The sequence below is a fragment of the Pseudoduganella sp. HUAS MS19 genome (assembly GCF_053615455.1).
Genome location: NZ_CM132133.1, coordinates 3519252 through 3633362 on the forward strand (window position 1 = coordinate 3519252; position 114111 = coordinate 3633362).

98 protein-coding genes and 3 pseudogenes (2 of these 101 running past the window's edge) are annotated in these 114111 nt (G+C 63.8%); 34 read left to right on the forward strand and 67 right to left on the reverse strand.

Going from position 1 to position 114111, the window contains the following annotated elements; translation table 11 throughout:
- The 4 genes from ACWBU6_RS15980 to ACWBU6_RS15995 form a co-directional block, all read left to right on the forward strand.
- On the forward strand, positions 1-407 hold the 3' end of the coding sequence (locus ACWBU6_RS15980) for a GMC oxidoreductase (protein ID WP_452644401.1). 1165 nt of this gene lie to the left of the window's left edge; only the last 407 of its 1572 coding nucleotides appear in the window; its start codon lies off the left edge, out of view; it ends in the stop codon at positions 405-407.
- Between the two features lie 125 nt (positions 408-532).
- On the forward strand, positions 533-943 hold the full coding sequence (locus ACWBU6_RS15985; protein WP_452644402.1) for a DUF6006 family protein: 411 nt from the start codon (positions 533-535) through the stop codon (positions 941-943).
- Between the two features lie 395 nt (positions 944-1338).
- On the forward strand, positions 1339-2154 hold the full coding sequence (locus ACWBU6_RS15990; protein WP_452644403.1) for a hypothetical protein: 816 nt from the start codon (positions 1339-1341) through the stop codon (positions 2152-2154).
- A gap of 187 nt (positions 2155-2341) precedes the next feature.
- Positions 2342-3403, forward strand: a complete 1062-nt coding sequence (locus tag ACWBU6_RS15995; protein WP_452644404.1) for a CAP domain-containing protein — start codon at positions 2342-2344, stop codon at positions 3401-3403.
- A gap of 481 nt (positions 3404-3884) precedes the next feature.
- Here ACWBU6_RS15995 and ACWBU6_RS16000 read toward each other — a convergent pair whose 3' ends face one another.
- Positions 3885-4067, reverse strand: coding sequence for a hypothetical protein (locus ACWBU6_RS16000; protein ID WP_452644405.1), 183 nt, complete (start codon positions 4065-4067; stop codon positions 3885-3887).
- 148 nt (positions 4068-4215) lie between these two features.
- On the opposite strand from ACWBU6_RS16000, the gene ACWBU6_RS16005 reads away from it, so the two are divergent.
- Complete coding sequence (locus ACWBU6_RS16005) at positions 4216-5025, forward strand: hypothetical protein (RefSeq protein WP_452644406.1); 810 nt, start codon at positions 4216-4218, stop codon at positions 5023-5025.
- A gap of 272 nt (positions 5026-5297) precedes the next feature.
- Positions 5298-5918 (forward strand): hypothetical protein, encoded by a 621-nt coding sequence (locus ACWBU6_RS16010; RefSeq protein WP_452644407.1) that lies wholly within the window; start codon positions 5298-5300, stop codon positions 5916-5918.
- Here the strand turns inward: ACWBU6_RS16010 and ACWBU6_RS16015 are convergent.
- Positions 5899-6888 carry a 2OG-Fe(II) oxygenase gene (locus ACWBU6_RS16015; RefSeq protein WP_452644408.1) on the reverse strand — a complete coding sequence of 330 codons (990 nt, stop codon included), beginning with the start codon at positions 6886-6888 and terminating at the stop codon, positions 5899-5901. The genes ACWBU6_RS16010 and ACWBU6_RS16015 overlap by 20 nt on opposite strands.
- 34 nt (positions 6889-6922) lie before the next feature.
- Between ACWBU6_RS16015 and ACWBU6_RS16020 the strand changes: the two genes are divergently transcribed.
- Both ACWBU6_RS16020 and ACWBU6_RS16025 read left to right on the forward strand, forming a co-directional pair.
- Positions 6923-7669: a DUF6492 family protein gene (locus ACWBU6_RS16020; protein ID WP_452644409.1), complete on the forward strand. Its 747-nt coding sequence runs from the start codon at positions 6923-6925 to the stop codon at positions 7667-7669.
- Entirely contained in the window at positions 7666-8448 is a 783-nt protein-coding gene (locus tag ACWBU6_RS16025) for a radical SAM protein (protein WP_452644410.1), read from the forward strand. Before ACWBU6_RS16020 ends, ACWBU6_RS16025 begins: the two co-directional genes overlap by 4 nt.
- Here ACWBU6_RS16025 and ACWBU6_RS16030 read toward each other — a convergent pair.
- From ACWBU6_RS16030 to ACWBU6_RS16045, 4 genes are read right to left on the reverse strand one after another with little or no spacing between them, the layout of a single operon-like run.
- A complete protein-coding gene (locus ACWBU6_RS16030; protein ID WP_452644411.1) occupies positions 8445-9221 on the reverse strand; it encodes a PIG-L deacetylase family protein in 777 nt (258 codons plus the stop codon). The two genes, ACWBU6_RS16025 and ACWBU6_RS16030, sit on opposite strands and share 4 nt — an antisense overlap.
- Positions 9214-10071, reverse strand: a complete 858-nt coding sequence (locus ACWBU6_RS16035; protein ID WP_452644412.1) for a sulfotransferase family protein — start codon at positions 10069-10071, stop codon at positions 9214-9216. Before ACWBU6_RS16035 ends, ACWBU6_RS16030 begins: the two co-directional genes overlap by 8 nt.
- The gene (locus ACWBU6_RS16040) at positions 10068-10688 is read right to left on the reverse strand and encodes a 2OG-Fe(II) oxygenase (protein WP_452644413.1); all 621 of its coding nucleotides are present in this window, start codon (positions 10686-10688) and stop codon (positions 10068-10070) included. Before ACWBU6_RS16040 ends, ACWBU6_RS16035 begins: the two co-directional genes overlap by 4 nt.
- 21 nt (positions 10689-10709) lie before the next feature.
- A complete protein-coding gene (locus ACWBU6_RS16045) occupies positions 10710-11609 on the reverse strand; it encodes a hypothetical protein (RefSeq protein ID WP_452644414.1) in 900 nt (299 codons plus the stop codon).
- 187 nt (positions 11610-11796) lie between these two features.
- Here ACWBU6_RS16045 and ACWBU6_RS16050 point away from each other — a divergent pair.
- Positions 11797-12771, forward strand: a pseudogene (locus ACWBU6_RS16050) (methyl-accepting chemotaxis protein); the annotation flags it as partial.
- A gap of 342 nt (positions 12772-13113) precedes the next feature.
- Here the strand turns inward: ACWBU6_RS16050 and ACWBU6_RS16055 are convergent.
- From ACWBU6_RS16055 to ACWBU6_RS16070, 4 genes are read right to left on the reverse strand one after another with little or no spacing between them, the layout of a single operon-like run.
- Entirely contained in the window at positions 13114-13587 is a 474-nt protein-coding gene (locus ACWBU6_RS16055; RefSeq protein WP_452644415.1) for a hypothetical protein, read from the reverse strand.
- 11 nt (positions 13588-13598) lie between these two features.
- Positions 13599-14246 (reverse strand): hypothetical protein, encoded by a 648-nt coding sequence (locus ACWBU6_RS16060; RefSeq protein WP_452644416.1) that lies wholly within the window; start codon positions 14244-14246, stop codon positions 13599-13601.
- Positions 14246-14860, reverse strand: coding sequence for a hypothetical protein (locus ACWBU6_RS16065; protein ID WP_452644417.1), 615 nt, complete (start codon positions 14858-14860; stop codon positions 14246-14248). Before ACWBU6_RS16065 ends, ACWBU6_RS16060 begins: the two co-directional genes overlap by 1 nt.
- Positions 14861-14868: 8 nt before the next feature.
- On the reverse strand, positions 14869-15369 hold the full coding sequence (locus tag ACWBU6_RS16070) for a hypothetical protein (protein WP_452644418.1): 501 nt from the start codon (positions 15367-15369) through the stop codon (positions 14869-14871).
- A gap of 1805 nt (positions 15370-17174) precedes the next feature.
- On the opposite strand from ACWBU6_RS16070, the gene ACWBU6_RS16075 reads away from it, so the two are divergent.
- From ACWBU6_RS16075 to qhpG, 5 genes are read left to right on the forward strand one after another with little or no spacing between them, the layout of a single operon-like run.
- Positions 17175-18764, forward strand: coding sequence for a ferritin-like domain-containing protein (locus tag ACWBU6_RS16075; RefSeq protein ID WP_452644419.1), 1590 nt, complete (start codon positions 17175-17177; stop codon positions 18762-18764).
- 6 nt (positions 18765-18770) lie between these two features.
- The gene (locus ACWBU6_RS16080) at positions 18771-20189 is read left to right on the forward strand and encodes a hypothetical protein (protein WP_452644420.1); all 1419 of its coding nucleotides are present in this window, start codon (positions 18771-18773) and stop codon (positions 20187-20189) included.
- Positions 20189-21013: a hypothetical protein gene (locus ACWBU6_RS16085; protein ID WP_452644421.1), complete on the forward strand. Its 825-nt coding sequence runs from the start codon at positions 20189-20191 to the stop codon at positions 21011-21013. Before ACWBU6_RS16080 ends, ACWBU6_RS16085 begins: the two co-directional genes overlap by 1 nt.
- A 34-nt stretch (positions 21014-21047) precedes the next feature.
- Positions 21048-22394 (forward strand): radical SAM protein, encoded by a 1347-nt coding sequence (locus ACWBU6_RS16090; protein ID WP_452644422.1) that lies wholly within the window; start codon positions 21048-21050, stop codon positions 22392-22394.
- A 5-nt stretch (positions 22395-22399) separates the two neighbouring features.
- Positions 22400-23878 (forward strand): flavin-dependent monooxygenase QhpG, encoded by a 1479-nt coding sequence (gene qhpG, locus ACWBU6_RS16095; protein ID WP_452644423.1) that lies wholly within the window; start codon positions 22400-22402, stop codon positions 23876-23878.
- A gap of 135 nt (positions 23879-24013) precedes the next feature.
- Here qhpG and ACWBU6_RS16100 read toward each other — a convergent pair whose 3' ends face one another.
- The 6 genes from ACWBU6_RS16100 to ACWBU6_RS16125 all read right to left on the reverse strand — a co-directional run bounded on the left by ACWBU6_RS16100 (position 24014) and on the right by ACWBU6_RS16125 (position 33098).
- Complete coding sequence (locus tag ACWBU6_RS16100; RefSeq protein ID WP_452644424.1) at positions 24014-26218, reverse strand: OsmC domain/YcaO domain-containing protein; 2205 nt, start codon at positions 26216-26218, stop codon at positions 24014-24016.
- 229 nt (positions 26219-26447) lie between these two features.
- A complete protein-coding gene (locus ACWBU6_RS16105; protein WP_452644425.1) occupies positions 26448-26723 on the reverse strand; it encodes a hypothetical protein in 276 nt (91 codons plus the stop codon).
- A 29-nt stretch (positions 26724-26752) separates the two neighbouring features.
- A complete protein-coding gene (locus ACWBU6_RS16110; RefSeq protein WP_452644426.1) occupies positions 26753-28162 on the reverse strand; it encodes an efflux transporter outer membrane subunit in 1410 nt (469 codons plus the stop codon).
- Positions 28159-31305, reverse strand: a complete 3147-nt coding sequence (locus ACWBU6_RS16115; RefSeq protein WP_452644427.1) for an efflux RND transporter permease subunit — start codon at positions 31303-31305, stop codon at positions 28159-28161. Before ACWBU6_RS16115 ends, ACWBU6_RS16110 begins: the two co-directional genes overlap by 4 nt.
- A gap of 10 nt (positions 31306-31315) precedes the next feature.
- On the reverse strand, positions 31316-32470 hold the full coding sequence (locus ACWBU6_RS16120) for an efflux RND transporter periplasmic adaptor subunit (RefSeq protein WP_452644428.1): 1155 nt from the start codon (positions 32468-32470) through the stop codon (positions 31316-31318).
- A 61-nt stretch (positions 32471-32531) separates the two neighbouring features.
- The gene (locus tag ACWBU6_RS16125) at positions 32532-33098 is read right to left on the reverse strand and encodes a TetR/AcrR family transcriptional regulator (protein ID WP_452644429.1); all 567 of its coding nucleotides are present in this window, start codon (positions 33096-33098) and stop codon (positions 32532-32534) included.
- Positions 33099-33260: 162 nt separating this feature from the next.
- On the opposite strand from ACWBU6_RS16125, the gene ACWBU6_RS16130 reads away from it, so the two are divergent.
- Positions 33261-36434, forward strand: a complete 3174-nt coding sequence (locus tag ACWBU6_RS16130) for a di-heme oxidoredictase family protein (RefSeq protein ID WP_452644430.1) — start codon at positions 33261-33263, stop codon at positions 36432-36434.
- A gap of 6 nt (positions 36435-36440) precedes the next feature.
- Here ACWBU6_RS16130 and ACWBU6_RS16135 read toward each other — a convergent pair whose 3' ends face one another.
- A complete protein-coding gene (locus ACWBU6_RS16135) occupies positions 36441-36740 on the reverse strand; it encodes a TFIIB-type zinc ribbon-containing protein (RefSeq protein WP_452644431.1) in 300 nt (99 codons plus the stop codon).
- Between the two features lie 69 nt (positions 36741-36809).
- A pseudogene (gene dkgB, locus ACWBU6_RS16140) lies at positions 36810-37608 on the reverse strand (2,5-didehydrogluconate reductase DkgB).
- Positions 37609-37707: 99 nt separating this feature from the next.
- Here dkgB and ACWBU6_RS16145 point away from each other — a divergent pair.
- Together ACWBU6_RS16145 and ACWBU6_RS16150 are read left to right on the forward strand one after the other, a co-directional pair.
- Positions 37708-38616, forward strand: coding sequence for a LysR substrate-binding domain-containing protein (locus ACWBU6_RS16145; RefSeq protein ID WP_452644432.1), 909 nt, complete (start codon positions 37708-37710; stop codon positions 38614-38616).
- A 33-nt stretch (positions 38617-38649) separates the two neighbouring features.
- Complete coding sequence (locus tag ACWBU6_RS16150; RefSeq protein ID WP_452644433.1) at positions 38650-40617, forward strand: peptidase U32 family protein; 1968 nt, start codon at positions 38650-38652, stop codon at positions 40615-40617.
- Here the strand turns inward: ACWBU6_RS16150 and ACWBU6_RS16155 are convergent.
- Positions 40614-41204, reverse strand: a complete 591-nt coding sequence (locus ACWBU6_RS16155) for a hypothetical protein (RefSeq protein WP_452644434.1) — start codon at positions 41202-41204, stop codon at positions 40614-40616. The two genes, ACWBU6_RS16150 and ACWBU6_RS16155, sit on opposite strands and share 4 nt — an antisense overlap.
- Before the next feature lie 94 nt (positions 41205-41298).
- On the opposite strand from ACWBU6_RS16155, the gene ACWBU6_RS16160 reads away from it, so the two are divergent.
- The 3 genes from ACWBU6_RS16160 (at position 41299) to ACWBU6_RS16170 (ending at position 47887) form a co-directional block, all read left to right on the forward strand.
- A complete protein-coding gene (locus tag ACWBU6_RS16160; protein ID WP_452644435.1) occupies positions 41299-45090 on the forward strand; it encodes a CHASE domain-containing protein in 3792 nt (1263 codons plus the stop codon).
- 61 nt (positions 45091-45151) lie between these two features.
- Entirely contained in the window at positions 45152-45631 is a 480-nt protein-coding gene (locus ACWBU6_RS16165; RefSeq protein ID WP_452644436.1) for a hypothetical protein, read from the forward strand.
- Between the two features lie 6 nt (positions 45632-45637).
- The gene (locus ACWBU6_RS16170) at positions 45638-47887 is read left to right on the forward strand and encodes a putative bifunctional diguanylate cyclase/phosphodiesterase (protein WP_452644437.1); all 2250 of its coding nucleotides are present in this window, start codon (positions 45638-45640) and stop codon (positions 47885-47887) included.
- On the opposite strand, the gene fusA is transcribed toward ACWBU6_RS16170, so the two are convergent.
- The 10 genes from fusA to ACWBU6_RS16220 all read right to left on the reverse strand — a co-directional run bounded on the left by fusA (position 47884) and on the right by ACWBU6_RS16220 (position 61165).
- Positions 47884-49998 (reverse strand): elongation factor G, encoded by a 2115-nt coding sequence (fusA, locus tag ACWBU6_RS16175; RefSeq protein ID WP_452644438.1) that lies wholly within the window; start codon positions 49996-49998, stop codon positions 47884-47886. The two genes, ACWBU6_RS16170 and fusA, sit on opposite strands and share 4 nt — an antisense overlap.
- Before the next feature lie 84 nt (positions 49999-50082).
- Complete coding sequence (locus ACWBU6_RS16180; RefSeq protein ID WP_452644439.1) at positions 50083-50673, reverse strand: flavin reductase family protein; 591 nt, start codon at positions 50671-50673, stop codon at positions 50083-50085.
- On the reverse strand, positions 50657-51535 hold the full coding sequence (locus ACWBU6_RS16185; RefSeq protein WP_452644440.1) for an SMP-30/gluconolactonase/LRE family protein: 879 nt from the start codon (positions 51533-51535) through the stop codon (positions 50657-50659). Before ACWBU6_RS16185 ends, ACWBU6_RS16180 begins: the two co-directional genes overlap by 17 nt.
- Positions 51536-51537: 2 nt before the next feature.
- Positions 51538-52587 (reverse strand): aldose epimerase family protein, encoded by a 1050-nt coding sequence (locus ACWBU6_RS16190; protein WP_452644441.1) that lies wholly within the window; start codon positions 52585-52587, stop codon positions 51538-51540.
- Positions 52584-53201 carry a 2-dehydro-3-deoxy-6-phosphogalactonate aldolase gene (locus ACWBU6_RS16195; RefSeq protein WP_452644442.1) on the reverse strand — a complete coding sequence of 206 codons (618 nt, stop codon included), beginning with the start codon at positions 53199-53201 and terminating at the stop codon, positions 52584-52586. The genes ACWBU6_RS16190 and ACWBU6_RS16195 overlap by 4 nt, the downstream gene beginning before the upstream one ends.
- Positions 53201-54100, reverse strand: coding sequence for a 2-dehydro-3-deoxygalactonokinase (locus tag ACWBU6_RS16200; RefSeq protein WP_452644443.1), 900 nt, complete (start codon positions 54098-54100; stop codon positions 53201-53203). Before ACWBU6_RS16200 ends, ACWBU6_RS16195 begins: the two co-directional genes overlap by 1 nt.
- Entirely contained in the window at positions 54094-55242 is a 1149-nt protein-coding gene (dgoD, locus tag ACWBU6_RS16205; protein ID WP_452644444.1) for a galactonate dehydratase, read from the reverse strand. The genes ACWBU6_RS16200 and dgoD overlap by 7 nt, the downstream gene beginning before the upstream one ends.
- Positions 55243-55244: 2 nt before the next feature.
- A complete protein-coding gene (locus ACWBU6_RS16210) occupies positions 55245-59021 on the reverse strand; it encodes an NAD(P)-binding protein (protein WP_452644445.1) in 3777 nt (1258 codons plus the stop codon).
- Positions 59022-59028: 7 nt separating this feature from the next.
- Positions 59029-60783, reverse strand: coding sequence for a glycoside hydrolase family 2 protein (locus ACWBU6_RS16215; RefSeq protein ID WP_452644446.1), 1755 nt, complete (start codon positions 60781-60783; stop codon positions 59029-59031).
- Positions 60784-60967: 184 nt separating this feature from the next.
- Complete coding sequence (locus ACWBU6_RS16220) at positions 60968-61165, reverse strand: hypothetical protein (RefSeq protein WP_452644447.1); 198 nt, start codon at positions 61163-61165, stop codon at positions 60968-60970.
- A gap of 184 nt (positions 61166-61349) precedes the next feature.
- Between ACWBU6_RS16220 and ACWBU6_RS16225 the strand changes: the two genes are divergently transcribed.
- Complete coding sequence (locus tag ACWBU6_RS16225; RefSeq protein ID WP_452644448.1) at positions 61350-62057, forward strand: hypothetical protein; 708 nt, start codon at positions 61350-61352, stop codon at positions 62055-62057.
- Here the strand turns inward: ACWBU6_RS16225 and ACWBU6_RS16230 are convergent.
- The 3 genes from ACWBU6_RS16230 to ACWBU6_RS16240 form a co-directional block, all read right to left on the reverse strand.
- Positions 62044-62955, reverse strand: a complete 912-nt coding sequence (locus tag ACWBU6_RS16230; RefSeq protein WP_452649574.1) for a methyltransferase domain-containing protein — start codon at positions 62953-62955, stop codon at positions 62044-62046. The genes ACWBU6_RS16225 and ACWBU6_RS16230 overlap by 14 nt on opposite strands.
- A gap of 94 nt (positions 62956-63049) precedes the next feature.
- The gene (locus tag ACWBU6_RS16235) at positions 63050-63733 is read right to left on the reverse strand and encodes an ankyrin repeat domain-containing protein (RefSeq protein WP_452644449.1); all 684 of its coding nucleotides are present in this window, start codon (positions 63731-63733) and stop codon (positions 63050-63052) included.
- Positions 63733-64512: a TatD family hydrolase gene (locus ACWBU6_RS16240; RefSeq protein WP_452644450.1), complete on the reverse strand. Its 780-nt coding sequence runs from the start codon at positions 64510-64512 to the stop codon at positions 63733-63735. The genes ACWBU6_RS16235 and ACWBU6_RS16240 overlap by 1 nt, the downstream gene beginning before the upstream one ends.
- 111 nt (positions 64513-64623) lie before the next feature.
- Here ACWBU6_RS16240 and ACWBU6_RS16245 point away from each other — a divergent pair, with 111 nt between their 5' ends.
- Positions 64624-65178, forward strand: a complete 555-nt coding sequence (locus tag ACWBU6_RS16245) for a hypothetical protein (protein ID WP_452644451.1) — start codon at positions 64624-64626, stop codon at positions 65176-65178.
- Here ACWBU6_RS16245 and ACWBU6_RS16250 read toward each other — a convergent pair.
- The 5 genes from ACWBU6_RS16250 to mltG are packed head-to-tail and all read right to left on the reverse strand — an operon-like array spanning position 65175 to position 68713.
- The gene (locus ACWBU6_RS16250) at positions 65175-65696 is read right to left on the reverse strand and encodes an N-acetyltransferase family protein (protein WP_452644452.1); all 522 of its coding nucleotides are present in this window, start codon (positions 65694-65696) and stop codon (positions 65175-65177) included. The two genes, ACWBU6_RS16245 and ACWBU6_RS16250, sit on opposite strands and share 4 nt — an antisense overlap.
- Positions 65697-65699: 3 nt before the next feature.
- Entirely contained in the window at positions 65700-66077 is a 378-nt protein-coding gene (locus tag ACWBU6_RS16255) for a PilZ domain-containing protein (protein ID WP_452644453.1), read from the reverse strand.
- Positions 66078-66089: 12 nt separating this feature from the next.
- Positions 66090-67109 carry a DNA polymerase III subunit delta' gene (locus ACWBU6_RS16260; RefSeq protein WP_452644454.1) on the reverse strand — a complete coding sequence of 340 codons (1020 nt, stop codon included), beginning with the start codon at positions 67107-67109 and terminating at the stop codon, positions 66090-66092.
- On the reverse strand, positions 67106-67720 hold the full coding sequence (gene tmk, locus ACWBU6_RS16265) for a dTMP kinase (RefSeq protein WP_452644455.1): 615 nt from the start codon (positions 67718-67720) through the stop codon (positions 67106-67108). Before tmk ends, ACWBU6_RS16260 begins: the two co-directional genes overlap by 4 nt.
- A gap of 3 nt (positions 67721-67723) precedes the next feature.
- Positions 67724-68713, reverse strand: coding sequence for an endolytic transglycosylase MltG (mltG, locus tag ACWBU6_RS16270; protein ID WP_452644456.1), 990 nt, complete (start codon positions 68711-68713; stop codon positions 67724-67726).
- 144 nt (positions 68714-68857) lie between these two features.
- Here mltG and ygfZ point away from each other — a divergent pair, with 144 nt between their 5' ends.
- From ygfZ to ACWBU6_RS16285, 3 genes are read left to right on the forward strand one after another with little or no spacing between them, the layout of a single operon-like run.
- Positions 68858-69865 carry a CAF17-like 4Fe-4S cluster assembly/insertion protein YgfZ gene (gene ygfZ / locus ACWBU6_RS16275; protein ID WP_452644457.1) on the forward strand — a complete coding sequence of 336 codons (1008 nt, stop codon included), beginning with the start codon at positions 68858-68860 and terminating at the stop codon, positions 69863-69865.
- Between the two features lie 2 nt (positions 69866-69867).
- On the forward strand, positions 69868-70158 hold the full coding sequence (locus ACWBU6_RS16280; protein WP_452644458.1) for a DUF4936 family protein: 291 nt from the start codon (positions 69868-69870) through the stop codon (positions 70156-70158).
- The gene (locus ACWBU6_RS16285) at positions 70149-71003 is read left to right on the forward strand and encodes an NRDE family protein (RefSeq protein ID WP_452644459.1); all 855 of its coding nucleotides are present in this window, start codon (positions 70149-70151) and stop codon (positions 71001-71003) included. The genes ACWBU6_RS16280 and ACWBU6_RS16285 overlap by 10 nt, the downstream gene beginning before the upstream one ends.
- Here the strand turns inward: ACWBU6_RS16285 and ACWBU6_RS16290 are convergent.
- The 8 genes from ACWBU6_RS16290 to ACWBU6_RS16325 are packed head-to-tail and all read right to left on the reverse strand — an operon-like array spanning position 71000 to position 77714.
- A complete protein-coding gene (locus ACWBU6_RS16290) occupies positions 71000-71257 on the reverse strand; it encodes a hypothetical protein (protein ID WP_452644460.1) in 258 nt (85 codons plus the stop codon). The two genes, ACWBU6_RS16285 and ACWBU6_RS16290, sit on opposite strands and share 4 nt — an antisense overlap.
- A 9-nt stretch (positions 71258-71266) precedes the next feature.
- Entirely contained in the window at positions 71267-71689 is a 423-nt protein-coding gene (locus ACWBU6_RS16295) for a GNAT family N-acetyltransferase (RefSeq protein ID WP_452644461.1), read from the reverse strand.
- A gap of 13 nt (positions 71690-71702) precedes the next feature.
- Complete coding sequence (locus tag ACWBU6_RS16300) at positions 71703-72599, reverse strand: SDR family oxidoreductase (RefSeq protein ID WP_452644462.1); 897 nt, start codon at positions 72597-72599, stop codon at positions 71703-71705.
- A complete protein-coding gene (locus ACWBU6_RS16305; RefSeq protein ID WP_452644463.1) occupies positions 72596-73594 on the reverse strand; it encodes an NADP-dependent oxidoreductase in 999 nt (332 codons plus the stop codon). The genes ACWBU6_RS16300 and ACWBU6_RS16305 overlap by 4 nt, the downstream gene beginning before the upstream one ends.
- Before the next feature lie 9 nt (positions 73595-73603).
- Positions 73604-74389 (reverse strand): SDR family oxidoreductase, encoded by a 786-nt coding sequence (locus tag ACWBU6_RS16310; RefSeq protein ID WP_452644464.1) that lies wholly within the window; start codon positions 74387-74389, stop codon positions 73604-73606.
- Positions 74390-74399: 10 nt separating this feature from the next.
- Positions 74400-74702 (reverse strand): Dabb family protein, encoded by a 303-nt coding sequence (locus ACWBU6_RS16315; protein ID WP_452644465.1) that lies wholly within the window; start codon positions 74700-74702, stop codon positions 74400-74402.
- A gap of 10 nt (positions 74703-74712) precedes the next feature.
- Positions 74713-76536, reverse strand: coding sequence for an acyl-CoA dehydrogenase (locus ACWBU6_RS16320; protein ID WP_452644466.1), 1824 nt, complete (start codon positions 76534-76536; stop codon positions 74713-74715).
- Entirely contained in the window at positions 76536-77714 is a 1179-nt protein-coding gene (locus tag ACWBU6_RS16325) for an acetyl-CoA C-acyltransferase (protein WP_452644467.1), read from the reverse strand. The genes ACWBU6_RS16320 and ACWBU6_RS16325 overlap by 1 nt, the downstream gene beginning before the upstream one ends.
- A gap of 185 nt (positions 77715-77899) precedes the next feature.
- Here ACWBU6_RS16325 and ACWBU6_RS16330 point away from each other — a divergent pair, with 185 nt between their 5' ends.
- Positions 77900-79603, forward strand: a complete 1704-nt coding sequence (locus ACWBU6_RS16330) for an MFS transporter (protein ID WP_452644468.1) — start codon at positions 77900-77902, stop codon at positions 79601-79603.
- A 51-nt stretch (positions 79604-79654) separates the two neighbouring features.
- On the opposite strand, the gene ACWBU6_RS16335 is transcribed toward ACWBU6_RS16330, so the two are convergent.
- The 11 genes from ACWBU6_RS16335 to queE form a co-directional block, all read right to left on the reverse strand.
- The gene (locus ACWBU6_RS16335) at positions 79655-80155 is read right to left on the reverse strand and encodes a hypothetical protein (RefSeq protein ID WP_452644469.1); all 501 of its coding nucleotides are present in this window, start codon (positions 80153-80155) and stop codon (positions 79655-79657) included.
- A 189-nt stretch (positions 80156-80344) separates the two neighbouring features.
- On the reverse strand, positions 80345-81211 hold the full coding sequence (nadC, locus tag ACWBU6_RS16340) for a carboxylating nicotinate-nucleotide diphosphorylase (protein WP_452644470.1): 867 nt from the start codon (positions 81209-81211) through the stop codon (positions 80345-80347).
- On the reverse strand, positions 81208-82338 hold the full coding sequence (nadA, locus tag ACWBU6_RS16345) for a quinolinate synthase NadA (protein ID WP_452649575.1): 1131 nt from the start codon (positions 82336-82338) through the stop codon (positions 81208-81210). The genes nadC and nadA overlap by 4 nt, the downstream gene beginning before the upstream one ends.
- A gap of 2 nt (positions 82339-82340) precedes the next feature.
- Positions 82341-83942 carry an ABC-F family ATPase gene (locus ACWBU6_RS16350; RefSeq protein ID WP_452644471.1) on the reverse strand — a complete coding sequence of 534 codons (1602 nt, stop codon included), beginning with the start codon at positions 83940-83942 and terminating at the stop codon, positions 82341-82343.
- 184 nt (positions 83943-84126) lie between these two features.
- Positions 84127-84573: a hypothetical protein gene (locus ACWBU6_RS16355; protein WP_452644472.1), complete on the reverse strand. Its 447-nt coding sequence runs from the start codon at positions 84571-84573 to the stop codon at positions 84127-84129.
- Between the two features lie 126 nt (positions 84574-84699).
- Positions 84700-85971, reverse strand: a complete 1272-nt coding sequence (locus ACWBU6_RS16360; RefSeq protein ID WP_452644473.1) for an NAD(P)/FAD-dependent oxidoreductase — start codon at positions 85969-85971, stop codon at positions 84700-84702.
- Positions 85968-86870 carry a muramoyltetrapeptide carboxypeptidase gene (gene ldcA / locus ACWBU6_RS16365; protein ID WP_452644474.1) on the reverse strand — a complete coding sequence of 301 codons (903 nt, stop codon included), beginning with the start codon at positions 86868-86870 and terminating at the stop codon, positions 85968-85970. Before ldcA ends, ACWBU6_RS16360 begins: the two co-directional genes overlap by 4 nt.
- Positions 86867-87763: an alpha/beta fold hydrolase gene (locus ACWBU6_RS16370; protein WP_452644475.1), complete on the reverse strand. Its 897-nt coding sequence runs from the start codon at positions 87761-87763 to the stop codon at positions 86867-86869. The genes ldcA and ACWBU6_RS16370 overlap by 4 nt, the downstream gene beginning before the upstream one ends.
- Before the next feature lie 40 nt (positions 87764-87803).
- On the reverse strand, positions 87804-88256 hold the full coding sequence (gene tadA / locus ACWBU6_RS16375) for a tRNA adenosine(34) deaminase TadA (RefSeq protein ID WP_452644476.1): 453 nt from the start codon (positions 88254-88256) through the stop codon (positions 87804-87806).
- Between the two features lie 7 nt (positions 88257-88263).
- Positions 88264-88707, reverse strand: coding sequence for a 6-carboxytetrahydropterin synthase QueD (gene queD / locus ACWBU6_RS16380; RefSeq protein ID WP_452644477.1), 444 nt, complete (start codon positions 88705-88707; stop codon positions 88264-88266).
- Positions 88708-88710: 3 nt separating this feature from the next.
- Positions 88711-89343 carry a 7-carboxy-7-deazaguanine synthase gene (gene queE, locus ACWBU6_RS16385; protein WP_452644478.1) on the reverse strand — a complete coding sequence of 211 codons (633 nt, stop codon included), beginning with the start codon at positions 89341-89343 and terminating at the stop codon, positions 88711-88713.
- Positions 89344-89487: 144 nt separating this feature from the next.
- On the opposite strand from queE, the gene ACWBU6_RS16390 reads away from it, so the two are divergent.
- Positions 89488-90477, forward strand: coding sequence for a diguanylate cyclase (locus tag ACWBU6_RS16390; RefSeq protein WP_452644479.1), 990 nt, complete (start codon positions 89488-89490; stop codon positions 90475-90477).
- On the opposite strand, the gene ACWBU6_RS16395 is transcribed toward ACWBU6_RS16390, so the two are convergent.
- The 3 genes from ACWBU6_RS16395 to ACWBU6_RS16405 all read right to left on the reverse strand — a co-directional run bounded on the left by ACWBU6_RS16395 (position 90458) and on the right by ACWBU6_RS16405 (position 95756).
- Positions 90458-91381: a diguanylate cyclase domain-containing protein gene (locus tag ACWBU6_RS16395; protein ID WP_452644480.1), complete on the reverse strand. Its 924-nt coding sequence runs from the start codon at positions 91379-91381 to the stop codon at positions 90458-90460. The genes ACWBU6_RS16390 and ACWBU6_RS16395 overlap by 20 nt on opposite strands.
- On the reverse strand, positions 91363-95490 hold the full coding sequence (locus ACWBU6_RS16400; RefSeq protein WP_452644481.1) for an ATP-binding protein: 4128 nt from the start codon (positions 95488-95490) through the stop codon (positions 91363-91365). Before ACWBU6_RS16400 ends, ACWBU6_RS16395 begins: the two co-directional genes overlap by 19 nt.
- 83 nt (positions 95491-95573) lie before the next feature.
- On the reverse strand, positions 95574-95756 hold the full coding sequence (locus ACWBU6_RS16405; RefSeq protein WP_452644482.1) for a hypothetical protein: 183 nt from the start codon (positions 95754-95756) through the stop codon (positions 95574-95576).
- A 92-nt stretch (positions 95757-95848) separates the two neighbouring features.
- Between ACWBU6_RS16405 and ACWBU6_RS16410 the strand changes: the two are divergent.
- Positions 95849-96510 (forward strand): annotated as a pseudogene (locus tag ACWBU6_RS16410) (methyl-accepting chemotaxis protein).
- Here ACWBU6_RS16410 and ACWBU6_RS16415 read toward each other — a convergent pair.
- The 4 genes from ACWBU6_RS16415 to ACWBU6_RS16430 are packed head-to-tail and all read right to left on the reverse strand — an operon-like array spanning position 96511 to position 101358.
- Complete coding sequence (locus ACWBU6_RS16415) at positions 96511-97500, reverse strand: response regulator (protein WP_452644483.1); 990 nt, start codon at positions 97498-97500, stop codon at positions 96511-96513. It abuts the pseudogene before it with no gap.
- Positions 97497-98615, reverse strand: coding sequence for a hybrid sensor histidine kinase/response regulator (locus ACWBU6_RS16420; protein ID WP_452644484.1), 1119 nt, complete (start codon positions 98613-98615; stop codon positions 97497-97499). Before ACWBU6_RS16420 ends, ACWBU6_RS16415 begins: the two co-directional genes overlap by 4 nt.
- Positions 98612-99973, reverse strand: coding sequence for a sensor histidine kinase (locus tag ACWBU6_RS16425; protein ID WP_452644485.1), 1362 nt, complete (start codon positions 99971-99973; stop codon positions 98612-98614). Before ACWBU6_RS16425 ends, ACWBU6_RS16420 begins: the two co-directional genes overlap by 4 nt.
- The gene (locus ACWBU6_RS16430) at positions 99970-101358 is read right to left on the reverse strand and encodes a class I SAM-dependent methyltransferase (protein WP_452644486.1); all 1389 of its coding nucleotides are present in this window, start codon (positions 101356-101358) and stop codon (positions 99970-99972) included. Before ACWBU6_RS16430 ends, ACWBU6_RS16425 begins: the two co-directional genes overlap by 4 nt.
- Before the next feature lie 202 nt (positions 101359-101560).
- On the opposite strand from ACWBU6_RS16430, the gene ACWBU6_RS16435 reads away from it, so the two are divergent.
- Positions 101561-101740: a hypothetical protein gene (locus tag ACWBU6_RS16435; RefSeq protein ID WP_452644487.1), complete on the forward strand. Its 180-nt coding sequence runs from the start codon at positions 101561-101563 to the stop codon at positions 101738-101740.
- Here ACWBU6_RS16435 and ACWBU6_RS16440 read toward each other — a convergent pair.
- Positions 101737-102936 (reverse strand): hypothetical protein, encoded by a 1200-nt coding sequence (locus ACWBU6_RS16440; RefSeq protein WP_452644488.1) that lies wholly within the window; start codon positions 102934-102936, stop codon positions 101737-101739. The genes ACWBU6_RS16435 and ACWBU6_RS16440 overlap by 4 nt on opposite strands.
- A gap of 107 nt (positions 102937-103043) precedes the next feature.
- On the opposite strand from ACWBU6_RS16440, the gene ACWBU6_RS16445 reads away from it, so the two are divergent.
- Positions 103044-105419: a diguanylate cyclase domain-containing protein gene (locus ACWBU6_RS16445; RefSeq protein ID WP_452644489.1), complete on the forward strand. Its 2376-nt coding sequence runs from the start codon at positions 103044-103046 to the stop codon at positions 105417-105419.
- Here the strand turns inward: ACWBU6_RS16445 and ACWBU6_RS16450 are convergent.
- The gene (locus ACWBU6_RS16450; protein ID WP_452644490.1) at positions 105416-106306 is read right to left on the reverse strand and encodes a LysR family transcriptional regulator; all 891 of its coding nucleotides are present in this window, start codon (positions 106304-106306) and stop codon (positions 105416-105418) included. The genes ACWBU6_RS16445 and ACWBU6_RS16450 overlap by 4 nt on opposite strands.
- A 119-nt stretch (positions 106307-106425) precedes the next feature.
- On the opposite strand from ACWBU6_RS16450, the gene ACWBU6_RS16455 reads away from it, so the two are divergent.
- Positions 106426-107565, forward strand: coding sequence for a hypothetical protein (locus ACWBU6_RS16455; RefSeq protein WP_452644491.1), 1140 nt, complete (start codon positions 106426-106428; stop codon positions 107563-107565).
- On the opposite strand, the gene ACWBU6_RS16460 is transcribed toward ACWBU6_RS16455, so the two are convergent.
- Together ACWBU6_RS16460 and ACWBU6_RS16465 are read right to left on the reverse strand one after the other, a co-directional pair.
- Positions 107562-108569, reverse strand: coding sequence for an AraC family transcriptional regulator ligand-binding domain-containing protein (locus ACWBU6_RS16460; protein ID WP_452644492.1), 1008 nt, complete (start codon positions 108567-108569; stop codon positions 107562-107564). The genes ACWBU6_RS16455 and ACWBU6_RS16460 overlap by 4 nt on opposite strands.
- A complete protein-coding gene (locus tag ACWBU6_RS16465) occupies positions 108566-109477 on the reverse strand; it encodes a GGDEF domain-containing protein (protein ID WP_452644493.1) in 912 nt (303 codons plus the stop codon). The genes ACWBU6_RS16460 and ACWBU6_RS16465 overlap by 4 nt, the downstream gene beginning before the upstream one ends.
- Positions 109478-109612: 135 nt before the next feature.
- Between ACWBU6_RS16465 and ACWBU6_RS16470 the strand changes: the two genes are divergently transcribed.
- The 3 genes in view from ACWBU6_RS16470 to ACWBU6_RS16480 are tightly spaced (at most 37 nt apart) and all read left to right on the forward strand, a layout consistent with a single transcriptional unit that may run on beyond the window.
- Entirely contained in the window at positions 109613-112105 is a 2493-nt protein-coding gene (locus ACWBU6_RS16470) for a TonB-dependent receptor (protein ID WP_452644494.1), read from the forward strand.
- A complete protein-coding gene (locus ACWBU6_RS16475) occupies positions 112105-113727 on the forward strand; it encodes a phytase (protein WP_452644495.1) in 1623 nt (540 codons plus the stop codon). The genes ACWBU6_RS16470 and ACWBU6_RS16475 overlap by 1 nt, the downstream gene beginning before the upstream one ends.
- 37 nt (positions 113728-113764) lie before the next feature.
- On the forward strand, positions 113765-114111 hold the start of the coding sequence (locus tag ACWBU6_RS16480) for an NCS2 family permease (RefSeq protein WP_452644496.1). The gene runs 952 nt beyond the window's last position; 347 of the gene's 1299 nt are visible here — the first part of the coding sequence; it begins with the start codon at positions 113765-113767; its stop codon lies beyond the right edge, outside the window.

The following is a 114111-nucleotide window of genomic DNA, read 5'->3' on the forward strand; positions in this document are numbered from 1 at the left end:
GGTTTGGCCAGGCAATGGAACCGGGCGATGGACGGCTGTGGCTGGGCCGCCGCTGGTATGCCCCGTGGAAGCGCAACCTGCGCATGCAGTGGTCGTTCCAGCGCTCGAAGGCAGCGATCGAATCCATGATCTCCGCCCACAAGCTCCTGACCGAAAAGACCGGAGGCCGGGTCTATATACCGCAGACCTGGACCTTCCTGCGCAATCTGATCACCCCGCACCCGCTGGGGGGATGCAATATGGGGTTGACGCCTGCCAATGGCGTGGTCGATGCGCGAGGCCGTGTCTTCGGGTATTCGGGGCTCTATGTGATGGATGGTGCAATCATTCCGCGTGCAATCGGCCTGAACCCATCGCGCACCATCGCCGCTCTGGCGGAGCGCAACATCCAGCTCATGCTTGGATAGCGCACAAAATTGGGTGGCCCCAGGCGGGAAAAATGGGTGGGAGTACGGAAGCAGCGCCCTGCGGTTCTGCCTAAAGTGCATTACGGCGCCAGAGTGGCGCCTCAATGATGCGAGGGGGAACTCACATGACGACGATGTATAGAAACTGGCGAAAACTGCTTCCAGCAACCGCAATGTACTTGGCCTTTGTCGCCACGGCCAATGCCAGTATGGCTGTTGGCTGGTGGGGCGGCACGTGGAAGTGCAATATCGATGGGCGCCCGGCGATGATGAAATGGAGCACGGTTGATGTCACGGAAGGCGACTGTGATGGTGAAGTGTGCAGCCAGTCGACCAGCGTCCGATGGAAGGGCAGCTTTTCCGACAATGGCTCACGCTGGGTGGCGCTGACCAATGCGCGCATGGGAAGCCAGGGAGGACTGTATTTCAATCACGCGGACGGCAACAAATGGTATTTGCCGAGACCGCAAGCAGGGCGTTCCGTTGGCTGGACCACCTGGCAGGGCAAGAGGTACCAGCTCTCGTGCTGGCGTTAGCTTGTTTCATTGAATTGTGGCGGAGGGAGACATGGGTGGGAAACGCACTGGGCCAAGCGTGGCCTCAACGGCAGGAAAGATACTAGCCAATTCAAATGCGTCGGCGCTGCAGCGCAGTTTGGCCGGCAGCGCACTGGCGCAAGCGGGGACCGATAAGGCGACCGGCAAAGCGATGGAGGCGAAGGCGTCGGCAGCATTAAGGAATCAAAATTCAGCGACGGTCACGCGTCAACTCGCTGGATCGGTGACGTCGCAATCGCTGAAGAAGCGTTAGATTGACGACTCGGTGGCCGGGCGCGCCTTGCTCAGCCCGGCCACCGATTGCCAGGCGCTACTGCTCCTGGGCCGCAAAGAACGACAACGATTGGGTCTGATCCTCCGGAAGGAGCAAAAGCATGAATACGAGTCCGAATGGTGCACTGGAAGATTCAGTGGCGGGAGGCGCAGCGAAGGGGGGCGAGCGAAACCTGACTCTTGCCGAGTATTTGGTGGGCGGGTTCGGTGGCTTCCTGGTCGGTTTCACCGAGCTGCTTAAAAGTGGGAGCGAGTCCACACATGTAACGGTCTTGAGGATCTCGGCCGTGCTGCGGGAGCACTTCTCACCAGCCCTGTCTGCGGGCTGGGTAGCGCTGATTCTGCTGGGCATATTCTCGATGCTCCTTTGCTATGTCTATCGTCCAGCGAGCCGCAAGGAGTCGTTCGCGTTGGGTCTTTCGGTATTTGCAGTACTCACCGCAGTGACACCAGCGCAGACGCCAAAGAAAGATGTGGAGGAGCCTCCCACTGTCGGCTGGCTGTCGATTCTCCCCTCGGCTCATGCGCAAGACCTGAAATCGGACCAGGTCGGCGACTACTACTTTGAATTCGAGGGCTGGCGATCACGCGTCAAAAGCGAACGGGTGGTCATGTCGGTCTTTGACCACAAAGGCAAACAACTGCTCCAGTCCCTGACGGTAAATGCGAGAACGGTGAACAAGCTTCAACTGAAAAAAGGAGAGTACGTCCTCTTGTTTGAATGCAGCGGATGCGAGCGGACCTATGTAAACCTGACCATTGAGAAGCCTGTGGAGGGATCAAGGGTCACACTTGATGATTCGGGTGTCCCGCTCAGCCTTCAACGCTTGTTCAGGCCCAGCATCAGGGACGTGGAAGACCTGACTCCCAGAAGCCTTGACCGCGTGATTGCGAAATTCAAGGCGCAAGCAGAATAGGGCGGAAGCGGCGTGCGAGCCGCTGGCTCGACCTTCTGTCAGCTCAGGCGTACGACGCTGCAGTGCCGGCTTAGCCATGAGATGACAACATTGCAACAAAATATCCAATCAAACGCCGGATTTGTCGCGACTCAGTGATAATGCCGCCTCAATTAATTATGCCGTATGGCAATAAGAGAGGCAGGTAATGAAAATGACAACGGCATCCCCTGCGGCGCACATTCTGGCGGCCGCTTTTACAGCGTTGGTCGCAGGTTGCGGTGGCGGCAATTCTGAGCCATCCAAAGCGTCTGTGCAATCTCCGAGCACACCGACCACACCAACCACACCAACCACTCCGACGACGCCGACCACACCGACCACGCCGACCACGCCATCTACTGGCGCGATGGCAGCGATCAATGTGAACAGTAGGGCGGAAGTAGCTGCCTTCTACAACACCACCATGTTGCCCGCATTCTCGGTTCCCATGCAGTGGACGGGCTCGACTCAAGGCTGTGTAGCCGGTACCACGTCTGCCGAGTACAAGGCGGCCGTGCTGAACACTGTGAACAGCTTCCGAGTCTTGGCAGGCTTACCGGGGAATGTCTCCCTCAATCTCACGCATTCGGCAATGGCGCAGCAAGCGGCATTGATGATGGAAGCGAACTCCCAGTTAAGCCACACGCCGCCAACTTCATGGAATTGCTACACGGGCGATGGTGCAACAGCAGCGGGTAGCGCAAATCTGGCGCTAGGCAACGCAGGCCCAAATGCGGTACGCGCCTACATCGTCGATAACGGCACCCCAAGCCTGGGCCACCGCCGCTGGGTGCTTTATTCGCGCCTTGGCGAGATAGGTACAGGCGACACAACGCGGGCCAATGCGTTGTGGGTCTTTGGCGGCACCGTTGCAGCACCAGCGGCCGTAGCGGAGACGGGCATCGCGTGGCCAGCACGCGGTTATGTTCCGTGGACTTCCAAAGTGGCTGACCCGAGCCATCCGTGGAGCTTCTCTTTGCCTGGCGCAGACTTCGGTGGCGCGAGCGTGGAGATGAGCAATGACCAGGGCAAAGTGCTCTCCGTCGGCAATGTTGGACCATTACCGAACAATTATGGCGACAACACCATGAGCTGGAGACTGACGGCGGACGCTAGCGAATGGTCGCGTTCTCCAGCCGACACAAAGTTCAATGTGCGGATCAGCAATGTGAAAGTTGGCGGGCAGGCCAAGTCCTTCCAGTACAGCGTTACTTTCTTTGTCCCTTAAGCTGACGTAGCTCCAGCTCACGGATTTAGGGAAACCTGTTGATCGATATTGAGTGCACTGGCAGCTTCGAAGATCCGTGGAGTTGCCTAAGCTTTCCTGCAACGGGTTCAAACAGTGTATTCGAGGCGCTGACTATACGTTCCTTCGGTTCGCCCCCTTGCAAAACCATAAGCCATAGCGTCAATTGAAGGGCGCGAGATACGGTTGCCCGAAAAATGAGCTGACACGATGTAAGTGGCAGCACTATGAAGTGCCCTGACGCCGATCGTCTGTTTGCTGAAAGTTGTACTCTCCGAATCGGTGGGAGGGGGAAGAGTAGAACAGTTCCATCCAAAATTCGTGTCAACGAAATTTGTGATTGCCACCAACTACTTGCAAAGTACTGTTCCGAGTTTCTGCCTAGTGACTCAACGGGATTTCCCGAAAGGTGTAATACGCGACGACTTCCTGCACCGACAAGCGCGACGGCGGCACGCCGTGGTCAACGCAAGGCGGCGCGCGGAGCAGCGGCCAAGCTGATCGACAGCAGCACGTTCATCAGTCCGGCGGAAGTGAAGCGCGCCGCATGCCGGATCAAGGATGCCGGATCGACTATGGCGCCCGGCAAATGCTGGCCAAGGAACTGGTCAATGAAGCGAAAGGCCTGACTATCAGAGCAGGACAAGGCGTAGATGCAAGCCAGCGCGATGCGCAGCCGTTACATAGTGTGTATTTTGGGTCTGCGATTGCTGATACGATCCAGAATAGAGCCTTCGCGATGGCCCCCGGGCCTTTAACGAACTCCACCGTTACCACCGCACAGGAGTACAACTATGACGAACGATGCGCAACACCAGAGTTCCACTTCGAAAGGGCAGGCCCCGCACCCGGCAACGCTCTACGATCAATGCAACGACGCGGTACGAGTGGACAACTTCAATGAGCTTGACGATGCAGCAGCGGTCGCAATGCGCTCATTCTTTCGAAAACTTGGCGCGCCGCATTTGTACGAAGAGCGCGTACTGCCAACGCTAAAGACTGCGGAATCGTCAATCTTCGCCGCAGTGCGTGATCGGCCGTGGCCACCATGGGGTTATGGCTCGCGGCGTATTGTCGCCATGATTCAGGTTCATCCTGTGGGCAACAACAGCTTCGGTCTCAGTCCAGCATACGTGCGACCGGAGGAAGCGGCAAATATTGGCATGCGTGCCGCGCTCTACAAGGAAGTGCTGGAATCACTGGAGCAACGTCCCGATGCCGAGATCAATTATCTGGTCGTCGAAGGTGCCGTGATGACGGATCATGTGCTGACCAAGTACGGATTCCAGCCATCCAAGGACCTGGTGCAGACGGAAGACGCGCGCTACTTCTTCTATCGTGCGCCAGTGCGCAGTGTACTCGACAACCTGGGCCTGGCCAACGTTTCCATTCCTGAGCTGCTGGCACACAAGGTCGAGGCGAAAATCCTGGAAGCCAATGCACTGTTCCAGGGAGTGCTTGACTGGGCCCGCCTGCGTGAGCTCATCACAATTGACGGCGGAAGTTTCGACGCCTCCCTACCGGGCGGGGTGCCGCCATCTCCGCCAACGGCGCGAATTGACATTGGTGGCATTGATATCATCACCAATCCCGGTGCCAGGTGACTATGGAGGATGCGTTACGCTACAGCTGCCTTATTGGAGAGGAGTTTTCCGTTCGCTGCCCGCCACCACCGCCATTGCTGGCAGCCCGGTGGTGGTGGCAGCTGGGGCCTTCGATTCCGCAAGTACTGTCGCAGCGCGCACGTTTCAGGGAACGGTTCCTGAGCGGGAAAGCCATGCTTTGGATTGAGACCTTACCCTACCAGTTTCTTTTACCATTTTGGCTGCCAGTTCGGCCGACTTTGGCACGCGGGGAGCAAGGCGAGTCACCGCCGTTGGACAAGGATTTGATCAGCGCCTTGCGACGAGCAGGCATCGAATTAACGGACCAGAATGCGCCTTCATTCAGTGCGGCCCCTGGCGCGGGCCAGGAGAGCTTACGCGAGCAAGGTTTTGCGACAGTATCCGGCCTGCTCGGTGCGCGACAGTTAGACAGCCTTCGGGACTATTTACGCGGCATTGTGCGACGCCAGGCTTCAATAGGCGACGCACAATGCGAGCGCCGGTACGGCGTCCATAACGAGCCGCTGCTGCGCTTTTTCCACCACCAGCTCGCTAATGTGGTGACGCGACTGGCCGGCGAACGCGTGATTCCATCCTACTGTTACTTCGCCGGATATCGTGATGGCGCGGCGCTGGCATGCCACACTGATCGCGAGCAATGCGAATTCACCATTTCCTTTCTGGTCGAACATGGGCCGGAAAGCAGTCCGTCCTGGCCCATCTGGCTGAAGCTGCCCGCTGAAACGGTAGCCGTGCACCAGGCGCCCGGCGATGCTCTGATTTTTCGGGGCAGGGAGCTGCCGCACTGGCGCATGCCGCTAGGTCCGGGCCAATGGTCGTACTCACTGCTGTTGCATTACGTTCCCGCGGCTTTCAGCGGTCGCTTGCATTGAGCGGTAGCAGGACGCTGCTTGGATTTGCCCGAGTTGGGAAGATCGTGGCAGCGGCCAGTTCAATTGCAGCGGCCTGCACATCGCGAACTGTTTCGGTGCGCCCGTCCAAAGACATGAGGGAGGAGACAATAACCGTGACGCCTTCAGGTCTTCCGTCAGCGGCTATGGTCAACCTGAGTAGGAGACTTCCGTGCAGTACATGGTTGTGGCGCCTCATTGCAGACCACCGCTCGCCGATTTCGTCCGCAATCGGCTTCACTTCCCCGAGCGTCAGGTCACCCCACACCCTCAGTGCCGGCGGCCGGAACCAGCCATGCAAGACAACACGGCCCAGAAGGGGGTCGCGCGTGCCGTGCACTGGGGTAACGGCATGCGGGAAGCGCGCATCGAATACGAGCAATTGGTTAAAGTGCGGTGGGATGTGTTCAACAAGCTCTTCCCGCTCTGCTGCATGGCTGGAGTCGAAATGGCGCCAGTAATCAAGCGTAGAAGGGCGCAGCAGCGCCGTCTCACCGCCGGAGAATGCGGGCGGACCAGGCGGCGTCAGGGAAAAAACTACGCCCCAGGTGCCCTGGCCCACATCGGTGTGCAGGTTCTGGCAGCAACCTTCGATATAGTACGAGATCCAGAGGTCGGTGCATTGGCCGCAGCCCACATTCTGTTCGCCCCACTGGCGCAGGCTAGCGATGAAGTTGCGGTACAACTGCGGAGAGAAGAAGTGCTGCGCCGGACTGCGCAAGTATGCATACTGTCCTTCGACATACCAATAGTCCCAGACCAGCCGGGTGGGCGAGAACTCGCGCGCAGGACGCACGCGCGCCTCATACTCGGCGCGCATGTCGGCAGCGCGGGGAAAGAAGTCCGGCTGAACGAACCAGTGGGCCGAAGCAGGATTCGACATGGGCAGTGGGCGGTTGTCGTTGTATTGATCAATACTACCGGAAATACCACCGCCGGTGCTGTAACCCAATGCACACGGTTATTTTCAGTTCGACGGGGCTGATATGCAGGTCGACATATTCATTCGGTCCTACTACAAGGATTTGCGCTGGCTGCACTACTGCCTGCGCTCGATAAGGCGCTATTGCCATGGCTTCTCACGAGTCATTGTCGTGGTGCCGCACGCCAGCCGCGCGCGGCTGGACTGGCATGGACTGGGCGGCGATATTACGATCAGTTGCCCGGACTATGCTGACGACTATCTAGGTCAGCAAGTGAGTAAGCTGCATGCCGACACGATATCGGAGGCCGATTACATCTGCCATGTCGATTCCGACTGCATCTTCTCGCGCAGCACACAACCGTCTGACTTGATGCAAGATGGAAAGCCGCGCATCCTTTTCGCCCCTTACAGACGGCTGGATCGCCATGTTCCGTGGCAGGGGCTGGTCCAACAGCTGCTTGGGCACAGTGTCGACTATGAATTCATGCGCACACCGCCCTATACCTTTCCCCGCTGGATGTATCGCGAATTCCGGAACTTCATCGAAGCGCAGCATGGCGTGGGGCTCGAAGAGTATGTACTGCGCCAGCCAGCACGCGGTTTTTCCGAGTTTAACGCCCTCGGTGCCTATGCCTACCATCATCATAGGGACGCCTGCCATTGGCTCGACGAGAACGCGTGGCCGCCAGAGCGCCAGTCCTGTCGTGCTTACTGGAGCTGGGGCGGTATTGATCAGCGGCTGCAAGAGGAGCTGGAACTGATGCTTGCGCCGGGCCCAGCGCGCGAGGACCCGAAGGGGGAGGTATGAGGATTCCCAAGCTCGAAATGCACCTGGCGCACCATTGCAACCTGCGCTGCGCCGGGTGCAGTCACTTCTCCAACTACCGCGGCGGTGCGGCGGTAACTTTTGCGCAAGGCGGGCCCTGGATAGAGGCGTGGGCGGCCCGCGTTGAACCAATCCACTTCACATTCCTTGGCGGGGAACCGTTGCTGAATCCCGAACTCCCGCAGTTCTTGCGATTGGCGCACTCGGTTTGGCCTTTCTCCAACCTGCGCCTGACCAGCAACGGACTGCTGCTCGATCGATGGGGGGCACCGCTGTGGGAGGTCCTCGCGGAAACAAATACACGGCTTACCATCTCAATACACTCACGCGAACCCCGTTACCTCGAACTACTTGAACCTCGTCTGGTGCACGCATCCGCCGAGGCGAAGGCTTACGGTGTCCATTATGAAACAAGGGATTCGGTGAATGGCTGGTACCGCCTGTATCGTGGGACAGGTCGCGACATGCTGCCATTTGACGATGGCAATCCCAAAGCAAGTTGGAACGCTTGCGAGAACAAACATTGCGTGACGCTGCAAGACAACGCCTTATGGAAGTGTCCACCCGTAGCCCATCTGCGTCGGATCGCCAAGGCCTTTGAGCTCGACCGCATCCCTGCGTGGCGCACGGCCTTGCATTACGTTCCTCTGAGTCTTAGCGCGACCGACGACGAGATCAGGGCCTTTATTGCCGGCAGGGAGGAGGCCGTTTGCGGCATGTGCCCGGCGCAGCTGGAGTACTTTGAGAAGACTGTGTTCTAGTTCCAGCGCGCCTGGATCGCAGCCAGGCGCGCGGCAAACCGCTGGTAGTTTCTGCGCCAGATTGCGGACGGGATGTGCGCGACTTCCGGAAATGGCGCGGCATCAGCGCGAAAGGCCGCGAGGCTAAGGGCCAGCAAGCTTCTGAAGCCGCCATCGTCCATGCGTTCGGCCAGGCGGCAGTCCGGCACACCTGCGGCAATCGCGATCATGGCTTCCACCGAGGCCAAATGCAATCGAACAAAGCATTCTTCGCTGGTGCACCAACTCTCGACACTTGGCTGGCTAGCGTAGCAGTGACGCACGATGCTGCGTTTCCGCTCCGTTTCCTGCGAAGTCAGCAACAGCCGTTCGCCGAAATGCAATGGCCCGGCCAAGCTGCGGGTGATACTACCGAACGCCCGATGGACCGCAAGACTGACATCCTGATGGTGCCGATGGCCATACTCGCCCCAAATGCCATGGGTGTAGGCACGCAGGTAGTCGTACTCTCGTCGCAGCTGCAACAGGCGCAGTTCCAGTTCCTGTACGGGGAGTGGCCCCGCATGGTCGGGAAGATCAAAGGCGAAAGGATGCGCGCCCAGCGCGCCGCATGCTGCAAGGAATTCCTCGTAGCGACACCGGGAGCTGGACGCCGTGGTTGCGGCGGTGGCGCAGGCAATGTCGACCATACAGCCAGATGAACGCAGCCGATTGATCAGTCCCCCCATGAAAATGGTTTCATCGTCCGGATGGGCGACCACGACCAGCACACGCTGGGTGAACTGGTCAGGCATAATGCAGCCGCTGCAGCAGAGGCGCGGCGAGTTCGCTGGCCTCGTCGAAGTCGCGCCGTTCGCTTTGGCTCAGGCTGGCGCGTCGCCATTTTTCAAGCGGTGCGGCAGTGATGACCGGGCATGCGCTGAATGGGAGACCGAGCCAGTTAAAGATCGCTTGAGCGCTTGCACCGGGGTTTTGGCACAGGTCTTCGTAGCGCACCTCCATATAGTCGCCGGCATAGCGCCTGCCATACGCCTGGGCATGCTCGACACAGGTAACCCAGGCCTGCGCCTGGAGCAGAAAGCGGTGGGGTTGAAGCCTGTGCGGCGCTGCGAGAGGCATGCCGCGCCAGGATCGCATGCCGCTCTTGCCAAACGTAACTGTGGCACAAAAATCCTGGTAAGTAGGAGAGTCTTGCTCGATGCGGGGCGGAGACCAGCCATCGGGTGCACGCTCCTGGGTCAATTGGAAATATCCTCGCTGAGACAGAGAGACGTCGCGGCCATCTCGGATAATGTGGAGAAAGCGGGCGGAGGGATACAGCTGCTTGATGACCGGCATGAGAAATAATGATTCGCAAAATTTCCATCCCCAGGCGCCGGGCAGTTCCCGGCCCCCGCTGTAAGCAGGCCACACCTGCTTCAACAGTTCTGAGCAGGCCCCGAGCAAGGCAGGCTCAGCCGGCGTTTGAAAGGGATAAAAAGAGCTGGTTACAAGGGGCACGACGAAACTTTGTCCCCAACTGCGGGAGTCCAGAGATTCCCGATGCAAGTCGGCGCCCATGAAAATCCCGTTGTGACGCAGGAGATTGCAAAGCAGCCTGCTGCCTGAGCGTGGCCGACCTATGATTACGATGGGGCCGGTCATGGTGCCTTACCCACAAACCAACTGACGATGGTGAAGCGCTCGCCATGCGTAACCTTTCGCACTTCATGGAATACATCGGAGCAAAAGGCAACCAATAAGCCGGGTTCACCAGCGATGCAGATTCCCGGGTCAGCCACAGCATCGTCGATGCGGTAAAGGCGCAACTCTCCGCCGCAATAGCTGTTCTCGTCCGGAAGACGGGCACTCCTATTCAGGAAGATAACCACCGAAATCTGCCTGGCCCGCAGTTCCGGAGCATGCGCCGGATGTATGGACGAATCCTGGTGGGGACGAAAGAAGTCGCCGCGCCGGTAATGCAGGAATTGGGCTGCCTGCGCAGCACCGAGCGTCATGCCGAAATGGCGCTCTACGCACGGGCGCAAACTATCGAGCCGTGCGGCAAGCTGCAGCTGCAACGCGTGCGGGATCACCGCGTGGCTGGTTCGGCGCACACGCAGGTTGGTGACATCGTCACCCATCTCGCCGCCAACCTGCGCCGGGACGTGCTTGCCTTGGCGCATCGCGGCGACTGCCTCACGGCACCAGTCCAGTGCAAGAAAGTGACGCTCGACAAAAATCGCAGGGGGAGCAGGATAATCGTGGCTGAGATAGCGCATTGGGTCTTCTCCCGACAGTGCTTATAGGGTGTCGCTCAGGTGGATAGTACGCACATGTGCCAGGTTCTTGTCATGACACGCAAGAAAGCGGGCAAGCCTGCGTCCAGATACAATTGGCCCGGAGTTGGCGATATACCAGCGGCGTGGGCTGGTCCAGTGTTCGAGGCAATCGCGCGCGCCCTGGGCGACGTTGCATTCATCGTCAAAGAAGGCACCTGTGAATCCATTTACGTACTTCCAGCCGCCCAGGATCCTGCGATTGACGAGCACAGGGGTATCCATGCAGAGTGCTTCACACAACAGGCGCGGAGAGGCGTCAAGTTCGTTTGGCAAGAAAAGAAAGCGGCTGCAGCCCAGCAGTCGCATCAGGTCTCCCCAAGGAAGCTCAGGTAGCATGGTCAGGCGGTGAGGATGCCTTAAAGGTGGCCCGTCAAGCACATCACGGCCGACCAGTGCACCGCGCAGGCCCAACTCGTCGCACAGGACCGGCAGGCAGCGTAAGGCAAGTCCCCAATTCTTGACTTTTTCCTTCCAGGAACCAGGCTGGCACACGTAGGCGAAATCGTAATCTCGCCCCGAATGCAATTCACCCAAAAGCGGCCTTGGCGCTGCAAGCGTGTAGTCGATAAAGTCCGAGTGGCTAAGCAGAAGCAAGCGGCGCCCAGGCGAGAAAAACTGGTCTGGGTTCCGAAAACAATGGCACCAGGCAAAACAAAGTGATTCGTAATCCTGCTGGTTGGATAATCTGTACCCGGCAGGAAAATCAACGTAGCTGCAGAATCCAAGTAAGCGATGCGACATCGTGAACGAAAGGATCGCCTGTGCCTGCGCCGCATTAGCGGCAGGGGCGTGAAGGCCTACATATCCCGTGCTTTGGCTGCGATCGTCAACAAGTCCAAACATCGGCCATTCAAGTCTCATTTCCGCACACCTTCTGTCATGCCCAAGCCTGTGTTTCAGCATACCCCTTAACGCGGTTCCCGACCACAGATGGCGCGCGTGTGGGGAATTCCGGCCCGCATCCGTTGGCATCTATGCAGTAAAAGATCGATGACACTCAAGGACGGCCGGACACATGTTGGAGCCTCCCAAGATTTCCGGTTCGGGCCAGGTGAGGGAAGGAACCGATACGATCGCAACGGCCACGGAACAAATCGCGGTCGGCAACCAGGATCTATCGGCGCGCACCGAACAGCAGGCCGGCTCGCTCGAGGAAACCGCATCGTCGATGGAAGAACTGACGTCGACGGTCAAGCAGAATGCGGACAACGCACGCCAGGCCAACCAGTTGGCGGCGTCGGCCTCGGAAGTGGCCAGCCGCGGTGGGGCGGTGGTGGCGCAGGTGGTGGACACCATGGGTTCGATTAACGAGGCTTCCAAGCGTATCGTCGACATCATTTCCGTCATCGATGGTATCGCCTTCCAGACCAATATCCTGGCCCTTAACGCAGCGGTCGAAGCGGCACGCGCCGGCGAGCAGGGGCGCGGTTTTGCCGTTGTTGCGACCGAGGTGCGCACCTTGGCGCAGCGCTCTGCCCAGGCAGCAAAGGAAATCAAGGAGCTGATCCACGACTCCGTCACCTGCGCTGAGGCGGGCAGCAAACTGGTCGATCAGGCCGGCCGCACGATGGACGAAGTCGTCGCCAGCATCGCTAGCGTGAGCGATATCATGTCGGAGATTTCCGCCGCCAGCGCCGAGCAGTCGACCGGTATCAACCAGGTCAACCAGGCCATCAGTGAGATGGACACGGTGACGCAACAAAACGCTGCACTGGTGGAAGAAGCGTCGGCTGCCGCCGACTCGCTCCGGCAGCAGGCCGCTCAGCTCTCGTCATTGCTCGCTGTGTTCACGCTGCACAAGGCTGCCACCAGCGCAGCCACGACGCTGAATGGCTCCACAGCTCCGGTTGCGGGCCGAATGCAAGCGGCACAACGCCCCTACGTCGCCTTGGCGTCCCCGTCGCCCCATAGGACGCTGGGCGGCACAGTGGCGATTGCACCGCCGCCGTTTGCCGCGACGGTCGTATGGGCGGCCCGAGTTGGTGCAGATCAGCGAAAGCGAATGGATCAAGCCAATGGATAGGGCTAATTGCTCCCAATTGGAAGTTGAGCGGAATTTGATTTCTGGCTGCAGCCCGGATTCCATAATTTAGGTAACGGTGCTCTGTCCGCAAGGCGGAGCACCACATGATCGTGTAAGACCCATTTCGACAGACCGAGGGAGACAACCGGTTCTAGATTGGTTATTTCGGCAGCTAATCGCGGCAGGGGTTGGCGGGCATGCGACCGAGTTGCCGCGTTCGCCAGACAATCGCTGACGGGCCACTCAGAGAAGCCAGTTGGGAGAGTGCATGAACACTGTCCGGAGGAAAATGGCCTGTCGGCAGATCGCACGCTCCGAAACGGTGAGATCTGGCCGCGACTGTCAAAGTCTCTTGCGAAGCATATTGGCGAACTTGGATCCGATTGCCATGATTAAGGCATACAACAGCAAAAGAGGCAGCGCCAACAGCGCAAATCCATATGTGACCGCAACGACTGGTAGCCAGATGATAAAAACGCCAATGAACGCACCGACCCCGACCATTTTGGCGGACTTGTCCCCGGCCCAAATACCAACTAAGCCCCCGACCAACATACCCACTAGCGCTAACGCCAGAACGAAGGTGAGCGACGAAACTCCCTGCACAGTCACATATGTCCCGATCACGCTGATCCCACCCGCCACGGCGCTACCCAATACAATTGCGAAGGAACTGTTCTTGCTCGCCCGCTTCTCGCGTAAGTTCGTCACGTAGCTTCCCTGGTCTTGGCAAATAGGTGAGTCTAGCACCTGACACTGGAAGGCGAACGGCTCGCGCAATAAGTACTTGGCGAACTTACCCAGCGGTGGCGACAAAGCAGCATCCACTACTGCGTTGAAGCAGGCATGATGGACGCTGCCATCGTGAGGACACTGTCTGGCCTGCGCGTCGGATCGCCTTGCCGTGTTCTGACGTCTTCGATGAAAAGTTCGTACTGACGGCCGTCTTTGGACCAAGTTGCCTTCCAAAGTAACTTATCGTGCGCGTCATTGTAGAGAAGTGAAAGGACCGCCGGACTCCCCTTGATTTTGGATGTAAAGAACTCCTCCATTTCAGTAATGCTTGCGCCGTCCTTCTGATAGTCCCAGACCGTCAGCATTAGCAACCCCTGCGAGTTCGAGAAGACCAAATTGTGACGATTAATCGATTCTTTGAAATTGCCCACGAGATTCAAACCTGTCGTGGCCAGTTGGTTCACTATGGCTGACAACTCGTCGGGGGGAGCCTGATTGGCTAGCGCCTTGGCTTGCACCACAATTTCCATCGCTTCTGGCGGCGACTTGATCTGCAAATAGCCCTCGCGGCTCTTTGTGGTGTCCTTCCAGAAAAAGTCATTCTGCTCTTTAGTAAGCGTGCCTTTAGGAATCAATTTGTCCCCATGACTCGATAACTGAAGAATCGGAACTGGAACGCTTTGGGCCGAGACGTCTTCACCTATCAGCAATACCAAGATTAGCAGTGGAATCGATTTCATTATCGTCCCCATAAACCGAGTCCCAAACCAAAATCGCTCAAGTTACAATCTACCGCCATACTATCGGGCAACCGCACGGTTCGCTTCCCGGCAAGATCGTAATAAAAGTGCGCCCCCAACACCAGTGCTTGCCCATCGCCAGGCCACCATTCGGCGATCAGTGGACTTCCAGCGCGCGCACTAAACAGCCACTGTCGATTGAGATAGTATGGGCGGAAATAAGGATCGACTTCCATCGCGGCATTGATCGATTCTGCTGTCCATATACTCCGGTATTCGGCGATTTGCCGCCAGTCGCCGTTAGCTCCGCCTCTATCTAGCACCCATGACATCGCGAAGAGTAGATAACGGAAACGGGTATAGTCCGTTGTCAAGGATTCTAAAATGCGGTACTTCGCTTGCTCCGCTTCGCTTTTCTGAGGTAGCGTTTTAACATATTCAGGTCCCCCGACAGCATAAAAGAATCGCGCAGACACGTTTTGAAGTCCGAACGGAATTTCACTAAAACGGCATGAACGACTGAACTGCCCGAGCGCATTGGCATTTTGAGCAAAAAGCATAACTGACGCAATAAGCATCAATCGCGTCAAGCGGTCAATATTGAAATGTCTCATTGCTACTCCTATGGAATCGGAGGGCGGTTGGGTGTTGGCACCGGCGGGGTGGTTGGTGGCGCATCGTTCACCAATGGATAGCGTACGGCATCTAAGGCCGGATAGTCATAATCCGGCCCAATCGACCAGACGACCATACCGAAATTTCCTGTCGGACTAAAGTAGCCGACGAGCAGATCCCCGTCGTTATTAATCTGGAGCCAGCAGCTGCCGCATTTGCCTCCAGTGTTGGTCGCCCAAATCGCAGCATTATTGCTGTTATATTCGACGAAATTGCCGTCCGTCTGCATGATGGCGTATGCACCGTATTTCTTCATTCGGTACCGCACAGAGCCGTCAATCGATCGATACATAACTAAACTGCCGTCGGATTGCATGATTAACGAATACTTTCCGTCCGGGGAAACGATACTTTGGTTATCTCGAAGGATATAACCTTGAAGTAGCCGATCCGACGCCTGACTTAAGGAGCACAGAAAAGCAAGGATGCAGCCAAGAAAAATTCGCATGAACCTCTCCCTCCAAAACAATTTTGGTCGCGCTTGACGCTCGAATCGCCTTACACAAAGGAGCGCTCGGCCAAACATGGAACGCATGGCGCGACGCCAATTTGAAAGCCGGCAGAACTATTAATATTGAAGCGATCAATTGCCAGCTAATATCGAACTTTAGCTACGGCTGTGCATATCAGCTAAATTATTAAAAAATCTATCCGTTCGTAACAGGATAAAAATCTTTATCCATTGGCGCAATTTTTCGCCGGGGTAGCGCATGACTTCTTGATCGACGGCACATTTTGCCGTTTGAGTGCGCATCAAATCGCTCGGGACACTTGCCACATTCGCCGTGAACTTGAGCGTTTGCAGTGGTGGACTGACTGCAGCACTAAGTTGAGAGGGGTGATGCGCTGCAAGCCGGCGTTAGAAGAAACACCAACGGGGCCTTATCTAGGCCTTTTTCTTCAATGAGCGCTTGAACTCAGGAGCATAAATCCGCGACGGACCGAGCACTTTGCTCACTCCACCGAAAGCCGAAAGGGGCTTGGCGTCACTGCTTAACGTGACGGACCAAGGGGCCACGTGGGCAGTCTGTCTCAAATCTTGCCGAGCAAGCCGTGGCGGACGCCTTTTTGATCTCTGTGGCCGAGCTCAAGCGGTTACGTTATCGGACTCGGAAAGACGCCAGGTTTGTCTACGAGGCGGAAACGCCGCTTACTGTTGCCGAGCTCGAAATCTGGAAGAATACTGGCAGCTTTCCCACGCGCCTTAACCAATAGCTTGGAGCGGAAAGGTGAGCTTGCACAGGGAGTTCATGGATGGTGAATCGAATACACCAGTGCACGTGCATCGACTTAGGCAGTTTATGCAGAGTGCATAAATTGCCTAAGCTCCGTAGGACGGTTGAGGCGCTGTTATCGCGAGAGGTAAGAATCGCGGATTTAATTTGTGTCCAGGTGTCGCTGCAGCGAGCGCTGTGAGATGAACGATTTCCTGCAAAATTCTGGGCGTGTGGGACGGTCAACGCTGCAGCAAGAGACGCGGACCGATCGCCTCTAGGCCGAGTGTCACCGGGCAAAATGGGGCTATGAATAATTTCCTGCAAAAACCGTGAACATTTTTCTGCAAATAGACGATTGCCCAGCGTAGGCCAGTGCGGCGCGTACGGCGTTTGACATAATATAGATTATGCGAAGTCATGCGTGCGTAGGAGCTAAGATGTAATGTCCGGTTCTAGCAAGCCTGAAAAGTCCGCCCCCCCCAACTCGCTAACATCGCTCTCGGCCAACTCGACATCGATTCTCGTTGGCCAGCCGAGAAATAGTCGGCTGCCGGCGGAACTGGCTGGAACGGCATTGAATCCCATCGAAATCCAGTTTCACAACGTAACCCTGGCTTTGGCATCTCCAACCATTCCGCCCAACGCGAACCGGCTAGCACCCGCTCCCTCTTGACACATTTCGATGGTCGCAAAACCCAATGGCCGCGCCAGATCTCACGGCTCGCTGGAGCATGATGCTACCGTTGCGGTGGTATTTCCGCCACCATGGCAATTTTTATAGTTGAAGAGTTCATAAGTCATTGCGATACTCGCAGCACTGTTGGCCCGCCCGTGCGGCGCCGGCATGCCACCTCCTTAAGCCAGCCTGACGCAAGCTTTTCAGACCGGCCCGCGACGCGGCGCATTACCTCTCTCGTTTGCCTGATCACGCTGTTGTCATTTGACGCCGTCGCCTCCAGCCGAAGCGTGCTTCGCTTGTCCCGACGCCTATTGCAACGCATCCCTGCCGGGATGTCCGACATGAGAAGGACAAGAAATGCGAGCTGCACAAATCCGCCGCCACCTCGGCGCGCCCTCCGCCCATTTACCCCGCACCGGCACCGAACATGGCCTGCCTTCGACCACGCCACTGCTGTTGCGCGGCACAGTCGCTCCGGCGGCCGGCGCCAAGGCGGCAAGCACGCCAACGTTGAACCTGGAATTCTCGCCGCGCGACTACATCACCTACCTGCTGTCGATTGACGCCGAGATCGAACACTGCCTGATGGTGCAATACCTGTACGCCGCCTATTCGCTGGGAGGTCCCCAGGTGCCCGAGGCGTTCCGCGACAGCGTGCGCACCTGGCAGGAGGTAATACTGGGCATCGCCAAGGAGGAAATGGGCCACCTGATCTCGGTGCAGAACTCGCTGCGCCTGATCGGTTCCCCGCTGCACATGGAACGCGAAGATGAACCGTGGGACTCGCCTTTCTATCCGTTCCCGTTCATGCTTGAACCGCTGACGCTCGACTCGCTGGCCAAATATGTGTATGCCGAATCGCCGGTTGGCTGGGACGGTGGTGCGCTGGGCGACGAAATCCGCATGCGCGTGCACGCCCAGACCGATAACCCACACCAGGTGGCTGCGCTGTTCAACACCTTGATTCCGCTGGTGGCCGATCCCGAATACCTGCCTGATGCCGCCTTTGATGCTTCAACCTTGCCAGCCCAGGCCGACTTCGCGGAGTGGGGCCGCGGCTACCAGGGCGGCCATCGCGGCCGCCCCAGCGGCGAGCCGACGCAAACGCCGGACGTGCTGGTGGTACCGCAGACCTGCCGTGACGACATGGTCGCCGCCCTACATGCCATCGCCCAGCAAGGAGAGGCCACTAGCGGCACCACCGCTTCGCACTTCGTGCGCTTCCTGCGCATCTATGTCGAGATGCGAGAACTGACCGAGCACACGCCATTGGCACCAGAACACTGGAATGCGGCGCGACCGCCCGATTTCGCCGCGCCGCAATGGCAGGCGCTGCAACCCGTGAGCAAATCCGGCCTGCTCGCGGACAGCCCCGCTGCGCGCGCTGCATGGGCGCCGGCGCGGCAAGTCGCCATCAACCCTTACGTCTCGCTCAATCCAGATGACGAGGGCGGCGACGAAAGCGCCACCACTACCCGCATCACCCATCCCGAAGCAACCCTGTGGGCCACGCTGCACAACATCCGCTACCGCATGCTGCTGAACTACCTGATCCACAGCTTCACGCTGTACGGTGGGCTGAATGCGGCCGGTGCGATCACGCCGCGCGGCGCCATCGTCAACGCTACCTTCGGCGAGATGTACAACCTGCGCGCCATTTCCGAGATCTTGATGCAGTCGCCCATCTCGGCTACCGATCCGGCCGCCGGCTTTGCCGGGCCGCCGTTCCAGATGCCCTACACCCTTAACAGCCCGTTCGGCGAAGCAAACAAGTGGCGCGGCCACCTCGACCTGCTGACCGCCTCGGCCAACGTGGTGGAAGCGCTGCAGCTGCTGGTGCCCGAATCCCGCCATCCCTATCTGGCGTCGCTGCGCGAGGCCGACCGCAATATGCGCGAACTGATCTCGCGCATCCTGTCGGGCAGCATCGACACCGCCTTGCTCTAGGAGACCATGATGCCGATACTGGAACTGAGAATCCTGCCCCCGCTGGCCGTGGCGCGCCTGGGCGGCGCGGCCGAGCCGCTCGAAGCCTTCGACCTCGAAACCGATCCTGACAGCCCTATGAACTACCGCCGCATCGTGCCGCGCGAGAGCTTCGAAATCGATCCGCTGAACGGGCGCATTGTGCGCGCCTACGTGCCCGACAATATCCGCTTCAAGGACGACGATAAACTGGTGCGCCCGGTCGCGCCCTTCCTCGAGGTGTATGCGCGCACCAGCGACGAACCAGAGCAGCTGCAGCCGCTGACCCCTGCCCTGCTGTCCGAAAACGGCCTGTCGCTGGCCAACCTGCACTGGGACATCGAGCTCGGAAACATCAAGATCTATCGCCGCACCAACAATCGCAACGACCAGATCCACGCCAACCTGTTCGGCTTGAAGGACCACGCCCGCCACGCGCTGGAGGGCTGGTGTGAGAACTTCAAGGCCGGAAAGACGCTGCCGCTCGGCCACGTGCAGTTCATTGCGCCCACTGAGGATTTCCCGGAAGTCCGCCTGCGCTACACCCCGGCCGCGGGCAAGGTGTACGGCAGCCGCACGGAGCGCCTGGAACCGCAGGCCGACGGCGTGCCCAAGCTGGTCCCCGACCCGATCATCGACAGCGAGGACCTGGTGCTGTACGACGCGGCGCGCGGCGACTGGCTTAACTACACCGAAAGCAGCGGACCGACCCTGACCAACCCGGCCGGCATCTACGCCGGCTACGCCAACGCCGACGGCCAGCAGGTCAGCTGGGGCTACCTGGATGACGAATGCGACGGCCTGGTGCGTGTGGTGCTGACGCTGGCCGACAACAGCACGCTGGTGGCACAGGCCACCATCGGCGCCGGGCCGCCGGCCTACGCGCCGGACACGCTGCCGGTCCGGGTCGTCTCCGACGAGATGGAGCAATTGCTGCACGGGCCCACCGTGCCGGAGGAGGAAGTGTCGCTGGAACAGGCCACTGAACTGGTGCTGCGCGCGCTGGAGACGGTGCGGCTGATGAACACGGCAGTCATGAACGGCAACCCGGTCAACGGCCGCCTCAACGTGGCCAGCACCATGGTGCGGCAGAACAGCAGCGACTTCGAGCGCTACTACGAGCCGATCGCCGCCACTGCCCTGGTGGACAACCTGGCGCTGCGCGCCTTGCACGAACGTGTGTTCAGCGCCCTGTCTGCCGGCGGCGCGCCATGGTTCGCCCAGACCTTGCGCCTGCCCGAGGAAATCGGCGACCTTTCGTCGGTCGCGCTGCGCAAGATGCCAGCGCTGATGCGCGGCGCCGACGGCCGCGGCCTGACACTGACGCGGCGCCACATCGACATGGTGGTGAAGGCCGCCCGCAATGCCATGTTCAGCCAACCCGACAACCCTGCAGGAGAACTGTGATGGCCGCCAAACAGCTAAGCCTGAGCGCCAACAACCTGACCGCGCAGATCCACCACCGTGGCGCCGGCAACCCGGCCTCGATACTGCCGCGCAGCGCGATTTCCAATTGCTTCCCCGGCCTGGAGTTCGATTTCCGCAACCTGTGGCGACGCGCTTTCGAAGGCATTGTGCTGGTTGAGAACAACAACTACGTGATCGACGCCGAACCCGAGTTCCAGTACCTGGTCACGCGCCGCCTGCTGCGCTTCGCCGGCCTTGAGGTCGGCACCATGGTCAACACGACCGGTCCGGTCTTCCCGGATGGGAGCTCGGGCACCCTGGCCTCGGTGGCCAATCCGAACGCGGTATCCTTCATGGAATGGTCGAACTCGATCGCCCGCATCCTGCACCTGCAGGGTCAGATCGTCAGCTGCGAGTTCACCGCCGAGACCGACGCCAGTACCGAGGTGCTGGCAGGGCCGGACACCCCCACGATCACCGTCGAACTGCGCCTTCGCACCTTCTTCGAACACGACACGGCGGCCTTCAATCCGGCGCTGCTGCAGCCGGGCGAGCTGACCCAGGGCTTGTGCGCACCGTGGCAGAACGACTACCGCGAGTGCGCCTGCTATTACTGGGCGGCCTCGCGCCCCGATTACGTCAACGTCGAACCGGGCGTCAATGGCCTGTCACGCGGCGACATGTGGTTCGCCAAGAAACGTACCGGCACCTACATCCCGGACAACCGCACCGACACCAGGCTGTACTCCTATGACGACCTGTTCAAGTCCTGGCAGGAGGACCTGCAGTTTATCATCCGTGGCAAGGATGCCGATGAATCCTGACGCCAGCCCGCCCTCAGCCGCAATGGCGCGGGCCTTGAGCCGCCGCATTGTGGCGGCCTCGCGGCCGCGCCAACGCCACGCCCACCTGGTCGATGACGCCCAGGGCGCGCAGCTGTTGATGGTCAATGGTACGCGCCTGTACCACCTGCCGCCCGGCCTGACCGAGGAGTTCCGAGCGGCGCTGGACAGCGACGACCCGGCCCTGCTGCAGGGGCTGGTCGACAGCTGCGGCCTGCGCGCCGAGGCGCTGATCGACGACACCCCGCTGGCTGCGCCGCCGCTGCACGCGCTGTCGCTGGCGATCGCGCAAAAGTGCAATCTCGGCTGCACCTATTGCTACGCGCAGCAGGGTGAGTTCGGCGGCAAAGCCAGGAGCATGGAGGAACGGCAGGCGCTCCAGGCGGTCGACCTGCTGCTGTCGCAGGCGGCACCCGGCGCCAAGGTGAACCTGGCTTTCATGGGCGGCGAGCCGCTGTCGAACCGCGCAGTGCTGCGCAGCGTGACGGCTTACGCCAGCCGGGAGGCGGCGCAGCGCCAGGTGGACTGCCGCTTCTCGATCACGACCAACGGCACTTTGCTGCAGCCGGACGACGCCGACTTTTTCGAGCAGTACGGCTTCGCCGTCACGGTGAGCCTGGATGGTGCGGCCGAACAGCACGACCGGCTGCGCCCCTTCAAAGGCGGCAAGGGATCCTTCGACCGCATCCTCGAACGCATCGAGCCACTGCTGGCATTGCAGCGCGAGATGCAGGTCTCGGCGCGCGTCACCGTCACGCCCTTCAACCTGAACCTGCCCACAACGCTCGACTTGTTCATCGGCATGGGTTTCCACAGCGTCGGCTTCTCGCCGCTGCTGCGCGCGGCCAACGGACGCGCGGAAATGGGAGAAGCCGACCTGGCCGAAATGCTGGAGGCGATGATTGCCTGCGGCCTAGCCTTCGAGCAGCATGTCCTGCAGGGCCGGCGCTACCCGTTCATGAACATGCAAAACGCCTTACGCGAACTGCAGCGCGGTACACACAGGCCCTACCCTTGCGGCGCGGGCGCCGGCTACTTCGGGGTATCGGCGGACGGAGAATTGTCGGCCTGCCACCGCTTTGTCGGCGACGAACAGGGCGCCATGGGTACGCTGGATGGCGGGGTGGATCGGGCGCGCCAGGCGATCTGGCTGCGCGAACGCCATGTGCACCGGCAGCAGCCATGCTCAGACTGCTGGGCGCGCTACCTGTGCGGCGGCGGCTGCCACCACGAGGTGTTGGCGCGCGGACGCAGCGCCTGCGACTACATCCGCGGCTGGCTGCACTACACGATAGGCGCGCACCAGCGTCTGAGCCAGCTGGCACCGGGCTGGTTCGCCGCTCCGGCCGGCATTCCGGACTGAGTCCGATGCGCGACGGCGAAAGCCTGTTCGATGCGCTGGTCATCGGCGCCGGCCCGGCCGGCACCTGTGCCGCGCTACGCCTGCAACAGCTGGGCTACCGCGTCCTGCTGGTTGAGCGCAGTGCAGTCTGGCCGCGGGCGCAGGTGGGCGAGGCGCTCACTCCGGGCGTACGCAACATCATCGAACTGCTCGATGCCAACGACGCTTTGGCGGCGGTACCCCATGTCGCCCATGCGGGCAGCCGGGTCTTGTGGCGCAGCCGCGAACCCGAGCTGCTGCCGCACGGCGACTCGGCCATCGTTGACCGGGGGCGCTTTGACGCGGCCCTGCTGGCATTGGCGCAACGGCGTGGCATCGAGCTGGAACAGCCGGCCCGTGTGCTGAACCTGGCCGGCGCGGCGGGCGACTGGCGTGCCAGCCTGCTGTGCGGCGAGGCGCGCCGCCGCCAGGTGCGCGCCCGCTTCATCCTCGTCGCCAGCGGGCGCAGCGCCGCACCCGGCCTCCACTGCGCGCCACGGCTGGCGGCCTTGTGGGCCGAGGTCGGGCAATCGGCACTGGCGGGGCTGGACGGCAGCACCCAGGTCGAAGCGCTTGAGCATGGCTGGTTGTGGGCCGCCCGCCTGCCCGGCCAGCGCTATCGGCTGATGCTGGTCTGCGATCCCCAGGCCGCCCGCCGGTCCGAGCCGGCCGGTCCGGAGGCTCGCCTGCGTGCTGCTTGTGCAGCCAGTCAGCTGCTGCGCGCGGCGGCCGGGCTCCCGCTGTTGGGGGCAGTGCAAATGTGCGCGGCCACGCCCTATCTGGCACCCGACAGCTGGCAGGACGGCCGCCTCAAGTTGGGCGATGCGGCTTTTGCGCTCGATCCGGTTTCCTCGTCGGGCGTGGAAAAGGCCATGCGCTTCTCGCTGCAGGCGGCGGTGGCCCTGCATACCGTGCTGGGCGACGATGGCCCGGGCAGCCTGGCCCTGGCGCGACGCTTCTTCGAGGGGCGCCTGGTGGAAACTTGTGCACGGCACGCGCACTGGACCGAAGCATATTACGGCCAGGCCTGGTGCGCCGACCAGGCTTTCTGGCAAGCCCGCTCGCGCTGCGAAAGCAACGCCGATGACGCGACGCGCCCGGAAATACTTGCGGCGCTCTCCAATGAGCGCGCGCGGCTGGCCGGCTACCAAGCGCCGGAACTCAAACCTTTGGCAGCACTGAACCCTGCCCTGCCGCTGCGCCTGCATGGCGGCGCCTCGATCGTCGAGCTGCCCTGCGTGGTTCACGACCGGGTCTGCCTGCACACGGCGCTCGACCATCCCCATCTGGAACGGCCGCTCGCGTTCCTGGAAAACGAGCCCTTGTTTCCGCACGTGGCAAGCCTTGTGCAGCCATTGCCGCTGGCCCGGCTGCTGCACATGCTGTCGGCCAGCATGCCGGATCACAAGGCCCAGCGCGTTGCCGCCTGGTTGTGGCAGCGCGGCCTGCTGGAAAGTGTCGGCTGAACTGTCAATGCGTCGGCGTACTTTGCTGCAGGAAGCGCTTTTCCATTTGCTCGCGATTGCCGTTTGGAGCAGCTCCAGATTGGACAGGCTTCCTGATTTGGATGCAGATCAGAATGCCAGCCCTTGGTAACCGGCTTAGCTGGATTTGACCGCAGCCTTGGCGCGTGCCGCGTGCAGCTTCCGGTAGCTGTCGATCTTGCGCTGGTGCCTGTCGAGCCCTTCCAGCTTCATGCTGGTCGGGGTCAGGCCGTAGAAACGTACGCTGCCGTCGACCGAGCCGATCACCGCGTCCATTTTCTCGTCGCCAAACATGCGACGGAAATTGACGACGTAGTCGTCCAGCTCCATCTCTTCGTCCAGCAATACTTCCAGCACGGCGCTCATCGCTTGGTAGAACAATCCGCGGTCCAGCGTATTGTCGTTGTATTGCAGGAAGGCGTCGACCAGTTCACGCGCGGCTTCGTACTCATTCAGCGCCAGGTTAATCAGCAGCCTCAGTTCAAGCACCGTGAGCTGGCCCCAAACCGTGTTCTCGTCAAATTCGATGCCGATCAGGGTGGCAATGTCGCCATACTCATCGAGTTCACTGTTTTCAAGGCGTTCGAGGAGCGCTTCCAGGCTTTCGTCGTCCAGGCGGTGCAGGTTCAGGATGTCGCTGCGGAACTGGAGCGCCTTGTTCGTGTTATCCCAGATCAGGTCTTCCACCGGATAGATTTCCGAGTAGCCTGGCACCAAGATACGGCATGCAGTCGCGCCTAACTGGTCGTAGACGGCCATATAAGCCTCCTTGCCCAGGTCTTTCAGGATGCCGAACAGGGTCGCGGCTTCCTCGGCATTGGAGTTTTCGCCCTGGCCGGAGAAATCCCATTCGACGAAGTCGAAGTCCGGCCTGGCGCTGAAGAAGCGCCAGGAAACAATGCCACTGGAGTCGATGAAGTGCTCGACAAAGTTGTTTGGCTCGGTCACGGCATTGCTTACGAACGTAGGGCGCGGCAGGTCGTTCAGGCCTTCAAAGCTGCGGCCCTGCAGCAGTTCAGTGAGGCTGCGCTCCAATGCGACTTCAAGGCTCGGGTGCGCGCCGAACGAAGCGAAGACGCCGCCCGTGCGCGGGTTCATCAGCGTGACGCACATGACCGGGTAGGTGCCACCGAGGGAAGCATCCTTCACCAGTACCGGGAAGCCTTGTTCTTCCAGGCCTTTGATGCCAGCCACAATGCCTGGATACTTGGCCAGCACTTCCTGCGGCACGTCCGGCAAAGCCAGTTCCCCTTCCAGGATTTCGCGTTTAACCGCCCTTTCGAAGATTTCGGACAGGCACTGAACCTGAGCTTCCGCCAGCGTATTACCGGCGCTCATGCCGTTGCTGACGAAGAGGTTTTCGACCAGGTTGGTCGGGAAATACACTACTTCGCCATCGGACTGCCGCACAAACGGCAAGGAGCAAATGCCACGCTCAACGTTGCCGGAGTTGGTGTCGTACAGGTGCGAGCCACGCAGTTCGCCATCAGGGTTGTAGATACCGCGGGTGTACTGATCGAGGATTTCGGAGGGCAGTGCATCTTTTCGGCCTGGCTTGAACCAGCGCTCGTCCGGATAATGCACGAAGTCGGCGTTGGCAATGTCTTCGCCCCAGAATTCGCCGGCATAGAAGTGGTTGCAACTGATTCGCTCGATGTACTCGCCCAATGCGGACGCCAGCGCGCTTTCCTTGGTCGATCCTTTGCCATTGGTGAAGCACATTGGCGAGTGCGCGTCGCGGATGTGCAGCGACCACACGTTGGGAACGATGTTTCGCCAGGAGGCGATCTCGATCTTGATCCCGAGGTTCGCAAGGAGGCCAGACATATTGGCGATGGTCTGCTCCAGCGGCAGGTCCTTGCCCGGGATGTAGGTGCTGGTGCCGGAATCCGGGTCAAGGGTCAGCAAGGCCTGGGCGTCCGCATCGAGGTTTTCGACTTCCTCAATCACGAATTCGGGACCGGTCTGGACGACCTTCTTCACCGTACAACGGTCAATGGAGCGCAAGATGCCTTCGCGGTCCTTGGGCGAAATATCGGGCGGCAGCTCGACCTGGATCTTGAAGATCTGCTGGTAGCGATTTTCAGGATCGACAATATTGTTTTGCGAGAGGCGGATATTTTCGGTCGGAATATTGCGAGTTGAGCAATATAATTTCACGAAATATGCGGCGCACAAGGCCGACGAAGCCAGGAAATAGTCAAACGGGCCAGGCGCCGAACCGTCTCCTTTATAGCGGATTGGCTGGTCTGCAATGACCGTGAAATCGTCGAATTTCGCTTCGAGACGAAGCTTGTCGAGGAAGTTGACCTTAATTTCCATGGGAATGTTCCAAAAATAGTGCCCGAAATAGCGTGGCCGCTATTATCGGCCCTTTTGAGGCGCACCGCAAAGGCTGCTGTCCTAGCCGGTCTTGTTCGGCGCCACGAAGGCGAGCGCTTCCTCAAACGTTTGTAGTTGGCGCCCGGATCGGCATCGGGCTCGGTTTCGGTGAGCAGGAAGCTGCGCGCATCCAGCTTCGCATCGCGGAACACCAATACCAGGAGCGCGCTCAGGAATTCTTCGCGCTGTGGCGCAAATGGGCCCCGACGTTTTGATCGAGCATGGAGAAACTGCGCCGGCGCGCACGGCTCGGTGCCTGGCCGGCGTCGAGCGTCTCGGCTACCATTGCCACCGTCGCACGCCGGCGGCTTTCCTGGCCGCTTTGCAGGCCGGCCCCTGCCATGGCAGTTACCACCGGTTGCAAGACCTCACGGCCAAAAGACAGAAGGCCAAGCATACAGGCCGCCGTGATGGCAAAATTCACTTCACACCACGCTTCAAGCATACAGGCAGCCATCATACTTGATCCTTCGCTTATCGCCAGCCTCCGCCAAGGACCTTGTACATGGTGACCTGGTTGCTCGCCTTGGCCAGCCGGGTGCTGATCAGGCCTTGCTGGGCACTGTACAGGGCGCGCTGGGAGACCAGCGCATTCAGGTAGGACTCGGCCCCCTTCTGGTAGCGTGCCTGATGAATGAGGTAGCTCCTCTCCGCCGCTTCCGCCAACGCGGCCTGCGATTCCACGCGTTCATCGAGCGTTCCGCGCTGCGCCAAGGCATCGGCCACTTCACGGAATGCGGATTGAATCGCCCTCTCGTATTGCGCCAGCGCGATGCCGTGGTCACTGCGTGCCATCTCCAGGTTGGCCTTGTTCGCGCCTCCTGCAAAGATCGGCAGGTTAAGCTGCGGCGAGAAGCTCCACGTTCCGGTGCCGGCCTTGAAGAGCCCCGACAGTTCGTGGCTTGCACTGCCGGCCGATGCGGTCAGCGTAATGCTCGGGAAGAAGGCCGCACGGGCCACGCCAATATTGGCATTGGCCGCCTGCACGGCGTGCTCCGCTTGCAGCACATCGGGGCGCTGCTGCAGCACCGCTGACGGGACACCCGCCGGTAAATCGGCAAGCCTGGTCACCTGCTGCAGCGGGCCTTGCGGCAGCAAGCGGGCCGGCACTGAGGTGCCGGCGAGCAGGTTCAGCGTGTTGACATCGGCGGCGACCTGGGCGCGATAGAGCGCCGCATCGTTGCGCGCAGCCTCCGCACTGGTCTGGGCTTCATACATATCAAGCCCAGAGGTCGCACCGGACTCGAAGCGGCGCTTTGCCAGCTCATACGTGATCTGCTGGTTCTTGAGCGTTTCCTCGGCCAGGCGCAAATGCTCCTGGTCCGCGGCCAGCGTCAGCCAGGCATTGGCCACCTCGGCCACCAGGCTGATTTGCTGGGCACGGTGCGCCTCTTCGGTTGCCTGGAATTGCTGCAGCGCGGCGTCGGACATGCTTTTCACGCGGCCGAAGAAGTCCAACTCGAACGCCGGAATGCCCAGGCCACCACTGTATTGCCGCGCGATGGTCGCCGAACCACTGGGCGACTGCTTGCCAGGCGCGCGCTGCGCGGTCTGGCCAACGCTTGCATTCAAGTGCGGTAGCCGCTCGGCGCGCGCCACGCCGTACTGGGCCCGGGCTTTCTCGATGTTCAGTACCGACACCCGCAGGTCACGGTTGTTGTCAAGGGCAAGTTGCACCACCTGCGCGAGGCTTTCGTCGGAGATGAACTCCCGCCAGCCGATGCCGGCGGCAACGCGCGTTTCCGCATTGCGCCCTGCCGGCTTGTAGGCATCGCCGGCAGGCCATTGCTGCGCCAGCGGCGCGGTTGGCCGCTGGTAGACAGGCGCCAGGCTGCAGCCGGCAAGCATGGCTGCAACGGTCAGGGTAATGATGGTCTTTGTCACTTTGCTGCCTCCTCAATCATGGCGGCCGTATTGGCGCCCTTTTCCACATCTGACGCCTTCGCAAACCAACCGCGCACCAGTACAAAGAACACCGGCACGAAGAAGATCCCGAGGAACGTTGCCGTCAGCATGCCGCCCAGGACGCCGAAGCCAATCGCGACCTGGGCGCCGGAACCGGCGCCGCTGGCCATCGCCAGGGGCAGCACGCCAAGGCCAAAGGCGATCGACGTCATCAGGATCGGCCGCAGGCGCATCTTCACTGCGATCAGGGTTGCTTCGCGCAGCTCCTTGCCGCTTTCCTGCAGTTCCTTTGCGAATTCGACGATCAGGATGGCGTTCTTCGCCGACAGGCCGACGACAGTCAGCAGGCCCACCTTGAAGTAGACGTCGTTCGCCAGCCCAACGCCCCACGTTGCCAGCACTGCGCCGATAATGCCCAGCGGGACCACCAGCATGACGGAGAATGGCACCGACCAGCTTTCGTACAGTGCGGCCAGGCACAGGAACACGATCAGGAAGGACAAGGTGTACAACAGCGTGGTCTGCGCGCCGGACTCGCGCTCTTCCAGCGACATGCCGGTCCATTCGTACCCCAGGCCTTTCGGCAGCCTGGCGATCATCTGTTCCATTTCCGCCATGGCGGCGCCCGAGCTGACGCCCGGTGCGGCCATGCCCTGGATATTCAGCGACGAGCTGCCGTTGAACCGCTCAAGGCGCGGCGAGGCGGTCACCCACTCGCCGACGGTGAAGGCGGAGAATGGGACCATTTCGCCATCACGGTTGCGCACCGACCATTTCTGCATGTCTTCCGGCAGCATGCGTGAATCGGCCCTGCCCTGCAAGAACACCTTTTTCACCCGGCCGCGATCGATGAAGTCGTTAACGTAGGCAGAACCCCAGCCAACCGACAGCACCTGGTTGATCTCCGAAACATCCAGCCCCAGGGCGGCAGCCTTCTGCTGGTCGATCGTGATCTTGTATTGCGGCGTGTCTTCCTGGCCGTTCGGGCGCACGCCGACCAGCTTTGGATTCTTAGCAGCCATTTCCAGCAACTGGTCGCGTGCCGCCATCATGGCCGCGTGGCCCAGGTTGGCACGGTCTGTCAGTTGCAGGTCGAAGCCGCCTGCGTTACCGAGCTCCATCACCGCCGGCGGCGAGAACGTAAACACCATTGCGTCGCGCGAGTTCATCATTGCTTCCAGCGCCCGGTAGCCGATATAGCCGGAATGATTCTCCAAACCCGGGCGGTCTTTCCAGTCCTTCAACTTGACGAAGGCCATGCCGTTGTTCTGGCCGTTGCCGGCAAAGGAGAAACCGGCAACGGAAAATACGGATTCGACGTTGTTCTTTTCCTTGGTGAAGAAATAGTTCTCAACTTCTTCAACCGTTTTCACGGTGCGTTCCTGGGTCGCGCCGGAAGGCAGCTGTATGGCCGTGAACAGGATGCCCTGGTCTTCCTCCGGCAAGAAGGCGGAAGGAACGCGCGAGAACGCGAAGCCAAGCACCAGCAGCAGTACTGCGTAGGCCACCATGGACTTGCCGGTCCGATGGATCAACTTGCCAACGATGCCCTGGTATTTCTCATTGCCGCGATCAAATTTGCGGTTGAACCAGCCGAAGAAACCCTTATCCGATACATGGGAACCCGGCTTCAGGATAGTTGCACACAAGGCCGGAGTGAACACCATCGCCACCAGCATCGACAGCACCATCGCGGCAACAATCGTCACCGAGAACTGGCGGTAGATCACGCCGGTCGAGCCGCTCATGAAGGCCATCGGCACAAACACCGCGGAAATCACCATGCCAATGCCCACGAGCGCTCCGGATATCTGTCCCATCGACTTCAGGGTTGCTTCTTTGGGCGACAGCCCCTCTTCCGTCATCACGCGCTCAACGTTCTCCACCACCACAATCGCGTCATCCACCAGCAAGCCAATGGCCAGTACCAGCGCGAACATGGTCAGAGTGTTGATCGAATAGCCCATTGCCGCCAGCACCCCGAAAGTGCCCAGCAAGACTACTGGCACGGCCATGGTCGGAATCAGCGTAGCGCGCAGGTTCTGCAGGAACAGGTACATCACCAGGAATACCAGTACGATCGCTTCAACCAGGGTTTTTACCACCTCATGAATGGAGATTTTGACGAACGGAGTGGTATCAAATGCGACCTGCGCCTTCACGCCTGGCGGGAAGAACGGTTCCATTTCCGCCAGCTTGGCCTTGACTGCGTCGGCAGTGGCCAGGGCATTGGCGCCGGTTGCAAGCTTGATCGCAAGGCCCGCGGCCGACTTGCCATTGTAGCGCACCACGCTGACGTAATTTTCGCCTCCCAGTTCAATCGTAGCAACATCGCGCAGATAAACCGTTGCTCCATCGGGCTGTGTCTTGAGCAGGATGCCCCCGAACTGCTCCGGTGTCTGCAGGCGGCTTTGCGCCGTGACGGTGGCATTCAGCTGCTGGCCGCGCGCAGCCGGCGCGCCACCCAGCTCACCCGCGGAAACCTCGGCATTCTGGCCCTTCACCGCCGCAATGACGTCGGCGGGCGTGAGGCGGTAGCCATGCAGCTTGACCGGATCGAGCCAGATTCGCATCGCGTACTGCGTCCCAAAGTGCTGCACCTCGCCCACGCCTTCGATTCGGGACAGCGGTTCGATGACGCTCGATGCGATGTAGTCGTCCAGGTCGGCGTTGCCCATGCTGCCATCTTCGGATACGAAGCCCAGCACCAACAGGAAACTGTTGGTCGCCTTGGACACCACCAGGCCCTGTTGCGTCACTTCGGCCGGTAACAAGGGAGTCGCCAGCGCAAGCTTGTTCTGCACCTGGACCTGGGCGATATCTGGATCGGTACCGCTCTTGAAATTCAGCGTAATACTGATGCCCCCGGTGGCATCCGAACTGGAGGACATATTGCGCAGCCCATCAATCCCTTTCATCTTTTGTTCGATGACCTGGGTGACGGAATCTTCCACCGTCTTGGCAGAGGCACCGGGGTACATGCCGGCGATCTGGATGCTGGGCGGCGCAATGGCAGGATACTGCGATACCGGCAACGTCTGGATCGCCAGCAGGCCGGCGAGCATGACCACGATGGCGATGACCCAGGAGAAAATGGGCCGTTGAATGAAGAAGCTAGCCATGCAATGTTCCTTATTGTGGCGCAGCCGTTGGCTTCAGCGCGATGGCCGGCCCGGTCTGGGAGGATACGGCAGGCATCCCTGGCTGGACCTTCTGCAGTCCTTCCACGATCACCCGTTCACCCGCTTGCAGGCCGGATTTGACCAGCCACTGGTCCCCCAAAGTGCCCGCCGTCACCAGCACCCGCTGTTCGACGATACCTTTGCGGTTCAGCACCAGGGCAGTCGCCTCGCCCTTCGGATTGCGGGTCACGCCCTGTTGCGGTACGGCGATCGCATGCTCGTCGACCCCATTATCGATGACGGCACGCACGAACATGCCCGGCATCAGGTCATGCTTTGGATTCGGTACGATGGCGCGCAGCACCACGTTGCCGGTGCCGGAGTCGACGCTGGAGCCGGTGAATTGCAGCTTCCCTTCATGCGCATACGTTGTGCCGTCCGACAGTTTCAGCACCACGCGCGCCTGGCCGCCGGACTGTTTTAGCGCTCCCGATTCGACCAGCTTCTTCAAGCGCAGCATCTCTTCGCCGGACTGCGTGACGTCGACGTAGATTGGATCGAGCTGCTGTACGGTGGCCAATGCGGCCTCCTGCCCTGCCGTTACCAGCGCACCCGGCGTTACGCTCGATCGCCCGATGCGGCCCGAGATCGGAGCATCCACCCGGGTGTAATCGAGGTTGATGCGGGCTGCCTCCATCGCCGCTTTCGCGGACTCCACCTCGGCCCGGGCTTGTGCTGCGCCTGCCACAGCCTCGTCGTACTCCTGGCGGCTTACTCCTTCGATTTCCAGCAGTTCCTTATAGCGTTGGGCCTTCGGTGCAGCGGCAAGCAGGTTGGCCTCCGCGCGGCGCAACGCTGCCTTTGCGGAGCCGTAGGCGGCCTGGAAGCTGGCCGCCTCGATCTGGTACAACTGGGCGCCGGCCTTTACTTCGGCGCCTTCAACGAATAGGCGCTTTTGTACCAGTCCACCGACCTGCGGCCGCACCTCGGCCACCATGTAGGCCGCTGTCCGGCCCGGCAGCTCCACGTTGACCGGCAGCGGACGCTTTTGCACTATGTGCAGCCCGACTTGCGGCGGTGCCGGCTCGCCCTGGACCGGCTGTTGGGACTCGCATCCGGCGATCAGTGCCGCCGCACATGCGAGGAAAACAAACTCTTTTCTCATTCTCGAATCTCCAAAAGTGCTTTACGCACGCGAGTAATCACTCATTTAAAGCTAAAAATTTTTAATCGAAGAACATGCGGCGGATGGCCTTGAAACCGCTGGCCTTATATGCTTCCACCCGGCCTGGCTCCCGCAGTGCGAAATCGATGGTGGTGTTGGCGACCGAGATAAACAATGCATCGGCATATTGCGGGGAATGTCCGGCCATCACTTCGCTGGAATGCACCAGCTCCATCATTCCCTCGTCCGGGAACAGCGCCATCTCCGCCGCGCGGGTGGCATCGGTCAGGACATCCGTCACCGAAAGCTGGGTGGCCGCCCTGTTCCAGACCGGATGCGCCAGCGCCCAATCGATATGCGCATTCCACATGGCCCTGGCCCGCTCAACCAGCGGCAAGGATGGATTAAAGGAATGGCGCGTGACCTCCAAGCTTTGCTCGCAGATGTACAGGTACATCTCGTTCAGCAGCACTTCCTTGGTTGCAAAGTAGCGGAACAACGTTCCCTCCGCCACGCCGGCAAGTTTGGCAACCAGCGCGGTCGGTGCTCCCACGCCTCGTTCGGCCACTGCCTGGGCGGCAGCCTCCAGCAGATGCAGCCTCTTCTCTTCGCTCTTTGGTCGTGCCATCTTCGCCTCAATAATAACGGAGTACTCACTCATTATAGCGCTGCCCTTTGGCAAATGCAAACAGAAGTTTCGCAAATTTGTATCGCACGCTTGACTTCGATATCCAGATAGACAATATTGCCTATCAGAAATTGGAAAGGATTCCACCTACGGAGGTTGTTCATGTTCGCCAAATACAGCATTACCCGCGGTTCCCCCCTCGCCATCGCAGCATTGCTGGCCGCTTGCGGCGGCGGCAATGGAAACGACACCAGTACGCAGGAAACGATACTGAAAGCCCAAAGCGCAGCGCAATCGACCGAAACTGCTCTGACGCCGCAGGCCGCGACAGCGTCGGCGTCCGAACGCGGCGACCTTTCCGCTGCCGCGGCTATCGACCATAACGATGGAACACGCTGGAGCAGCGGCTTTACCGACGACCAGCACCTGACGCTCGATTTCGGCAAGACGGTGCCCGTGAACCGGGTCAGGATCGCCTGGGAAAATGCCCACGCGGCCGAATACCTGCTGCAAGTGTCGGATGACAATGCGAGCTGGACTACCATCAAGGCAGTCGAAAACAGCCAGGGCGGCACTGAAGACTGGGCCGGCCTCGCCGGACAGGGACGCTACCTGCGCATGAAAGGCATCCGGCGCTCGTCGCCGTATGGATATTCGATTTTCGAGATCCAGGCTTTCTCAGGCGCGCCAGCCTCCCCCGCCCCGACGCCTCAGCCGGAGCCCCACCCCGGCGATCCCACTGCGCCGGGCGTTCTCGTCAAGCCGGTGGCTGCGGCATCTTCAGCGGTGGAGAACGCTGGTCTCTCGGCCCAGGCCGCCATCGACGGCCAAGCCAACACCCGCTGGGCAAGCGCCAGGGAGGATGGAGCGTGGATCCAATTCGATTTCGGCACGCGCACCGCGGTCGGCTACATGAAGCTGACGTGGGAGAACGCCTATGCCAGGCAATACTCCCTGCTTGTTTCGGACGATGGGAACACGTGGTCGCAACTGCGCCTCGTCACCAACGGCCGCGGCGGCACGGAGGAATTCTTCAACCTCGGCGCAAATGCCCGCTATATCCGCATGCAGGGCATTGCCCGTGCAACGCAGTATGGCTACTCGCTGTTTGAAGTGGAATTCAAGTCGCCGGGCAGCGACAACACCTTGCAGCCTGGCGCGACGTCGGCCCTGCGCTTCCCGGCCGGCGGCGAAAGCCTTGTGCCACTGCCAGCCAGCGCAACCCCGCTCGAGACGCTCCAATTTACACTTGCCGACGGCACCCTCGTCACCCGATTTGGCGCTCGCGGCTTCGCGCGCCATGGCCGCGAGCGCGGCGAAGACTGGAATGAGATCGGCTACGGGCCGAATGAGACCGTGGACCCGGTGACCGGCCTGCCGGTCGACAAGGGGCCTGGCAACTACCTGACTTTTGTTCCGCAGTACTTCAAGAACCGCACCTGGGGTGTGGAAATCGTCGACAACAGCCGCGTTCCCGGCGTGACCAGGCCGACGCTGGTGGTCAACCAGTACACGACGGTCGACTTCCTGTCCGGCGGCATCGCCTTCTTCCGCGCCATCGACCGCCCCGGCGTGACGGGCTATGGCTGGATGGCGCCCGGCGAACTGGTCGACAACAACGTCAAGGTCTGCAAGCCTTCGCCCTACCCTGCGGCGGGCCAGCTTGCTGCACCTGGTGGCATCAACAGCGCCTGCACGCTGCTGGTCAAGCAGTATCCCGGCATGAACGGGCTGGATGCGAATGGCTTCCCGAACGGCAGCACTATTCCGGCGCGCCCGCTCGTGCTTGGCGATGTGATCGAAGTTTCGCCTTCCATGTTCTCGACCACCGAGTCCATGCTCGGCAAGGGCGATAACGGTGGCATCCGCTACTACTCGGCCGAATGGACCTATGTGGTCGGGGCCGGCCTGCGCCCATGGTACGGCGTGCAGCCGCGCCTGAACTCAGTGCCGCTGCCGGCGGAGACGCTGTCGGGCGGCCTCGGTTCGGTGTCCTACAACTATTCGGACAATGGCTTGTTCATGTTCCAGCAGCCGCAGAACAATGTGGGCATGCAGAATATGAAGCGCTTTGTCGAAGGCCGCCGCCTGATCCACACCAACTTCACCACCGGCGAGCACAATGAAACCGGCAACGACCGCTACACGCCAGCCATTGGCCTGCAAGGCCAGCGCTTTAACCAGTCGGCCTGCATCGGCTGCCACGTGAACAACGGCCGCAGCCCGGCGCCGCTTGCCGTCAACCAGAAACTCGATACCATGTCGGTACGCGTCGCCATGACTGGCGCGGACGGCCAGCAGATGCCGCATCCGGTATATGGAACTGCGGTGCAGATGAACGCCGTTTCGGCCACCGGGGCGCCGCAGAACTGGGGCACTGGTGTGCGCGTTGCAGGATTCGAAACGAGCTCTGTGAAACTGGCCGACGGCACTGCGGTAGAACTGCGCAAGCCAACCATCGCTTACGAAGGCCCGGCACCGGAGATCGCCTCGCTGCGCGCTGCGCAGCCCATGATCGGGGCCGGCTTGCTCGAAGCGGTTCCGGAGGCGGAAATCCTGGGCCGGGTACGCAATACGCCGGACGCGGACGGCGTCAGGGGCATCGCCAACTTTGTCTACGACCCTGAGACAGGCACAGTTCGCCTTGGCCGCTTTGGCTGGAAGGCATCCAAGGCAACCTTGCGTCACCAGGCCGCAACAGCCCTGCTGCAGGACATGGCTGTCACATCGCCGGTCTACCCGAATCGCAGTTGCGGCAGCGACCCTGCAGGCTGCAAGTCTGCCCCTGCCCAGCGTGGCGTGAGCGAACCGGAACTGCAACTGATCTCGCAGTATCTCGCACTGCTCGCCGTGCCGGCCCAGCGCAGCTTGCCAAGCGGCTTCCCGAAAGGCGTGGCACCGCTGGAAGAGCATCGCGTCGATGCGCAGCAGGTGGGCGCCGGTTCCCGCCTGTTTCAAGCGATGCGTTGCTCGGCATGCCATACGGTCGAAATGCGCACCGGTCCGGGACACCTGATGGCGGAACTGCGCAACCAGCTGATCCGTCCATATTCCGATTTGCTGCTGCACGATATGGGTGCGGGACTGGCCGACAACTTTGTAGAGGGCCAGGCACAGGGCGCCATGTGGCGCACGGCGCCGCTGTGGGGGATCGGCTATACGGACAAGGTGATGGGTAATGGCGGCAAGGCTGGCTACCTGCACGATGGCCGTGCGCGCAACCTTACCGAAGCGATCATGTGGCACGGCGGGGAAGCCGAGCGCTCACGCCAGCGCTTCGCCGCCTTGCCAAGGTCCGACCGCGAGGCGCTGCTGGCTTTCCTGCGGTCGTTGTAAGCGCCCTCAGTCGAAGTCGAACAGATCGCTGAGGAAGCCCTCTTTCTTCTTCTTGTGATGCGGGTAGTTGCCAAAACCATGGCCTTGCTGCTGGTAGCGCGGATCATGCTGCTGGTAGCGCGGATCGGGCGCCCGTTGCGCCTGGACCGACTGCGGGGCCGCACCGCCAGCAAGGGAGCGCTCGATGATCTTGTCGAGCTCTCCCCGGTCCAGCCACACGCCGCGGCAGTTCGGGCAGTAGTCGATCTCAATGCCCTGGCGCTCACTCATCACCAGGCTGACGTTCTTACAGACGGGACAATCCATCGTTTGCTCCTCAATATTATGGATGTCGAGGATGCTAAGCCGTCAAGCTTATGCGGCCCTTAAAACGCCTTACATGTCCCAAGCCGGGGCCAGTCCATCCGGGCTGACCATGCGGCCGTTGCGCTCCAGCGCTGCGATCTCCGCCATGTCCTGCGCAGTCAGTTGCAGGCCCGTTGCGAGCAGGTTGCTGGCCAGGTTTTCGCGCTTGGTAGAGGAAGGAATAACCGAGTATCCAAGCTGCATCGCCCAGGCCAGCGTCACCTGCGCGGGTGTCGCCTTATGGCGCGCGGCGACGGCGGCAATCGCCGGGTCGCCAAGGACCTTGCCGTAACCAAGCGTCATGTACGACGTAATGTGGATGCCCTGCCCTTGCAGGAGCCACGAGCCTGCGGTTCTGCAGGTAGGGGCTCAGCTCGATCTGGTTAGTGGCGATCTGGCTGGCGCCAACTGCCGCGATGGCGCGCCTGGTGTATTCGATATTGAAGTTCGAGATGCCGATCCGGCGCGCCAGGCCGCGTTCACGTGCTTCCGCCAACGCCACCATGTAGTCTTCGACCGGCACTTCGCTCAATGGCCAGTGGATCAGGGCAAGGTCAACGTAATCGGTTCCCAGTTTCTCCAGGCTTTCCTCCAGGCTGGCAAGCAGACGGCTGGCGCCAAGGTTGTCGCTCCAAACCTTGGTGGTCAGGAACAGGTCCTTGCGCGCAACGCCCGATGCGGCGACTGCCTGCCCCACTTCGGCTTCATTGTTGTAGATCTGCGCGGTGTCCACAGCACGGTAGCCTGCTTCAATTGCGTTACGAACGGAGTCGAAAGCGGCATGTCCTTGCAGGCGGAAGGTGCCCGCACCAATCGATGGGATATTCATTTATAGGTCCTTGGGATCAACGTGGTGCCACTCTACCGTCGCGACTCTTGCGGAAAAAGCCTGTTTTCCGCGAAAGATATTTGCGCAATAATCAAATGTATGAAGACCACACTCGACGAAATGCAGGCATTTATTGCCATTGTGGCCACAGGATCGATCAGTGCTGCCGCGGAACGACTGGGACTGACGGTATCGGCCACCAGCCGCACACTCTCGCGGCTCGAAGAAAAACTGGAGACCACCCTGGTCCGGCGCACCACGCGGCGCCTCGAACTGACCGAGGAAGGCAAGGCTTTCCTCGAATGCGCCCGGAGCATCGTCGCCAAGGTCGAGGAGACCGAAGAAAAGATGTCGCTGCGCCGCCAAGGACCGGCCGGCCGCCTGCGCATCGATGCATCCACGCCCTTCATGCTGCATGTGATCGTGCCCCTGGTGAACGGCTACCGCGAACGCTTCCCGCGCGTCGAGCTGGAGTTGAACAGCAACGAAGGCATCACCGACCTGATGGAAAAACGCACCGACGTCGCCTTCCGCATTGGCCGCCTGCGCGATTCGACGCTGCACGCCACGCCGATTGGCACGGGTAGGCTGCGCATCCTTGCCAGCCCTGCATACATCGACAAGCACGGGGTCCCGGCGGACGTTGCCGACCTGGCAAACCACACCATCCTCGGCTTCAACCAGCCGGAAACCTTGAACGACTGGCCATTGGAAGACGCGGACGGCCAGACGGTCCACGTTACGCCGGACGTCTACACTTCAAGCGGTGAAACGCTGCTGCACCTGGCGCTGCATGGCGCGGGCATTGTCTGCCTGTCGGATTTCCTGAGCAATGCCGACCGCAGGGCCGGCCGCCTGCGCCAGATCCTGGTCGAGGAAACATTGGAAGTCCGGCAACCGATCAACGCGGTCTACTACCGCAATACCGCCCTCTCGGCGCGGATTGCGTCGTTCGTCGACTACATGAAGGAAAAACTGGGCGATCGTGGCTTCGACGAGCCGGTATAATATCCACCCTTGCAACCGTAGGGTTATCTCAGAATGTCTTTGCTTGATCACGAGCTCGAACTGCTGGCGCCAGCCAAAACCGCGGAAATTGGCCGCGAAGCCATCCTGCACGGCGCGGATGCCGTTTATATCGGCGGCCCCGCCTTCGGCGCACGCCACAACGCCAGCAATCCCATCGAGGATATTTCCTCGCTGGTGGAGTTCGCCCACCGCTACCGCTCGCGCATCTTCGTGACGATGAACACCATCATGCACGATTCCGAACTTGACCTGGCGCGCAAGCAGATCTGGCAGCTGTACGATGCCGGCGTCGATGCCCTGATCATCCAGGACATGGGCCTGCTCGAACTGGGCCTGCCGCCCATCCAGCTGCACGCCTCCACCCAATGCGACATCCGCACGGTGGAAAAGGCGAAATTCCTCGGCGACGTCGGTTTCTCCCAATTGGTGCTGGCGCGTGAGCTGACCCTGGACAAGATCAGGCAGATCCGGGCCGAAGTCGATACCCCGCTCGAGTACTTCGTACACGGCGCATTGTGCGTGGCCTTCTCCGGCCAGTGCTATATCTCGCATGCGGACACCGGCCGCAGCGCCAATCGCGGCGATTGCTCGCAAGCCTGCCGCCTGCCCTACACCCTGTCCGACAACCAGGGCCGCGTGGTGGCCTTCGAAAAGCACCTGCTGTCGATGAAGGACAACGACCAGAGCGCCAACCTGGAAGCGCTGGTCGATGCCGGCATCCGCTCCTTCAAAATCGAAGGCCGCTACAAGGACATGGGCTACGTCAAGAACATTACCGCCCATTACCGCCTGCTGCTGGACGAGCTGCTCGAGCGCCGTCCGGAGTTCGCCCGCGCCGCCAGCGGCCGCACCCGCGTCCTGTTCACGCCCGACGTCGACAAGACATTCCACCGTGGCCACACCGACTACTTTGCCAACGGCCGCCAGGACGATATCGGCGCCTTCGACTCGCCGAAGTATGTCGGTGTCGAGCTTGGCACCGTGGTGCGCATGGGCGGCGACCATATCGACGTCATCACCAACGCGCCGATGGCGAACGGCGACGGCCTGAATTACATGAACAAGCGCGCCACCGTCGGCATTCAGGCCAACAGGGCCGAGAAGCTGGGCGATAGCGAAGACGGCCAGCGCTGGCGCGTGTTCCCGAACGAGCAGATGGCTGCCCTGCCCGGCCTGAAGGTCGGCACGGTAATCCACCGCAACCGCGACCATCAGTGGGAAGCAGCGCTGCATAAGAAATCCTCCGACCGGCACGTCGGCCTGCAACTGGCACTGGCCGAGGCGCCAGGCGGCCTGCACTTGTCCATCATCGATGAAGACGGCATCGTCAGCAGCACCGAAGCGGCGCTTGTGCTGCAGCCGGCGCAGAATGCCGAGCAGGCCGAAAGCGGCCTGCGCGCCAGCCTGGCAAAGCTGGGCAACACCATGTTCGTGGCCGACCATGTGGAACTGAAGCTGTCGCAGCCGTGGTTCGTACCTTCATCGGCCATCAACGCCCTGCGGCGTGATGCCGTTGCCGCGCACGAAGCGGCGCGCCTGGCAGCCTGGCAGCGTCCACAGCGCAAGGCGCCTGCCGAGCCGCGCGCCGTGTACCCGGACACGCAACTGAGCTACCTGGCCAACGTCTACAACGAGAAGGCGCGGGAGTTCTATCACAAGCATGGCGTGCAGCTGATTGCTGCAGCCTACGAGGCGCATGAGGAAGCAGGCGAAGTGCCGCTGATGATTACCAAGCATTGCCTGCGCTTCTCGTTCAACCTGTGCCCGAAACAGGCCAAAGGGGTGCAGGGCGTACAGGGCCAGGTGAAGGCCGAACCGATGACCCTCGTGAGCGGCGACCATACCTATACGTTGCGCTTCGACTGCAAGCCGTGCGAGATGCATGTAGTGGGCGCGATCAAGCCAGGCATCCTGAACTCTCCTCCCCCATCGGCGGTGCCATACACCCCGCTGGTGTTCCACCGCAAGCGGCCAAACTAGGCGAGCAAGGCGCGCGCCTCCGCCAGCAAGCCCTCGGCGCAGGGCTTGCCGGTCTTCGACTCCCTTAACGAGACGTGCCACAGGCCAATGACGCCGGCCAGTTGGCTCTCGTCTTTCGCGTGTTCGATACGGCGCACCAGGTCGGCCGCCATCAGTCCCAGGTGCTTGCGTGCTGCGGCCACCATGAACTCGCGTGCGGACGCCAGCGCTGCCGCCCCGACGGCTGGCGGTGCAGGTGCCGGCGCGGGTTCTGCTTCGGCCGCAGGTTCGGGCAGCGGCGCCGCCGGCGCCGTGGTACCGCTTACGGGGCGCGGCTTCGGGGACGCCTCCGGTGGCTTTGGCGCCGGTGCGGAGGCAATCCCAACCAGGCCTTTACGCAACAAGGCCTCTACCGCCTCCAGCATTTCATCTTCGCCCAGCCAGGTCTCGATCTCTCCCAATGCCTTGTGGCCATCAATCAGGATCAGCACCGAACGCTGGCGTGCCGTGAGCCCAGCGCTGCGCTGGACAAATTCCACCCGGCCAGCCTCGGTCTTGCCAAATACCGTGCCACGCAGGCGAATTCGATTTTCTGGAGTCAATTGCATGTTGCCATGCTACGGGGCAAATATGACAACTTCATTTCAGCCTTATACATCTTCCGTGATATAAAGACATCACCACTGACCTGCCCACCACGCCATGCCATATCGCCTGCGTACGCTGACAGTCCTGCTCCTCGCTACGGGAGCGTACTATCTGCTGGCACGGCTCGGCCTGATGCTTGCCCTGGCGCCAAGCAATGCCAGCCCGATCTGGCCCCCGTCCGGTTTTGCGCTGGTGCTGCTATTGCGCTTCGGGCGACAGTTCTGGCCGGCGATCCTGGCGGGCGCCTTCCTTGCCAACCTGGCGGTCTTCCATAACAACAATGCCGCCACGCTGCCGGTCCTGCTGACGGTATCGCTGGCAATCGCAATCGGCAATACGGCCGAAGCGCTGATTGCCCACTCATTGCTGCGCCGCCTCGGCATTTCCGGCCTTGGCCTGCAGACCCAGCGCGAGGTCTACAAGTATGGCGGCGTGGCGGCGCTTGCCGCGCTTGCCTCGGCACTGGTTGGTGTGCTGTCGCTTGAACTGTCCCGCATCGTGCCGCCTGCCCTGGCATGGCAGGTGGCCGCGACCTGGTGGACCGGCGATTTCCTCGGCCTGCTGCTGCTCGCTCCGCTGGCGATGGCGCTCCCTGCCCGGCTGGCCTGGCCGCACTGGTCGCCCGGCCAGCTGGTCTTCCTTGCCGCGCTGGCGATCGCCGCGCTGGCGGTCTTCCTGAGCGATCCGCACTTCGCGGCGGCGCAATTCCTGCCCTACTGCCTGCTGTTCTTCCTGGGCCTGGCGGCAGTCATGCGCTGGCGCTCCATGGTGCGCATGGCGCTGGCCATCATTGCCGGCATCGCTATCCCGGCCACGGTCATGAACCACGGGCCCTTCGTCTCGGGCGTGCTGCACCATTCCCTGCTTTCGCTTTCCACCTACCTCGCGATCAGCAGCATCCTGGCCTGGGTCTTGTCCACGGAAGAAGATTCCGCCCTGGCCGAGAGCTATATCTGGACCCCGATCCTGATCCTGCTCGCCTGCATGACCCTCACCGTCGGTGCCTGGGGCTGGATCACGTATGACACCGAGGCGCGCACCAGCGAGCGTTTCCAGCGCGCTGCCGACAATGTGCGCGAAACCATCCGGCTGCGCATGGAGAGTTACGAATCGCTGCTGCGCGCCAGCACGGCCTTGTTCGACGCCTCCAGAACCGTCGAACGCGACGAATGGCTGCAGTTCGTGGCGGGACTGAACGTGCCAACCCAGTATCCCGGCGTGCTTGGCGTCGGCTTCGCGCGTTTTGCTCCCGCTGGCGCGCTGGCGGCGCTCAGCAAGGAGGTGCGGGTCTGGCCGGATGGCGATCGCGACCTGCATGCGGTAATCGTCTACCTCGAACCGCGTTCGGAGCGCAATATCGTCGCCCTTGGCTATGACATGATGTCCGAACCGACACGGCGCGATGCCATGGTGGCTGCCATGCAAAGCGGCAAAATGACTGCCAGCGGACCGATCACGCTGGTGCAGGAAATCAAAGGCCCGAAGCAGACCGGCTTTCTGATGTTTAACCCCGTATATCACAAGAATGCAGCGGGGCAGCGCGAACTGCACGGCTTCGTCTACAGTCCTTTTCGTATGGGCGACCTGATGCATGGCATATTCGGCGACGACTTGCGCGAAGTGCGGCTCGATGTCCATTTCCAGGATAGCAAGGGCCAGCTGATGTACACCAGCGCCCGCAGCGGCATGGGACAAAGCTTCACCCGTCTGTCCAGCCTGCAGTTCGTTCCGGTTGGCGACAATGGCCAGACCTGGGCCTTGAGTGTGCGTCCCACCGCCTTGTTCGACGCCGCGGTCGACCAGGGCAAGTCCTTCATGGTGCTGGTGATGGGCACCCTGATCAGTCTGCTGTTTTTCGGCGCCAGCCGCAACCTGGTGCACGAACGCATCGCCGCCGTACGCGCCAAGGACCAGTCGGCAAAGCAGCTCGAGCAGCAGACGGCCAGCCTGGAAGAATCCGAAGCGCGCTTCAAGCTGCTCACCTCCCACATCCGGAACCACGCCATTGTCCTGCTGGATCCAGCCGGCACCATCACCACCTGGAACGATGGCGCCGAGAAGCTGTTCGGCTACCAGGCATCCGAGATTGTCGGCCAGCCCCTGCAAGTGCTCTCGACCGAGAGCCATGCCATCACCAGCATGACACTGGCGCTCGAACACGGGCAGTATGAGGCAACCGCATTGCGCCGGCGGCGCGACGGCAGCACCTTCCTCGGCCTGAAACAGCTGTTTCCCGTGCATGACGATCATGGGCACTGCATCGGCTTTGCCATGATCATGCGCGACGTGACGGCCGAAAAGGCGGCTGAGAAGGAGCTGAACGACGCCAAGACCCAGGCGGAATCGGCCAGCGCCGCGAAGAGCGCCTTCGTGGCCAATATCAGCCATGAGCTGCGCACGCCGATGAACGCCGTGCTCGGCGTCAGCCAGATCCTGGCGCGCACCCCGCTCAATGCCGAGCAGCGCCAGTATCTCGACATGGTCTCCGGCGCCGGCCGTTCCCTGCTGGCCCTGCTTAACGATGTGCTGGACTTCTCGAAGATCGAAGCCAACAAGCTGGAACTGGCCGAAGACGATTTCCTGGTCGAAGATGTGCTGTGCGCACTGGCGGCGGTGATGGCGATGACCAGCACCGACAAAGGCCTGGCACTGTCGCTCTGCGTCGAAGCCGATGTGCCGGCGTCGCTGCATGGCGATGTGCAGCGCGTGCAGCAAGTGCTGCTCAACCTGGTCAGCAACGCACTCAAGTTCACCGAACGCGGCACCGTCAGCGTCCATGCCGGACGCGATCCGGCCCGGCCGGGCATGCTGCGCTGGGATGTCAGCGACACCGGCATCGGCATCAGCGCCGAGCAGATGCAGCGCCTGTTTACTCCCTTCAGCCAGGGCGATGCGTCGATGGCGCGCCGTTATGGGGGGACCGGGCTCGGGCTCACGATTTCCCAGCGGCTGGCCCAAATGATGGGCGGGACCATTGAAGTCGCCAGCACGCCCGGCCGCGGCACCTGCTTCACTTTCCTGATGCCACTGCGCGAGGGTGATTTGCCCGATCCCTATGTCTTGAGCGGCGCACGGCGCAACTGGCGCGTCCTGTACGCCGATCCGAAACAGCAGCAGCACGACGACGTGGTCCAGTTGGCAGCGCGCTGGGGCTGGCGTTGCGATACCGTCGATTCGGCAGCCGGCATTGGCGCCGCCCTGGAACGCGCCAGCTATGAGCTGCTGATCTACGACAGCAGCTTGGCAGCGGCCGCGCGTGCGGCCAATGTGGCGCGGCGGATCTGCGTGCGCAGCGGCGCCTCGGCCCCGGCGAGCGAGGCTGGCCACGATGCGGAACTGCTGCGCCCCCTGACCCGCTCGGCCCTGTTCTACGCCTTGTCCGTCCAGGACGGCCAGCCTGCCGGGCCGGCCTCCCCGCGCCGCGCCGCGCTGGGCGCCTTCAGCAGTGGCAGCAAGGCGCTCGATGGCTTGACGATCCTGCTGGCTGAAGACAATGCGCTCAACCAGCTGGTCGCGCGCAGCATGCTGGAAGCTGTCGGGGCCCGTGTCCATATTGCGGAAAACGGGCAACAGGCGGTCGACTTCCTCAGCAGCGGGCGGGACGCGGCCGACCTGGTGCTGATGGATGTCCAGATGCCGGTGATGGACGGTTTCAGCGCCACCCAGGCCATCCGCAAGGTGCTCGGACTCGACCTCCCCATCCTCGCCATGAGTGCCGGCGTCACCTTGGGCGAACGCGCCGAATGCGAAGCGGTCGGGATGAACGGCTTTGTCGCCAAACCGGTGGATGGAGATGACTTAATTACAACAATCCTGCATTTTGTTCACGCCAAGGTGCGCAATTGAAATCTATCGAATTGACACAAAGGCTATAATTCACCGGCAGTCATTAAATTTTTGGAAATAAATGAAAAAGCTTTTGATCGGGGCTGCTTTTGCTGCCCTGTCCTTGCCGGCGCTTGCCGACACTTTTACCGTGATTGAAAACCAGCCGCTATCCGAACTTTGGGTGAATCCCGGCTTCTACTCCTATCACTTCCAGCGCGACAAAGGTTTCGACGACACCAACCCCGGCTTTGGCGCTGAATACCGCTTCTCCACGGTCGCCTCCGTGACTGCCGGGCGCTTCCATAACAGCGACCGCCAGATGTCGAATTACGCCGGCATCTATTACCAGCCCTGGGCAATCGGCCCGGTGCGCCTGGGCGCCGTGGTCGGCGGCTTTAACGGCTACCCGAAAATGCGCGACGGCGGTTGGTTCCTGGCTGCAATTCCGGTCGTCAGCGTGGAATACCAACGCGTTGGCGTTAACTTTGCTATCGTACCGACATATAAGGAACGTTTGCATGGCGCTTTCTCCGTGCAGCTTAAGTTCAAACTGATGTGATTCAACATGAACGAGCGCACATCCATTGAACACTTGCAGTCCAGTTCGCTTGACGATTTGCAGCGCCTGGCCGGCTTTGTGTGCGCAAAGCCGGTACCGGCCGAGGCACTGGCGGATGAGCAGCTCCTGTTTACGTATTTGCCGCAGGACGCCAGCGCCGAGCGGCAAGCTGCCCTGGCCGATGTGGCCAACTGCGCGCGGACACAGCTCCGCCTGCACCAGGGCCTGGCCCGTGCCAAAGGTTTCCTGGCAGGATTCGCCGAGCATGCCCCGGCCCCGCTGTGGATCAAGGATGCCGCCGGCGATTACGTCCTGGGCAGCGGCCTGGAATACCAGGACGGCGCCGTGCCGGAGAATCCGGATGTCACCAAGACCATGGAGACCACCGACGAAGGCAAGCGCCACTGGCTGGTGCACAAATTTCCCATCCACGTCAACGGCGAATCATTTACCGGCGGCTCGGCGATCGACGTGACCACCGAGGTGGAAAAAGAGCGCGCCCTGATCCGGCACGACAACTTCTACGTGCTGCTGTCGCGCCTGAGCGCCCTGATTCCCCGCTCGCGCACACTGGAGCAACTGTGCCTGGACGCCTGCCGCCTGGCCGCCCACCAGCCCAGTCTCGATTGCGCCGCCATCAGCCGCCGCGCCGAAGACGGCACCCTCTACCTGTTTGCCTCGGCCAGCCGCGAAGGCCAGGAGCGCCACTGGAGCCCCGGCGAACAGCCGCCGCATTGGCTTGCGGCTGAACTGGCGGCCCATGTGCTGGCGACCGGGCGTGTGCAATCGGGCTCGCGCAAGGGCCACGAAATCGCCTCCTGCATGGCAGTGCCGCTGTTCGTCAACAACCAGCCCTGGGGCGTGGCAACCTTTTACTCGCGCCGTGAACAGCACTTTGACGCCTTCTACCGCGAGCGCGCCGGTGAGCTCAGCAATGAGCTGAGCTATGGCATCGAGCGCCTGGTCAATGCGCAGGAAATGCACCGCCTGGCGCGCACCAATGTGCTGTCCGGCCTGCCAAGCCGGCTGCAGTTTGAGGAGGAAATCGCCGCGCTGGCCGCTTCCGATGCGCGCGGCACGGTCTTGCTGATCAATATCAACCGCTTTGACGAAATCAGTTCCGCTTACGGCAATGCCGCTGCCGTGGGCCTGATGCGCCATATCGCGCAGCGCCTGGGCTCGGTGGTCGCCGAAAGCATGCTGTTGGCCCATGTTGGCGTCGGCCGCTTCGCCGTCTTCCTGCCGGCGCACGGCACGCAGACGGCTGCCGAGTTCATCCACGAAACGGCGGTACCGATGCTGCAAGGCGCCTACCAGGTCAAGGAACACAAGATCTGGTGCACCATCAATGCCGGCGCGGCAGCGCTGCCGGACGACGGCACCAGCGCCGACGAGCTGCTGGTGAAAGCCTGGGATGCCCTGGCTGCGGCCCGCGACCTCGACCTGCGCTTCGGCCAGTACGACCGCGCGGCCGACCGCGTGGTGGCGCGCCAGATCAGCCTTGAAGTCGAGTTGCGCGAAGCGCTGGAGCGCCAGGAGTTCGTCAACTTCTACCAGCCGAAGATCGACCTGCGTACCGGCAAGCTGACCGGCGCCGAAGCGCTGGTGCGCTGGCGCCATCCGCAGCGCGGCCTGGTGCCGCCGGCGGAGTTCGTGCCGGAACTGGAGCGTACCGGCCTGGTGATTGCCGTTGGGCGCCAGGTCATGCAGCGCGCCATGCAGGACTGGCGCGCCTGGCACGATGCCGGCCTGCAGCCGCCCCAGATTGCCGTCAATGTGGCCCCGGCCCAGTTCCGCTGCGCTTCGCTGTTCAACGATATCGAGCACGCCCTGAACACGGCCGGGGCGGACAAGCACCCGCTCTCGATCGAGATCACGGAAAGTTCGCTGGTGTCCGACCATGACCGCGTGGTCGAGATCCTGAGCAAGGTCAGGGCGCTGGACGTTCCGGTGGCGATCGACGATTTCGGCACCGGCTATTCCTCGCTGTCCTACCTGGTCAGCCTGCCGGTGGATGTGATGAAGATCGACCGTTCCTTTGTCACCCGCATGTCGCAGGATGCCGGTTATATGGGCCTGGTCAGCACGGTGGTGTCGCTGGCGCACAACCTGGACCTGAAAGTCGTGGCCGAAGGGATCGAAACGGAAGAGGAAGCCAAGCTGCTCAAGCTGCTGCGCTGCGAACAGGGACAGGGCTACCTGTATGGCCACCCTGTCCCGGCCGACGAATTTGCGGCCTTGCTGGAAACCGCCTAGCTCTTCGACGCTGCGCGTGCCGTCGCCACCTGGTCGAGGATGTGCCGGGGCACCGCCGCGTAGTGCTGGAACTCCATGGTATAGGTCGCCCGGCCCTGCGTCAGCGAGCGCAGCGACGTGGAGTAGCCGAACATTTCCGCCAGCGGCACCAGCGCGCGCACCTGCTTGCCGCCGCCGCCGGGGATTTCGTCCATGCCCTGCACCATGCCGCGCCGCGTGGTCAGGTCGCCCATCACATTGCCCATGAATTCTTCGGGCGTTTCCACCTCGACGTGCATCATCGGCTCCAGCAACTGCGCGTCGGCCTTGCGCATGCCTTCCTTGAACGCCATCGAGCCGGCCATACGGAAGGCATTCTCGTTGGAGTCCACATCGTGGTAGGAGCCGAAAGTCAGCGTGGCACGCACGTCGACCACCGGATAGCCCGCCAGCACGCCGGTGTTCAGCGTTTCACGGATGCCCTTCTCCACCGCCGGAATGAACTCGCGCGGCACGACCCCGCCCTTGATGGCGTCGACGAACTCGAAGCCCTTGCCTGCTTCCATCGGCTCCAGCTTCAGCACGACGTGGCCGTACTGGCCCTTGCCGCCTGACTGCTTGATGAACTTGCCCTCGATATCGCTGACCGCCTTGGTCACGGTTTCGCGGTACGCGACCTGCGGTTTGCCCACCGTGGTTTCGACGCTGAACTCGCGGCGCATGCGGTCGACCAGGATTTCCAGATGCAGCTCGCCCATGCCGGACATGATGGTCTGGCCCGATTCCTCATCGGTGTGCACGCGGAACGAGGGGTCCTCCTGCGCCAGGCGGTTCAGGGCAATCGCCATTTTTTCCTGGTCGGCCTTGGTCTTCGGTTCCACCGCCTGCGAAATCACGGGTTCGGGGAAGACCATTTTCTCCAGGATGATCACCTTGTCCGGATTGCTCAGCGTGTCGCCGGTGGTCACATTCTTCAGGCCCACCGCGGCCGCGATATCGCCCGCGAACACTTCCTTGATCTCCTTGCGCTCATTGGCGTGCATTTGCAGGATGCGGCCCAGCCGCTCCTTCTGGCCCTTGGTCGGGTTGTAGACCGTATCGCCCGAGTTCACCAGGCCCGAATAGACCCGGAAAAAGGTCAGCTGGCCGACAAAGGGGTCGGTCATGATCTTGAAGGCGAGCGCGGAGAACGGTTCGTCATCCGATGGATGGCGTTCGATCTCATTATCCTCTTCATCGTGGCCCGCGATGGCCGGCACATCGACCGGCGACGGCAGGTATTCGATCACCGCATCGAGCATGGCCTGCACCCCGCGGTTCTTGAAAGCGCTGCCGGCCAGCATCGGCACGATCTCGTTGCGGATGGTGCGTTCGCGCAGCGCGGACTTGATCTCTTCCTCGCTCAGCGTTTCGCCGTTCAGGTATTTCTCCGTCAGCTCGGGCGTCGCTTCGGCGGCAGCTTCGACCATATGGTCGTGCCACTTCTGCGCCAGCTCTTTCAGGTTGGCGGGAATGTCCTCATAGGTGAACTTGACGCCCAGCGTCTCGTCGTCCCACATGATGGCGCGCATCTTGACCAGGTCGACCACGCCGTGGAAATTTTCCTCGGCGCCGATCGGGATCTGGATCGGCACGGCAGTGCCTTTCAGGCGGTCCTTGATCTGCTGCTGCACGCGGAAGAAGTCGGCGCCGACGCGGTCCATCTTGTTGACGAAGGCCAGGCGCGGCACCTTGTACTTGTTGGCCTGGCGCCAGACCGTTTCCGATTGCGGCTGCACCCCGCCGACCGAGTCGTACACCATGACCGCGCCGTCCAGCACGCGCATCGAGCGTTCGACTTCGATCGTGAAGTCGACGTGGCCCGGGGTATCGATGATGTTGATGCGGTGCTCGGGGAAATTGCCGCCCATGCCTTTCCAGAAGGCGGTGGTGGCTGCCGAGGTGATGGTGATGCCGCGTTCCTGCTCCTGCTCCATCCAGTCCATGGTCGCGGCGCCATTGTGCACCTCACCCAGCTTGTGGTTGACCCCGGTATAGAACAGGATGCGCTCCGTCGTCGTGGTCTTGCCAGCGTCGATGTGGGCACTAATGCCGATATTGCGGTAACGCTCGATAGGTGTCTTGCGGCTCATCACAATCTCCTTGAACGATGCCTTGCGGGCATCTTCGATTCTATCAGTAACAGGAGTGCGAAGATTGGGCGGCTCGACAAGAAATCAAGGGAGCGCTCGCGCTTTGATCATCGCACTCGCACGCGCAAAATTGCCCGCGCCGAGATGGTGCAAGGTATGCAGGTCGATATTGTCTTCACGGAACGACCAGTGCCCATTGGAAAAGACCCGTTCATCGGCCGCAGCCGCCACGACCTCGGCAAAGCAGGTGTCGTAGGCGTCTTCGGCATGGCGTTCGGGGATCAGGCGGCATTCCAGCCAAGCCACGCAGCCCGACGCGACCAGGGGGGCGCCTGTCGCTTCGCCGGGCCGCGTGTCGATGCCAAGGCGGGCAAATTTATCGCCCTGGCGACCGCTGGCCGTGCCTGCCGCGTAGGTCAGGTCGGCCGCCGCAGCGCCGGGAATGCACACGGCAAACACGCCGCTGGCGGCAATCAGTTCGCGGCTGAAGGTGTTCTTGTCGATCACCACCGCAATGCGTGGCGGCGTGAATTCCACCGGCATCGACCAGGCGGCAGCCATGATGTTGCGGCGCCCGCCATGCGCGCTCGTGACGAGGACCGTCGGGCCATGATTGATGAGGCGGCTGGCGTGCTCCAGGGCGACCGGCTTGAAATGTTCAAATTGCTGAGTCATCCCCCATTCTAGCGCCGAAGCGCATTTCCGGCAGGCCGACCGCATCCGTGACGGGCATGCCGAACACGCCGCCGGCATACCGTTCGGCTTCCAGCAAGTCCACCAGGGCGCTGGTGACGCAGAGCTGGTTCAGCCCGGCCCCGCCAAAAGCCGGACAGGTGGGTTGGCTGACCGGGACCGCGACGGCGCGCTCGATGCTGCCGTCGGGCCGGTAGCGCACGATCCGGCTGGCGCCCCATTCCGCATTCCACAGGCAGCCGTCGGCATCGATCGCCGAACCATCGGGCTCGCCGCAGCCGGGCGGCAGATGGGTGAAGATGCGCTCGGCGCTCACCGCGTCGCCGTAATCGCAGCAGCGGATCATGCCGGACAGGGAATCGCAGAAATACATGGTTGCGCCATCGGGGCTGAAGCAGATGCTGTTGGCGATGGCCACCGGCGCGAGCGGCAGCAGTTCCAGCTGCAAGTTGTGGCCAAGCCGGTAGAAGCGCCCGATCGGCGCCCGGCCGATCGCCTCGTTCATGGTGCCGAACACGAAGCGGCCCTGGCGGTCGCAACGGCCATCATTGATGCGGGTGCCAAATACGTCCTGCTCGACTTCCACGATGGTCATCACGTCGCCTGTCGTGAAGTCGAACCAGGCCAGCCGGCTTTCCAGGCCGAGCAGCAGGCGCCCTTCCGACGCCGTCAACGCAAACGAGGCCAGGCGCTCCGGCATCTCCCACTGCCTGGTCTCGCCGCTGGAGGGCAGATAACGCCACAGTTTGCGGCCCAGGATATCGGTCCACAGCCAGGCTTGCGTGCGCTCGCACCACAGGAGACATTCGCCCAGCGCATTCTGCGCATCTACAATCAGCTCCACTTTCACCTCCACCTGTCGATGACGTAGCGCGTGCGCGCGCTGTACGGGGCGCCGGGACGGCAGATCGCATCGGGAAAGCCGGGGCGGTTCGGCGCATCGGGGAAATGCTGCGGCTCCAGGCACAGGCCGGCATGGCGCGTAAAGTCGCGCCCCTTGCCGCCCAGCTTGCCGTCCAGGTAGTTTCCGCTGTAGAACTGCAAGCCGGGGCAATCCGTGTAGATATCCATCTGGCGCCCTGATGCCGGGTCGGTCAGGCTGGCCTGGGGGCCCTCACCCGGCGCCAGGATGAAATTGTGGTCGTAGCCGTGCGCCAGCGCCAGTTGCGGATGCGCTTGCACCAGGGCGCTGCCGATACGCCGCCGCAGGCGAAAGTCGAATGGCCCGTCCGCCACTTGCTCGATTTGCCCGGTTGGCAACAGGTCCGCCGTCACGGGCAGATAGTGCGCCGCATCGATGCTCAGTTCGTGCCCGAGGATGTCGCCGGCGCCGGCCAGGTTGAAATAGCTATGCTGGCTGATGCTGACGGGTGTCGGCTGGTCCGCAACCGCCTGATAACAGCAGCGCAGTTCACCGCCTGCAGTGAGCTCATAGGTCACCATCACCAGCACGTTGCCGGGATAGCCTTCCTCGCCATCGCGGCTCAGGCGGCACAAGCTGAGCCGGGCCGCTTCGTTGTCGCTGCCCGCATGTCCCTGCCAGCAGTGCTTGTGGAAGCCGCGCCGGCCGCCGTGCAAATGGTTGTCGCCTTCGTTCTGCGTCAGCTGGCTGGCGCGGCCATGGCACTCGAAGCGGCCGCCGCCAATGCGGTTGGCAAAGCGCCCGACCAGGGCACCGACATAAGCGCTGTCGCGTTCGTAATCGAGCAAGGTGTCAAAACCCAGTACGAAGTCGACCGGACTGCCGTAGCGGGCCAGCACGCGCCAGCTGCGGATGATGCAGCCGTAGTCCAGCACCGACAGCAGCATGCCTTGCCCGTTGTCGAGCGTGAACTCCATGACCGGCTCGCCGTTGGCGAGTTCCCCGAACAGCCGGCTGTCGACGCAGGGTTTCATCGGGCGCGCCAGGCCGCCACCAGTTCGCGCGCCCTCGACTCGAGCTCGGGCAATGCAATGCCCGGCTCGTACAGGCGTGCGCCGATGCCAAAGCCGTCGGCGCCGGCACGCACCCACTCGTGCAGGTTGCCGGCGCTGATGCCGCCCACCGGCCACACCTTGGCCGACGGCGGCAAAACGGTCTTGACGGTGCGCAGCCCGCTGGGCCCAAGCGTCTCGGCGGGGAACCATTTGAGGGCGTCGGCGCCGGCCGCCAGCGCAGCCAGCGCTTCGGTGGGCGTGGCCACGCCTGGCAGCGTCAACATTCCCAGGTCGCGCGCGCGCTGCATCACCGCCCGGTCGAAGTTCGGGGCCACCATGATGCGGCCGCCGGCTGTGTGTACGGCGTCAACTTCGGCCACCGTGGTCATGGTGCCGCCGCCGACCAGGGCATCGCCGGGCTTGATGCTGTCTAGCAGGCGGATGCATTCCAGGGCTCCCGGACGGTTCAGCGGCACTTCCAGCAAGCGGAAACCGCAATAAAAGAGCGCTGCGGCGACCGCCGGCGCCTCGGCCTCCGTCAAGCCGCGCAGGATGGCAATGAGGGGCGGCTGGTAGGCGTCGATTGAGCTCATCAGATTGTCTCCATGAAGCGGGCCAGGGCTGCACAGTAAGCCTGGTCCGGGTCAATCAACTCTGTCGCGTAGCCAAGCATCTGCGCGACTTCGCGATACGGTGCAGTCAGCTCATGCGAGGCGATCAGGCGCAGCACGGGCAGGCTGCCGGCGTTCGGCGCCGCTTCACGCCGCGCGGCGAATTCCGTGCCGATCAGCAGGCCGCTCACATAGGAACGCGTCTCACCGGCGCTCGACTCGCCTGCCACCACGCGGGCGCGCGCTTCAAACAGAGTATGGCTCAGGGCCTCGGCGCTCTGCGCACGGTTGGCGCCGGCCCGCAAAGCGTCGGCGTCGGCATGGCCCTCAGCCATCAGGGCGGCCAGGGTGCCAGAGGCGCGCAAGGCAGCGTAAAGTTCGCCTGTGATGAAGGTGGTCAGGCGCACGATCGTGCCGTCGGCAACTTCCACCCACTTGCTGTGCGTTCCCGGCAACACATAGCAGCCGTCACCATGTTGCAGCAAATGCGCACCCAGCAGCTGCGCTTCTTCACCGCGCATCACGTCGATGCTGCCGTGCTCGCGGTAGCAGTAGCCGGGAACGATGAAGCAGCCTGGCGCGCCGCCGACCGGTACCAGGGTTTCCGGCAGCCGGGCCAGCGGCACGCTGCTATCGAGGTAGGCCACCTCCTGCCAGCCCTGCGCGCTGCCCACCATGCCGGACATGACCACCGGCACCAGGGCATCGAGATCCAACTGCTGGCGCAAGCCCTGCAGCGCTTCGGCAAAATGCCCTTGCGCGGCCAGCGCGCCCAGTGCGTCCTCGTGCTTGCGCAGGCAGCTGCCCTGGGCGCCGATGACGTAGGCGCGCCGGTTGCTCGTGCCCCAGTCGACGCCCAGCAGGCACGCCGACGCTACCATTCGGCCACGCTGCCATCGGCATGGCGCCACAGCGGATTGCGCCAGTCGGGCGCTGCGCGGCTGGCCTCGATGACCCGTTCTTCGTTGACATCCACGCCCAGACCCGGCAGGGGCAAGGGCGCGATATAGCCGCCTTCCATGCGGAAGTCATCGGCGTTGCGGACATAGTCCAGCAGCTCTGCCCCGGTGTTGTAGTGGATGCCCATGCTCTGTTCCTGCAGCACGGCGTTGTAGGAAACGAAGTCGACCTGCAGGCAGGCCGCCAGCGCCACCGGGCCCAGCGGACAATGCGGCGCCAGCGTGACGTCGTAGGCTTCCGCCATGCCGGCAATGCGCAAGCATTCACTGATGCCGCCCGCATGCGACAGGTCGGGCTGCAAGATGGCCAGGCCGCCCTGCTCCAGCACCCGTTTGAACTCGAAACGCGAGAACATGCGCTCGCCGGCCGCCAGCGGAATGCTGGTCATGTCGGACAGGCGGCGGTAATACTCCGACTGCTCCGCCAGCACGGGCTCCTCGACAAACAGCGGCCGGTAAGGTTCCAGCGCGCGCAGCAGGGGCTTGGCCATCGGCCAGGCCACGCGGCCATGGAAATCGATGCCGAACTCGATGTCGTGGCCAAATGCCGAGCGGATGCCGGCAATGCGTGCCACGGCCGCATCCACCGCCCTGGCACTGTCGAGCATGGCCATTTCCTCGGTGCCGTTCATCTTGAAGGTATTCAGGCCAATGTCGCGCAAGGTCTGGATGCCGGCCACGATGTCGGCCGGCCGGTCGCCGCCTACCCAGCTGTAGATTTTCATGCGCTCGCGCACCAGGCCGCCCAGCAGCTGGTACACCGGCACCCCCAGCGCCTTGCCCTTGATATCCCACAGCGCCTGGTCGATGCCGGCAATGGCGCTCATGAACACGGCACCGCCGCGATAGAAGCCGCCGCGGTACATGGCCTGCCACAGATCATTGATCTGCGCCGGATCGCGCCCGACCAGCAGTTCGCCCAGTTCATGCACCGCCGCCTCCACCGTGCGGGCGCGGCCTTCGATCACCGGCTCGCCCCAGCCGCTGATGCCCTCGTCCGTCTCGATCTTGAGGAACATCCAGCGCGGCGCCACACGGTAGGTGCTCAGGTGCGTGATCTTCATGGTCAGGACGCCTTCGGCGCCGCCCGGCTGCGGCGGCGCGCCACGTGTTCCGCCGCGCGCTTGCCGGCCAGGAAGGCATGGTCGGAATTGTAGTATTCCCATTCGCTGTAGCGGCCCGCCAGCAGGATGTCATGCTGCGCCAGCCATTCGCGCACGACGGCGACGTTGTGGGCGCGCTGATGGTCGTAGACGACGTAGGCCACCGGCATATCGACCTGGTTCGCCACCAGCACCTTGTCGTCCTCGCGCATGAAGCCGACCTGGATGGCGTCGGCAATGCAGCGCTCGATCAGGGCGTCGCCATCCAGCGGCAAGGGCTTCCACGGCGAATAGGAAATCTCGCAGGTAAAACCGAAACCGCCGGGCGCATTGCACTCGGGGCTGGCATTTCCCTGCACGAAGATGCGGTGGAAAATGCTGTCCTCGGGATAGTAGATCCAGTGCTTGTCGGTGACGTTGCTGCGCGCGATGCCGATGTTTACGCAGCGGATCGAGATGTGGCGCAGGCCGCGCGCGGCCGCGCGCACGTGTTCCGGCGCCGCTTCGCCGATCAGCTTGACCAGTTCCGGCAAAGGCATGGTGCTCACCAGGCTGCCGTAGTCGAAGCGCCGGCCATCGGCCAGCGTGACCAGATGCTCTTGCGGCAGCACCTGCGCCACTTCGGCATTGACTTCGATCTTGCCGCGGATCAGGGGCAGGAAGCCGTTCATCAGGGCCTGGAAGCCGCCCCGGCGCGGATAGCCGAACCGTGCGTTGGGACCCATCGGGCGCGGCACCGGACGCAAGGCGCCCTCGATGATCTCCGACAGGTCCGGCAAGGGCACGCGGCCGCCAAGCCAGGACGTTTCCATTTCGCTCAATGGCACCGTCCACAGCTTGCGGTTGTAGGGAATCGCGAAATGCCTGGCAATCCCCTTGCCCCATACCTGGTAGATGAAGTCCTCGAAGCTGCCGGTGTGCGCCGCACGTGCCGCCGTGCTCGCCTTGGCGGCGTCGGCGCTGCCATCGGCGCAGCAGTCTTCCACCTGCGTGCTCGCGCAGGCAGGCGCGGCGTCGCTTTCACCGTAGCGCGCGTCGATGGCGCCGACGATGCATTCCTTGATCACATCGGGCGGCAGCCCGTACAGCGCCCCCTGGAAGGGATAGCGGGTGTAGACGCCTTTGCTGTGCACCCAGGCTTCACGCATCTGCCAGTGCTGGTTATCGCCCAGCAGCTTGTCGTACAGCTCCAGCACGTAAGGATCGTTGGAGAACATGATGTGGCCGGCATGATCGAAGGTGAAGCCGCCCTCCTCGATCGAGCGGCACCAGCCGCCCACCGTGTCGTTGCGCTCGAGCAGCAGGTTGTCCGCACCCGCATGGTAGGCCGCTGACAGACCGGTCGGGCCGCCGCCGATCACGATGCTGCCGAACGACTGGCTGCCGGCCGAGCCGCGCAGCGGATTGACTTTGCCTGCCGCGCTGGCGCCAACCAGCTTGGGCGGCGCCCCCTTGCCTGCCAGCCGCGCCGCCTTGCCGCCTGGCGGTGTCCGGTCGATCAGTTCGTGCATGCGGTCTGCCGTCGCATCCCACGAGGTGCGCGCCACCACGCCGCGCATGGCCGCTGCCATCGCAGCCGTCTGTTGTGGCCCCTGGGCCAGCGCCGCCTCGCAATGCGCGATGAACTCCCTGTGATCATGGCCGATCGCCACGATGCCGCCATAGGGTTGCTCGACGTCGCGGATCGCCGTGCTGACAATGGGCAGTTCGGCCGCCATGTATTCCAGTACCTTGGTCGGGCTGATGAAGCGCGTCGCCTCGTTCAGGGCAAACGGCAGCAGGCAGACATCCCAGCCGGCCAGGAATTGCGGCAAGGCCTTGTACGATTGCTGGCCGAGATAGTGCACGTTCTGCCGCTGCGGCAGCGAGGCCGGATCGATCTTGACCACCGGGCCGACCAGCACGACCTGCCATTCGGGATGGGCATCGGCAATGTCGGCAATCAGTTCGGCATCGAAACGCTCGTCGATCACGCCGAAGAAGCCCAGGCGCGGCCTGGAAATTGCCGTATGCAGGGGGTGGCCATTGCTACGGTCAAGGGCTTGTTCGAAATGGACGGCATCGACGCTGCTCGGGAAGCAGTGCGCATTGCCATGGCGCGCGCGCTTGGCTTCGTACAGGCTTGGCCCGCCTGTGAACACCAGGTCGGCGATGTTCAGCAAGGCGGTCTCGCGCTGCAGCAGTTGCTTGGGCGGATTGCGAAAGGCGCTGAGCTCGTCCATGCAGTCGTAAATGACCAGCGACGGCTGCAAGGCCTGCAGCAAAGGCAGCGCCATTGGCGTGTAGAACCAGACCAGCACTTGTTCGCCTTCGGGCGCCAGCGCCGCGACCAGGGGCTGCAGCAGCGGGATCTGGTCGTCGTGGAAGCCATGCGCCTGGACCGGCGTATGCGGCTGGCAGACCGCCAGGTTCGGGGCCGGCTGGGACATCACCATGCGCGCCTCCCCTTCCTCATACACCGGCTCCTCGACGAACACCACCTTGTAGTACTTGGCCAGGCGGGTGAGCAGGTGCTGGGGACGCTGGAACACGAAGTCCCAGCGCAGGTGGCAGAAAACAATCAACGTTTGCATGGCGTTCTCCTTGGTTTTACACAGGCTGTCAGTCAGCCGGATCGATTGCTGCAGAGCTGTGGCATAGGGGGCGACGAGCATCCTGGCCAGCGGGTCCGGCCCGCTGCGATCGAGGTCCCACAGCCCGCTGTGGTGCCAGTGTTCGGCGTTGTCCCAGTCGGGACGGTCGACTGCGGGGTACAGGCAGATGCCGCACACCTCGGCGCCGCGTTGGCGCGCCATCATGGCCTGCTCCGCCATCTCCCGGATCCAGACGCCGCGGCCGCTGCCAACATGGCTGGTTTCGGCCAGCAGCACCGGCCGGCCGTAGCGCTGGTGCAGTTCGACCAGGATGTCGGACAGCGGCCGCCGGCGCGGATCGTCAAGGTGCCACCACAGGCGCATATTGGTGCCGCTCTCCCACTGGTTGCTGTGGTAGTAGTTGCCGCCCACCAGGTCGAGGTAGCGCGGATGTCCGCCCAGCTCCGCTTCAACGCGTCCACACAGCATGTCCAGGGCTTCGTACTGGGACGCGGTCCAGCCGGCCGCCTGTGCCGCCCAGTCGGGCCGGTCCTTCGGCGCAATCACATGGATCAGCGGGTCGCACTGGAAGAAGCGCGCGCCAGGCGATATCTCGCGGATCGCATCGATGGCGGCGATGGAGGCGCGCACCAGCTGGCGCTTGCCCAGTTCCCCGGCCCGTTCGTGATACATGTTCAGGCAACGGAACATATGCACCGACAGGCCCCAGGCCGTGAAGGACAGCTCGTTCATCGGCGAATACACCGGCTCCTCGCCCAGCCAGGGCGCCAGGAAGCGGGCGCTGGCCTGGCAGAAGCGCACGAAGCGCGGCACGAAATCATCGCTGTAGATGTCGACATCTTCCGGCCAGCCATAATGGCAGAAGGTCCAGCAGCTTTGCAGCCCCAGTTCACGCGCCGCCTCCAGGCGCGGCAGCAGCGGCGAGAAATCAAACTCGCCGGCGCGTTCGACCAGCCGCCAGCCGATCGATTCGCGCACGGTGCGGATGCCGAACTGCGCCAGCAGCGCGTAATCGGCGCGGGCGCGCTGCAGGTGGCCGGTCACCAGGTTCATGTCCTGCGGCTGGCCGGCGTGATTGACGTGGTCGGCGCCTTCATAGCCGGCCTGCCAGAAGGTGGCGAAGGGGTGGCAGGCTGGAGTCGTCACGGCGCACCTACTGCACGTTGCGCGTCGCGGCGCTGATCAGCTCAAGGGGAATCTTGGGCGTACGGTCGGCATTCAGCAGGCCATTCGTTTCCTGGAACGTGTCGGCGAACTGGGTATAGCAAAAGCCGCTGAACATCATGGTTTCGTTGACGACCTTCAGCAAGGAACGGTAGTGCTCGAGGAAGGCTTCCGCCGTGTTCTGACGCGAATAGCCCCAGGTATGGTGGGCCGGCGCGTTGGGGTCAAAAGCGATACCGCCGAATTCGGTCAGCACGATGGGCTGGCCGCGGTGCGGGAAGCCGTCCAGGGTGAGGATGCGCCCGCCCGGGCGGCGCTGGTCGAACAGGGTGCGTACCGGGTCGGTGACTTCATAGCGCTGGCGCACGCGTTCCGGGTCGGGATCGTAATCGTGGATGCCGAGGATGTCGGTGGCCGACGCTTCCCAGCCGTCGTTGCCGATCACCGGCCTGGTCTGGTCGAGCATGCGGGTCAGGTGATATAGCGCCTCGACCGCGTTGCGGTGCGATTGCACGGCCGTCAGGTTGGGCACGCCCCAGGATTCGTTAAAGGGCACCCAGACGATCAGGCTGGGATGGCTGTAGTCGCGCTCGATCGCCTCGGTCCATTCATGCAGCAGGCGCGTCATGGCGCGCGCCGAAAAAGCGTAGGCCGAGGGCATTTCTTCCCAGACCAGCAAGCCGAGCCGGTCGGCCCAGTACAGGTAGCGCGGATCTTCGATCTTCTGGTGCTTGCGCACGCCGTTGAAGCCCATTGCCTTGGCCAGCTCGACATCGCGTCGCAGGTGCTCGTCGGAAGGGGCAGTCATCAGGCTTGGCAGCCAGTAGCCCTGGTCGAGCACCAGGCGCAGGTGGTAGGGCCGGCCATTCAGCATGAAGCGGTCGCGGTTGATCGATACCGAACGCATCGCCGTGTAGGAGCGGACGCGGTCCAGCACCTGGCCGTCGCGGTACAGGGTCAGTTCGGCGTCCAGCAAGGTGGGCCGCTCCGGGCTCCACAGGATCTCGTTGCGCGAGTCGTCGATACCAGGATCGGACAGCGCGATCTTGCGGTTGGCTTCCTGCCCCACCATCAGATAGCTGTCGGCGGCCAGCAGCTTTTCGCCGTGCCACACCTTCACCTCGACTGCCAGGCCGGGGGCGGCGTCGCCGCCGGCCAGCACTTCGCAGCCCAGTTCATAGCCATCGAAAATCGGCGTCCAGCGCAGCCGGCGGATATAGGTCGCGCCGACGTTTTCAAGCCAGACGGTTTGCCAGATCCCGGTGGTGCGCGGATACCAGATCGAATGCGGTTCGAGCTGCCAGTCCTGTTTGCCGCGCGGCTTGTTCAGGTCGGCCGGATCGTCTTCCACGAACACCACCAGGGTCTGCTCGCCTTCGACCAGCTCGTCTGTGATGTCGGCCGTAAACGAGGTGTGGCCGCCTTCGTGTTCGCTCACCATGTGGTTGTTGATCCACACCCGCGCCTGGTAGTCGACCGCGCCGAAATGCAGCAAGGTACGGGCGCCGCGCTGTGCCACCTTGAATCGGCAGCGGTACCAGCAAGCGTTATGAAAAGCCGTGTCGCCGATGCCGCTCAGTTCGGATTCCGGCGCAAACGGTACATTGATGCGGCGCGACCAGGGAATATCGTCCGACGGCAGGCAATACCTGTGTTCATCGTCGAACTCGAACTCCCACTCGCCGTTCAGCGACTGCCATTGATCGCGCGCCAGTTGCGGCCGCGGATACGCGAATTGCCCCATTGTCTGCCCCGCCCATTGTCTTCATTCGATGGGCCATCGTAGCAGCGCGATCGGCACGCTGCGCTTACGATACGGGCTGGAAAATATTGCGCGCTTGCGCAGAACGCCTTTAAATACTGGCGGTATGCGAAATGCCGCGCCAACCGGTTAGCATGCAAGGCGCACCTGGCAAGGCCGCGGCAGCTTAGCGCCGGGTGCCGCCCAGCACGCGTGCGGGCAGCATCACGATGGCGCGCAGCAGTTCGAACACGGCATCCACGCCGATGCCAAGCAGACGGAACGGCAACAACAGCAGCCAGACGATGGGATAGAGCAGCAGTGCCAGCAAAGCCAGCGGCCAGCACAGGAACAGCAACAGCAGCCATAAGATGAAGCCGAACATCCCATTACCTCCGATTGAAGTTGAGGCAACTGTATAGCGGACGTCCGGCCCGGACAATGGCCATGCGACCAGATGCGCTGGCACGCGACGAGCTGCAAGAAAACGGGAGCGAACCGCGGGCGGGATGGATCGACCATTGCAAACATGTTATCCTTTGCCCCGCCTGAATTTTCAAAGGAACGGCATGAGGTCAATTTTATTCGCCGCAGGTGTGCTGGTGCTCAGCGGCGCGTCGGCGCAACAATTCAAAAGCCCGGTAACGTCGCTTGGTCCGGTCGACGCGGCACTGCTCGTCACCAGCGAGGCTGAACTGTTCAAGTCCGCTGCGGCGCTCGCCGCACAGCGGCCGACGGTTCGGGCGGAAATTGCCGAGCTCGAGCTGGAGACGCTCGCTGGCAATGGGCTGGTAACTGGCCGCTCCATCATCCGGTTCACGAAGTTGCCGGGAGGATTGCAGCATTACCACCATGCGCTGCCCATGATTCCCGGCGCGTCCCCACTGTATGAGTCTGGCATTGATGTCTATGGCATGGGCGGCGTGATGTACTGGAACAGCCGCATTTCATATCAGCAAGGCATTATCGGCTTGGCCCCTTCAACGCTCAGAGTCAACAAGGGGCGTCTATTCGGGACGGACGCATTTACGCTTGAGGTGACCTCGCCGGAGGGCGACGCTGACGTGCTGCAGTGCGATGTTGACGAGCGTATCCCGGCGAGCGAGGTACACCAGTCGCTGAGCGGGTCAGCCACCATCTTCACTTGCTCGGCGACGATGGACGTCGTATACCGCCACTGGTACCTGGAAGAGTACGCGCTCTACCTGACGAAGGACGTCAGCGACGAAGATGGCTTTCTCTCACGCTTCAGGGTGGCGAACGTCAAGTTCCGGTGAGGGCCAGCGCGGCGTCGAACGTCGCCACTTGCGCCCGCATGTTCGCTTGCAGCGACTGGATCTGGCCGCCGGCACGATAGGCAAAACTCAGTTGCACCGTCTCGCCGGCACGCAAGTGCAGCGGCTCGGCCAGTGGCAGCGTCATGTAGTGGTTCAGCCAATCGATCGTGCTATTGCGCTCGGGCACCACGGCTAGGATGTTCTTGGTGATAAAGCGCAGCGCGTTCAGCTGGCCATCGCGCTCGGCAACGAACTGGCCTTCCCAGCGGTACAGCATCTCGTTGGGCTGGGTGAAATCGATCAGGGCGTAGACCTGGGGCTGGGCCAGTTCGAGCGTGCTGTTCTGGATCTGGCCCGGCTGCTGGAATTGCACGATGGGGGCGATGAAGCCGTCGAAATCGTATTCCTGCTGTATGGGCTGGACCGCCATCAGGACTGCTTCCGGCAAGAAGACCGGCAAGGGGCCGCCAAAACGTTCCAGGTAGCGCTGCTTGAAATGCTCGATGACTTCCACCTGCTTCTCGCGCAGCATGGCGACGTGGATCATCTCGCAGATCACCACATCCACCGGTTCCGGCGGCAGGTATTCGAAGGCATCGGCGTGCACCAGCTCCACGCGCCCGCCATTCTTGTTCATTGCCAGGAACTTGCGCGCTTCCTGCACCATGTCCGGGTTGAACTCGACGCAATACACCTTCTCGGCCTTTTGCGCCGCGAAGAAGGACAGGACACCGGTGCCGCCGCCCAGCTCCAGCACCTTCATGCCCGGCATGACCACATACTCGATGGCAGCCTTGAAGTTGTGCATGCGGTTGGCATCCATCAGCATATTGTGGTGGTAATGCACGGGAATGAACTGGCCGAGGTAGCAGCTTTCGATTTCGCGTTCGTTCAGCATGGCGATGGCGCGGGCGCGCGGTGGATTGTCGACACCACGATTGTCGCTCCAGGCGCGCCTGGCCATTTGCACGATATGAGAGGGAAATACCGCCCTATTTGCGGCTGAGGTGGCTGCGGATCCGCTCGGCAATCCACGGTTTCTGGGCGCGCATGGCAGATTCGGCGGCATTTTCGCGCCAGGCGCGGTCTTTCAGGGCGGCGTCGGCGCCCGCTTCCAGCAGCAGTTGAACGGCGTCTTCCTGGCCCTCGCGGGCGGCCAGCATCAGGGGCGTGGTGCCGGTCGGCGAGGCGGCATCGATATAGGCGTGGCGCTCGAGCAGCAGTTTCATGATGTCGAGGTCGCCCGCTGCGGCGGCGTAGTGCAAGGCGGTCCAGCCGGGACGGTTGATCTGCGCGCCTTTCTCCAGCAGGGCCAGCACGGCGGGCATGTTTTTTTGCAAAGCCGCCATCATCAGGGCCGTATTGCCGTTGGGGGCCGGCTGGTCGACTTTCACCCCTGGCTGGGCCAGCAGGAGCCGGGCGACCCGCATGGCGTCGTGGCGCAATGCGATGATCAGCCCGGTTTCCCCGCGTTCCGGCTCATGCAGGTTAGGGTCGAGGCCACGGGCGAGGACCGCTTGCACCGTGCGCTCGTCGTCAATCCGCACGGCGCGAAAATAAGCGACCCGATCGGCTTCGGGGTCCGCCTCCTCGGCCGGGTTCGCGCATGCCAGCCGGGCAAGCGGCGCCAGCGCGGCGCCGGCCAGGAAGGCAATTGCCGTGCGGCGCCCGGCCATCAGGCGGCCGCCTTGAACAGCTCGAAAAAGTTGGCCGAGGTCTGTTCGGCCACCTTTTCCACCGCGATGCCTTTCAACTTGGCGATGAACTCGGCCACGTGCGCCACGTAGCCCGGTTCATTCATCTTGCCGCGATACGGGACCGGCGCCAGGTAGGGCGAATCGGTCTCGATCAGCATGCGCTCGAGCGGCACTTCCAGCGCCACCGCCTGCAACTCCCTGGCACTCTTGAAGGTGACGATGCCGGAGAACGAAATGTAGAAGCCCAGCTCCATCGAGGCGCGCGCAACTTCCAGCGATTCGGTAAAACAGTGCATGACGCCAGCCACCCCGCCCTGGTCGGTGCCGGCGCCTTCTTCGCGCATGATGCGGATCGTGTCTGCCGAGGCGGAGCGGGTGTGGATGATCAAGGGCTTGCGCGAGGCGCGCGAGGCGCGGATATGGGTGCGGAAGCGCTCGCGCTGCCATTCCAGGTCGCCTTCCAGGCGGTAGTAGTCAAGGCCGGTCTCGCCGATGGCGACAATTTTCGGGTGCCTGGCCAGCTCGACCAGTTGTTCGACGGTTGGTTCCGGGGTGTCTTCATAGTCCGGGTGCACCCCGACCGAGGCAAAGATATGGGGGTACTGCTCGGCCAGCGCCAGCACGCGCGGGAAGTCGGGCAAGTCGACCGATACGCATAGCGCGTGGCTGACGTTGTTTTCCGCCATTTTGGCGAGGATTTCAGGCATCCGGGCAGCCAACTCCGGGAAGTCGATATGGCAGTGGGAATCAATAAACATCCCGGCATTTTATCGAAAATTGCGGAACTTATCCTGATCCCGGCTGTCGAATGTCAATACCAAGCGAATATAGCCGCGCCAAAGTAGCCCAAACAGCTCAGCGGAGGCAGCATGGACACCGAGGAACGCATGTCAAAAGCGGAAGCCGAAATTGCGGCGTTGAAAGAGGGGCAGAGATCATTACTCCAGGGACAATCCGAGCTACGCGCGAGCATGGAGCGCGGCTTTATTGAACAGCGAACAGCAATGGCCGAGCTACGTGGCCATATGGACGCCGGCTTTGCTGAACAACGAAAGGCCATGGAGGCGGGCTTCGCTGCGGAACGGGCCACGCGCGCTGAGCAACGAACCGCCATGGAGGCGGGTGTCGCCGAACAGCGAAAGGCCATGGAGGCGGGCTTCGCTGGGGAACGGGCCGCGCGCGCTGAGCAACGAACCGCCATGGAGGCGGGTTTCGCCGAGCAGCGAAAGGCCATGGAGGCGGGTTTCGCTGAACAGCGCGCCGCCATGGAACACGCCTCGAGCGAAGAACGGGTCGCTCGGGCGGAGTCGATCAAGGAACTGCGCCTGGAAATGCAGCGCGGCTTCCGCTGGACATTCAGCGCCCTGCTTTCGATCCTCGCGCTGGTGCTTGGCATCATCGCCCGGCTGGCGGGCGCTTTTTAGGCGACGCGCTTGCCGAGAATGATCAGGTCGCGTTCGATGCCGTCGAGGTTGGCGACCTGCGGCAGGTTCGCCCAGGTCTCGAAGCCAAACTTTTCGAACAGGGCCAGCGACGCTTTGTTGTGGCCGAAAATGAAGCCGAGCAGCGTATGCACCTTGACCTGCGGTGCGAAATCAATTGCCTGCTGCAGGGCATAGCGGCCAACGCCTTTGCCGCGCCATGCTTCGTCGATGTAGACCGAGACTTCCGCCGTGCCCGCATAGGCCGGGCGGCCGTAGAAGTTCGAATACGAGATCCAGCCGAGGATGCCGTCGCGGCCGGCCTGCTCGATGACCCACAGCGGCCGGCGTTCCGGCTGGTGCTCGTGGAACCAGGACAGGCGCGATGCCACCGACACCGGTTCGGTATCGGCCGTCACCTCACGGGAGGCGACGGTGCTGTTGTAGATCGCGACAATGGCGGGCAGGTCGTCGAGCGTGGCGAGACGGTGGCGGAAATCCGGGTGGCGCAACTTCGTCATGCGTTACAGCGTGTGGGTGGCACGGGACGAGCGCAGCGCAGCGCCCAGGATCTCTTCAATTCTCAGGCGCGTGCGGGTGCCGGTCTCGTCGTCCGGGAAGTGCACGCCGATACCCTGGGTCTTGTTGTTGGCCGCGCCGGGCGGCGTGATCCAGACCACCTTGCCCGCAATGGCGTACTTGTTCGGATCGTCCATCAGCGTCAGCAACAGGTAAATCTCGTCGCCGATCTTGTACGGCTTCTGGGTCGGCACGAACATGCCGCCATGTTTCAGGAAAGGCATGTAGGCCGCGTACAGGGCGGCCTTCTCCTTGATTGCGAGGGACAATACCGTGGGCCGGTTGACGGCCGCGGCGGCTGGATCGTTAGGGCTTGCGCTCATTTTTTCCTTTCTTCAGCTACAGCAAGCAGTGTAGTCAAGAAGCATATCTTCAATAAACAATTTCGGCGACAGCGGATGGTCGGACGTCGCGCGCCTTTCGTTGGCGCCCTTGATCGCTCCCATCAGGCGGCTGATGTTCACCTTGTCCGCCAGTCCGGCCAGCTCGCGCTGGTAGCGCGGATAATAACGGATGCTACCTGCAAGTTTGTACGAAAACAGATCGTAAAGCCAGCGTTGTTGCCACGAAACCAAGGCAGTCAGTGGCACTTTCTGCACTTTATCGGCAGTTTTCAGTGCCCCTTCCACGCTCGGACGGGCCAAGTACTGCAGGAACGCGTCCAATTCTTCGCGGTTGCCCGTTTCCGCGGCAGCCACTGCCGCCAGCGGTGAACCGCCCTGTTCGCGCAGCCAGCTGTCGGCATCCGGCACGCCCTGTGCCTTGAGCCAGGCCAGCGCTTCGGCGTGCGCCGGCATCGGCATGGCAAATTTGCGGCAGCGCGACAGGATGGTCGGCAGCACCCGGTCCAGCCCATTGGACGAGAGCAGGAAGACCGTGCCTGGCGGCGGCTCTTCCAGTGTTTTGAGCAAGGCGTTCGAGGCGGGCATATTCAGCGCTTCGGCCGGGTACAGGACCACCACGCGCAAGCCCTGGCGGTGGGTCGAAATGTTCATGAAATCAGCCAGGGCGCGGATCTGTTCGATCTTGATCTCTTTGGAAGGCGCTTTCTTGGCGGCCTTCTTGTCCTCGCCTTCGTCACCTTCGGCCAGCTCATCTTCGAAAATTTCCGGGCGCACGCGCCGGTAGTCCGGATGGCTGTGCTGCTGGAACCAGCCGCAGCTTGGGCATTGGCCGCAGGCATGGCCGTCCGGGCGCGCGTTCTCGCACAGCAGCGCCTGGGCGAACTGCTCGATGAAATCGGCCTTGCCGATGCCGTTGGCGCCGTGGAACAGGATGGCATGCGGCATGCGCTGGCGCAGCTGCTGCAGCTGCTGCCAGGCGCCCTGCTGCCACGGATAGACTTGGCCGCTCAAGCCAGCGCCCCCACGATTTGCGCCAGTTCGGCCTGGATAGCGGCGATGCTGCGGGTGGAATCGATGACGCGGAAGCGCTGTGGGGCTTCGGCGGCGCGGCGCAGGTATTCGGCGCGGGTGGCCAAGAAGAAGTCGGCTTGCTCGCGTTCGAAACGGTCCAGCTCCCGAGTGGCGTCCAGGCGGGCACGCGCCACTTCCAGCGGCACGTCAAACAGGATGGTCAGGTCCGGCTCCAGGTTCGGGTGCACCCAGTGCGCCAGGATTTCCAGCTTTTCCCGGCTCAGACCGCGCCCGCCGCCCTGGTAGGCGAAGCTGGCGTCGGTAAACCGGTCGGAAATGACCCAGGCGCCGCGCGCCAGGCCCGGCTCGATCACTTGCGCCACATGTTCGCGGCGGCTGGCGAAGACCAGCAAGGTTTCCGTTTCAACATGCATGGCTTCATGCAGCCACAGTTCGCGCAGCTTTTCGCCCAGCGGGGTACCGCCCGGCTCGCGCGAGCTGACCAGCTCCAGGCCGCGTGCCTTGACCAGTTCGCCGACAAACTGGATGTGGGTCGACTTGCCGGCACCGTCGATGCCTTCGAATGTGATGAATTTACCGCGTGTTGTCATTGTTTATTGTTTTTGATACTGGTTGACCGCCCGGTTGTGGTCGGCCAGGTTGTCGGAGAATTGGCTGGTGCCATTGCCGCGCGCCACAAAGTACAGCGCGCCGGATTTGGCCGGCGACAGTGCGGCCGTCAGCGCGCCGACGCCCGGCAGCGAAATCGGGGTCGGCGGCAAGCCGGCCCGCGTATACGTATTGTAGGGGGTGTCGGTTTCCAGGTCTTTCTTGCGGATATTGCCGTCGAACTTGGGGCCGATGCCGTAGATCACGGTCGGGTCGGTCTGCAACAGCATGCCCAGTTTAAGGCGGTTGACGAACACGGCCGCGATCATCGGGCGTTCGGACTTTTGCCCGGTTTCCTTTTCTACGATGGAGGCCATGGTCAGCGCCTCGTACGGCGTCTTGTAGGGCAGGCCGGGGTCGCGCTTTTCCCAGGCTTCGCCCAGGCGCTTTAGCAGCATGTTGTGCGACTGGCGGAAGATCGCCAGTTCGCTGGAGTTCTTGGCAAACAGATAAGTATCCGGGAAGAACAGGCCTTCCGGGTCCTTGAAGTCAGGATTGATGCGCGCCATCAATTCACGGTCGCTCAGCTCCGCGGTGTCGTGCTTGAGGCCGCTGTGCGCGGCGATTGCCTGGCGCATCTGGCGGAAGGTCCAGCCTTCGATGATGGTGAGCGACTCCTGGGCAAACTCGCCACGCACCAGCTGGCCGATCAGGCGCATGGGCGTCGTGCCAGGTTTGAGTTCATACGTGCCAGCCTTTAGCTGGCCACTCTTGCCCGTGACGCGCGCCAGCAGGTTGAACAGGAGCGGCTGGATCGGCACGCCGGCCGCCACCATCTGCTGGCCGGCAGCACTGGCGCCGCTGCCCTTGCTGATCGTAAATTCGATGGCCGGCTCCTGGCCAATGACCGGCTGGCCGGCCCACCAGGCAAACCCGCCCACGGCCCCGGCAGCGGCCAACAAACCCAGTGCGATCGACTTCTTGATAAACGCCATTTCCAAATGCCCGTCCGATAACTCAATCTTGAACCCGTTTCAGCCTGGACGACAGCGTTTTCCAAGCCCCCGGCGCAATTTGCGCAGGATCACTATAATGAAGCCCGTAATAATAATGCTTTCATGGCCAGAATACGGAAATTTATGAATAACTGGAATCAACTTTTAACACAGGAACACGATCCCCTGACCACGCGCCAGCTCGCGACCGGTTTTGTCGCCGCGCTGGGCGAGCAGGGCTTGATCGCCTTCACCGGCGAAGAATCGGCCAGTTTCCTGCACAAGCAGTTGACCAACGACGTCGAGCACCTGGGTCTGGACGAGGTACGCCTGGCCGGCTATTGCTCGCCCAAGGGCCGCCTGCTGGCCTCCTTCCTGATGTGGAAGAGCGAAGCGTCGATCTTCCTGCAGCTGCCGCGCGCAATCCAGCCGGCCGTGCAAAAACGTTTGCAAATGTTCATCCTGCGCAGCAAGACCAAGCCGGCCGACGTGACCGACCAGTACGTGACCCTGGCCTTGGGCGGCGGCGATGCCGAGGCGGTGCTGCAGACCTGGTTCGACGTGCTGCCGGCCAAGCCGTTCAGCAAGATCGATCATCCGCTGGGCACCGTGCTGCGTGTGGCCGATGCCTTTGGCGCGCCGCGCTACCTGTGGCTCGCTTGCGCCGACGCCGCATCGATGGCCGCCTCCATGCTGAAAGACCGGCTGCTGGTGGGCGGCGACGAGGCTTGGCGCCTGTCCGAAATCCATGCCGGCGTGGCGCAGGTCGGCCCGGCCACCCAGGAACTGTTCGTGCCGCAGATGGTCAATTTCGAACTGCTGGGCGGGGTCAATTTCAAGAAAGGCTGCTATCCGGGCCAGGAAATCGTGGCGCGCAGCCAGTACCTGGGCAAACTCAAGCGCCGCACCGCGCTGGCGACGATTGCCGACGCCGCGGTGGCGCCGGGCGCTGAAGTGTACGCGCCGGCCGATCCGGAGCAGCCCTGCGGCATGGTGGTCAACACGGCGCGCAACGGCGAGGGCGGCGTCGATGCCCTGGTGGAAATGAAGCTGGAAGCGCTGCAAGCGGGCGATGTGCGCTTCGGCTCGGCCAGCGGGCCGGCATTGCAGTTCAAGCCCCTGCCCTACGCGCTGGACAAGCTCGACGTCTGACCATGGACTTCTACGTGTACTACAAGGTGCAGGCCGCGCACGCGGCGGGCCTGCAGCAGGCGGTTATTGCCATGCAATCGTCGCTGGCGGCGGCGCACGGGGTGGCGGCGCAGCTCAAGCGGCGCCCGCCTGCGGCCGAAGGCGAGCAGACCTGGATGGAGGTGTATCCCGCCGTCGCCGCAGATGCGTTCGGCGCCGCGCTTGATGCGGCGGTGGCGCAAGCGGGGCTGGCACGCTGGATCTGCGGGCCGCGCCACGTGGAAGTATTCGAGGACTTGCCGCCATGTGCCTGATCGTTTTTGCCTGGCAGGTGGTGCCCGGCGTGCCGTTGATTGCCGCCGCCAACCGCGACGAATTCTACGACCGCGACACCACGCCGGCCGCCCCCTGGCCGGATGCGCCGAATATTTATGCCGGCCGCGACCTCAAGGCCGGCGGCAGCTGGATGGGCATCACGCGTCCCGCCGCGGCTGAGAGCGCCGGTGCGGCGGCCGCGCCGCAGCCGATGCCGCGTGCCGATTGTGGCGGCGCAGATGCGCCCGCTGCGGTCACCCCGGGCGCGCCGGCGGCGGGCCCTGCCGCCGGCGCGCCTTCGCGTTTCGCGGCCATCACCAATGTGCGCAATCCGCAGCAGCACAACCCGCTGGCGCCTTCGCGCGGGCGCCTGGTGGCCGACTTTTTGGCCGGCGCCATGCCAGCGCAGGACTATGTTGCGCAGATCGCGCCGGGCGCCGCCGCATACAACGGCTTCAACCTGGTCCTGTGCGACGGCAGGGAGCTGGTCTGGTACTCGAACAAGGGAAATGACGACCCGCGCAACGGCAAGCCGCTGGAGCCGGGCATTTACGGCCTGTCGAACGCCCTGCTCGACTCGGCGTGGCCGAAAGTGCTGAAGACCAAGGCGCAATTTGCCAGCCTGCTGTGCCTGGGCGCGCCGGAAGAGGCCTATTTCGAGATGTTGTCCGACACGACCCGCGCGCCGGATATGCGCTTGCCGGAAACCGGCGTGCCGCTGGAGCTGGAGCGGCTGCTGTCAGCCGTGAAGATCGAATCGCCGAACTACGGCACGCGCAGTTCCACCGTCGTCAAGCTGTATGCGGACACGCCGGCGGAACTGCACGAAGTCCAGATCCGTTAAGGCAGCTGCTCGCGTACGCAGGAGGGCTTTTCCTTGCCCTGGCGCGAGCAGGAGATCAGGGTACGGGTGCCAGTATCGATGGCATAGAAATGGGTGGGGCCGTTGCTCGTGGCCGGGGCCGCGGCGGCTGCCGGCCATTGCACGCCATTTCCGCCAACCTGGGCCTGGGCAACCTGGATCGGGCTGATGGAACCGGCGAGGAAGCCCGCGCCAAACACTGCGCAAACACCAAGCGCGATGATCGAACGTTTCATTGTCAACTCCTAGAATTCGTAGTGCATTTCGATGTGGGGAATGCCCGCTTCGTGGAAAACATCACCTGCCATGGCGAAGCCATGGGCCAGGTAAAACTCCGCCGCGTGGGTCTGGGCGCTGAGGACAACCTTCGCGTCGCCGCGTTCGCGGGCCTTTTCCATCAAGCCTTTCAGGATGGCGCCGCCGACGCCCGAGCCGCGCGCGCTGGGCAGCACCGCCATGCGGCCGATATGGCCGTCGGGCAGCAGGCGGCCCGTGCCAAGCGGCCGGCCGGCGGCATCGTAGGCCACCGCGTGCAGGCAGACGGCATCCCTGTCGTCCATTTCCAGGTCGGTAGGTACGTTCTGCTCCCGCACGAACACTTCCATGCGGATCGGTCTCGCGTCGGCCTGCATGGCGGCCCAATCGCCAAAGCGCAGTGTTGTCGTCATGCCGCGCATTCTCTCACAACATTGCGCGCAGGGCTTCACGAACTTGCGGCGTGGCTGCGTATGGATCGGCCGGGTTGGCCTGGGCCACCATGTCGCGCGCCCGCTGCGCCACGCCCTCCAGCGCTTGCGGGTGGGTGAAGATATAGAATTGCCCGCCGGCGATCGCCGCAAACGTCAGTTCCGCCACGTCGCGCGCCGATACCTTGCCCGAAGTGACCGCCTTGCTCACCATCGCCTGGGCCGCCATCTGGCTGGCCGTCGGCTTGCCTTCCATTGGCGTGTCGCCGGGACGGTTGCGGTGCGACTGGTGGATGCCGGTGGGGACGAAGAACGGGCACAGCACCGAGGCGCCGATGGGCGCCTGCACCAGCGACAGGTCGTGGTACAGGCTTTCCGTCAGCGCCACCACCGCGTGCTTGGAAACGTTGTAGACGCCCATCACCGGCGGGCAAAGTACGCCGGCCATGGAGGAAGTGTTGACGATATGGCCCTCGTAGTCCGGCTCGCGCCGGGCACATTCGAGCATCAGCGGCGTGAAGATGCGCACACCGTGGATCACGCCCGACACGTTCACCCCCATCACCCAGTCCCAATCGGCCTCTGTCGCTTCCCACAGCAGGCCGCCGAAACCGACACCAGCGTTGTTGAAGACAAGGTGCACTGCACCGAACTCGCGCATCGCGGCATCGGCCAGCGCCTGCACTTCGGACGACTTGCGCACGTCGCATTTCACCGCCAGCAGCTGGGCGCCCTGCCCGCGCAGCTGCGCCGCGGTGGCCTCCAGCGCATCGTGCTGCACGTCGGCCAGCACCAGCTTCATGCCAAGCGAGTGGGCCTTGAGCGCAAACTCGCGGCCAAAGCCGCTCGCGCCACCGGTGATTACTGCAACCTTGCCTTGGAAGTTTTTCATGGGGTCAGTTTCACAAGTTGTTTGCCGAAGTTGTGGCCTTGCAGCAGGCCGATAAGGGCATGCGGCGCCGAGGCCAGGCCCTGGGAAATGGTTTCGCGGTACTTCAGTTTGCCGGCAGCGACCAGCCTGCCCATTTCGGACAAGCCCTGCGGCCACATATCCATATGCTCGGTGACGATGAAGCCGCGCAGGCTGACGCGGCTCAAAAGCAGCTTCTTGGCGTTGCGGATCGGGATCTCGGCGCCGCTGTAGCCGGCCAGCAGGCCGCACAGGGCGACGCGGGCAAAGGCATTGCTGCGGCCAAGCGCCGTGTCGAACACTTCGCCACCCACGTTCTCGAAGATGGCATCGATGCCGTCCGGCGTGGCGGCGGCCAGGTCGGCCTTCAGGTTACCGGCCTTGTAGTCGACGCAGGCGTCAAAGCCCAGTTCGTTGACCACGTAATCGCACTTGGCCTTGCCGCCGGCAATGCCGACCGCGCGACAGCCGGCCAGCTTGGCCAACTGGCCGACGGCGCTGCCGACCGCACCGCTGGCGGCCGACACCACCACCGTTTCGCCCAGCGTGGGACGCAGGATCTCGTGCATGCCGTACCAGGCGGTCATGCCGGGCATGCCGACCACGCCCAGGTGGGCCGAGGCAGGGATCACGCTGGTGTCGACCTTGCGCAGGTCGCTGCCGTCGGACACGCCCATCTCGGCCCAGCCGAACATGCCGGCCACGAACTCGCCGACCGCGAAACCGGCGTTGCGCGATTCGACCACTTCGCCGACGGTGCCGCCGATCATGGTCTGCTCCAGCGGCTGCGGCGCGGCGTAGCTTTTCGCTTCGCTCATGCGGCCGCGCATATACGGGTCCAGCGACAGGTAATGGTTGCGCACCAGGAGCTGGCCTTGGGCCAGCGCCGGCACTTGCACTTCCTCAAGCCGGAAGTTTTCCGGCACGACGGCACCGCGCGGGCGCGCGGCCAACACGATGCGATGATACTTGGTCATTCAAACTCCTTAAACTGCCGAAACCCCGCCGTCGACTGCCAGGACCTGGCCGGTGATGTGGCGCCCGGCGTCGGAAGCGAACAGCGCAACCGCGCCCTTCAGGTCCTCGTCGCCGCCCAGGCGCTGCAGCGGCGCCGCCGCCGCCAGCTTGTCTTCGCCCATGGCCTTGATCACCCCTGCGCTCAGCTTCGACGGGAAGAAGCCCGGCGCCAGCGCGTTGACGTTGATGCCGTATTCGCCCCATTCGCCCGCCAGGGCGCGGGTGAAGTTGATCAGGGCCGCCTTGGACGTATTGTAAGCGACGGTCTTCATGGTGCCGGGGCCGTTGCCTGCCAGGCCGGCAATCGATGCGATATTGATGATGCGGCCAGAGCGGCGCGGGATCATGGAGCGTTTTCCGACCGCTTGCGAGAGCAGGAAGATACTGCGCACATTCAGGTTCATCACCTTGTCCCACGCTTCCAGCGGATAGTCTTCCGCCGGGGCGCCCCAGGTGGCGCCCGCATTATTGACTAGGATGTCGATGTGGCCGCCCAGCACGTCCAGCGCCGCGTCCACCAGCGGCGCGACCGATGCTTCCTGGCCCAGGTCGGCGGCGATGGCGCATGCCTCGATGCCGCTCTGCTTCAGCAAGGCGACCGCTTGGTCCAGGTCGGCCTGCTTGCGCGAGGTGAGCGCGACCCGGGCCCCCAGCTCGCCCAGGGCCTGGGCCATTTGCAGGCCCAGGCCGCGCGAGCCGCCCGTTACCAAAGCGGTTTTGCCGGTGAGGTCGAAGAGTTGCTGGGTGGTTCGCATGTTCGGGTCCTTATAGGGTGTAATCCATGCACTGGCGCGCCTCGCGCACAGCACTGAAGAATGGTTTGAGTGCCTGGTGCTGCGGGTGCGACTGGTAAGCGTCGAGTGCTTGCTTGCTTTCGAATTCCGAGTACAGCACCACGTCGTAGGTCGCTTCCAGGCCGGGTTCGGCGATGCCCACTTCCAGTTTCAGGATGCCGGGCACAATGCCGGCGCAGGCCAGCAACTGCTCCTTCATCCGGGCCGCATTGGCGGCGCGCCCGGCGCCTTCGGCGTACTCTTTCAGCTTCCACATGACGATGTGCTTGATCATTCGTTCTTCCTCAGAACCACGCGTCCTGCATGTCGAGCGTGGTCGTGTCGAGGGAGGCCAGCAGGTCCAGCTGTGGCTGGACCTTGGGCAGCTCCCATTGGTAGAAATAGCGGCAGGCTTGCAGTTTGCCGCGCCGGAAGCTGTCCTCTTCCGGCAGCCTGGCCAGCGCCGCCATGGCTTGCTGCAGCCAGATCCAGGCAAGCACCACGTGCCCCACCGCCTCCAGGTAGACCGTGGCATTGGCCAGGGTCTGGTTCAGGTCGGCGGCAGCATACAGGGCCTGCGTCACTTCTTCAACCCGGCGCCAGGCGGCCTCCAGGGCATTGGCATGGCCGACAAGCTGGCGCGCGCCGGCCCGGCGCCCGGCGCCGCGGGCGCTGTGCACCGTGGCGCGGATCTCGGCGGCCATGGTCCTCAGCAGCGCACCGCCGTCGATCCTGGCCTTGCGGCCCAGCAGGTCCAGGCCGTGGATGCCGTGCGTGCCTTCGTGGATCTGGTTCAGGCGGTTGTCGCGGTAGAACTGTTCGACCTGGTATTCGCGCGTGTAGCCATAGCCGCCATGCACCTGGATCGCCAGGTTGTTCGCCTCCAGTCCCCATTGCGACGGCCAGGACTTGGTAATGGGTGTCAGGAACTCCAGCAGGCGCCCGGCGCGCTGGCGGATCTCCGGCGTTTCGCCGGTGTGTTCGTCGTCGACCAGGCGCGCGCTGTACAGGCACAGACCCAGCGCGCCCTCCACGTAGGCCTTCTGCGCCAGCAGCATACGGCGCACGTCGGTGTGCGCGATGATGGGCAGCTGCGGCGAAGACGGGTCCTTGGCGGCCGGATGGCGGCCCTGCGGGCGTTCGCGCGCATATTCCAGCGCGTGCAGGTAGCCGGTATAGCCCAGTGCCGCTGCCGCCAGGCCGACGCCGATGCGCGCTTCGTTCATCATGTGGAACATGTTCGGCAAGCCCTGGCCCGCGCGACCGACCAGGTAGCCGATCGCGCCGCTGCGGCCGCCGGGCAAGTAGCGCCCTTCGCCGAAATTGAGCAGGCAGTTGGTGGTGCCGCGGTTGCCCATCTTGTGGTTCAGGCCCGCCAGGGCGATGTCATTGCGCTCGCCGTGGTCGAGGAACTTGGGGACGATGAACAGCGAAATGCCTTGCACGCCCGGCACCAGCTTGCCGTCCGGGCCGGGAATCTTGGCCAGCACCAGGTGCACGATGTTCTCGGCCAGTTCGTGCTCGCCGCCCGAAATCCACATCTTGTTGCCGCTCAAGCGGTATTGCCCGGCGGCCCCGGGGTCCGCTTCGGCGCGGGTCGTAATGTCGGACAGGCTGGAACCGGCTTGCGGCTCGCTCAGGCACATGGTGCCGAACCAGCGCCCTTCCAGCATCGGACGCACGAAACGCTCCACCTGCGCGCTGGAGGCGCATTTGAGCAGGGTATTGGCATTGCCGATGGTGAGGAAGGCGTAGCTGGCGGTGGCCATATTGGCGGCGGTGAAATAGGCGGTAATCGCCTTCTCCACCGTCAGCGGCAACTGCATGCCGCCCAGCGCATAGTCCTGGCCGGCCGCCATCAGGCCCGCCGCCGAAAACGCGTCGAGCGCGTGCTTGACTTGCGCGATGAGCACCACGCGCTCGCCGTCGAACTGGGGCTCCTGCTGGTCGCTCAGCGTATTGTGCGGCGCGAACAAGTCGCCGGCAATCTGTTCGGCAATATCGAGGGCGGCGGTGAAGGTCTCGCGGTTATGGTCGGCAAAACGCGGGCGCCTGGCCAGGCCCTCGGTATCGAGCCAGTCGTACAGCATGAATTCGACATCTCGGCGATTCAGCAGCCGGGACGCCATCACAGCACCTCGAACAGGCCTGCCGCGCCCTGACCGCCACCAATGCACATGGTAGCCACCACATACCTGGCGCCGCGGCGCTTGCCTTCGATCAGCGCGTGGCCGACCATGCGCGCGCCCGAGACGCCATAAGGATGTCCCACCGCAATGGCGCCGCCATTGACGTTCAGGCGCTCCATCGGGATGCCCAGCTTGTCGGCGCAATACAGCACCTGCACGGCGAACGCCTCATTCAGTTCCCACAAGCCGATGTCTTCGACCTGCAGGCCGGCGCGCTTGAGCAGCTTGGGCACGGCGAGCACAGGGCCGATGCCCATTTCATCGGGCTCGCAGCCGGCAACGGCGAAACCGCGGAAGACACCCAAAGGCTGCAGGCCTTTGGCGGCAGCGACGCGATCGCTCATGACGATGGCGCAGGAGGCGCCGTCGGAGAACTGGCTGGCATTGCCGGCCGTGATCACGCCGCCCGGCAGCGCGGTGCGGATGCCGCGCACGGCCTCGATAGTGGTGCCGGGGCGGATGCCTTCGTCGGCGCCGATGGTCACTTCGCGCGTGCCCAGCATGCCGGTCGACTTGTCGGCCACGCCCATGGTCACGGTCATCGGCACGATCTCGGCATCAAAGCGCCCGGCCGCCTGCGCCGCCGCAGCGCGCTGCTGGCTCTGTACGCCGTATTCATCCTGGCGCTGCTTCGGGATGGCGTAGCGCCGGGCCACGATTTCCGCCGTCTGCAGCATCGGCAGGTAGATCGCCGGCTTGTGCTGTTCCAGCCAAACGTCCTGGTACATGTGCATGTTCATTTCCTGCTGCACGCAGGAGATCGATTCGACGCCGCCGGCGGCGAAAACGTCGCCCTCGCCTGTCAGCACGCGCTGGGCCGCCGTGGCGATCGCCTGCAGGCCCGAGGAGCAGAAACGGTTGATGGTCATGCCCGGCACGCTCACCGGGGCGCCGCCGCGCAGCGCGGCCTGGCGCGCGATATTGCCGCCGGTGGCGCCTTCCGGATTGGCGCAGCCCATGATCACGTCTTCCAGTTCGGCCGCATCGATGCCGGCCCGGGCCAGCGCCGCCTGCAGCACGTGGCCGCCGAGAGTGGCGCCGTGGGTCATGTTGAAGGCGCCTTTCCAGGATTTGGCGAGGGCGGTGCGGGCGGTTGAAACGATGACTGCGTCGCGCATGGCGGTCTCCTGAATAGTGTGTTTCGAACCAGCATAGCACAGCTTTAGCACGATCGTTCGCTAAATTGTTTGCCTTGTAAGTTTTGTGTAAGTTTCAAGCAAGCATGACGTAAGGAACCGGGTCCAGACTCCATTCTGCCGTTGAAGCATTTGAAAGACACACTACACAACTGGAGACAAGCATCATGGCAATTAGTTCCGGAACCGCCGACGCGCGGCACCTGGGAGCCGGCAAGGCGGCCCCCATGACCAAGGAAGAGAAAAAGGTGATCTTCGCCTCTTCCCTCGGTACCGTTTTCGAATGGTACGACTTTTACCTGTACGGTTCGCTGGCGTCCATCATCGCCAAGCAGTTCTTCGTCGGCGACCCGACCACATCCTTCATTTTCGCCCTGCTGGCCTTTGCCGCCGGTTTCATTGTGCGCCCGTTCGGCGCCATCGTGTTCGGCCGCCTGGGCGACATGATCGGCCGTAAGTACACCTTCCTGGTGACGATCCTGATCATGGGCCTGTCCACCTTCATCGTGGGCCTGCTGCCGAACTACGCCAGCATCGGCATCGCGGCGCCGATCATCCTGGTCGTCCTGCGCCTGCTGCAAGGCCTGGCGCTGGGCGGCGAGTACGGCGGTGCGGCCACCTATGTGGCGGAACATGCGCCGCACGGCAAACGCGGCCTGTTCACGGCCTGGATCCAGACCACGGCAACGCTGGGCTTCTTCCTGTCGCTGCTGGTGATCCTGGGTGTGCGCCAGTCGATGCCGCTGGAAGAATTCGAGTCCTGGGGCTGGCGCATTCCCTTCCTGGTCTCGGTGGCGCTGCTGGGCATCTCGGTGTGGATCCGCCTGTCGATGAACGAATCCCCGGCTTTTGCCAAGATGAAGGCGGAAGGCAAGACCTCGAAGGCGCCGCTGAGCGAAGCTTTCGGCCAGTGGAAAAACCTGAAGGTGGTGATCCTGGCGCTGGTCGGCCTGACCATGGGCCAGGCGGTGGTGTGGTACACCGGCCAGTTCTACGCGCTGTTCTTCATGATCCAGACGCTGAAGATGGACATCGCAACGGCCAACATCCTGATTGCCATTGCGCTGATCCTGGCCACGCCGTTCTTCATCTTCTTCGGCAGCCTGTCGGACAAGATCGGCCGCAAATGGATCATCCTGGGCGGCTGCCTGATTGCCGCGGCCACCTACTTCCCGCTGTTCGGCGCCCTGACCCACTACGGCAATCCGCAGCTGGAAGCGGCGATCAAGAACTCGCCAGTGGTGGTGGTGGCCGATCCGGCATCGTGCCACTTCCAGTTCAATGCGACCGGCGAGAAGAAGTTCCCGTCTTCCTGCGATATCGCCACGTCCATGCTGTCCAAGGCTTCGGTAGCCTATACCCGCCAGGATGCGCCTGCCGGCAGCGTGGCCACGATCAAGGTCGGCGACAAGGAAGTGCAGTCGTTCAACGCCACCATGACGGCCGACGGCCTGAACTTCGATGCCGACTCGAAGAAGAAGGAAGGCGAGCTGAAAAAAGCCGTGGCGGAAACCGTGAAAGCGGCCGGCTACCCTGCCAAGGCTGACCCGGCCCAGATCAACAAGCCGATGATGGTGCTGATCCTGTGGGTGCTGGTGCTGTATGTGACCATGGTGTACGGCCCGATCGCGGCCATGCTGGTGGAGCTGTTCCCGACCCGCATCCGCTATACCTCGATGTCGCTGCCATACCATATCGGCAACGGCTGGTTCGGCGGCCTGCTGCCTACCACCGCCTTCGCACTGGTGGCGTTCAAGGGCGATATCTACTACGGCCTGTGGTACCCGATCGTGGTGGCGCTGGCGACCCTGGTGATTGGCGCACTGTTCATCCGCGAAAGCAAGGATAACAATATTTACGCGCAAGACTGAACGGCCCCGCAGCTGCCGCAAAGCCGCCCTGCCCGGGCGGCTTTTTTCGTCTTAACGCCGCTTGGCCGTGTGCTCCAGCGCGGAGGTGGCGGTGCGGTCGATGATGGTGCCGCCCAGCTCGGCGATCTGTTTGGCGAAAGCTTCGTTGCCAATCGTTTCACTGAGCGCGACCAACGCCAGGCCCGCGACCATGGGCGGCGTGTAGTCTTCCAGCTCATCCGGGCGCGGCGGACGGGGCGGGCGCGGGCCGCCTGGCCAATTGAGTGGCGGGCGCGGCACGGTGCCGCACCAGTCATCGAGGATGGCTTTCAAAAAGCCTTTGGTGTCGCCGCCCTGGGTCAGGATGGCCGCGGCAGCATCGACCTGGCGCTGGGCCAGGTCGATGGCAGCGAGTTGGGCTTCCAGCCAGGGGTGGGGATCCGGGTCGGCCAGCCGGTTGGCCAGCTGGAATTTCTTGCCGAGCGGGCCGCCGCCGATCACCTCCCAGATTTGCGGATGGGTGCGGGCGATGATCTTGGCCAGCGTGGTACTGATGTGCAATAGTTCTGACATGGCGTCTCCTCCAGAACAGTTGGGGTATCGGAGACGCCGGAGCGGCGGCTCCTGCACAGACTTTACGCCGCAAACTGCGGCAGATACTCACGCTTTGTCACAGCGTGCCGCAGCTTGCATGCATCGCGCACCCTGACCTGGCCGGCGACCTTGCCGGCGCGCTGGCCCCCCTGCCTGGTGGCCAGGCGCCTAGCCGACGATGCGCAGGGAGAAGTCGGTCGCCTTGATGTCCTTGGTCAAGGCGCCGATGGAAATGCGGTGTACGCCGGTTTCGGCGATCGCGCGCACGGTGTCGAAGTTGACGCCGCCGGACGCTTCCAGCAGCGCGCGCCCGCCATTTAGCTGCACCGCGGCGCGCATCATGTCGAGGTTGAAATTGTCGAGCAGGATAGAGACCGCGCCCGCGCTCAGGGCTTCTTCCAGTTGTGCCAGCGTCTCCACTTCCACCTGGATGCTGACCTTGGCGTCCAGGCGCTTGGCCGCTGCCAGCGCGGCAGTAATGCCACCGGCCGCCGCAATATGGTTTTCCTTGATCAGGATGCCGTCGTACAGCGCCAGGCGCTGGTTCTGGCCGCCGCCCACGCGCACCGCGTACTTCTGCGCCAGGCGCAGGCCCGGCAGCGTCTTGCGGGTGTCGAGGATGGCTGCCGTGGTGCCGGCGATGACGTCGACATAACGGCGCGTGGCCGTCGCCACGCCGGACAGCAGCTGCATGAAGTTCAGCGCCGAGCGTTCAGCGGTCAGGATGGCGCGTGCCGGGCCGACAATGGTGCAGACCGGCGTGTCGGCGGCCATCAGGTCGCCTTCCGCGTAGTGCCAGTCGATGCCGATGGAAGCATCGAGCGCCACCATTACGCCTTCGAACCATTGCGCGCCGCACAGGACGGCTTCTTCACGCACGATCACGCGCGCCGTGGCGCGGCCCTCTTCCGGCACCAGCTTGCCGGTCAGGTCGCCGGTGCCGATATCTTCCATCAGGGCCGCCAGCAGGTTGCGCTCGTAGGCGCCCGCCAACGCATCGTCGAACGGTGCGAATTTGTTTTCCAGTGTGCTCATGCAGGACCGATACCTTGGAACAGTTGCGCTTCTTTCGCCAAGTCGGCGCCCGGGGCGACTTTGGCTTTCTTGGCGGCGGCGAAATCGAGCATGCGCTTGATGGAACGCTGCGCCTGCCTGCCGATCTCGGGATCGACGTGGATCTCGTTGTTCATGTTTTCCAGCACGTCGGCCAGGTTGCGCAGGCCGTTCATCGCCATCCAGGGGCAGTGTGCGCAGCTCTTGCAGGTGGCGCTGTTGCCGGCGGTGGGGGCCTCAATGAAGGTCTTGCCCGGCGCGGCCATGCGCATCTTGTGCAGGATGCCGTTGTCGGTGGCGACGATGAACTCGGTGGCCGGCAGGCTGACGGCAGCGGCGATCAACTGCGAGGTGGAGCCCACCACGTCGGCTTGCTCGACCACGTTGGCCGGCGACTCCGGGTGTACCAGCACCTTGGCATTGGGGTGCTCGGCCTTCAGCAGGTCCAGCTCGATGCCCTTGAATTCGTCGTGCACCAGGCAGGAGCCCTGCCACAGCAGCATATCGGCGCCGGTCTGCTTCTGGATATAGGAGCCGAGATGCTTGTCCGGCGCCCACAGGATCTTCTTGCCCTGCTCGTGCAGGTGCTGGACGATGTCCAGGCCGATCGAGGAGGTCACCATCCAGTCGGCGCGCGCCTTCACGGCGGCGCTGGTGTTGGCATACACCACCACGGTGCGCTCAGGGTGCTGGTCGCAGAAGGCGATGAAGTCTTCCGGCGGGCAGCCCAGGTCCAGCGAGCAGGTGGCGTCCAGGTCCGGCATCAGCACGGTCTTTTCCGGGCTCAGGATCTTGGAGGTCTCGCCCATGAACTTGACGCCGGCCACCACCAGGGTCTGGGCCGGATGGTCGCGCCCGAAGCGCGCCATTTCCAGCGAGTCGGACACGCAGCCGCCGGTCTCTTCGGCCAGGTCCTGCAGGTCGGCGTCCACGTAGTAGTGGGCCACCAGTACGGCATTGCGCTCGCGCAGCAGGGTCTTGATGCGTTCCTTCAGCAGAATCTTCTCGTTGGCCGGCACGGGTGCCGGGGTGCGGGCCCACGCATGGGCCACGCAGCTGCCGCCTTCGATCGGTTTCTCGAATTCGACATCCTTGATAAGCGTTTCAATCATTACTCGATGCCTTGGCTCTTCAGGTACTCTTCATAGCCGCCGCGGAAGTCCACGACTTCGTTTTCCTTGATCTCGATGATGCGGGTGGCCAGCGAGGAAACGAACTCGCGGTCGTGCGACACGAAGATCAGGGTGCCGGCGTACTTTTCCAGGGCGATGTTGAGCGACTCGATCGATTCCATGTCCATGTGGTTGGTCGGTTCGTCCAGCAGCAGGACATTGTGACGGCCCAGCATCAGCTTGCCGTACATCATACGACCTTTTTCGCCGCCCGACAGGACCTTGACCGATTTCTTGACTTCGTCGCCGCCGAACAGCAGGCGGCCCAGCGAGGAGCGCACGGCCTGGTCGTCGTCGCCTTCCTTGGTCCACTGGCCCATCCAGTCGGTCAGGTTCAGGTCCGTTGCGAATTCTTCGGTCGGGTCTTGCGGCATATAGCCGACGTTGGCGTTTTCCGCCCATTTCACCAGGCCGGTATCGCTGTCCAGGCCAGTGATGTCCTTGCCGCCGATACAGCGCAGCATGGTGGTCTTGCCGGCGCCGTTGGCGCCGATGATCGCAATGCGCTCGCCCGCTTCGACCATCAGGTCCACGTTCTTGAACAGGGTGCGGTCGTAGGTCTTCGAGATGCCCTGGGTTTCCACGGCCAGGCGGTGCAGCTTCTTCTCGCCGTCAAAGCGCACGAAGGGATAGGCGCGCGACGATGGCTTGATGTCCTCGATCTTGATCTTGTCGATCATCTTGGCGCGCGAGGTGGCCTGGCGGGCCTTGGACTTGTTGGCCGAGAAGCGGCGCACGAAATCCTGCAGTTCGGCGACTTTCTCTTTCGCCTTGGCGTTGTTGGCCAGCTGCTGGTTGCGCGCCTGGGTCGAGGCCAGCATGTATTCGTCGTAGTTGCCCGGGTAGATCTTCAGGGTGCCGTAGTCCATGTCGGCGACGTGGGTGCAGACCTGGTTCAGGAAGTGGCGATCGTGGGAGATGATGATCATCGTCGAATCGCGCTGGTTCAGCGTGTCTTCCAGCCAGCGGATGGTGTTGATGTCCAGGTTGTTGGTCGGTTCGTCCAGCAGCAGGATGTGCGGGTTGGAGAACAGGGCCTGGGCCAGCAGCACGCGCAGCTTCCAGCCCGGCGCCACGGCGCTCATCGGGCCCTGGTGCAGGCTGATGTCGATGCCGGCGCCCATCAGCAGTTCGCCGGCGCGCGCTTCGGCGGTGTAGCCGTCGTATTCGGCAACCTTGCCTTCCAGTTCGGCCGCTTCCATGTAATCGTCGTCGGTCGCTTCCGGATTGGCGTAGATGGCGTCGCGCTTGGTCATCGCTTCCCACATTTCGGTGTGGCCCATCATGACCACGTCCAGCACGCGCATCTCTTCATATGCGAACTGGTCCTGGCGCAGTTTGCCGAGGCGCTCATTGGCATCCAGGCTCACGTTGCCGGCGGACGGCTCGAGGTCGCCACCGAGGATTTTCATGAAGGTCGACTTGCCGCAGCCGTTCGCGCCGATCAGGCCGTAGCGGTTGCCATCGCCAAATTTGACGGAAATGTTCTCGAACAGCGGCTTGGCGCCGAACTGCATGGTGATGTTAGCGGTAGAAAGCATGCTGGAATAAATGTGGGAAAAAGCGAATCGGGCATTATACCCCGCCGACCAGAGGGGCGCATAGGAGCGGCCCTCTGGCAGGGTGCAAAAACATTGCCAAAAGATTCATTTCACCGAAGCGTCAGGGGACGGTGTTCGATCTGCGGCAAAACTCTTAAACGCTCTTAACCATACTTGTTTTCTCTTATTCGCTCTTATTCGCTCTTAAATTTCCGGTTTTCTTGCGCAACGTCATCGCCGGCTGCCATTCATTTTCATCTGGGAAACGAATCCAAACCGTCGACCACGCATTCCGGAACCGTCCCCCGACCGCATTGACAAACTGCGCTGGTGAGACGCTACGCCCGTCGTAACGCAACTCGCGGCCTTCGACATGGGCCAGATAGCTGGCGCGTTTATAGACGTTGCGCAACGTCGTGCCACTGGGAAGAAAAACATCCTTCCATTGGTAGCCGTCCAGCGTGTTAGCGGCGCCTTGTGATTTTGCAGTGGCATAGCTGCTCATCCAATTGACGATAACATCGTCGACGACCTCATACATCTCCTGCTTGAACCCGTGCGTGTACATGAAGTTCCCCAGCGCCTGGTAAGTCTCCAACGAGGCAGGCAAACTGAACAGAATCTTGTGCATGGCAATCTCCCTCTTTCAGAAAGGCATGCCAACTTGGACCAATTTAAGAGTAAAAAAGTTCAAACAAGAGGAAATAAGAGCGTTTAAGAGCGAATAAGAGTTTCCCCCAAAATCGCGAGCACCCCGCTATTGCCGCATCCAGTCCCGCAATTCGAAGTACCAATACGTGAGCTGGGCGGCCAGCAGTCCGGCCGGGCCGCCGGTGGTAGGCAAGCCCCAGGCTGCGAACTGGTCGACCTTGCTGAGCTCCCCCATCAGGGCCGCGGACAGAACGTCGCCCGCCAGCGAGGTCGGGCCGACACCATGCCCGCCGAATCCCATGCCGTACCACACCCCGTTGGGCAGCTTGCCAAGCTGCGGCATCTTGTGCCGCCCGTAGCTCATCAAGCCGCTCCAGGCGTAATCGACCTTGGCGCCCGCCAGTTGCGGATAGACCTTCAACATATCCTCGTAGAGCAAGCGCGCCACGTCCTGCGGGCTGCGCGACCGAACGGAGATGCGGCCACCCCACAACAGACGGCTATCCTGCAATGGCCGATAGTAGTCGAATGCAAAACGGGTGTCATAGATGGCCGCGTCGGTAGCCAGCGCCTGCGGCAAGCGGCCGTTCAGCGGCTCGGTCACCATCACATAGGTGGCAATCGGAAGGATGGCCCCCGCCAGCGCCGGATAAAGGCGTTCGATGTAGCCACCGCAGCACACCACGACCTCTTCGCAGGACACTTCGCCGCCTGCGGTGGCAACGCGCCAGCCGCCGGCGGGGCGCGCCTCGATTGCAGTCGCGCGGCTGTTCTCGTGGACACGGACACCGCCCGCCTGCATCGCACGGGCCAGCCCCTGCGCGTATTTCAGCGGGTGAAAGTGGAACGCATTATCCTCGTACAGCGCGCCAAAATAGCGTTTGCTGCGCGCCCGTTCAGCAAATTCGGCGGGAGCAACGCGTTGCCACTGCACGCCAAGATGCTGCTGCATGAAGCGCTGGCGCTCGTCCAGCACGCGCGGATCGTCGAACCAGTTGGCGAGATAGATGCCGCCGTGCGTGGCATCGCAATCGATGCCATAAAGACCGATGCGGCGGCGTATCTGGTCGACCGCGCCCAAGGTAAGCTGATACAGGCGCCTGCCCTGCTCCGCTCCTACGGTGGCGAGCAGGGCCTGCTCGTCCAGGGAATAGCCGCCGAACACGAAGCCACCATTGCGGCCGGAGGCGCCGTGGCCTACGCTTTCGGCCTCCAGCACCACGACATTGCGCTCGCCATGCTCCATCAGCGAGATCGCCGTGGCCAGCCCCGCAAATCCGGCCCCGATGATGCAGATGCGTGCCTGCTGCCGGCCCGTCAGCGGCGCGTAAGTATCGCCGGGTGCAGTCGCTCGGTAGTAGCTCTCCGCCCCGTTCATGGCAGCGTCGGATAGTCGCTGACAGTCAGGTCGAATCCTTCGCCATCTGAAACCAGATGCGCCTGCGCGCCAAACGGCAAGGTGCAGCGCAACTCCCCGTGCCCGAACGGCAGCCCGGCCAGGACCGGGACTGGCAGCAAGCCGCGGATATATGCCAGCATGGCGTCGAAATCATAGCCGTTATCGTGTGGCGCCAGGCGGTAGCCGGAGATATCCCCCAGCACAATGGCGCGCTGGCGTTCCAGCACGCCGGCAAAATGCAGCTGCAGCAGCATGCGTTCAATGCGGTACGGATGTTCGCCGATATCTTCGAGGAACAGGATACCGCCATCGATGTGCGGCCAGAATGGGGTGCCGAGCAGATGGTTGACCATCGCCAGGTTGCCGCCCCACAGCGTGCCCTGCACATCGACCTGCGGGTTGCCCGCCGCCGTCCCGCGCACCGAATGGGTCGGCCCGCGCAGGCAATCCCAGAACTGTTGCAGCGTGTACGCGACCGGCTCTTCGCGGGCAAAGTCGGCGCTCATCGGGCCAGCGAAACTGACACGCCTGGTGGCCTGGTACAGCCCCATATGGAAGGCGGTGAGATCGCTGAAGCCGGAGAACAGCTTGCCGCTGTCGGCCATGGCCCGGAAATCGATGCGCGGCAGGATGCGGCTGATGCCATATTGGCCGCGCAAGGCAAGCACGATCTGGCAATCGGGATCGGCGGCGGCCGCGTTGAGCTGCGCCAGGCGGGCGTCATCGGTGCCGGCGAAACGCTGGAATTTGCGTTCCGCTTCGTAGTAGTTGTGGACGATGCAGCCCTGCGACTCAAGGCGGGCAATGCCGCGGGCCAGCGCGGCATCATCGATGGGGTAGCCGCTGGTTCCGGCGATGGCAATTCCGATATTTTTCACCCGGCCATATTACTCCGCAGATGTTGATCGAGCAAGGTTAGCAGCCTGCCAACCAGGGCCGGCGGCATGTCATGCCCCATGCCTTCGATCAGTTCCAGCCGCGCGCCCGGAATCTGGCGCGCCGTATCGATGCCGCAGGCGCACGGCACCAGCGGGTCGGCGTCGCCGTGGATCACCAACGCGGGGCAGCGTATTTTGCGCAGCAGCGCGCTGCGGTCGCCGGAAGCGGCAATTGCCACCAGCTGCCGCGCCACCCCGTCGCCATTGACGTTGCGCGCCACCGCCTCGCCGGCCATCTGGCGCAGCAAATGCTCGGGCATCGGGAAGGCCGGACTGCCGATGGTGCGGAAAGTGTCGACCATCTGCTCCACCACGCGCGCCCGGTGATGGGCGCTGGGCGTGCGCCGCAGCAGGATGCGGCGCGCGGCGGGCGTCGGCCCCGGCAGGCCCGGGCGGCCGCTGCTGGACATGATCGAGGTCAAGCTCAGGGTGCGCGCAGGATAGCGCGCCGCCATAATCTGCGACACCATGCCGCCCATCGACACCCCGACAACGTGCGCAGCCGCCACGCCCAGCGCATCGAGCAGGCCGACGGCATCGCCGGCCATATCGTTCAGGGTATACGGTGCACGCTGGCGCCAGCCAAACAAGTGGCGCAGGTAGGCCAGCCACAGGTTTGGCGCGCCCAGGTGGTCAAAATGGGAAGACAGGCCGGCATCGCGGTTGTCGTAGCGGATGACTCGGTAGCCACGCTGCACCAGCCCTTCCACGAATTCATAAGGCCAGGAGATCAGTTGCAGCGCCAGCCCCATGTTCAGCAGCACGGCCGGGCCGCCCGGGTCGCCGCTCGCCTCGTAGGTAATCGTAATACCGTTTATATCAACGCTGGCCATGGCTCAGCATAGCACCGCCGCCGCGGCGCGTGGCGCGCGCTCAGCCGACGTTGTTTTTGCGCAATGCACGTCGTTCGGCGAAGAAATCTTTCAGCAGCTGGCCGCAGGCGTCCGCCAGCATGCCGCCCTCCACTGCCGCGTGGTGGTTCAGCTGTTCGCTCGCGAACACATTGACAACCGAGCCGCAGGCGCCGGTCTTGGGATCGCTGGCGCCGTAAATGATGCGCGCCAGGCGGGCATGCATCATGGCGCCGGAACACATCACGCACGGCTCGAGCGTGACATACAGCTCGCAGCCCGGCAGGCGGTAGTTGCCCAACGCTTCGGCCGCGGCGCGCATGGCCACAATTTCGGCGTGGGCCGTCGGGTCATGGCGGCCGATCGGCTGGTTGTAGCCGCGGCCAATCACCACCCCGTCCCTGACCACCACGGCGCCGACCGGCACCTCGCCTTCGGCCCAGGCGCGGCGCGCTTCCAGCAGCGCCTCGCGCATGTACAGCTCATTCGACAATTTCGGCCCAGCAGTTAGGCGTTTCGTGCAGCACCAGCTTGTGCAGGTGCAGGCCGGTGCCGTAACGGTCCTTGAAGGCGGCCTTCAGGATGTCCCAGGCCACGGCGGCCAGGTTTTCCACCGTCGGGATGCGGTCGATCACCACCGTCTTGTGGTTGGGCAGCGAGGCCAGGAAATCCTTCACCGCGGCATCCTTCTCGTACACCAGGAAGGCGTGGTCCCAGACGTCCACCAGGTGTTCCTTGGCGATGGTCTTGACGTCGGAGAAGTCCATGATCATGCCGTTGTCGGAATTGCCTTCGGCGTCGATCACCTTGCCGGTCAGGGTGATTTCCAGGGTGTAGCGGTGGCCGTGCAGGTTGCGGCACTGGCTCTTGTGGTCCGGAATGCGATGGCCGGCATCGAATTCCAGCTTGCGGGTAATAGTCAGCATTGCTTATGGGATGTTCAACAGTTTATGGGTTTGCAGGCTCAGTTTCCATTTCGGATTGCGCTTGCAGGTCTCGATCGCCAGCGCGGTATTGAAGGCCGCCAGCGGGCCATCCATCGGCTGCACGAAGAAATTCTCGAAATCCAGGCCTTCGTAGGCGGCCAGGTCCTGGTCCTTTTGCGGGATCACGACCTTGATCTCATTGCCTTTGCCAACCACCAGCTTCGATCCCATTTTCGGGCTGACGCAGATCCAGTCCACGCCCGCCGGCACCTCGATGGTGCCATTGGTTTCGATGGCGATGGTAAAGCCTAGCGCGTGCATCGCCTCGATCAGCGGCGCATCGAGCTGCAGCAGCGGTTCGCCGCCGGTAAACACCACGTATTTGTGACCGTGGCCGGCCGGCCACAGGCTGTCGATCTCCTGCGCCAGCGCCGCCGGCGTGGCAAACTTGCCACCGCGCTCGCCATCGGTGCCAACGAAGTCGGTATCGCAGAACTGGCACACGGCGCTGGCGCGGTCCTGTTCGCGGCCCGTCCACAGGTTGCAGCCGGAAAAACGGCAAAACACGGCGGGCCGCCCGGCATGGGCGCCTTCGCCCTGCAGGGTGTAGAAAATTTCCTTGATGCTATAAGTCACGGGGTGAATCCACTGGTCGGCAACCCTACATTATAGCGCGTTTCACGAAACGAAACGGCTTTGCGTTTCGTCAACATTTGCCGCTGGCGGCAGCGGCACAATCAAGTTCCCGACGCAGTGAACAACAAACAGGGCCGCCGCCAAATGAATAGTCTGCTCAAGATCTCCCATCTGATGGAAGCACCCTCCCCCGACCAGCCGCAAGGCTTTGCGCTGAAGCTGATGGAACTGCTGGTCATTCCCACCTTTGTCCTCGATGCCCAGGGCCGGGTCATCATCTGGAACCGCGCCTGCGAACGCCTGACCGGCGTGCCGGCGCACGAGCTGCTGGGCACCAGCGGGCACTGGTGCGCCTTCTACGCCCAGCAGCGCCCCACCCTGGCCGACCTGGTGATTGCCGGGCGCACCGGCGAGATCCTCGACCTGTACGACGGCCAGTCGCGCGGCCCGGCCGGGGCCAAGGACAATCTGTGCGCGGAAAACTGGTGTGAAATGCCGCGCACGGCCGGCCGCCGCTACCTGGCCGCCGACGCCAGCCCGATCCACGACAGCGACGGGCAACTGGTAGCCGTGGTGGAAACCCTGCGCGACTTGACCGAGGAAAAGCAGGCCCAGATCGCGCTCGAGCAGCTGGCCACGCGCGACGGCCTGACCGGCCTGGCCAACCGGCGCTGCTTCGACCACACCCTGCTGGCCGAATGGCAGCGCGCCCTGCGCCAGGCACAGCCGCTGTCATTGCTGATGGTCGACGTCGACAACTTCAAGCAGTACAACGACGCCTACGGCCATGTCGGCGGCGACGACTGCCTGAAGCGCATCGCGGCGGCGGTGGCCGGCGAAATGCGCGCCAACGACCTGGTGGCGCGCTATGGCGGCGAGGAATTTGCCGTGATCCTGCCCAACCAGTCGCTGAAGGGCGCCGCCATCGTGGCCGAGCGGATCCGCTGCCGGGTCGAGGCGCTGCGCCTGCCCAATGCCGGCGCCGCCCAGCACTATGTCACGGTCAGTATCGGCGCCGCCACGGCCATCGCCTCGCACGAGCACCAGCCGGCGCAACTGGTGGCCACTGCCGACGCCGCGCTGTACCGCGCCAAACACATGGGCCGCAACCGTATCAGCCTGCCTGGCACATAGCGCCGGCGCCGCCGCCCAGGCTGGCGCGGTTGCGGCCGGCGCGCTTGGCTTCATACAAGGCCTTGTCGGCCGCCTCCAGCAGCTGCGCCGGCGCCACGCCGGCGCCCGGCGCGAGCGAGCACAGGCCGGCGCTGATGGTGACGTGGGGCGCCACCGGCGAGGCCGCATGCGGCAGCTTGAGCGCCGCCACATGCTCGCAGATCCAGGTGCCGTAGCGCAGCACCTCGTCTTCGCAGCTATTGGGCAGCAGCACCACGAATTCCTCGCCGCCGTAGCGCGCCACCAGTTCGCCCGGGCGCCGGGTGCACTGCGCCAGCGCCTGCGCCACGGCGCGCAGGCATTCGTCGCCCAGCTGGTGGCCGTAGTGGTCGTTGTACAGCTTGAAGTGGTCGACGTCGACCAGCGCCACGCCCAGCGCCGCGCCCTGGCGCCGGTGGCGCGCCAGCTCGAGCGCGATCTGCTCGTCGAAATAGCGCCGGTTGTGCAGGCCGGTCAGGCCATCCTTGTGCGCCAGCGTATCGAGGCTGGCCAGCGCCGCCTGCAGCCGCAAATGGGTGCGCACCCTGGCTTGCACCACCGGTCCGCTGAGCGGCTTGGTGATGAAATCGACGGCGCCGGCGTCAAGGCAGGCAATCTCGCTTTCCACGCCGCTGCTGGCGGTGACGAAAATCACCGGGCAATGCCGCAGGTCGGGATCGGCCATGATGCGCTCGCACACGGCAAAGCCGTCCATGCTCTTCATCTGCAGGTCAAGCAAGATCAGTTGCGGGCGCTGGGCGCGGGCAATTTCCAGCCCCGCCATGCCGTTGGTGGCAAACAGCACGCGCGCCTGCTCGCGCAGCATGGCGCTCATCAGGCGGATGGTGTCGGGGTTGTCGTCGATGATCAGGATGGTGCTTTCCATGCTTCCTCGCTCAAGACATCGAGCGCGGTACCGAAGTCCAGCGCTTCAATGGCGGTTTCCAGTTGGGCTGCCGCGTCGTCGCCGCGCTGGCTGGCCAGTTGCGGGCGCAGTTGGCGAAACTGCACCAGCGCGTCCAGGTCTTGCCGGCGCAGCATGTCGGCCAGGGTCTGCATGGCCGCCTGCAGGTCTTGCTGCACGGCGGCGGCAGGCGCCGGCCCTTGCTGCGCCAGCCAGTGCGCGGCCGCCTGCAAGGTGGCCGACAAGGCCAGCTGGGCGGCGTCGAAACGGGCCGCGATGGCTGCCGCGTCGCCGCTGCGCAAGGCCGCTTCGGCCGCCAGCGTGGCGTCGGCAAACTGGCGCGCGCCCAGGCTGCCGACGCCGCCGCGCAAGGCGTGCAGCGCCGCCATCGCCGCCGCCGCGTCGCCTTCCTGCCAGCGCGCCCGGGCGCCATCGAACTCGCCTTGCGACTGGCGCAGCACGCGCTCGACCAGCGCGACGATATTCTGGCGCTGCGGGCCGTGGCCGATCATGGCCAGCAGCTTGCGGATGGCAAATACGCCGGGCAACTGGTCGGCGTCGCCCGCTGCGGCCGGCCCTGGCTGCGGCGGCTGCGCCGGCTGTGGTGGCGGCGCCGGCGTTGCCGGCACGGCTGCCTGGCGCGCCGCGGCCGCGGCGCCGAGGTGGGCGGCAATGCTGGCCAGCATCTGGGTGTAATCGACCGGCTTGGGAATGAAGCCGTCCATGCCGCATTCCTGGCACCTGGCCTGCTCGGTATCGAGCACGCCCGCGCTCATGGCCAGGATCGGCAGCTTCAGCCCCATCTGTTCGCGCACGATGCGCGTTGCCTCGAAGCCGTCCATCACCGGCATCTGCACATCCATCAGCACCAGGTCGAAGGCGCCCGGGTCGTCGCGCAGCAGGTCCACCGCCTGGCGGCCGTGTTCGGCGACCGTCAGCAGCGCCCCGGTCGGCTCCAGCACGCCGCGCGCCACCACCTGGTTGGTCGGGTTGTCTTCCACCAGCAGGATGCGGGCGCCGCGCAGCACGCTGGCGTAGGCTTCCTGCGCCTTCGGCGAGCCCGGCGCCACGCCGTCCTGCTGGCGCAAGCCTTGCAGCAGCAGGTACATTGCTGCGGGCAGCACCGGCTTGGCCAGCGCCGCCGTCTCGCCCGGCAGCGAGTTGCGGTCCAGGCTGCGGTTCAGGGCCACCAGGCACATGCCGGCAAACGCGGCGCAGCCTTGCGCATCGAGCAGCACGGAATCGACCAGCGCCACGTCCCAGCCGGCGCCGCTCGATGCCGGCGCCGCCGCATGCGCTTCCACCACGCAGCCCCAGCGCCGCAGCTGCCCTTCCAGGTAGTGCAGGGTCGGCACGTGGTCGTCCACCAGCAGCACGCGCAGGCCGGCCAGGGCGGTCCCTTGCGCCTGCTCCATGCGCTGGCGCCGCGCCACCTGCAGCGGCACCGAGACCACGAACTCGCTGCCGCGCCCGGCCTCGCTGCTGACGGTGATGGTGCCGCCCATCAGCTGCACCAGCTGCTGCGAAATCGACAGGCCAAGGCCGGTGCCGCCAAAGCGGCGCGCGGTCGAGGTGTCGGCCTGCTCGAAAGGATTGAACAGGCGCCCCAGCTGTTCGCCGCTCATGCCGATGCCGCTGTCGCTCACCACCAGCTGCAGGATTTCCATCGAACTGCCGGGCGCACTGCTGCCGATATGCACCCGCACCTCGCCTTCGGCGGTGAACTTGATGGCATTGCCGACCAGGTTCAGCGCCACCTGGCGCAGCCGCTGCAAGTCGCCCACCAGGCCTTGCGCCAGGTCCGGGTCGAGCGTCAGCAGCAGGTCGAGGCGCTTGCCGACGCTGGCCGACTGCATGGCTGCCGCCACCGCCTCGGCCAGCTCGTCGACCTGGAACGGCGCCGCCACCACCGTCAGCTTGCCGGCCTCGATCTTGGACAGGTCGAGGATGTCGTTGACCAGGGCCAGCAGCGCGCTGCCGGAGGCGCGGATCAGGCGCACGTATTCCTGCTGCTCGGCGCTAAGCGGCGTGCGCTCCAGCAGTTGCCCGATGCCCAGCACGGCATTCATCGGCGTGCGGATCTCGTGGCTCATATTGGCCAGGAAGGCGCTCTTGGCGCGGCTTGCCTCCTGCTGCTGCAGTTCGGCCTTCTTGCGCGCCGTGATGTCCAGCGCCACGATGTGAAAGCCGCACACCTCGCCCTGCACATCGGTGTCGGGGATGTAGTCGGTCATGAAGTGGCGCTGCCAGCCGGCGCGCTCGGTATCGGTTTCGAAGTGCACCCGCTCGCCGCGCAGCGCCGCCTCGACCTGCGGCGCGATCGGCCGGTACAGCGCTTCGCCCAGCACTTCCTGCATGCTGCGCCCGATCATGGCGGCCGGATCGATCCCCAGCAGGGTGTGGTAGCCGCGGTTGGCAAAGCGGAACACCTGGTCCTGGTCGACATAGCCGATGGCCGCCGGATTGTGGTCGGCCACCGTGCGCAGGAAGCGCTCCTTGTCGGCCAGCTCCAGCTGGGCGCTGGCCAGCGCCGACAGCTGTTCGGCCGCCGCCTCTTCGCTGCGCCGGCTCTGCGTGGCGTCCGTGACAAACACCGCGTACGCCGCCGCGCCGTCCAGCACATGGGGCGCTAGCGTCAATTCGGCATCGAAGCGGGCGCCGTCGCGGCGCCAGCCGGCCAGCGCCACGGGCTGGCCCACGCTGCCGTCGGCCAGGCTGGCCAGCAGGGCGCTGCTCACCTGCAGCAGCTGCTCGACCGGCTGGCCCAGCACCTCGGCGCGCTGCCAGCCGAAGATCTCGCTGGCGCGCGCGTTCCAGTCGCTGACCAGGCCCGCGCCGCTCAGGCCAAGGAAGGCTTGCTGGGTCGCCGCCAGCATCGCCTGGCGCCGCAATTCGGCTGCGCGCCCCTGCTCCTGCGCCCGCGCCAGGTCGGCCTGGCATTGCGCCAGCTGCAGCTGCAGCGCCGCCTGTTGCCCGGCCAGCTGCCGCGCCTGCTCCTGCTGGCGCTCCAGCACGTCATGGCAGGCGGCGCGCAGGCCGTCCAGTTCGCGGAAGCTGCCGGCCAGCGCCGGCAGCGCGCCTGGCGCCGCCGCATCCACCGCGCGCAAGGCGGCAGCCGCCTGCTGCAGCGGCTGCTGCAGGGCGCGCGCCGTGCGCCAGCCCAGCAGGGCAAACAGCACGGCCAGCGCCGCCCCGCCCAGCGCAACCCCGGCTTGCAGGCGCCGCACCCCGGCCAGGGCCAGGGCGCTGTCCTGGCGCACCAGCACCGTCCAGCCCAATCCCGGATAGCCGTCGTAGCCGCGGGTGCGCGCGTATCCCACCAGGTAGTGGCGGCCGTCGGCCCAGCGCTCTTCCACATAGCCGGCATGCTGCAGCCGGGCCTGCGCCAGGGCGGCGCCCGGCGCCGGTTGCTCCAGCAAACCGTCCGGACCGGCCAGCACCTTGCCGCTGCGCCCGACCACCAGCACCTGCTCTCCCAGCAGTTCGCGCGCCCAGTTCCAGTGCAGCTGTACGCCCAGCACCCCGGCCGGGCGGCTGGCCCCGTCATACAAGGGGAAAGCCAGGTCAAGCACGCGCAGCGCGCGGCTGCCATTGGCCGGCAACAGCCGCCCCAGCAAGGGTTCGGCGTGCACATCGTGCACATACACGCCGCTTGGGGCGTCGGCCCACCATGGCTGGCGCGAGAGGTCGGCGCCTTCCAGCAGGCCGCCGGTGGCAACGGTGACTTTGCCGGCCGCGTCGGCCAGGCCAATCCAGGCATACAGGGGATAGGTGCGCTGTACATCTTCCAGCAGCTGGCGGCGCTGCGCCACGCTCGCTTGGCCGGCGCGGCGCGCCAGCAACTGCACTTCGCGGTAACGCTCGAACATGGCCGCGTCGAGCTGGTCGGCACTGGCGGCAGCGCGCTGCGCCAAGCCCTGGCCGATGCTGCGCTTGAACTCTTCGCCCGCGCGCCAGCCCAGCAGGGCCACCGTGAGCAAGCTCAGCAACAGGACCGCGCTCGCCAGCAGGCCGGCCAGCACCGTCCCCAGGCCCGCCGGGCCTTTGGGGTATCGCCGCGAGGCAGGTGCAGGCAAGGCTTCGTCTGGCATGGCGGCTCCGCTTCTCCGAAGCCCCGAGTATAACCGACTCTCCCGCGAAAAGTTGCCAGAAAGTCTTGCCCAAACCGCCTTGCTTAATGCACTTTACGGCGCGCGCGCGCCTTCTGCGCCTTGGTTTCGCCGTGCTCGCGGCGCTGCTTGTTCACGATGCGCGCCGCCACTTCCTCTTCGCGGCCGGGGTAGCGGTGTTCCTGCTTGAACTCCTGCTTGAGTTCCTTGTATTCGCGTTCCCGCTTCTGGCTCGATCCTCTTGGCATGACAGGCCTCCTTGTTTCAGGTCCGGTCCCTATGCTAGCCAGGCTTTGCCGGGCACAGCGCACAGAAGGCGAGCGCCGCATGCCAGACCGCCATGCCAGGGCGGCCTGGCTGGCCGGCTTGCCCGCCGCAGCGCTGCCTGCAAGCGCGCTGCGGGCGCAGGCAGCACACCGTCAGCCAAGCCCGGCGCGGCATCGACGCCATCAGCGATGCGGTCCACGCCATCGCCAGCGGCAACCACGACTTGCCGGCGCGCACCGGGCGCCAGGCCGCCCAACTGCTGCGCACTGTGGACGCGGCACAACAACTGGCCCAGGCGCTGCGCCGCAACGCCGGCCATGGCGCGCACCGCATCCACGACATCATCGGCGTGATCGACGGCATCGCTTTCCAGAGCAGTCTCCTGGCGCTGAGCGCGGCAGTGGAAGCGGTGCGCGCCGGCGACCAGGGCGCGGCTTTGCCGTCGTGGCCAGCGCGGTGCGCAGCCTGGCCCAGCGCAGCTGCGCGGCCGCGCAGGCAATCCGCCAGCTGATCGGCGATACGGCAGCCAAGGCCGCCCACGGCAACCAGCTGGCGCGAGCGACCGGGCACACGATGGAACAACTGGTGGGATCGGTGCAGCAGGTGGCCGGCCCGGTGCAGGGCATCACGGCCGGCGCTTCGGCCACCATGCTGGAGCAGGCGCGCCGCCTGGCTCAGCTCATGGGCAGCCAGGGCGCCAGTGCACAGCGGCAGCGCGCCTTGGCGCTGCCCTGATCAAAACTGCTCGACCCAGGCCGCCAGCTGCGCCGGCGTCAGGGCAGCGTCGGCCTGCACCAGGCGGCATTCGACGCCCTGCGCGCTGCCGCCCATGTGCAGCGCCGCGCCGCGCTTGCCCAGCCACAGCAGGCAGGCCAGCCAGAAGGCGTGCTGCGACGACACCGCTGCGCTGGTCGGCGTTTCCAGGAATTCGGTGAGCTGGGACGCCTGCAGGAACAGGGCGTGGCCGGCGTCGACCGCACGGAAGGTCGGGCCGAAGGCTTCCGCCAGCAGCGCAAAGACGTGCGCCGGGTCGGCGTCGGCGTAGCGCTGCTCCAGCTCTTGCAGGTGGTCGCGCACGGCGCAGCCGAAGGCGGCGCTGCGGAAAGCTTCCGAGCTGATCAGGTCGGAATGGTCCAGCATCAGCCAGTCCGGTTCCGGCGGCGTCATGCCCGCGCTCAGGGCGCCCGCCAGGTAGCTTTCCACCGGCACGAAGGATGGCCCGGCCGACAGGCTCGCCGCCAGCGTGTACAGGGTGCCGATGCGGCTGGCCACGGCCTGTTTCTGGCGCACCAGCAGCTTTTCGCGCAGCAGTTGCGAGTGTTCCTTTTGCAGCTTGGCCAGGGCCAGCGCCTGTTTCAGCTCCATGCGCAGCGCGGCGATATCCCACGGTTTCTGGATATAGCGGTGGATCTGGCCCTGGTTGACCGCGTCGACCGTGTGCTCCAGTTCCGAGTAGGCGGTGGTCAGGATGCGCACGATATGCGGGTAGCGGTCCCACGCATAGAACAGCAGCTCGTTGCCATAGGCGCCGGGCATGCGCTGGTCCGACACCAGCACCGCGATCTCATCGGCATGTTCGTCGAGCATGCGCTTGCCCTCCTCCACCGACTCGGCCACGTGGACCGGCGCCAGCGAGCCCAGGGCGCGCTGGAAATATTTGAGGGCGGTCGCCTCGTCGTCGACGTAAAGTATCGCCGGCGTTTGTTTGGTCGCTTGTTCTGTCATGCTCGTTCCTTCTCTAACTCCGGGAAATTCATGGTGACGGTGGTGCTGCAACCCTGTTCCGACTGCACCCGCAGGTGGCCGCCGAACGATTGCATCACGCGGTTGCAAAAGATCAGCCCCCAGCCGCTGCCGCCTTCCTTGCCGTGCATGGACACCGGGTCCAGCAGCAGGCGGTTCAGCAGCGCCGGCGCAATGCCCGGGCCGTTGTCCTGCACGATGATATACGGGCGCTCGGCGACGCCAACGGTAATGCTGATGCGCGGCGCGGGCCGGCCCTGCAGCGCGCGCAGCGCATTACTCAGCAGCGAAGACAGCACCAGCGCCACGCAGTTGGGCGCAGCGCGCACGGTAAAGTCGGCCTGCACCTCCACCTCGATCGCCTCGCGCTGGCCGGGCGCCAGCGGGTAGACGCCCAAGAGGGCGGCGACCAGTTGCCGGGCACTGCTGCTGGCGCCGCGTGCGGCCGGCACCACGCTGGCGCGCTTGACCGATTCGACGAAGGAAGCCAGCACCGACAGGCAGTAGCGCGCATTGTCGTGCATATGCGCCGCAGCGTTGCCGATCTCGGCTTTAAGCGGCAGGCCGCTGTCTTCCGCCTGGCCGCCGACGCGGCGCTGGATGTTGCGCGCGAAGTTGGCGATGGTGGCCAGCGGGGTATTCAGTTCATGTGCCAGGAAAGACACCGTTTCCTCGATGGCCAGCAGGCTTTGGCGGCGCATGGCGCGCTCGCGCGCGTGGGCGCTGGCCAGGCGCAGCGCTTCGCGCACGGTGTTGGCGTCCAGCGGCTTTTCCAGGATGCGGAAGATGTCGCCGCCGTTGATGGTCTCGAGCAGCACCTCCTTGTCGGCATAGGCCGTCACCAGGATGCGCACCAGGTGCGGGTAGTCGCGTTCGACCTGGCGCAGCAGCTCGGCGCCGACCCGGCCCGGCATGCGGTAGTCGGTCACCAGCACCTCGACGTCGCTGTCGGGCCGGGCCAGGATTTCCAGCGCCTCGTCCACACCGGGCGCGGTCAGGACGGTGAAGTCGTTTTCCACCGCGCGCGCAAAATACTTGCGCGCCAGTTCCTCGTCGTCCACGTACAGCACGGTCGCTGGCTGGCTGCGCGCGCTCATTTTTCGCCTCCGCTCACGCGCGGCAGGTCGAACGTGAAGCGGGTCCATTCGCCAGGCACGCTCTCGGCCAAGAGCAGGCCGCCGTGGCGCTGGATCACGCTGTAGCAGATCGACAGCCCCAGGCCCAGGCCCTGGCCCACTTCACGCGTGGTAAAGAAGGGCTCGAACACGCGGCCGATATTTTCCGGCGCAATGCCCGGGCCGTTGTCGCGCACCGTGATCTGCAGCCGCTCGCCGCGCGCTTCGGCGTAGACATCGATGGCCGGTCCTTGCGTGGCACCCTTGCGCATGGCCAGCGCCGCATTGCTGAGCAGGTTGATCAGCACGCCGATGATGGCGGCCTCGTCGCCGCGCACCAGGGTATCGGGCTGCAGGTGGCGGTTGACCTTGATGCCCTTGATCTCATGGCCGACCAGGCGCACCGACGACTCCAGCGCGCGCTCGAACAGGAATTGCGCGCTTTCGTGATCGGTGCCGGACTTGCGGTAGGCAAAGGTCTTCAGGTCGGACACGATGTACTGCACGCGCTGCATGCCCGATTTGGCGTCGGTCAGGCATTCGTGCAGCACTTCGCTGCTCTTGGCGGCCGGCTCTTCCAGTGCGATATCGATCGCCATCATGCAGAAGTTGACCGGATTGTTCACCTCGTGCAGCAGGCCGGCCGCCAGCGTGCCCAGCGCCGCCATCTTCTCCTGCTGCAGCATCTGGCCCTTGATTTCGGCCAGGCTGCGGTTGTTCGCTTCGAGCTGGGCGTTCTTGTCGGCCAGCTCCGCCTTGAGCTGGAACAGGTTGAAGCGCGCCTGCTCGTTATAGTAGGTGCAGACCGCGCTGGCGATGGCGCTAAAGGCCAGCAGCAGCGAATTGACGGCAAAGGCGCCGCCCACCGGCGCCTGGCCCTCGTGCACCCAGCAGGCCGCCGCGTACAGCAGGTAGGTCAGCAGGCCGAGCGTCAGGTTTTGCCACATGCGGAAGGCAAAAGCGATGGCCGAGGCGAACACGCCCAGGTTCAGGCCCGCATAGTAGATCGAGGCCGCGCCTTCGGTGACGGCAATCATCCAGGCGATCATGATCTGCGGCAGCATCAGCCAGGCGAAACTCATCGCCTCCACATGGCGCGCGCCCCAGGGCCGGCGCATCAGGCCGATAATGCCGAGGATGGCCAGCGACACCAGCACGCGCGCCAGCGTGAATTGGCCCAGGTGCTCGGGGTAGAGGCTGAAATCGAGGCCGATCCCCAGCAGCACCAGGCCGATCGCGGTCCAGGCGCCGCCGCGGCTAAAGCGCAGGCGGTAGGCGCGCAAGTCGGACTCGTACGCCGTATGCAGGTGCAGGTTCACGTAAGGGGCCGGTCCGGTCATGGCAGCGACGCTTCGGCAAACACATTGACGCCGGTCGCATCGACATAGGTGCTGCGTTCGCGCGACTGGGGCGGCAGCAGTTGCCCCATCTTGGCTTCGTCGCGGTAGATCAGGTACCACTCCAGCAGGTGCTCCATGCCCGGCCGTTCCGGGTTGCTGCTGTGGACGTTGGTCACCAGCAGGCGCCCGCCGCGCTTCATGCAAGAGGCGAAATAGCCCAGCAGGCGGCTGCACACCTTGTCCGACAGGTAGTCGAACAGGCCGGCGCAATACACCACGTCGAAATCGGCGCCCAGCTGCGGACCGTCGACGCGCCGTTTCAGCAGATTGTGCACCGAATCCTGCACGAAGCGGATGTCCGGCTGGCGCGCCAGGCCGGCGCTAATGCCGCCCAGCTGGCCGCGCGTCCAGGCCAGCGTCTCTTCGCTGAAGTCGACCAGTTCGAACGACAGCCAGTGCGGCTCGTCGTACTCGCGCAGGAAGCGCTGGATTTCCTGGGCCGGGCCACAACCCACGTTCAGCACGCGGAACGGGCGTCCGACGCGGCGCGCCGCGTCGGCATGGCGTTTCAGGAAATCGACCAGGATATCGATGCGGTTGCGGTGCGCCACCGCCACGGCCGTCTGCAGGAAGGCGGCATTGACGATCTGGAAGTAGGTGCTCGGGCCCTGGCGCGGGTCGCCCAGGATCTGGTTGACCATCTGGTAGTCGCCGGCGTAGCCGAGCGGCTTGCTGAAGGTGCGGAACACGAACGGCGCGCGCAGGATCAGCGGATGCAGCGCGCCCTGGGCAAAGGCGCGGTGGGCGGCGGCAGCGTCCTGCTCGACCAGCCCGGCTTCCTTGTTCAAGTCGTCGAAATAGCGGCGCACGCGCCCGATCAGGGGCTCGGCCAGCTCGGCGAACACGTCGGCGCGCAGGCGGCCGTTCTCTTTGGGCAGCGAGTCGGACAGGTCGACCTGTTCCACCCAGCGCGCCACCTCGGCCAGGTAGGCGCGCGATTCGTTGACGGCAATCTGGTAATCGCGGCGGATGCGGAAACGCTCGTCCCAGTCCAGCACGAACTTGCTCGCTTCGCGGCCCACGGCACCTGGCAGCATGACCACCTCGCTCAGTTCACGCCATTCGTCGATCAGGGTCACCGAGACCACCGCCGTCAGCCCGGTGTTGACCATGCTGATCACCACCGCCTTGCCGATATAGGCGTTGGCCGTGCCCATGCGCACCGTCAGTTCGCTCAGCACCTCGCTGACCTGCACGATGGAATACGGGTTATACACTTCCATCACCAGCGACTTGCGCTGCAGCGTCACGATGGTGCCGCGGACGGCTTCACCTTGCGTGTTCAGGAAACTGACGACCGGATCGATTTGCGCCTGTGAATACACTTTTTTTCGGAACTTAAATGGTTGCCGTGAATTAAATCGAGTGTACTGACTTGTAGCCCAAATCGCAACGTTTCCCAGGGAAGAATTGCCTGACGATTAGTAGGGATTATTCTAATGACAAGTGCAGCCGGCACCAAAAGTACGCTGCCGCACAGACGCGACCATTTCCTGGTGTCAAACTGGCGCCGAGGACTTGGAGAACATGATGAAGCAGCCACGCCAGCAAAGTCCCGCCGAACTGGAGCGGGCTGAATTCCACGAACGGTTTGCGCGCAGTTTTGCCGATCCGCGCTTCGATGGCCTGCGCGACGCGGTGGCCGCGCTGGAAGAACTGGCCTGGCGCCATTACTGCGAACAGCGCCGGCCGCCGGCGCCGCATTAAGCGTTGGCCGCCAGCAGTTCCAGGCGCTGCGCCAGGCGCGCCGCCATCTGGGCCGGCGTGAAGCCGGCATAGCGGTTGGCCACCCCGCGCGCCGCCATCAGGGTGCGCCCATCCATCAGCAGGCTGCGCACCACGCCGCGCCAGTCCACCGTCCCCGGCAAACGGCCGCCATTGACTGCCACCCCCGCCTGCTCCAGGCGCGCCGCCAGCAGGTAGCGTTCGAGCTGGGTCGGCAGCAGCAGCATGGGCACCGCCGCCAGCAGCGCATGCGTGATGCTGCCTTCGCCGGCCTGGCTCACGCACAGGCGCGATTCGGCCAGCGCCGCGGCCAGGTCGACCGGACCGCGCGCATAGGCCAGGCTGGTGGCGTGCACCGGCGGCACCGCCCCGGCCGCCACTTCCGGCTGGTAGCACAGCACGCGGCAGCCTTCCATCACCAGCGCATGCAGCACCGCCACGTGGGCCGGGTGCTCCTGGCGCAGGTAGGCGAACACCTTGTGGCCGTGGCCGGGCGGCCATTGCGGCGCTTCGCCGGACGGCGCCACGAAGGCCGGCCCGTACCACTGCTCGCGCTCGGGCGGGCGGCCGTAATGGTCCAGTTCGGGCCAGGCGCACAGGAAATGCTGGCGCCCCAGCAGCGCATCGGCCGCCTGCACATACGGCACGCCGCCGTGGTGCACCAGCACCGTGTTCATCACTTTCAGGGTGTGCAGCTCGGCGGCGGCAAGGCGCTGCAAATCCATTGCCTCCCAGGGCCGGAAGTTGGGCAGGGGCTGGCCCGGCGGCGGCAAGGTGAAGCCGGCGCCCACCGCTGCCGAGGGAATGTCCAGAGTGCGCGCCGCCAGCAGGGCCGTCGGCGCGAACTCGGCCACCACCACGTCCGGCTTCAGCAATTGCAGCACTGAACGCCAGCCGCGCACCAGCGCATCGAGCGCCTGCGCTTCGCGGTAGCCGGAGGCGAGCATGATCTCGGCCAGGCTGGCCGCATGCTGCCCGGCACCGGCGCCGTGCAGCCAGAGCGGCGCCTGCAGCATCGTTACATCGAGCGCGCCCAGCAGGCGGCGCGCCTGCCCCAGGTCGCGCAGCGACAGGCTGACCGCATGGCCGCGTGCCAGCAGGGCTTGCGCAATGACCCGCAAGCGTGCCGCATGGGCGGGATCCCCGCCAAGTTCCCAAGCCAGGTGAAAGTGCGCCATTCTCAGTTCACCGGGCTAAGTGTCATTGCATTTTTCACATTATTTCCAAATTAGGCTGTGCCTTGGATTTTAGAACACACTGGCAAACAGGTGTGCAATACTAAGCCATGGCCCTCACCCGATTGCTCCCACAGAGCCTGCGCGCGCGCATGACCTGCGTGGTCATCTTGTTCGTGCTGGCGGCCACTTCCATCGTCACCTGGCTGGCGCTGTCGATGTCGGAACGCGACATGAAAAGCGTGATCGGCCAACAACAGTTCAGCCTGCTGTCGGTGGCCGCCGCCCATATCGACGAACAGCTGGCCAACAAGCGCCTGCTGCTGGCCACCATTGCCGAAGCCATCCCGGCCGGCCAGCGCACGCCCGCCGCCATCCACGCCGCCATCGAACGCCATGCTTCGGCCTCGTCCGAGTTCGCCAACGTGGCCGCCTTTGACAGCAGCGGCAAATACCTGGCCAGCCTGCGTCCGCCGCAACAGGACAATCCGAACGTGGCCGACCGCGCCTATTTCGAACAGACCCTGCTGCAAAAGCGGGCCATCATATCGCCGCCGCTGCGCGGCCGCGTATCGAGCTTGCCGGTGGTCGTGCTGACCCATCCCATCGTCGACAGCGGCGGCGACGTGCAGGCGGTCCTGGTGGGCAGCATCGACTTGCTGAACTCGGACTTCTTCCACCATTTCAACACCATGAAGCCCGGCAAAACCGGCTTCATGTTCATCATGACCACCGAAGGCTTGCTGGTGAACCATCCCAACAAGTCGCGCCTGCTCGAGCATATCAATGCGCGGCCCGGCCTCAATCTCGGCACCCAGCGCGCGCTCGACGGCTTCGAGGGCTGGATGGAAGCGACCAACAAGGATGGGGTGGATGGCATCTATTCCTATAAGCGCCTGAATGCCACCAACTGGATCGTGGCGGCACGCTACCCGACCGCCGAAGCGTTCGCGCCCATGATCAGCATGCGCCAGCAAGCGGTGCTGGCGGCCAGCCTGTTTGCCGCCGTGGCCGGAGTGCTGAGCTGGCTGACCATCAACGTGCTGCTGTCGCCGCTGCAGAAGCTGCGCGCCAACCTGCACGCCATCCGCAACCGCGGCGCCGAGATCGGCCTGCTGCGCAGCGGCGGCAAGGACGAGATCGGGGAACTCAGCGAAGCGCTGTACGAACTGACGGCCGAACGCCAGGCGGCGCAGGAGCGCCTGGCCGAGAGCGAAAAGCGGGCGCGCGTCATCGCCGACAATATTCCGGCGCTGGTGGCCTATATCGACCGCGACCTGCGCTTCCGCTTCACCAATGAACACTACCAGTTCCTGCTCGGCATCGACCCGCGCGCCATGGTCGGCAAAAGTTTTGCTGAAGTGTTTGGCGCCGAGGCCCTGGCGCGCTGGCAGGATTGCTTCGAGATCGTGCTGGGCGGCCGCCGCATCCATGTCGAGCGCCCCGGCGAGGAGCTGGAGCGCCACCTGCACCTGATGGCCGAACTGGTGCCGGACCTGGCCCCTGACGGCAGCGTGCCCGGCTTTTATATGATGTGCACCGACATCACCGAACGCAAGAGTGCCGAACTGGCCCAGGCGGCCAGCGAAAAGCGGCTGCGCCTGATTGCCGACCACTTGCCGGTCATGATCAGCGCCATCGACCGTGAGCACGTGCTGCAGTTCGGTAACGCCACTTACCGCCGCTGGCTCGACATCGATCCCGACACCCTGCCCGGCCGCCCCATGTCCAGCGTCAGTGGGGAAGCGGTCTACCGCGAAGCGCGCCCCTGGCTCGAGCGCGCCTTCGCCGGCGAGGTGACCGAATACGAGTCGGGGGCGCGGCTGCACGGCGAACCGCGCATCCTGGAAACCATCTTCGTGCCGGAAGTGCGCAAGGATGGCAGCGTGCCTTTCGTCTACGCCCTGACCAGCGACGTGACGCGCAGCCGCGAAGTGGAGGCCGAACTGCTGCGCCAGGCGCGGCGCGATCCACTGACCGGCATCCCCAACCGGCGCCAGTTCGAGGATGTGCTGGACCAGGCCATCGAGCGCGTGCGGCGCCAGGACAGCCAGATGGCGCTGGCCTACCTCGATATCGACAACTTCAAACACATCAACGACAGCCTGGGCCACGCCGGCGGCGACGAAGTGCTGAAGGAATTCGCGCTGCGCCTGTCGGGCAGCGTGCGCACCACCGATACCGTGGCGCGCCTGGCCGGTGACGAATTCGTGATCGTATTTGAAAACATCCGCCATGCCGACGAAGTGCAGCTGCTGGCGGAAAAAGTCATGGCGGCCGTGGCGCCCGACTTCACCGTGCTGGGCGCGCCGCTGCGCGTGACCACCAGCATCGGCATTGCGCTGTACGCCGGCGGTACCGAAACGGCGGGCGGGCTGATCGGGCGGGCCGACATGGCCCTGTACGACACCAAGCGGCGCGGCCGCAACGGCTTCACCATCGACCTGGGCCGCGGCCTGCCGGAGACGGCTGCCGCGCCGCCCTAGGCTTGGCGCAGCAGCGCGATGAAGCGGCGCCCGGCCGGCCCCGGCGGCGCATCCTTGCGCCAGACCGCATACATCGAGAAAGCCTGGCCCAGGATGGGGCTCGCTTCCAGCGACAGTTCGACCAGGGCGCCGCTGGCCAGCTCGTCCTGCACCATATGGCGCGGCATGCCGCCCCAGCCCAGCCCCGCGCGCAGGAAGGCATGCTTGGCGCCCAGGTCGGCCAGGCGCCATCCTTGCTGGTTGAGCACGCCGAACTGGCGTCCCGCCGTCAGCGCCGAGCGGTCGCTCAGGATCAACTGTATATGGCGCGCCGCCTCGCTGCGTGCGATCGGCGCCGGCAATGCCGCCAGCGGGTGACCGGCCGCAGCCACCGCCACCAGCGGCACCTCGAACAAGAAGTCCGTTTCGCATTCCGGCGGCACGTCGGGATAGGAGCCCACTACCGCCAGCCGGCAGCGCCGCTCCAGCAAGGGCTGCACCACCGCACCCAGCGCCTCGACGTCCAGCCGCAGCGGCGTGCCGGGAAATTCATGGTGGAAGGCGCGCACCGCCTCGGTCAGGCGCGCGATCGGGAACATCACGTCCACTGCGACCGACAGCTCGGCTTCCAGGCCTTCGGCCAGGGTGCGGGCCTTGGCCTTGAAGCGGTCCATGCTGCTGGCGGCGGCGCGCGCGGCACCCAGCAAGGCGCGGCCCTGCTCGGTCAGGCGCGGATACCTGCCGCTGCGGTCGAACAGCGCGAAACCCACTTGCAATTCGAGGTTGGCCAGGGTCTGGCTGACCACCGATTGCGCGCGCCGCAGCTTGCGGCCGGCCGCCGAAAAACTGCCCTCTTCCGCCGCGGCGATGAAAGTGCGCAGCTGGTCCATCGACATTGCGTCAAGCATGTGCGATCCTGTAGAAACCCGATGGCGGCAGATTCTACACGACCGTGTAAGACTGGTCCGACACGGTGGCGCGCTTCCCTCTGCTTGGAATCGGTCCCTTGCACTGGATACTGGTTGACATGATGACCACACTTCCACTCAGCCGCAGCACCCAGGCCGCAGCGGCCGGGCCATCACAACAGCTATATATGCTGCTGCGCGAGGCGCCCGACCGCGCCGCAGCCAACGCCTACCTGCAGCGCCGGCTGGCCGAAGCGGCAGCCTTGCCGCCGGCCTGGAGCGGCGGCCTGCAGGGCCTGGAAGAATGGCTGGAACTGCGCCGGCGCAACCGCGCCGAAGAATTCCGCCAATACCAGCAAGGGCGGCAGCAAGGCGCTGCGCGCCGCCACTTCGCCACGCTGGCGCAGGCGCGCCGCTTCCTGTGCGTCCAGGCGCCGGCCCTGCTGGTAGAAGGCGCCTGGCTGCACAGCGTGCTCGATCATTGGCGCCAGCCGGCCTATATGCCGCTGGTTAAGCTCTACCTCGATTACCTCGGCAAGGGCGTGCCGGCGGCGAACCATGTTGCGCAGGTGCGACAGGTGCTGGCGCTGCAGGCCTGCAGCACCTGGCAAGACCTGGAAGACAGCGGCTTTGTGCAAGGCGCCATCCGCCTGGCCCTGGCCAGCGCCGGCGAACGCTATCTCGCCGAGTTGTTGGGCTATCAGCTTGCCGTGGCCGAGCAGCCGGCGGCGCAGCCTGCGCTCCTGCTTGAGCTGGCCGAACTGGGCATTGCACTGCCGCCGCCGCCGCCATCCGAGACCATCGTCCTGGACGTCCTGCGCGCCCTGCTGGGCGGGCAGCCCGCGGCCGCCGCCCGCGTCCTGCAACAAGTGGAGCTGGGCTACGCCCTGGGCCGCATCGGCCTGCAAACCCTGCCCGCCACGCCGGAAGACGGTGCGCCGCAAGACCCGCCAGTGGCCAGCAGCGCGGCCAGCGCCGCCATCTTTGCCGCGCCGGCCGGCACCGGCGAGGGTGCAGCCGATACACCGCCGGTGGCGCAAGAACCACGGCCCATCTTGCGCCATCGCTTCGATGGCGACGAGCATGCCTGGGAGACCATCCGCAGCGACCTGGGACTGCTGGAAGCCCAGATCGCCGCCTGCAGCGGCAAAGGGGAAGCGATGACCATGCTGGCGCGCCACATGGGCCCGGCCGTGCACCACCAGCCGCTGGGCCTGATGGCGGCGCGCGTCTACGCGCAGCTGTTTGCGCTGGCCTAGCTTGCCAGCGATGCGCGCAGCAAGGTCGGCGTCAGTCCGGTCCAGCGCTTGAAGGAGCGCCGGAAGTTGGCCGCATCATGAAAGCCCAGGTAATCCGCTACCGCTTCGTTGTCCGCCTGGCGCGACTGGAACAGGTGCAGGGCGACATGGGTGCGTACCTGGTCCAGCTCCGCCCCAAAATGGGTGCCGTAACGCGCCAGGTGGCGCTTCATGGTCGCCGGGCTGGTCCCGAACGCCGCACTGGCAGCCTCCAGGGTCGGGCCGCAGCGCACTTGCGCCAGCAGGTAATCATAGAGCGCATCGAGCAGGCTGGGCGGCGCGCACGCGCCAGCCGGCGCGGCCGTGCCGGCTGGCGCGCCGGCGCCCGGCCAGGGCTGCGAAAGCGATGCCGCATCCAGCAGCATCGCATCAAGCTGGCAATCGAAGCGCAGTTCGCCGCCAAGATGGACTTCATGCTGCTCGATGTGACGCGGGCGGGCGCGGTTGAAACAGAACTTCCATGGCAGGCGCCTGCCGCCCAGCCAGCGTGCCAGCGCAACCAGCGCCGTCATGTGCATTTCAACCAGCGCTGGACGCAGGCCGGGGGCGCCGTGGCTGTCGGTCCAATACAGCACCGCCTGGCCGTCGGCGACGTATAGCCGTGGCCGCAGCAAGGGCAGCAGGCGCGTCGGCCAGGCGCACAGGATTTGCAGCGCCTGCTGCAGCGACGCGGCCTGTTGCAGCAGCGCCGATAACGCCGGATCCGCGCCAGGCAGCAGGTGCTGGCCGAGCATGAAGCTGGTATCCGGGCTACCGAGCTCGCGCAGCGTATTGGCGAGCAGTTGCAGGCATTGCTGCGGGCTCATGACCGTACCCGGCAACGGCAGGCTGCCGTCGCCGGGCATGCCGGTGCCGCGCGCAATGGCAGCGGGATGCGCTTCCCGCTGCAAGGCGTACTCGAAAAAATGCCACGGCAAGCCGCGCGCGGGAATCGTCGGCTGGTCCGGCAGGGCGTAGCCGATCACGGCATGGGGGCCGCATGCGGCTGGTGTACCTGCGCCAGTGCCCCACTGGTGCCATCGATTGCAACCGAGAGCCGCGCCAGCAGCCCTTGCGCATCGCCCTGGACCGCATCGCCGGCAAACCGCAGGCTCAGCGGCAACGGCCCCTGCGGCCCATGGTGGCGCATCCGCGCCACCATATCGCACAGGTGCTGCGCCAGCAGCCGCGCCTCGGCGGCGCCCACGCCCGGCAACAGCAGCGCAAAGCGGTCCCCGGCATAGCGGCACAGCAGGTCCTCGTTACGCAGGTTGAGCAGCAGCATATGGCCGACTGCCTGCAACACCCGGTCCCCCTCGCGCGGGCCATGTTCGCGATTGATGCGGTGGAAATCGTCGATGTCCAGCAGTACCAGCGCGCACTGGCTGGAAGGAGCGCGTGCCTGCTCGAGCCGGATCTGGTGCCGCAGGTAAGCTGCATCTGCCAGTTGCGTCACACGATCGAATGCGCGGTGCTGGCGGAACAGGCGCTCACGCTTGGCCAGGTGGTCGTTCAGCATGAACTGCTCCTGGCGCCAGTAATAGATTCCTGCCGTGAGTACCACCATGCCGAACGGCACCAGCGCCTCAAGCCAGTTGTCCCAGTTGGCGCCCTTGTCGATCCGGAACAACTCGTCAAGGCAATCGGCCCACGAGCCCAGCATGATGGCCGCCAGCCCCCCGGCCAGCAGGCGCGTCACCAGGCCGCCCGGCCGGCTGCTCAAGGTCATGACGAACCACAGCCCCGCCACGGCCGCCATGCCGCCCTCGGCCACGATATCCATCCAGCGCCATGCGCGCAAAGGCTTGGTTTCGCCTGCGCCGGCGTACAGCAGCAGGCACAGCAGCACGGCAAGCGCCGCGGCCAGCAGGTAATGTCGGTGAAGTTTCAGCATAGCCGCGCAGCTTAAGCGCGCCTTGTGACCGGCGCGTGACAGCTGCCGGGTCATTTCAGCTCACTGCCGCGTAACCGGCTTGTCATCCACGCTTCACATAATCCGCTGCATTCTTTCACTCTCAACACAATGCCCATGAAGACCCAACTGACAGCACTGGCCGCCGGCGTGCTCACCCTGGCCAACGCCAGCGCTGCCGATGCCGGCGAAGCGTCCCTGGCCGGCGCCAGCGTCGTCATTACCGGCCAGCGCGCGGTGCTGGCCAAATCCATCGCAGCCCAGGACAAGGCAGACAACATCATCAATGTATTGAGCAGCGACGACATCGGCAACCTGCCCGACAAGAACGCAGCGGAAGCCCTGGCCCGCCTGTCCGGCGTCGCCGTGCAGCGCGACCAGGGCGAAGGCCGCTACATCACCGTGCGCGGCCTCGGTCCCGACCTGAATAGCGTCACCATCAACGGTGCGTTGGTGCCGTCGCCGGAAGCCAGCCGCCGCGCCGTGGCACTCGACGTGTTGCCGGCCGGCCTGGTACGCTCGCTGGAAGTTAGCAAGACACTGGCGCCCGAACAGGATGCCAATTCCCTTGGCGGCACCGTCGAAGTCAAGTCGCTGTCGGCCTTCGACCTGCCGGGCTCGCTGCTGACGGTCAACGCAGCAGCCTCGCACGACCAGAATAGCGGCGCAAACAGCCCCAGCGCCGGCCTGCTGTGGGCCAGCCGCTTTGCCGGCGGCAAGTTCGGCGTTGCGCTGGGCCTGAGCGGCGAAAAACGCAAGTTCGCCTCCGACAACGTGGAAACGGGCGGCGCCTGGGAAGGCGAACGCCTGTCGGGCTTCGAACTGCGCGACTACCTGCCGGTACGCGGGCGCCGCGCTGCCGCCCTGAACCTTGACTACCGTCCCGCGGCCGGCAGCAGCTGGTTCCTGCGCAGCTTCCTTAGCCGGTTCAGCGACGACGAAGTACGCGACCGGCTAACCGTCAGCAATGTCAGCGGTGGCGCCCTGAGCGAAGGCGCGCCGGCCACGGCCCGCCTCGAGCGCCGCCTGCGCCAGCGCAAATACACACAGGAGATCCAGTCCCTGGTCTTTGGTACGCGGCAAAAACTCGGCGCTTGGCAGCTCGACGTCCAGGCCGGCCGCAGCCGGGCCGACGAGGACACGCCCGAGGCGCTGAACGATGGCCGCTTCCGCGGGAGTGCGAACTTCAGGGAGATCAGCTTCACCAACGGCCAGCGGCCGGTGCTCCAGGCGCCCGGCTCGGCCTTCGATCCGGCCAGCTACAGCCTGAACGGCATCACGCTGCAGCAACGCTATTCGAAGGACAGCGAGCATCACCTGAAATTCGACCTCGGCCATGAATTTGCCATGGGCGACATGCGCTCCGCCATGAAAATCGGCGCGAAGGCGAGCCGCCGCGAAAAGCGCAACGACACCAACCAGTGGAGCTACGGCAGCAAGGCCGTCGGCGGTTCCTTGTCAATGGCCTCGCTGGTGCAGGGCCATCAGCTTGACTACCCCTTCGGCCGCATTGGCGCCGCGCTCGATCCCGCCGCCATCCGCGCCCGCGTCGCAGGACTGGACCGGTCCGCCGCCCGCCTCGCAACGGAATCAGCCATCAACGACTTCACGCTGAAGGAAGACATCGATTCGGCCTACTTCCAGAACACCGTGTCGCAGGGCGACTGGCGCCTGCTGGCCGGCGTGCGCGCCGAGCACACGGGCTTCGATGCCGCCGGGGTGCGCACCAGCGGCAGCACCATCACCCCGCTGCAGCGCAGCCGCTCCTACACCAACTGGCTGCCATCGCTGCAGCTGCGCTACGACATCGACCGCGACACCAGCTTGCGCAGCGCCTGGACCAATTCGGTCGTGCGCGCCAATTTCAGCCAGCTGGCGCCCGGCGTCGCACTGGCCAGCGCCACCGAAGCCACCATCGGCAATCCCGAGCTGAACCCGCTCAGGTCGCATAACTTCGACCTCGGCGTCGAACGCGTGATCGGCAACGATGGCGCGGTCTCGGCCTACCTGTTCTACAAGGATATCAAGGACTTCACCTACACCACCAATCTCGCGGGCAGCGGGCAGTGGGCCGGCTACTCCAACGCCACCACCTACGCCAACGGCGACGCGGCCAAGGTCAAGGGCATCGAGCTATCCTGGCAACAGCCGCTGCGCATGCTGCCCGCGCCTTTCAACGGCCTGCTGGTCGGCGCCAACGGCGCCCTGACCGGCTCGCGCGCCGGCATCGCCCGCTTCGACGGCAAGGCCGGCGCCATGGCCACACGGCGCATCCCGATGCCGGGCCAGTCCGACCGCGTCATGAACTTCATGCTGGGTTACGAAGCCGGGCCAATCAGCACCCGGATCGCGTTGAACTACAAATCGCCTTACTTGCTCGAACTGGGGACGGACATCTTGAACGGCACCCAGGACCGCATCGTCGATACGCAAAGGCAGGTCGACTTCTCATTGGCCTGGCAACTGTCCAAAGGCATTCAACTGAGTTTCGACGTCGCCAACCTGAATAACGAAAAATACTACGTCTATCAAGGCGTCAAGGCGCACAATGCGCAGTACGAGCAGTACGGCCGCACCTACAAGCTGGGCCTGAAAGCGAGTGTGTTCTGATGCGCCGCCTATTTCCGCTTGCTTTGCTGCTGGCCTGCGCTGCCGCCACCGCTGGTGAAACTGTTGCCCTCCCGGACGGCGCCACGCTGGCGCTCGACAAGCGCGGCTTGCATCTTCGCGCGGCCAACGGCAGCGAACGGGCCAGCATCGCACTGCGCGGGCGCCAGCTCGACTACCGCAATGGCACGGCCCTGGTGGTCGACGCCAATACCGAACGCGCGATGACCATCGCCGTCGATGCCGGCGCCGGCACGCTGGCCGCAGCTGCGGTAATCGATGGCGCCGCGGTCGCACCGGAAGCCGCCTGCCTGTACCGCGATCGTCAGGGCCTGCTGTACGCCTTCATCGCTGGCAAGGATGGCCAGGCCGAGCAATGGCTGCTTGCCGGGCAGCCCCGGATTGTCCGCAAGCTGGCGCTGCCGCCGCTTGGCCAGCAGTGCCTGGTTCACGACGCCAGCGCCAGCCTGGTTGTGGCGGAGAAAGGCATCGGCGTCTGGGCCTATAACGCCGATGCGGAAGCGCCGCCTTCCCGCCGCGCGCTGGCGATCGGCGCCACCGCAGCAGCTTATGGCATCGCCCCTGCACGGGCCGGCATCGCGCTCCTCGGGCGCGACGGCAAGCCCCGCCGCACCATCGCGCTGCCAAGCGACCTGGCCCCGGCCGCCATCGTGCAGCCGCAAGTACAGACGGAAAACATGCCGCGCATGGGCGACGCGGCCGACGACCCTGCGATCTGGACCGACCTCCAGCGCGCGGGCCAGGGTCGCGTCCTCGGCACCAACAAGAAACAGGGCTTGCACGTGTACGACCTGCAGGGCCGCCAGACGCAAATGCTCGAATCCGGCCGCCTGAACAACGTCGACCTGCGCCAGGGCGTCATGCTGGACGGCCAGAGTTTCGACCTGGCCGCCGCTACGCAGCGCGACGAGAATGCTCTGGTGCTCTACACCATCGACGCTGCGGGCAGCGTCGCAGAAACCGCCCGATTCCCGACACCGCTGGAACGCATTTACGGCATCTGCCTGTACCAGCCGACAGGCGGCGGCCTGGAAGCCTTCGTCAACGACAAGGATGGCAGCTACCTGCAATACCGTATCGGCCGCGCGGCCGGGGCCTTCACCGCCACCGAAGTACGCCGTTTCAAGCTGTCCACCCAGCCAGAAGGCTGCGTTGCCGACGACCGTAATGGCCGCCTGTTCGCGGGCGAGGAGAAACGCGGCGTCTGGTCCATCGACGCGCGCAGCGATGCCAGGGCCGTCCCGCAGATGGTCCTGCCAGTCGGCGCCACGCTGCGCGCCGATGTCGAAGGCATGGCCATCTACCACGGCGCCAGGGCCAGCTACCTGGTGGTTTCCAGCCAGGGCAGCAACAGCTACGTGGTTGCCGATGCGGCCCCCCCGCACCGCATCCGCGGCAGCTTCCGCATCGGCATGAACGCCGGGGCAGGCATCGATGGGGCCTCCGAGACCGACGGCCTGGACGTCACCGCCGCCAACCTCGGCGGCCGCTTCTCGCAAGGCATGCTGGTGGTGCAGGACGGCCATAAGCGTCTGCCCGACGGCGCCCAGAACTTCAAGTATGTTGCATGGGCGGATATCGCCCGCGCGTTAGGCTTGCTGTAGTGGTATGCTCCCCGGTAGTTCACACCGGGGAGCAATCGTGTCGATTGTAGAAAAACTATTCAAACTCAAGGAAGCCGGCAGCGATGTGCGCACGGAAGTGGTGGCGGGGATCACCACCTTCCTGACCATGGCCTATATCATCTTCGTCAATCCAGCCATCCTTGGCGATGCCGGCATGCCAAAGGAAGCAGTCTTCGTTGCCACCTGCCTCGCAGCAGCGCTGGGCACAGCCATCATGGCCCTGTACGCCAACTACCCGATCGGCATGGCGCCCGGCATGGGCCTGAATGCCTACTTTGCTTACGCCGTGGTGCTCGGCATGGGCATCAAATGGGAGGTCGCACTCGGCGCCGTATTCATTTCAGGCTGCCTGTTCCTGCTTGT

Excerpts from the sequence above, each read along its gene's own strand:
- ACWBU6_RS15985 (WP_452644402.1), top strand. The coding sequence starts at position 533 with ATGACGACGATGTATAGAAACTGGCGAAAACTGCTTCCAGCAACCGCA.
- ACWBU6_RS15990 (WP_452644403.1), top strand. The coding sequence starts at position 1,339 with ATGAATACGAGTCCGAATGGTGCACTGGAAGATTCAGTGGCGGGAGGC.
- ACWBU6_RS15995 (WP_452644404.1), top strand. The coding sequence starts at position 2,342 with ATGAAAATGACAACGGCATCCCCTGCGGCGCACATTCTGGCGGCCGCT.
- ACWBU6_RS16005 (WP_452644406.1), top strand. The coding sequence starts at position 4,216 with ATGACGAACGATGCGCAACACCAGAGTTCCACTTCGAAAGGGCAGGCC.
- ACWBU6_RS16020 (WP_452644409.1), top strand. The coding sequence starts at position 6,923 with ATGCAGGTCGACATATTCATTCGGTCCTACTACAAGGATTTGCGCTGG.
- ACWBU6_RS16025 (WP_452644410.1), top strand. The coding sequence starts at position 7,666 with ATGAGGATTCCCAAGCTCGAAATGCACCTGGCGCACCATTGCAACCTG.
- ACWBU6_RS16030 (WP_452644411.1), bottom strand. The coding sequence starts at position 9,221 with ATGCCTGACCAGTTCACCCAGCGTGTGCTGGTCGTGGTCGCCCATCCG.
- ACWBU6_RS16035 (WP_452644412.1), bottom strand. The coding sequence starts at position 10,071 with ATGACCGGCCCCATCGTAATCATAGGTCGGCCACGCTCAGGCAGCAGG.
- ACWBU6_RS16040 (WP_452644413.1), bottom strand. The coding sequence starts at position 10,688 with ATGCGCTATCTCAGCCACGATTATCCTGCTCCCCCTGCGATTTTTGTC.
- ACWBU6_RS16045 (WP_452644414.1), bottom strand. The coding sequence starts at position 11,609 with ATGAGACTTGAATGGCCGATGTTTGGACTTGTTGACGATCGCAGCCAA.
- ACWBU6_RS16060 (WP_452644416.1), bottom strand. The coding sequence starts at position 14,246 with ATGAAATCGATTCCACTGCTAATCTTGGTATTGCTGATAGGTGAAGAC.
- ACWBU6_RS16065 (WP_452644417.1), bottom strand. The coding sequence starts at position 14,860 with ATGAGACATTTCAATATTGACCGCTTGACGCGATTGATGCTTATTGCG.
- ACWBU6_RS16070 (WP_452644418.1), bottom strand. The coding sequence starts at position 15,369 with ATGCGAATTTTTCTTGGCTGCATCCTTGCTTTTCTGTGCTCCTTAAGT.
- ACWBU6_RS16075 (WP_452644419.1), top strand. The coding sequence starts at position 17,175 with ATGCGAGCTGCACAAATCCGCCGCCACCTCGGCGCGCCCTCCGCCCAT.
- ACWBU6_RS16080 (WP_452644420.1), top strand. The coding sequence starts at position 18,771 with ATGATGCCGATACTGGAACTGAGAATCCTGCCCCCGCTGGCCGTGGCG.
- ACWBU6_RS16085 (WP_452644421.1), top strand. The coding sequence starts at position 20,189 with ATGGCCGCCAAACAGCTAAGCCTGAGCGCCAACAACCTGACCGCGCAG.
- qhpG (WP_452644423.1), top strand. The coding sequence starts at position 22,400 with ATGCGCGACGGCGAAAGCCTGTTCGATGCGCTGGTCATCGGCGCCGGC.
- ACWBU6_RS16100 (WP_452644424.1), bottom strand. The coding sequence starts at position 26,218 with ATGGAAATTAAGGTCAACTTCCTCGACAAGCTTCGTCTCGAAGCGAAA.
- ACWBU6_RS16105 (WP_452644425.1), bottom strand. The coding sequence starts at position 26,723 with ATGCTTGAAGCGTGGTGTGAAGTGAATTTTGCCATCACGGCGGCCTGT.
- ACWBU6_RS16115 (WP_452644427.1), bottom strand. The coding sequence starts at position 31,305 with ATGGCTAGCTTCTTCATTCAACGGCCCATTTTCTCCTGGGTCATCGCC.
- ACWBU6_RS16120 (WP_452644428.1), bottom strand. The coding sequence starts at position 32,470 with ATGAGAAAAGAGTTTGTTTTCCTCGCATGTGCGGCGGCACTGATCGCC.
- ACWBU6_RS16125 (WP_452644429.1), bottom strand. The coding sequence starts at position 33,098 with ATGGCACGACCAAAGAGCGAAGAGAAGAGGCTGCATCTGCTGGAGGCT.
- ACWBU6_RS16130 (WP_452644430.1), top strand. The coding sequence starts at position 33,261 with ATGTTCGCCAAATACAGCATTACCCGCGGTTCCCCCCTCGCCATCGCA.
- ACWBU6_RS16135 (WP_452644431.1), bottom strand. The coding sequence starts at position 36,740 with ATGGATTGTCCCGTCTGTAAGAACGTCAGCCTGGTGATGAGTGAGCGC.
- ACWBU6_RS16145 (WP_452644432.1), top strand. The coding sequence starts at position 37,708 with ATGAAGACCACACTCGACGAAATGCAGGCATTTATTGCCATTGTGGCC.
- ACWBU6_RS16150 (WP_452644433.1), top strand. The coding sequence starts at position 38,650 with ATGTCTTTGCTTGATCACGAGCTCGAACTGCTGGCGCCAGCCAAAACC.
- ACWBU6_RS16155 (WP_452644434.1), bottom strand. The coding sequence starts at position 41,204 with ATGCAATTGACTCCAGAAAATCGAATTCGCCTGCGTGGCACGGTATTT.
- ACWBU6_RS16160 (WP_452644435.1), top strand. The coding sequence starts at position 41,299 with ATGCCATATCGCCTGCGTACGCTGACAGTCCTGCTCCTCGCTACGGGA.
- ACWBU6_RS16165 (WP_452644436.1), top strand. The coding sequence starts at position 45,152 with ATGAAAAAGCTTTTGATCGGGGCTGCTTTTGCTGCCCTGTCCTTGCCG.
- ACWBU6_RS16170 (WP_452644437.1), top strand. The coding sequence starts at position 45,638 with ATGAACGAGCGCACATCCATTGAACACTTGCAGTCCAGTTCGCTTGAC.
- fusA (WP_452644438.1), bottom strand. The coding sequence starts at position 49,998 with ATGAGCCGCAAGACACCTATCGAGCGTTACCGCAATATCGGCATTAGT.
- ACWBU6_RS16180 (WP_452644439.1), bottom strand. The coding sequence starts at position 50,673 with ATGACTCAGCAATTTGAACATTTCAAGCCGGTCGCCCTGGAGCACGCC.
- ACWBU6_RS16190 (WP_452644441.1), bottom strand. The coding sequence starts at position 52,587 with ATGAAACCCTGCGTCGACAGCCGGCTGTTCGGGGAACTCGCCAACGGC.
- ACWBU6_RS16195 (WP_452644442.1), bottom strand. The coding sequence starts at position 53,201 with ATGAGCTCAATCGACGCCTACCAGCCGCCCCTCATTGCCATCCTGCGC.
- ACWBU6_RS16200 (WP_452644443.1), bottom strand. The coding sequence starts at position 54,100 with ATGGTAGCGTCGGCGTGCCTGCTGGGCGTCGACTGGGGCACGAGCAAC.
- dgoD (WP_452644444.1), bottom strand. The coding sequence starts at position 55,242 with ATGAAGATCACGCACCTGAGCACCTACCGTGTGGCGCCGCGCTGGATG.
- ACWBU6_RS16215 (WP_452644446.1), bottom strand. The coding sequence starts at position 60,783 with ATGGGGCAATTCGCGTATCCGCGGCCGCAACTGGCGCGCGATCAATGG.
- ACWBU6_RS16220 (WP_452644447.1), bottom strand. The coding sequence starts at position 61,165 with ATGTTCGGCTTCATCTTATGGCTGCTGTTGCTGTTCCTGTGCTGGCCG.
- ACWBU6_RS16225 (WP_452644448.1), top strand. The coding sequence starts at position 61,350 with ATGAGGTCAATTTTATTCGCCGCAGGTGTGCTGGTGCTCAGCGGCGCG.
- ACWBU6_RS16230 (WP_452649574.1), bottom strand. The coding sequence starts at position 62,955 with ATGCTGAACGAACGCGAAATCGAAAGCTGCTACCTCGGCCAGTTCATT.
- ACWBU6_RS16235 (WP_452644449.1), bottom strand. The coding sequence starts at position 63,733 with ATGGCCGGGCGCCGCACGGCAATTGCCTTCCTGGCCGGCGCCGCGCTG.
- ACWBU6_RS16240 (WP_452644450.1), bottom strand. The coding sequence starts at position 64,512 with ATGTTTATTGATTCCCACTGCCATATCGACTTCCCGGAGTTGGCTGCC.
- ACWBU6_RS16245 (WP_452644451.1), top strand. The coding sequence starts at position 64,624 with ATGGACACCGAGGAACGCATGTCAAAAGCGGAAGCCGAAATTGCGGCG.
- ACWBU6_RS16250 (WP_452644452.1), bottom strand. The coding sequence starts at position 65,696 with ATGACGAAGTTGCGCCACCCGGATTTCCGCCACCGTCTCGCCACGCTC.
- ACWBU6_RS16255 (WP_452644453.1), bottom strand. The coding sequence starts at position 66,077 with ATGAGCGCAAGCCCTAACGATCCAGCCGCCGCGGCCGTCAACCGGCCC.
- tmk (WP_452644455.1), bottom strand. The coding sequence starts at position 67,720 with ATGACAACACGCGGTAAATTCATCACATTCGAAGGCATCGACGGTGCC.
- mltG (WP_452644456.1), bottom strand. The coding sequence starts at position 68,713 with ATGGCGTTTATCAAGAAGTCGATCGCACTGGGTTTGTTGGCCGCTGCC.
- ygfZ (WP_452644457.1), top strand. The coding sequence starts at position 68,858 with ATGAATAACTGGAATCAACTTTTAACACAGGAACACGATCCCCTGACC.
- ACWBU6_RS16280 (WP_452644458.1), top strand. The coding sequence starts at position 69,868 with ATGGACTTCTACGTGTACTACAAGGTGCAGGCCGCGCACGCGGCGGGC.
- ACWBU6_RS16285 (WP_452644459.1), top strand. The coding sequence starts at position 70,149 with ATGTGCCTGATCGTTTTTGCCTGGCAGGTGGTGCCCGGCGTGCCGTTG.
- ACWBU6_RS16290 (WP_452644460.1), bottom strand. The coding sequence starts at position 71,257 with ATGAAACGTTCGATCATCGCGCTTGGTGTTTGCGCAGTGTTTGGCGCG.
- ACWBU6_RS16295 (WP_452644461.1), bottom strand. The coding sequence starts at position 71,689 with ATGACGACAACACTGCGCTTTGGCGATTGGGCCGCCATGCAGGCCGAC.
- ACWBU6_RS16300 (WP_452644462.1), bottom strand. The coding sequence starts at position 72,599 with ATGAAAAACTTCCAAGGCAAGGTTGCAGTAATCACCGGTGGCGCGAGC.
- ACWBU6_RS16305 (WP_452644463.1), bottom strand. The coding sequence starts at position 73,594 with ATGACCAAGTATCATCGCATCGTGTTGGCCGCGCGCCCGCGCGGTGCC.
- ACWBU6_RS16310 (WP_452644464.1), bottom strand. The coding sequence starts at position 74,389 with ATGCGAACCACCCAGCAACTCTTCGACCTCACCGGCAAAACCGCTTTG.
- ACWBU6_RS16315 (WP_452644465.1), bottom strand. The coding sequence starts at position 74,702 with ATGATCAAGCACATCGTCATGTGGAAGCTGAAAGAGTACGCCGAAGGC.
- ACWBU6_RS16320 (WP_452644466.1), bottom strand. The coding sequence starts at position 76,536 with ATGGCGTCCCGGCTGCTGAATCGCCGAGATGTCGAATTCATGCTGTAC.
- ACWBU6_RS16325 (WP_452644467.1), bottom strand. The coding sequence starts at position 77,714 with ATGCGCGACGCAGTCATCGTTTCAACCGCCCGCACCGCCCTCGCCAAA.
- ACWBU6_RS16330 (WP_452644468.1), top strand. The coding sequence starts at position 77,900 with ATGGCAATTAGTTCCGGAACCGCCGACGCGCGGCACCTGGGAGCCGGC.
- ACWBU6_RS16335 (WP_452644469.1), bottom strand. The coding sequence starts at position 80,155 with ATGTCAGAACTATTGCACATCAGTACCACGCTGGCCAAGATCATCGCC.
- nadC (WP_452644470.1), bottom strand. The coding sequence starts at position 81,211 with ATGAGCACACTGGAAAACAAATTCGCACCGTTCGACGATGCGTTGGCG.
- ACWBU6_RS16350 (WP_452644471.1), bottom strand. The coding sequence starts at position 83,942 with ATGCTTTCTACCGCTAACATCACCATGCAGTTCGGCGCCAAGCCGCTG.
- ACWBU6_RS16355 (WP_452644472.1), bottom strand. The coding sequence starts at position 84,573 with ATGCACAAGATTCTGTTCAGTTTGCCTGCCTCGTTGGAGACTTACCAG.
- ACWBU6_RS16360 (WP_452644473.1), bottom strand. The coding sequence starts at position 85,971 with ATGAACGGGGCGGAGAGCTACTACCGAGCGACTGCACCCGGCGATACT.
- ACWBU6_RS16370 (WP_452644475.1), bottom strand. The coding sequence starts at position 87,763 with ATGGCCAGCGTTGATATAAACGGTATTACGATTACCTACGAGGCGAGC.
- tadA (WP_452644476.1), bottom strand. The coding sequence starts at position 88,256 with ATGCGCGAGGCGCTGCTGGAAGCGCGCCGCGCCTGGGCCGAAGGCGAG.
- queD (WP_452644477.1), bottom strand. The coding sequence starts at position 88,707 with ATGCTGACTATTACCCGCAAGCTGGAATTCGATGCCGGCCATCGCATT.
- ACWBU6_RS16390 (WP_452644479.1), top strand. The coding sequence starts at position 89,488 with ATGAATAGTCTGCTCAAGATCTCCCATCTGATGGAAGCACCCTCCCCC.
- ACWBU6_RS16395 (WP_452644480.1), bottom strand. The coding sequence starts at position 91,381 with ATGGAAAGCACCATCCTGATCATCGACGACAACCCCGACACCATCCGC.
- ACWBU6_RS16400 (WP_452644481.1), bottom strand. The coding sequence starts at position 95,490 with ATGCCAGACGAAGCCTTGCCTGCACCTGCCTCGCGGCGATACCCCAAA.
- ACWBU6_RS16405 (WP_452644482.1), bottom strand. The coding sequence starts at position 95,756 with ATGCCAAGAGGATCGAGCCAGAAGCGGGAACGCGAATACAAGGAACTC.
- ACWBU6_RS16415 (WP_452644483.1), bottom strand. The coding sequence starts at position 97,500 with ATGACAGAACAAGCGACCAAACAAACGCCGGCGATACTTTACGTCGAC.
- ACWBU6_RS16420 (WP_452644484.1), bottom strand. The coding sequence starts at position 98,615 with ATGAGCGCGCGCAGCCAGCCAGCGACCGTGCTGTACGTGGACGACGAG.
- ACWBU6_RS16425 (WP_452644485.1), bottom strand. The coding sequence starts at position 99,973 with ATGACCGGACCGGCCCCTTACGTGAACCTGCACCTGCATACGGCGTAC.
- ACWBU6_RS16435 (WP_452644487.1), top strand. The coding sequence starts at position 101,561 with ATGATGAAGCAGCCACGCCAGCAAAGTCCCGCCGAACTGGAGCGGGCT.
- ACWBU6_RS16440 (WP_452644488.1), bottom strand. The coding sequence starts at position 102,936 with ATGGCGCACTTTCACCTGGCTTGGGAACTTGGCGGGGATCCCGCCCAT.
- ACWBU6_RS16445 (WP_452644489.1), top strand. The coding sequence starts at position 103,044 with ATGGCCCTCACCCGATTGCTCCCACAGAGCCTGCGCGCGCGCATGACC.
- ACWBU6_RS16450 (WP_452644490.1), bottom strand. The coding sequence starts at position 106,306 with ATGCTTGACGCAATGTCGATGGACCAGCTGCGCACTTTCATCGCCGCG.
- ACWBU6_RS16455 (WP_452644491.1), top strand. The coding sequence starts at position 106,426 with ATGATGACCACACTTCCACTCAGCCGCAGCACCCAGGCCGCAGCGGCC.
- ACWBU6_RS16465 (WP_452644493.1), bottom strand. The coding sequence starts at position 109,477 with ATGCTGAAACTTCACCGACATTACCTGCTGGCCGCGGCGCTTGCCGTG.
- ACWBU6_RS16470 (WP_452644494.1), top strand. The coding sequence starts at position 109,613 with ATGAAGACCCAACTGACAGCACTGGCCGCCGGCGTGCTCACCCTGGCC.
- ACWBU6_RS16475 (WP_452644495.1), top strand. The coding sequence starts at position 112,105 with ATGCGCCGCCTATTTCCGCTTGCTTTGCTGCTGGCCTGCGCTGCCGCC.